The sequence below is a fragment of the Pseudomonas sp. FR229a genome, from assembly GCF_030209115.1.
GTDB classification, from domain to species: Bacteria; Pseudomonadota; Gammaproteobacteria; order Pseudomonadales; family Pseudomonadaceae; genus Aquipseudomonas; species Aquipseudomonas moraviensis_A.
On record NZ_JARVSP010000001.1, the window covers coordinates 115,344 to 230,686 of the forward strand.

At 60.1% G+C, this 115,343-nt stretch carries 90 protein-coding genes, 1 tRNA gene and 1 pseudogene (2 of these 92 cut by a window edge); 45 read left to right on the plus strand and 47 right to left on the minus strand.

The features are described 5' to 3' along the window. The 11 genes from arcA to QRN33_RS00565 all read left to right on the plus strand — a co-directional run. Window positions 1-1,041, plus strand: partial view of an arginine deiminase gene (gene arcA, locus QRN33_RS00515; RefSeq protein ID WP_285405990.1) — the 3' portion only. Its footprint begins 216 nt before the window's first position; only the last 1,041 of its 1,257 coding nucleotides appear in the window; its start codon lies beyond the left edge, outside the window; the stop codon is at window positions 1,039-1,041. 69 nt (window positions 1,042-1,110) lie between these two features. After that, a complete protein-coding gene (locus tag QRN33_RS00520) occupies window positions 1,111-2,121 on the plus strand; it encodes an ornithine carbamoyltransferase (RefSeq protein ID WP_041479782.1) in 1,011 nt (336 codons plus the stop codon). Window positions 2,122-2,272: 151 nt separating this feature from the next. After that, window positions 2,273-3,202 carry a carbamate kinase gene (arcC, locus tag QRN33_RS00525; RefSeq protein WP_016770621.1) on the plus strand — a complete coding sequence of 310 codons (930 nt, stop codon included), beginning with the start codon at window positions 2,273-2,275 and terminating at the stop codon, window positions 3,200-3,202. Window positions 3,203-3,264: 62 nt separating this feature from the next. After that, the gene (locus QRN33_RS00530; RefSeq protein ID WP_130927188.1) at window positions 3,265-3,627 is read left to right on the plus strand and encodes a DUF5064 family protein; all 363 of its coding nucleotides are present in this window, start codon (window positions 3,265-3,267) and stop codon (window positions 3,625-3,627) included. 245 nt (window positions 3,628-3,872) lie between these two features. Continuing rightward, the gene (gene gcsR, locus QRN33_RS00535) at window positions 3,873-5,381 is read left to right on the plus strand and encodes a transcriptional regulator GcsR (protein WP_285405999.1); all 1,509 of its coding nucleotides are present in this window, start codon (window positions 3,873-3,875) and stop codon (window positions 5,379-5,381) included. A gap of 436 nt (window positions 5,382-5,817) precedes the next feature. Further along, a complete protein-coding gene (gcvH, locus tag QRN33_RS00540; protein WP_285406002.1) occupies window positions 5,818-6,201 on the plus strand; it encodes a glycine cleavage system protein GcvH in 384 nt (127 codons plus the stop codon). Between the two features lie 11 nt (window positions 6,202-6,212). Further along, the gene (gene gcvP, locus QRN33_RS00545) at window positions 6,213-9,065 is read left to right on the plus strand and encodes an aminomethyl-transferring glycine dehydrogenase (RefSeq protein ID WP_285406005.1); all 2,853 of its coding nucleotides are present in this window, start codon (window positions 6,213-6,215) and stop codon (window positions 9,063-9,065) included. A 198-nt stretch (window positions 9,066-9,263) separates the two neighbouring features. Then, a complete protein-coding gene (locus tag QRN33_RS00550) occupies window positions 9,264-10,640 on the plus strand; it encodes an L-serine ammonia-lyase (protein WP_285406008.1) in 1,377 nt (458 codons plus the stop codon). Window positions 10,641-10,791: 151 nt separating this feature from the next. Further along, on the plus strand, window positions 10,792-11,916 hold the full coding sequence (gcvT, locus tag QRN33_RS00555; protein ID WP_285406010.1) for a glycine cleavage system aminomethyltransferase GcvT: 1,125 nt from the start codon (window positions 10,792-10,794) through the stop codon (window positions 11,914-11,916). Between the two features lie 403 nt (window positions 11,917-12,319). Beyond that, window positions 12,320-12,532 (plus strand): cold-shock protein, encoded by a 213-nt coding sequence (locus QRN33_RS00560; protein ID WP_003227496.1) that lies wholly within the window; start codon window positions 12,320-12,322, stop codon window positions 12,530-12,532. A 97-nt stretch (window positions 12,533-12,629) separates the two neighbouring features. Then, window positions 12,630-13,118 (plus strand): RDD family protein, encoded by a 489-nt coding sequence (locus QRN33_RS00565; RefSeq protein WP_285406013.1) that lies wholly within the window; start codon window positions 12,630-12,632, stop codon window positions 13,116-13,118. Between the two features lie 135 nt (window positions 13,119-13,253). On the opposite strand, the gene nadA is transcribed toward QRN33_RS00565, so the two are convergent. The 19 genes from nadA to QRN33_RS00660 form a co-directional block, all read right to left on the minus strand. Continuing rightward, on the minus strand, window positions 13,254-14,312 hold the full coding sequence (nadA, locus tag QRN33_RS00570) for a quinolinate synthase NadA (RefSeq protein WP_042607283.1): 1,059 nt from the start codon (window positions 14,310-14,312) through the stop codon (window positions 13,254-13,256). Between the two features lie 270 nt (window positions 14,313-14,582). Then, window positions 14,583-14,658, minus strand: a tRNA-Lys gene (locus QRN33_RS00575). 62 nt (window positions 14,659-14,720) lie between these two features. Further along, window positions 14,721-15,413: a 7-cyano-7-deazaguanine synthase QueC gene (queC, locus tag QRN33_RS00580; RefSeq protein ID WP_039758175.1), complete on the minus strand. Its 693-nt coding sequence runs from the start codon at window positions 15,411-15,413 to the stop codon at window positions 14,721-14,723. Window position 15,414: 1 nt separating this feature from the next. Continuing rightward, entirely contained in the window at window positions 15,415-16,062 is a 648-nt protein-coding gene (gene queE / locus QRN33_RS00585) for a 7-carboxy-7-deazaguanine synthase QueE (protein WP_042607284.1), read from the minus strand. 167 nt (window positions 16,063-16,229) lie between these two features. Then, window positions 16,230-17,069, minus strand: coding sequence for a tol-pal system protein YbgF (gene ybgF, locus QRN33_RS00590; RefSeq protein ID WP_041479790.1), 840 nt, complete (start codon window positions 17,067-17,069; stop codon window positions 16,230-16,232). A 6-nt stretch (window positions 17,070-17,075) separates the two neighbouring features. Further along, a complete protein-coding gene (gene pal, locus QRN33_RS00595) occupies window positions 17,076-17,573 on the minus strand; it encodes a peptidoglycan-associated lipoprotein Pal (RefSeq protein ID WP_003178634.1) in 498 nt (165 codons plus the stop codon). 52 nt (window positions 17,574-17,625) lie between these two features. Beyond that, window positions 17,626-18,906 carry a Tol-Pal system beta propeller repeat protein TolB gene (gene tolB / locus QRN33_RS00600; RefSeq protein WP_082367955.1) on the minus strand — a complete coding sequence of 427 codons (1,281 nt, stop codon included), beginning with the start codon at window positions 18,904-18,906 and terminating at the stop codon, window positions 17,626-17,628. A gap of 17 nt (window positions 18,907-18,923) precedes the next feature. Continuing rightward, the gene (gene tolA, locus QRN33_RS00605) at window positions 18,924-20,000 is read right to left on the minus strand and encodes a cell envelope integrity protein TolA (protein ID WP_042607286.1); all 1,077 of its coding nucleotides are present in this window, start codon (window positions 19,998-20,000) and stop codon (window positions 18,924-18,926) included. Further along, window positions 20,000-20,452, minus strand: coding sequence for a protein TolR (tolR, locus tag QRN33_RS00610; RefSeq protein ID WP_161806102.1), 453 nt, complete (start codon window positions 20,450-20,452; stop codon window positions 20,000-20,002). Before tolR ends, tolA begins: the two co-directional genes overlap by 1 nt. 23 nt (window positions 20,453-20,475) lie before the next feature. Then, entirely contained in the window at window positions 20,476-21,171 is a 696-nt protein-coding gene (gene tolQ / locus QRN33_RS00615; RefSeq protein WP_008080223.1) for a protein TolQ, read from the minus strand. After that, window positions 21,161-21,628 carry a tol-pal system-associated acyl-CoA thioesterase gene (gene ybgC, locus QRN33_RS00620; RefSeq protein WP_064365011.1) on the minus strand — a complete coding sequence of 156 codons (468 nt, stop codon included), beginning with the start codon at window positions 21,626-21,628 and terminating at the stop codon, window positions 21,161-21,163. Before ybgC ends, tolQ begins: the two co-directional genes overlap by 11 nt. Before the next feature lie 126 nt (window positions 21,629-21,754). After that, entirely contained in the window at window positions 21,755-22,816 is a 1,062-nt protein-coding gene (gene ruvB / locus QRN33_RS00625) for a Holliday junction branch migration DNA helicase RuvB (protein ID WP_024014087.1), read from the minus strand. Then, window positions 22,817-23,425, minus strand: a complete 609-nt coding sequence (gene ruvA / locus QRN33_RS00630) for a Holliday junction branch migration protein RuvA (protein WP_024014088.1) — start codon at window positions 23,423-23,425, stop codon at window positions 22,817-22,819. Between the two features lie 114 nt (window positions 23,426-23,539). Then, entirely contained in the window at window positions 23,540-24,067 is a 528-nt protein-coding gene (ruvC, locus tag QRN33_RS00635) for a crossover junction endodeoxyribonuclease RuvC (protein WP_016773501.1), read from the minus strand. 155 nt (window positions 24,068-24,222) lie between these two features. Then, complete coding sequence (locus tag QRN33_RS00640) at window positions 24,223-24,969, minus strand: YebC/PmpR family DNA-binding transcriptional regulator (protein ID WP_285406033.1); 747 nt, start codon at window positions 24,967-24,969, stop codon at window positions 24,223-24,225. Between the two features lie 119 nt (window positions 24,970-25,088). After that, entirely contained in the window at window positions 25,089-26,864 is a 1,776-nt protein-coding gene (gene aspS, locus QRN33_RS00645; protein WP_064365013.1) for an aspartate--tRNA ligase, read from the minus strand. 97 nt (window positions 26,865-26,961) lie between these two features. Continuing rightward, window positions 26,962-27,183 carry an FmdB family zinc ribbon protein gene (locus QRN33_RS00650; RefSeq protein ID WP_042607290.1) on the minus strand — a complete coding sequence of 74 codons (222 nt, stop codon included), beginning with the start codon at window positions 27,181-27,183 and terminating at the stop codon, window positions 26,962-26,964. Window positions 27,184-27,313: 130 nt separating this feature from the next. Beyond that, window positions 27,314-27,652 (minus strand): ribbon-helix-helix domain-containing protein, encoded by a 339-nt coding sequence (locus QRN33_RS00655; RefSeq protein WP_042607291.1) that lies wholly within the window; start codon window positions 27,650-27,652, stop codon window positions 27,314-27,316. Window positions 27,653-27,833: 181 nt separating this feature from the next. Then, window positions 27,834-28,304 carry a Dps family protein gene (locus QRN33_RS00660; RefSeq protein ID WP_016773497.1) on the minus strand — a complete coding sequence of 157 codons (471 nt, stop codon included), beginning with the start codon at window positions 28,302-28,304 and terminating at the stop codon, window positions 27,834-27,836. Between the two features lie 310 nt (window positions 28,305-28,614). Between QRN33_RS00660 and QRN33_RS00665 the strand changes: the two genes are divergently transcribed. Further along, window positions 28,615-29,217, plus strand: a complete 603-nt coding sequence (locus tag QRN33_RS00665; protein WP_042607292.1) for a cold-shock protein — start codon at window positions 28,615-28,617, stop codon at window positions 29,215-29,217. Between the two features lie 64 nt (window positions 29,218-29,281). On the opposite strand, the gene QRN33_RS00670 is transcribed toward QRN33_RS00665, so the two are convergent. Further along, entirely contained in the window at window positions 29,282-29,488 is a 207-nt protein-coding gene (locus tag QRN33_RS00670; RefSeq protein ID WP_016773495.1) for a SlyX family protein, read from the minus strand. 3 nt (window positions 29,489-29,491) lie between these two features. Next, window positions 29,492-29,917: an HIT family protein gene (locus tag QRN33_RS00675; RefSeq protein WP_159245658.1), complete on the minus strand. Its 426-nt coding sequence runs from the start codon at window positions 29,915-29,917 to the stop codon at window positions 29,492-29,494. An 889-nt stretch (window positions 29,918-30,806) separates the two neighbouring features. Here QRN33_RS00675 and QRN33_RS00680 point away from each other — a divergent pair. Continuing rightward, window positions 30,807-32,156, plus strand: coding sequence for an OprD family porin (locus QRN33_RS00680; RefSeq protein ID WP_042607294.1), 1,350 nt, complete (start codon window positions 30,807-30,809; stop codon window positions 32,154-32,156). Window positions 32,157-32,272: 116 nt separating this feature from the next. On the opposite strand, the gene QRN33_RS00685 is transcribed toward QRN33_RS00680, so the two are convergent. Both QRN33_RS00685 and QRN33_RS00690 read right to left on the minus strand, forming a co-directional pair. After that, window positions 32,273-33,115, minus strand: a complete 843-nt coding sequence (locus QRN33_RS00685) for a mechanosensitive ion channel family protein (RefSeq protein WP_285406045.1) — start codon at window positions 33,113-33,115, stop codon at window positions 32,273-32,275. Window positions 33,116-33,267: 152 nt separating this feature from the next. Beyond that, entirely contained in the window at window positions 33,268-33,753 is a 486-nt protein-coding gene (locus tag QRN33_RS00690) for a YajQ family cyclic di-GMP-binding protein (RefSeq protein ID WP_042607296.1), read from the minus strand. 140 nt (window positions 33,754-33,893) lie between these two features. On the opposite strand from QRN33_RS00690, the gene QRN33_RS00695 reads away from it, so the two are divergent. Genes QRN33_RS00695 through QRN33_RS00705 form a run of 3 tightly spaced genes read left to right on the plus strand, consistent with a single transcriptional unit; the run spans window position 33,894 to window position 37,481 of the window. Next, window positions 33,894-34,811 carry a putative 2-dehydropantoate 2-reductase gene (locus QRN33_RS00695; RefSeq protein WP_123418861.1) on the plus strand — a complete coding sequence of 306 codons (918 nt, stop codon included), beginning with the start codon at window positions 33,894-33,896 and terminating at the stop codon, window positions 34,809-34,811. A gap of 45 nt (window positions 34,812-34,856) precedes the next feature. Further along, the gene (locus QRN33_RS00700) at window positions 34,857-36,893 is read left to right on the plus strand and encodes a sensor histidine kinase (protein ID WP_042607298.1); all 2,037 of its coding nucleotides are present in this window, start codon (window positions 34,857-34,859) and stop codon (window positions 36,891-36,893) included. A gap of 3 nt (window positions 36,894-36,896) precedes the next feature. Next, window positions 36,897-37,481: a cob(I)yrinic acid a,c-diamide adenosyltransferase gene (locus QRN33_RS00705; protein ID WP_285406052.1), complete on the plus strand. Its 585-nt coding sequence runs from the start codon at window positions 36,897-36,899 to the stop codon at window positions 37,479-37,481. Between the two features lie 111 nt (window positions 37,482-37,592). On the opposite strand, the gene QRN33_RS00710 is transcribed toward QRN33_RS00705, so the two are convergent. From QRN33_RS00710 to secA, 4 genes are all read right to left on the minus strand, one after another. Continuing rightward, window positions 37,593-38,540, minus strand: a complete 948-nt coding sequence (locus QRN33_RS00710; RefSeq protein WP_285406055.1) for a Nudix family hydrolase — start codon at window positions 38,538-38,540, stop codon at window positions 37,593-37,595. After that, complete coding sequence (locus tag QRN33_RS00715) at window positions 38,537-39,169, minus strand: glutathione S-transferase family protein (protein WP_083353445.1); 633 nt, start codon at window positions 39,167-39,169, stop codon at window positions 38,537-38,539. The genes QRN33_RS00710 and QRN33_RS00715 overlap by 4 nt, the downstream gene beginning before the upstream one ends. A 159-nt stretch (window positions 39,170-39,328) precedes the next feature. Further along, window positions 39,329-40,546 carry a bifunctional glutamate N-acetyltransferase/amino-acid acetyltransferase ArgJ gene (argJ, locus tag QRN33_RS00720; RefSeq protein WP_285406061.1) on the minus strand — a complete coding sequence of 406 codons (1,218 nt, stop codon included), beginning with the start codon at window positions 40,544-40,546 and terminating at the stop codon, window positions 39,329-39,331. Window positions 40,547-40,668: 122 nt separating this feature from the next. Next, the gene (gene secA / locus QRN33_RS00725) at window positions 40,669-43,410 is read right to left on the minus strand and encodes a preprotein translocase subunit SecA (RefSeq protein WP_042607303.1); all 2,742 of its coding nucleotides are present in this window, start codon (window positions 43,408-43,410) and stop codon (window positions 40,669-40,671) included. A gap of 307 nt (window positions 43,411-43,717) precedes the next feature. Between secA and QRN33_RS00730 the strand changes: the two genes are divergently transcribed. Then, on the plus strand, window positions 43,718-44,173 hold the full coding sequence (locus QRN33_RS00730; protein WP_042607304.1) for a DUF721 domain-containing protein: 456 nt from the start codon (window positions 43,718-43,720) through the stop codon (window positions 44,171-44,173). Window positions 44,174-44,263: 90 nt separating this feature from the next. Here QRN33_RS00730 and QRN33_RS00735 read toward each other — a convergent pair whose 3' ends face one another. Next, window positions 44,264-45,748, minus strand: a complete 1,485-nt coding sequence (locus tag QRN33_RS00735; protein ID WP_285406064.1) for a helicase HerA-like domain-containing protein — start codon at window positions 45,746-45,748, stop codon at window positions 44,264-44,266. A gap of 186 nt (window positions 45,749-45,934) precedes the next feature. Here QRN33_RS00735 and QRN33_RS26660 point away from each other — a divergent pair. From QRN33_RS26660 to gpgF, 5 genes and pseudogenes are all read left to right on the plus strand, one after another. Beyond that, window positions 45,935-46,966, plus strand: a pseudogene (locus QRN33_RS26660) (HAMP domain-containing protein); the annotation flags it as partial. A gap of 93 nt (window positions 46,967-47,059) precedes the next feature. Further along, the gene (locus QRN33_RS26665; protein WP_425375757.1) at window positions 47,060-47,824 is read left to right on the plus strand and encodes a methyl-accepting chemotaxis protein; all 765 of its coding nucleotides are present in this window, start codon (window positions 47,060-47,062) and stop codon (window positions 47,822-47,824) included. Between the two features lie 364 nt (window positions 47,825-48,188). Then, entirely contained in the window at window positions 48,189-49,301 is a 1,113-nt protein-coding gene (gene gpgS, locus QRN33_RS00745) for an N-acetylglucosaminyl phosphatidylglycerol synthase (protein ID WP_065616981.1), read from the plus strand. Continuing rightward, on the plus strand, window positions 49,294-50,064 hold the full coding sequence (gene gpgD / locus QRN33_RS00750; protein WP_285406070.1) for an N-acetylglucosaminyl phosphatidylglycerol deacetylase: 771 nt from the start codon (window positions 49,294-49,296) through the stop codon (window positions 50,062-50,064). The genes gpgS and gpgD overlap by 8 nt, the downstream gene beginning before the upstream one ends. Beyond that, window positions 50,061-51,059, plus strand: coding sequence for a glucosaminyl phosphatidylglycerol flippase (gene gpgF / locus QRN33_RS00755; RefSeq protein WP_285406073.1), 999 nt, complete (start codon window positions 50,061-50,063; stop codon window positions 51,057-51,059). The genes gpgD and gpgF overlap by 4 nt, the downstream gene beginning before the upstream one ends. Here gpgF and QRN33_RS00760 read toward each other — a convergent pair. Both QRN33_RS00760 and purU read right to left on the minus strand, forming a co-directional pair. Then, entirely contained in the window at window positions 51,043-51,219 is a 177-nt protein-coding gene (locus QRN33_RS00760; RefSeq protein WP_173867350.1) for a hypothetical protein, read from the minus strand. The genes gpgF and QRN33_RS00760 overlap by 17 nt on opposite strands. An 81-nt stretch (window positions 51,220-51,300) precedes the next feature. Then, window positions 51,301-52,149: a formyltetrahydrofolate deformylase gene (gene purU, locus QRN33_RS00765; RefSeq protein WP_016773477.1), complete on the minus strand. Its 849-nt coding sequence runs from the start codon at window positions 52,147-52,149 to the stop codon at window positions 51,301-51,303. A gap of 336 nt (window positions 52,150-52,485) precedes the next feature. Here purU and mvaT point away from each other — a divergent pair, with 336 nt between their 5' ends. Next, the gene (mvaT, locus tag QRN33_RS00770) at window positions 52,486-52,863 is read left to right on the plus strand and encodes a histone-like nucleoid-structuring protein MvaT (protein WP_016773476.1); all 378 of its coding nucleotides are present in this window, start codon (window positions 52,486-52,488) and stop codon (window positions 52,861-52,863) included. A gap of 97 nt (window positions 52,864-52,960) precedes the next feature. Here mvaT and sbcB read toward each other — a convergent pair whose 3' ends face one another. Further along, window positions 52,961-54,391 (minus strand): exodeoxyribonuclease I, encoded by a 1,431-nt coding sequence (sbcB, locus tag QRN33_RS00775; RefSeq protein WP_285406084.1) that lies wholly within the window; start codon window positions 54,389-54,391, stop codon window positions 52,961-52,963. A gap of 267 nt (window positions 54,392-54,658) precedes the next feature. Here sbcB and QRN33_RS00780 point away from each other — a divergent pair, with 267 nt between their 5' ends. From QRN33_RS00780 to QRN33_RS00805, 6 genes are read left to right on the plus strand one after another with little or no spacing between them, the layout of a single operon-like run. Further along, window positions 54,659-55,375, plus strand: coding sequence for an RDD family protein (locus QRN33_RS00780; protein WP_285406087.1), 717 nt, complete (start codon window positions 54,659-54,661; stop codon window positions 55,373-55,375). Then, window positions 55,372-56,349, plus strand: a complete 978-nt coding sequence (locus QRN33_RS00785; protein ID WP_083354343.1) for a stage II sporulation protein M — start codon at window positions 55,372-55,374, stop codon at window positions 56,347-56,349. Before QRN33_RS00780 ends, QRN33_RS00785 begins: the two co-directional genes overlap by 4 nt. Further along, a complete protein-coding gene (locus tag QRN33_RS00790; RefSeq protein WP_285406092.1) occupies window positions 56,336-57,874 on the plus strand; it encodes a DUF4129 domain-containing protein in 1,539 nt (512 codons plus the stop codon). The genes QRN33_RS00785 and QRN33_RS00790 overlap by 14 nt, the downstream gene beginning before the upstream one ends. Further along, complete coding sequence (locus QRN33_RS00795) at window positions 57,871-59,034, plus strand: DUF4350 domain-containing protein (protein ID WP_285406095.1); 1,164 nt, start codon at window positions 57,871-57,873, stop codon at window positions 59,032-59,034. The genes QRN33_RS00790 and QRN33_RS00795 overlap by 4 nt, the downstream gene beginning before the upstream one ends. Continuing rightward, entirely contained in the window at window positions 59,031-60,032 is a 1,002-nt protein-coding gene (locus QRN33_RS00800; protein ID WP_042607313.1) for an AAA family ATPase, read from the plus strand. Before QRN33_RS00795 ends, QRN33_RS00800 begins: the two co-directional genes overlap by 4 nt. Beyond that, the gene (locus QRN33_RS00805; RefSeq protein ID WP_285406100.1) at window positions 60,029-61,360 is read left to right on the plus strand and encodes a DUF58 domain-containing protein; all 1,332 of its coding nucleotides are present in this window, start codon (window positions 60,029-60,031) and stop codon (window positions 61,358-61,360) included. The genes QRN33_RS00800 and QRN33_RS00805 overlap by 4 nt, the downstream gene beginning before the upstream one ends. On the opposite strand, the gene QRN33_RS00810 is transcribed toward QRN33_RS00805, so the two are convergent. The 4 genes from QRN33_RS00810 to QRN33_RS00825 form a co-directional block, all read right to left on the minus strand. Beyond that, window positions 61,361-65,401, minus strand: coding sequence for a hypothetical protein (locus QRN33_RS00810; protein WP_285406102.1), 4,041 nt, complete (start codon window positions 65,399-65,401; stop codon window positions 61,361-61,363). Beyond that, entirely contained in the window at window positions 65,394-69,482 is a 4,089-nt protein-coding gene (locus QRN33_RS00815; RefSeq protein WP_285406105.1) for a Tc toxin subunit A-related protein, read from the minus strand. The genes QRN33_RS00810 and QRN33_RS00815 overlap by 8 nt, the downstream gene beginning before the upstream one ends. A gap of 32 nt (window positions 69,483-69,514) precedes the next feature. Next, window positions 69,515-73,168 (minus strand): Tc toxin subunit A, encoded by a 3,654-nt coding sequence (locus QRN33_RS00820; protein ID WP_285406107.1) that lies wholly within the window; start codon window positions 73,166-73,168, stop codon window positions 69,515-69,517. A 139-nt stretch (window positions 73,169-73,307) separates the two neighbouring features. Beyond that, a complete protein-coding gene (locus QRN33_RS00825; protein ID WP_285406110.1) occupies window positions 73,308-76,139 on the minus strand; it encodes a hypothetical protein in 2,832 nt (943 codons plus the stop codon). A 479-nt stretch (window positions 76,140-76,618) separates the two neighbouring features. On the opposite strand from QRN33_RS00825, the gene QRN33_RS00830 reads away from it, so the two are divergent. Further along, a complete protein-coding gene (locus QRN33_RS00830; protein WP_042607316.1) occupies window positions 76,619-76,996 on the plus strand; it encodes a DUF6124 family protein in 378 nt (125 codons plus the stop codon). A 92-nt stretch (window positions 76,997-77,088) separates the two neighbouring features. On the opposite strand, the gene QRN33_RS00835 is transcribed toward QRN33_RS00830, so the two are convergent. Both QRN33_RS00835 and QRN33_RS00840 read right to left on the minus strand, forming a co-directional pair. After that, window positions 77,089-77,448, minus strand: a complete 360-nt coding sequence (locus QRN33_RS00835; RefSeq protein ID WP_083354345.1) for a PilZ domain-containing protein — start codon at window positions 77,446-77,448, stop codon at window positions 77,089-77,091. A gap of 231 nt (window positions 77,449-77,679) precedes the next feature. Next, on the minus strand, window positions 77,680-78,066 hold the full coding sequence (locus tag QRN33_RS00840; RefSeq protein ID WP_042607317.1) for a tetratricopeptide repeat protein: 387 nt from the start codon (window positions 78,064-78,066) through the stop codon (window positions 77,680-77,682). A gap of 172 nt (window positions 78,067-78,238) precedes the next feature. Here QRN33_RS00840 and pyk point away from each other — a divergent pair, with 172 nt between their 5' ends. Next, the gene (gene pyk / locus QRN33_RS00845) at window positions 78,239-79,690 is read left to right on the plus strand and encodes a pyruvate kinase (protein ID WP_024014116.1); all 1,452 of its coding nucleotides are present in this window, start codon (window positions 78,239-78,241) and stop codon (window positions 79,688-79,690) included. A 163-nt stretch (window positions 79,691-79,853) separates the two neighbouring features. Further along, window positions 79,854-83,756: a hypothetical protein gene (locus QRN33_RS00850; RefSeq protein ID WP_285406116.1), complete on the plus strand. Its 3,903-nt coding sequence runs from the start codon at window positions 79,854-79,856 to the stop codon at window positions 83,754-83,756. A gap of 126 nt (window positions 83,757-83,882) precedes the next feature. Here the strand turns inward: QRN33_RS00850 and QRN33_RS00855 are convergent, their stop codons facing one another. The 3 genes from QRN33_RS00855 to QRN33_RS00865 are packed head-to-tail and all read right to left on the minus strand — an operon-like array spanning window position 83,883 to window position 86,695. After that, window positions 83,883-84,632 carry an enoyl-CoA hydratase-related protein gene (locus tag QRN33_RS00855; protein WP_285406118.1) on the minus strand — a complete coding sequence of 250 codons (750 nt, stop codon included), beginning with the start codon at window positions 84,630-84,632 and terminating at the stop codon, window positions 83,883-83,885. A 28-nt stretch (window positions 84,633-84,660) separates the two neighbouring features. Further along, entirely contained in the window at window positions 84,661-85,596 is a 936-nt protein-coding gene (locus QRN33_RS00860; RefSeq protein WP_285406120.1) for an iron-sulfur-binding ferredoxin reductase, read from the minus strand. Further along, on the minus strand, window positions 85,589-86,695 hold the full coding sequence (locus QRN33_RS00865; RefSeq protein WP_285406123.1) for a GGDEF domain-containing protein: 1,107 nt from the start codon (window positions 86,693-86,695) through the stop codon (window positions 85,589-85,591). The genes QRN33_RS00860 and QRN33_RS00865 overlap by 8 nt, the downstream gene beginning before the upstream one ends. Window positions 86,696-87,125: 430 nt before the next feature. Between QRN33_RS00865 and QRN33_RS00870 the strand changes: the two genes are divergently transcribed. From QRN33_RS00870 to QRN33_RS00905, 8 genes are all read left to right on the plus strand, one after another. Next, the gene (locus QRN33_RS00870) at window positions 87,126-88,649 is read left to right on the plus strand and encodes a fumarate hydratase (RefSeq protein ID WP_016773454.1); all 1,524 of its coding nucleotides are present in this window, start codon (window positions 87,126-87,128) and stop codon (window positions 88,647-88,649) included. A gap of 201 nt (window positions 88,650-88,850) precedes the next feature. Continuing rightward, window positions 88,851-93,365, plus strand: a complete 4,515-nt coding sequence (locus tag QRN33_RS00875; RefSeq protein WP_285406129.1) for a SpvB/TcaC N-terminal domain-containing protein — start codon at window positions 88,851-88,853, stop codon at window positions 93,363-93,365. Continuing rightward, a complete protein-coding gene (locus QRN33_RS00880) occupies window positions 93,362-96,073 on the plus strand; it encodes an RHS repeat-associated core domain-containing protein (RefSeq protein ID WP_285406132.1) in 2,712 nt (903 codons plus the stop codon). The genes QRN33_RS00875 and QRN33_RS00880 overlap by 4 nt, the downstream gene beginning before the upstream one ends. Window positions 96,074-96,180: 107 nt before the next feature. Then, window positions 96,181-98,823, plus strand: coding sequence for an RHS repeat-associated core domain-containing protein (locus QRN33_RS00885; protein WP_350310273.1), 2,643 nt, complete (start codon window positions 96,181-96,183; stop codon window positions 98,821-98,823). A 76-nt stretch (window positions 98,824-98,899) separates the two neighbouring features. After that, window positions 98,900-100,660, plus strand: a complete 1,761-nt coding sequence (locus QRN33_RS00890) for a sensor histidine kinase (RefSeq protein ID WP_116658985.1) — start codon at window positions 98,900-98,902, stop codon at window positions 100,658-100,660. After that, complete coding sequence (gene mifR / locus QRN33_RS00895) at window positions 100,660-101,988, plus strand: two-component system response regulator MifR (protein ID WP_252875003.1); 1,329 nt, start codon at window positions 100,660-100,662, stop codon at window positions 101,986-101,988. The genes QRN33_RS00890 and mifR overlap by 1 nt, the downstream gene beginning before the upstream one ends. A 379-nt stretch (window positions 101,989-102,367) precedes the next feature. Next, window positions 102,368-103,687: an MFS transporter gene (locus QRN33_RS00900; RefSeq protein WP_024014128.1), complete on the plus strand. Its 1,320-nt coding sequence runs from the start codon at window positions 102,368-102,370 to the stop codon at window positions 103,685-103,687. A 211-nt stretch (window positions 103,688-103,898) separates the two neighbouring features. Next, entirely contained in the window at window positions 103,899-104,528 is a 630-nt protein-coding gene (locus tag QRN33_RS00905; RefSeq protein WP_281923008.1) for a flavin reductase family protein, read from the plus strand. Here QRN33_RS00905 and QRN33_RS00910 read toward each other — a convergent pair whose 3' ends face one another. Together QRN33_RS00910 and QRN33_RS00915 are read right to left on the minus strand one after the other, a co-directional pair. Next, window positions 104,529-104,771 carry a hypothetical protein gene (locus QRN33_RS00910; RefSeq protein WP_042607328.1) on the minus strand — a complete coding sequence of 81 codons (243 nt, stop codon included), beginning with the start codon at window positions 104,769-104,771 and terminating at the stop codon, window positions 104,529-104,531. It abuts the gene before it with no gap. Window positions 104,772-104,814: 43 nt separating this feature from the next. Further along, the gene (locus QRN33_RS00915; protein WP_281923006.1) at window positions 104,815-105,168 is read right to left on the minus strand and encodes a putative quinol monooxygenase; all 354 of its coding nucleotides are present in this window, start codon (window positions 105,166-105,168) and stop codon (window positions 104,815-104,817) included. A gap of 396 nt (window positions 105,169-105,564) precedes the next feature. Here QRN33_RS00915 and QRN33_RS00920 point away from each other — a divergent pair, with 396 nt between their 5' ends. Next, window positions 105,565-106,494 (plus strand): AraC family transcriptional regulator, encoded by a 930-nt coding sequence (locus QRN33_RS00920; protein WP_042607330.1) that lies wholly within the window; start codon window positions 105,565-105,567, stop codon window positions 106,492-106,494. A gap of 209 nt (window positions 106,495-106,703) precedes the next feature. Here QRN33_RS00920 and QRN33_RS00925 read toward each other — a convergent pair whose 3' ends face one another. Further along, window positions 106,704-108,155, minus strand: coding sequence for an aldehyde dehydrogenase family protein (locus QRN33_RS00925; protein WP_285406148.1), 1,452 nt, complete (start codon window positions 108,153-108,155; stop codon window positions 106,704-106,706). Beyond that, window positions 108,152-109,789 carry a 5-guanidino-2-oxopentanoate decarboxylase gene (locus tag QRN33_RS00930; RefSeq protein ID WP_285406151.1) on the minus strand — a complete coding sequence of 546 codons (1,638 nt, stop codon included), beginning with the start codon at window positions 109,787-109,789 and terminating at the stop codon, window positions 108,152-108,154. Before QRN33_RS00930 ends, QRN33_RS00925 begins: the two co-directional genes overlap by 4 nt. 227 nt (window positions 109,790-110,016) lie before the next feature. On the opposite strand from QRN33_RS00930, the gene QRN33_RS00935 reads away from it, so the two are divergent. Next, window positions 110,017-110,898 (plus strand): LysR substrate-binding domain-containing protein, encoded by an 882-nt coding sequence (locus tag QRN33_RS00935; RefSeq protein ID WP_285406152.1) that lies wholly within the window; start codon window positions 110,017-110,019, stop codon window positions 110,896-110,898. 196 nt (window positions 110,899-111,094) lie between these two features. On the opposite strand, the gene QRN33_RS00940 is transcribed toward QRN33_RS00935, so the two are convergent. Together QRN33_RS00940 and QRN33_RS00945 are read right to left on the minus strand one after the other, a co-directional pair. Further along, window positions 111,095-111,709 carry an NAD(P)-dependent oxidoreductase gene (locus QRN33_RS00940; protein ID WP_065616691.1) on the minus strand — a complete coding sequence of 205 codons (615 nt, stop codon included), beginning with the start codon at window positions 111,707-111,709 and terminating at the stop codon, window positions 111,095-111,097. 45 nt (window positions 111,710-111,754) lie between these two features. Beyond that, window positions 111,755-112,633, minus strand: coding sequence for an MBL fold metallo-hydrolase (locus tag QRN33_RS00945; RefSeq protein WP_285406158.1), 879 nt, complete (start codon window positions 112,631-112,633; stop codon window positions 111,755-111,757). 113 nt (window positions 112,634-112,746) lie between these two features. Here QRN33_RS00945 and QRN33_RS00950 point away from each other — a divergent pair, with 113 nt between their 5' ends. Together QRN33_RS00950 and QRN33_RS00955 are read left to right on the plus strand one after the other, a co-directional pair. Beyond that, a complete protein-coding gene (locus tag QRN33_RS00950; RefSeq protein ID WP_285406161.1) occupies window positions 112,747-113,652 on the plus strand; it encodes a LysR family transcriptional regulator in 906 nt (301 codons plus the stop codon). A 217-nt stretch (window positions 113,653-113,869) separates the two neighbouring features. After that, window positions 113,870-114,046, plus strand: a complete 177-nt coding sequence (locus QRN33_RS00955; protein WP_173867352.1) for a hypothetical protein — start codon at window positions 113,870-113,872, stop codon at window positions 114,044-114,046. 133 nt (window positions 114,047-114,179) lie between these two features. On the opposite strand, the gene QRN33_RS00960 is transcribed toward QRN33_RS00955, so the two are convergent. After that, complete coding sequence (locus QRN33_RS00960; RefSeq protein WP_042607337.1) at window positions 114,180-115,070, minus strand: helix-turn-helix domain-containing protein; 891 nt, start codon at window positions 115,068-115,070, stop codon at window positions 114,180-114,182. 176 nt (window positions 115,071-115,246) lie between these two features. Here QRN33_RS00960 and pobA point away from each other — a divergent pair, with 176 nt between their 5' ends. Continuing rightward, window positions 115,247-115,343, plus strand: the start of a protein-coding gene (gene pobA / locus QRN33_RS00965; protein ID WP_285406165.1) for a 4-hydroxybenzoate 3-monooxygenase. It continues 1,097 nt past the right edge of the window; the window shows 97 of its 1,194 coding nt (coding positions 1-97); its start codon is at window positions 115,247-115,249; the stop codon falls past the right edge of the window.

A 115,343-nucleotide genomic window follows, 5' to 3' on the forward strand; every position in this document is an offset into this window, starting at 1 on the left:
CACAACCTGCTGACCGACATCGTCGCCATTCCCGAAGCCCTGGACTGGATTCTTGAGCGCAAGGTCACCGCCGACTCGGTAGGCCTGGGCCTGATCAGTGAGGTGAAATCCTGGCTGAAAAGCCTTGAGCCACGGCACATCGCCGAATTCCTGATTGGCGGCGTCTCGGCCGATGATCTGCCGGACAGCTTCGGTGGCAAGACCATCCAGATGTTCCGCGACTTCCTCGGCCACTCCAGCTTCATCCTGCCGCCGCTGCCGAACACCCAGTTCACCCGCGACACCACCTGCTGGATCTACGGTGGCGTGACGCTGAACCCGATGTACTGGCCGGCACGCCGTCAGGAAACCCTGCTGACCACCGCCATCTACAAATTCCATCCGCAATTCACCAACGCCGACTTCGAGATCTGGTACGGCGACCCGGACAAGGATCACGGCAACTCCACCCTCGAGGGCGGCGACGTCATGCCGATCGGCAACGGCGTGGTGCTGATCGGCATGGGCGAGCGATCATCGCGTCAGGCCATCGGCCAATTGGCGCTGAACCTGTTCAACAACAAGGCGGTGGAAAAAGTCATCGTCGCCGGCCTGCCGAAATCCCGCGCGGCGATGCACCTGGACACGGTGTTCAGCTTCTGCGACCGCGACCTGGTGACGATCTTCCCGGAAGTGGTCAACCAGATCGTCGCCTTCACCCTGCGCCCTGACGAAAGCAAACAGGGCGGCATCGACATTCGCCGCGAAGAAGGCAGCTTCCTCGACACCGTCGCCGCTGCGCTCAACCTGCCGAAACTGCGCGTGGTGGAAACCGGCGGCAACAGCTTCGCCGCCGAACGCGAGCAATGGGACGACGGCAACAACGTGGTGGCGATGGAGCCCGGCGTGGTCATCGGCTACGACCGCAACACCTACACCAATACCCTGCTGCGCAAGGCTGGCGTGGAAGTCATCACCATCAGCGCCGGCGAACTCGGTCGCGGCCGTGGCGGCGGCCACTGCATGACCTGCCCGATCGTGCGTGACCCAATCGACTACTAAACCTCTGAGCCCTGGCCGGCACTTACCCAGTGCGGCCAGGGGGATAACCGACACCGAAGGAGATCCATCATGGCTTTTAACATCCACAACCGTAACCTGCTCAGCCTGGAACACCACACCCCTCGCGAGTTGCGTTACCTGCTCGACCTGTCCCGCGATCTCAAACGCGCGAAATACACCGGCACCGAGCAGCAACACCTGAAGGGCAACAACATCGCCCTGATCTTCGAAAAAACCTCGACCCGCACCCGTTGCGCCTTCGAAGTGGCGGCCTATGACCAGGGCGCCAACGTCACCTACATCGACCCGAACTCCTCGCAGATTGGCCACAAGGAAAGCATGAAGGACACCGCCCGCGTGCTCGGGCGCATGTACGACGCCATCGAGTACCGTGGCTTCAAACAGGAGATTGTCGAGGAACTGGCCAAGTTTGCCGGTGTGCCGGTGTTCAACGGCCTGACCGATGAATATCACCCGACCCAGATGATCGCCGACGTGCTGACCATGCGTGAGCACGCCGACAAGCCGATCCACGAAATCAGCTACGCCTACCTCGGCGATGCGCGCAACAACATGGGCAACTCGCTGCTGCTGATCGGCGCCAAACTCGGCATGGATGTGCGCATCTGCGCGCCAAAAGCCCTGTGGCCACTGGACGATCTGGTAGCGCGCTGCAAAAAATACGGTGAGGAAAGTGGCGCACGCATCACCCTCACCGAAGATCCGAAGGAAGCGGTCAAAGGCGTCGACTTCATTCACACCGATGTCTGGGTATCGATGGGCGAACCGGTGGAAGCCTGGGCCGAGCGCATCCAGCAGCTGCTGCCGTATCAGGTCAACGCCGAGCTGATGAAAGCCACCGGCAACCCGCGCACCAAGTTCATGCACTGCCTGCCAGCGTTCCACAACAGTGACACCAAGGTCGGCAAACAGATCGCCGAACAATATCCGCATCTGAAAAACGGCATCGAAGTGACCGACGACGTGTTCGAATCGCCGGCCTGCATCGCCTTCGAGCAAGCGGAAAACCGCATGCACACGATCAAGGCGATCCTGGTCTCGACCCTGGCTGATCTCTAAGAGCGGCACCGCTCCATGTAGGAGTGAGCCTGCTCGCGATAGCGGTCTGACATTCAACATTAATGTCGACTGATGCTCCGTCATCGCGAGCAGGCTCACTCCTACAATTGATCGAGTCGTTTGCCACTCCTCTGCTTAGAAGGATTGCACCATGCGTATCGTCGTAGCCCTGGGCGGTAACGCCCTGCTCCGCCGTGGTGAGCCGATGACCGCTGACAATCAGCGCGCCAACATCCGCATCGCCACCGAGCAAATCGCCAAGATCCATCCCGGCAACCAACTGGTCATCGCCCACGGCAATGGCCCGCAAGTCGGCCTGCTGTCGCTGCAAGCGGCGGCCTATACGTCTGTCACTCCGTACCCGCTGGACGTGCTCGGCGCCGAAACCGAGGGCATGATCGGCTACATCATCGAACAGGAACTGGGCAATCTGCTCGACTTCGAAGTGCCGTTCGCCACTCTGCTCACCCAGGTCGAAGTCGACGCCAACGACCCGGCCTTCAAGAACCCGACCAAGCCGATCGGCCCGGTGTACGAAAAAGCCGAAGCGGAAAAACTCGCCGCCGAAAAAGGCTGGGCAATTGCTGCCGACGGCGACAAGTTCCGCCGTGTCGTCGCCAGTCCACGGCCGAAACGCATCTTCGAAATCCGCCCGATCAAGTGGCTGCTGGACAAGGGCAGCATTGTGATCTGCGCCGGTGGCGGCGGCATTCCGACCATGTACGACGAACAGCGCAATCTCAAAGGCATCGAGGCGGTAATCGACAAGGACCTGTGCTCGTCGCTCCTCGCCGAGCAACTGGAAGCCGACCTGCTGGTGATCGCCACCGATGTCAACGCGGCGTTCATCGACTACGGCAAACCCACCCAGAAAGCCATCGCCGAAGCCCACCCGGACGAACTCGAACGCCTCGGTTTCGCCGCCGGTTCCATGGGCCCGAAGGTGCAGGCAGCTTGCGAGTTCGCACGCCATACTGGCAAGGTCGCGGTGATCGGTTCGCTGGCCGATATCGAAGCCATCGTCCAGGGCACCGCCGGTACGCGGGTCAGCACGGCGAAGCCGGGGATCAGCTACCGATAACAATAAACGCCGGAGCAGGCACAAGACCTGCTCCGCTCCCATGCCTTGAAAGGAGTAGCTCAATGGCCCAATTCGAACCCGGTCATCTGCATATCGAGCGGCACGCGTTGACCGACGATGACGTCAATTACAACGTGCATCTGGACTATGAAGTGTTCACCGATCCGCAGAAAGGCAAAGGGATTCAGTTCACCCTGCATGGCAGCATGCAGGGCAAGGACATGAAGGAAACGTTTTTCCTGCCCAAGGAAGAGGCCTACAACTTCGCCCGTGACGTGACCCGGATCGCCGAGAAGTACGGAATCCCCAAGGCCCACAGCCAGATCGGTTCGGTGCACAAGCATTACGACCTGATGTTCGAAGACATTCGGCAGAAGTTGAATATGCAGTCGGGGGATCCGGTGAACCTCGAGCATTTCGAATAAAAATCAAAAGCCCCTCACCCTAGCCCTCTCCCAGAGGGAGAGGGGACCGATTGGGGGATGCTGCAGCATTGCGTCGACCTGATCCTGCATCACTGAATCCATAATCGCCCGGTACTTTCAGGTCGATGCATAACCCCAGACACCTCGGTCGACCCCCTCTCCCTCCGGGAGAGGGCTGGGGTGAGGGTGCTTTTGATTTAAGGCATACTTGCCCCCTCCGCTCCGCAGATCACTGAACCGCCCCCATGCGTATCCACGTCAGCTTCATCGACCGCGTCGGCATCACCCAGGAAGTCCTGGCTATCCTCGGTGGGCGCAATCTCAATCTGGATGCGGTGGAGATGATCCCGCCGAACGTCTACATCGACGCGCCGACCCTGAGCCCGCAAGTGCTCGAAGAGCTGAAAGATGCGCTGTTTCGGGTGCTCGGCGTGGTAGCGGTAACCGTGGTCGATATCCTGCCCGGCCAGCGTCGGCATTTGCAGCTCGACGCCCTGCTCGCGGCGATGACCGATCCGGTGTTGGCCCTCGACAGCGCCGGCAAGGTGCTGCTGGCCAACCCGGCGTTGATCGCGTTGTACGGTCGCGAACCCGCTGGCGAAAGCGTGTCGGCGCTGTTCAATGATCCCGGCCTGCTCGGCACCCTGCTCGAAAACGGCTTCCGCCTGCCGCTGCGCGAGATCACCGTCAACGGCCAGACCCTGTTGCTGGATGCCACGCCGATCACCGACGCCGGCGCCCTGCTGACCCTCTATCAACCGAACCGCATCGGCGAACAGCTCTCGGCGCTGCACCACGACCACGCCGAAGGCTTCGACGCGCTGCTCGGCGAATCCCCGGCGATCCGCACCCTCAAGGCCCGCGCGCAAAGGGTCGCGGCGCTTGACGCACCTTTATTGATTCAAGGCGAAACCGGTACCGGCAAAGAACTGGTCGCCCGCGCGTGCCACGCGATCAGTGCGCGGCACAGCGCACCGTTTCTCGCCCTGAACTGCGCGGCACTGCCGGAAAACCTCGCCGAAAGCGAACTGTTTGGCTACGCCCCCGGTGCTTTCACCGGCGCCGCGCGTGGCGGTAAACCGGGGCTGATGGAACTGGCCAATCAGGGCACGGTGTTTCTCGATGAGATCGGCGAGATGTCACCGTACTTGCAGGCCAAGCTCCTGCGTTTCCTGAACGACGGCAGCTTCCGCCGCGTCGGTGGTGATCGTGAAGTGAAGGTCAACGTGCGCATCCTCAGCGCGACCCACCGCGATCTGGAAAAAATGGTCAGCGAAGGGCTGTTCCGCGAAGACCTGTTCTATCGCCTCAACGTGCTCAACGTCGAAGTGCCGCCGCTGCGTGAACGCGGCCAGGACATTCTGCTGTTGGCGCGGTATTTCATGCAGCAAGCCTGTGCGCAGATCCAGCGCCCGGTCTGCCGCCTGGCGCCGGGGACTTATCCGGCGCTGCTCGGCAATCGCTGGCCGGGCAACGTGCGGCAACTGCAGAACGTGATTTTCCGCGCGGCAGCGATTTGCGAGAGCAGCCTGGTCGATATCGGCGACCTCGACATTGCCGGCACCTCAGTGGCGCGCCAGGCCGACACCGACGTCGACAGTCTTGAACAAGCCGTCGAGTCCTTCGAAAGAGAGCTGCTGGAAAAGCTCTACGTCAGCTACCCCTCGACCCGGCAACTGGCGAGCCGCTTGCAAACTTCGCATACCGCCATCGCCCATCGATTGCGCAAATACGGCATTCCCAATAAACCCTGACTCATTGCCGCTCCCCCTTGTAGGAGTGAGCCTGCTCGCGATAGCGGTTTATCAGTCAATTAATTTGTCGTCTGCCACACCGCTATCGCGAGCAGGCTCACTCCTACAATGATTTGTGGCGGATTTGAAATCTGTTCAAAAACGACCCCCACCTGTACCGAAAGCGCTACAGCGGAACGATATCGCTACACCCGCCTATGACCTGCGCTGCGCAACGCTTTGATCCCGTTCAGATTTTCTCATCGCCCCAAGCTGTAGCGATTTCGCTACAACAGCGGCATCCCGAGAAATACGACAAACAGCCAAACTATTGATTTATATAGATAAATTAACCTTGGCCGCATTCTTGCTACCTGTCTCCTCATCTATGAGGGCTTCCCCGCCCCAAGCTTTCCACCGCGTCCACCAGACGCGTCTGGCCCCCTGAGGAGTTTCCATGAGCGAGTTGCATTTTACTGAAGATCACGAATGGCTGCGCACCGAAGCCGACGGCAGTGTCACTGTCGGCATCACCGCGTTTGCGCAGAACGCCCTGGGCGACGTGGTGTTCGTGCAACTGCCTGAGCTGCAGGCTTACGAAAAAGGCGCCGAAGCCGCCACCGTGGAATCGGTGAAAGCCGCCAGCGGCGTGTACATGCCGCTCGACGGCGAAGTACTGGCCGTCAACCCGGCTCTGGAAAACGCTCCTGAGCTGGTCAACGAAGATCCGCTGGGCGAAGGCTGGTTCTTCCGCTTCCAGCCAAGCGACGCCGCCGCTGTCGGCCAACTACTCGATCAAGACGCTTACGACCGTCTGATCAAAGCCCAAGCCGAAGCCTGAGGAATTACGCCATGAGCCAGATCAATCTCGGCACCGCCAACGAATTCATCGCCCGTCACATCGGCCCGCGCGCCGGTGACGAGCAAGCCATGCTCAACAGCCTCGGCTTCGACTCGCTTGAAGCGCTGAGCGCCAGCGTCATCCCGGAAAGCATCAAGGGCACCAGCGTGCTCGGCATGGACGACGGCCTCAGCGAAGCCGACGCCCTGGCGATGATCAAATCCATCGCCGGCAAGAATCAGCTGTTCAAAACCTACATCGGCCAGGGCTACTACAACTGCCACACGCCGTCGCCGATCCTGCGCAACCTGCTGGAAAACCCGGCCTGGTACACCGCTTACACGCCGTATCAGCCAGAAATTTCCCAGGGCCGTCTCGAAGCGCTGCTGAACTTCCAGACCCTGATCAGCGACCTCACCGGCCTGCCGATCGCCAACGCCTCCCTGCTCGACGAAGCCACCGCCGCTGCCGAAGCCATGACCTTCTGCAAACGCCTGAGCAAGAACAAGGGCAGCCACCAATTCTTCGCCTCGATCCACAGCCACCCGCAAACCCTCGACGTGCTGCGCACCCGTGCCGAGCCGCTGGGCATTGAAGTTGTAGTGGGCGATGAGCGTGAACTGACTGACGTGACGCCGTTCTTCGGCGCGCTGCTGCAATACCCGGCAAGCAACGGTGATCTGTTCGACTACCGCGAACTGACCGAACGCTTCCACGCCGCCAACGCTTTGGTCGCCGTGGCCGCTGATCTGCTGGCTCTGACCCTGCTCACCGCACCGGGCGAATTCGGCGCCGACGTGGCGATCGGTTCGGCGCAACGTTTTGGCGTGCCGCTGGGCTTCGGTGGCCCGCACGCCGCTTACTTCTCCACCAAAGATGCGTTCAAGCGTGACATGCCCGGCCGTCTGGTCGGTGTCTCGGTTGACCGCTTCGGCAAGCCGGCCCTGCGTCTGGCGATGCAGACCCGCGAGCAACACATCCGTCGCGAGAAGGCCACGTCGAACATCTGCACCGCGCAGGTGCTGCTGGCCAACATCGCCAGCATGTACGCCGTCTACCACGGCCCGAAAGGCCTGACCCAGATCGCGAACCGCGTGCACCACCTGACCGCGATTCTGGCCAAGGGCCTGAGCGCACTGGGCGCTAACGTCGAACAAGCCAGTTTCTTCGACACCCTGACTGTAGCCACCGGCGCACACACCGCCGCGCTGCACGACAAGGCGCACGCTGCGCAGATCAACCTGCGCGTGATCGATGCTGAACGTCTGGGCCTGTCGGTCGATGAGACCACCACCCAAGCTGATATCGAAACCCTGTGGGGCCTGTTCGCCGACGGCAAGACCCTGCCGGATTTCGCTGCGCTGGCCGCTTCGGTGCAGAGCACCATCCCTGCTGCGCTGGTACGTCAGTCGCCGATCCTCAGCCACCCGGTATTCAACCGCTATCACTCGGAAACCGAGCTGATGCGCTACCTGCGAAAACTGGCGGACAAAGACCTGGCGCTGGATCGCACCATGATCCCGCTGGGCTCGTGCACCATGAAACTCAACGCCGCCAGCGAAATGATTCCGGTGACCTGGGCCGAATTCGGTGCGCTGCACCCGTTCGCCCCGGCCGCGCAAAGCGCCGGTTACCAGCAACTGACCGATGAACTGGAAGCGATGCTCTGTGCCGCCACCGGTTACGACTCGATCTCGCTGCAACCGAACGCCGGTTCGCAAGGTGAATACGCAGGTCTCCTGGCAATCCGCGCCTATCACCAGAGCCGTGGCGATGAGCGCCGCGACATCTGCCTGATCCCGTCGTCGGCCCACGGCACCAACCCGGCTACCGCGCAAATGGCCGGCATGCGCGTGGTCGTCACCGCGTGCGATGCCCGTGGCAACGTCGACATCGAAGACCTGCGCGCCAAAGCCATCGAGCACCGTGAACACCTCGCTGCATTGATGATCACTTACCCGTCGACCCACGGCGTGTTCGAAGAAGGCATCCGCGAAATCTGCGCGATCATTCACGACAACGGCGGCCAGGTGTACATCGACGGCGCCAACATGAACGCCATGGTCGGCCTCTGCGCCCCGGGCAAGTTCGGCGGCGACGTCTCCCACCTGAACCTGCACAAAACCTTCTGTATCCCTCACGGCGGTGGCGGCCCGGGCGTCGGCCCGATTGGCGTCAAATCGCACTTGACCCCGTTCCTGCCAGGCCACGGCCAGATGGAACGCAAGGAAGGCGCGGTCTGCGCAGCACCGTTCGGCAGCGCAAGCATTCTGCCGATCACCTGGATGTATATCCGCATGATGGGTGGCGCCGGTCTGAAGCGCGCTTCGCAACTGGCGATCCTCAATGCCAACTACATTTCCCGTCGTCTGGAAGAGCACTACCCAGTGCTGTACACCGGCAGCAATGGTCTGGTGGCGCACGAATGCATCCTCGATCTGCGTCCGTTGAAAGACAGCAGCGGCATCAGCGTCGATGACGTCGCCAAGCGCCTGATCGACTTCGGTTTCCACGCACCGACCATGTCGTTCCCGGTCGCGGGCACGCTGATGATCGAGCCGACCGAAAGCGAATCCAAGGAAGAACTGGATCGCTTCTGCGACGCCATGATCCGCATCCGCGAAGAAATCCGCGCAGTGGAAAACGGCACCCTGGACAAGGAAGACAACCCACTGAAAAACGCCCCGCACACCGCAGCGGAACTGGTCGGCGAGTGGACTCACCCGTACAGCCGCGAGCAAGCGGTGTACCCGGTCGCCTCGCTGATCGAAGGCAAATACTGGCCGCCGGTCGGCCGGGTCGACAACGTCTTCGGTGATCGCAACCTGGTGTGCGCCTGCCCATCGATCGAAAGCTACGCTTAACCGTATGGGGGGATCAGTTGCACCGATCCCCCACACGCCGCAGCCCCCTGTAGGAGTGAGCCTGCTCGCGATAGCGGTGGATCAGCCGACAATTGTTATCTGACATACCGTTATCGCGAGCAGGCTCACTCCTACAGGGGAATGTGGTCAGCCGCACGAACCTGCCAATCCCCATAACAAGAAACCGGAGAACCACTCATGTCGTTAAGCGTGTTCGACCTGTTCAAGATTGGCATCGGTCCCTCCAGTTCCCACACCGTCGGCCCGATGCGTGCTGCTGCGCGTTTCGCCGAAGGACTGCGCCGTGAAAACCTGCTGGCTACCACCGCCAGCGTGCGCGTCGAGCTGTACGGTTCGCTGGGCGCTACCGGCAAAGGTCACGGCAGCGACAAAGCCGTGTTGCTCGGCCTCGAAGGCGAGCACCCGGACACGGTCGACACCGAAACCGTTGCCGCGCGCCTGCAGGAGATTCGCGGCAACGGCCGGCTGAATCTGCTCGGCGAGCACAGCATTGCGTTCAACGAGAAAGAACATCTGGCAATGATCCGCAAGCCGTTGGCCTACCACCCCAACGGCATGATCTTTCGCGCCTTCGATGCGGCCGCAATTCAGATTCGCAGCCGCGAGTACTATTCGGTCGGCGGTGGTTTTGTTGTCGATGAAGATGCCGCCGGTGCCGATCGCATCGTCGAAGACGCCACGCCGCTGACTTTCCCGTTCAAAAGCGCCAAGGACTTGCTGGGCCATTGCAGCACCTACGGGCTGTCGATCAGTCAGGTGATGCTGACCAACGAAAGCGCCTGGCGCCCGGAAGCCGAGACTCGCACCGGCCTGCTGAACATCTGGCAAGTGATGCAGGACTGCGTGGCTGCGGGCTGCAGAAACGAAGGCATTTTGCCCGGCGGTCTGAAGGTCAAGCGCCGGGCCGCCGCGCTGCATCGGCAATTGTGCAAGAACCCGGAATCGGCCCTGCGTGATCCGCTGTCGGTGCTCGACTGGGTCAATCTTTATGCACTGGCGGTCAACGAAGAAAACGCCAACGGCGGACGCGTGGTTACCGCGCCCACCAATGGCGCGGCGGGAATCATTCCGGCGGTGCTGCATTACTACATGCGTTTTATCCCCGGGGCGAATGACGACGGCGTCGTGCGTTTTCTGCTGACCGCTGCCGCTATCGGCATTCTCTACAAGGAAAACGCCTCGATCTCCGGCGCCGAAGTCGGCTGCCAGGGTGAAGTCGGTGTGGCCTGTTCGATGGCAGCCGGCGCCCTGTGCGAAGTGCTCGGCGGCAGCGTGCAGCAAGTCGAGAACGCCGCGGAAATCGGCATGGAACACAACCTCGGCCTGACCTGCGACCCGATCGGCGGCCTGGTGCAAGTGCCGTGCATCGAGCGCAACGCGATGGGCTCGGTGAAAGCCATCAACGCGGTGCGCATGGCCATGCGTGGCGACGGTCAGCATTTCGTCTCCCTCGACAAAGTCATCCGCACCATGCGCCAGACCGGCGCCGACATGAAAAGCAAATACAAGGAAACCGCCCGCGGCGGTTTGGCAGTCAACATTATCGAATGCTGATCACGAACCAAGCCAAACGAAATTGACCACCTCTCCCTTAGGGAGAGAAACGTAATTAGCCCCCTCTCCTTCTGGGAGAGGGCTGGGGTGAGGGGCTTTTGATCTTGATCTTGCTTCTCACCCCCAAACTCTAATTTCCAAGGAGCTACGCATGTCCACCGAAACCCTGTCGAAAACCCCGCTGCACGCGCTGCACCTCGAACTCGGCGCGCGCATGGTGCCGTTCGCCGGCTACGACATGCCCGTGCAATACCCGCTCGGCGTGATGAAAGAACACCAACACACCCGCGACCAGACCGGGTTGTTCGACGTCTCGCACATGGGCCAGATTCGCCTGACCGGTGCCAACGCTGCCAAAGCCCTGGAAACCCTGGTGCCGGTCGACATCATCGACTTGCCGGTGGGCATGCAGCGTTATGCGATGTTCACCAACGAAACCGGCGGCATCCTCGATGACCTGATGGTCGCCAACCTCGGCAATGACGAGCTGTTCCTGGTCGTCAACGCGGCCTGCAAGGATCAGGATCTCGCGCATCTGCACAAATACATCGGCGATCAGTGCACCATTACGGCGCTGTTCGAGGAGCGCGCCCTGCTCGCCTTGCAAGGTCCGGCAGCCGTAACAGTGCTGGCGCGTCTTGCGCCGGACGTGGCGAAGATGACCTTCATGCAGTTCAAGCGTGTGTCGTTGCTCGGCATTGACTGCTTTGTCAGCCGTTCGGGCTACACCGGTGAAGACGGTTTTGAAATCTCGGTACCGGCTGCCGAAGCGGAAAAACTCGCCCGCGCCCTGCTGGCCGAACCTGAAGTCCAGGCCATCGGCCTCGGCGCGCGCGATTCGCTGCGCCTCGAAGCCGGGCTGTGCCTGTACGGCCACGACATGAACACCGAAACCACACCAATCGAAGCCAGCCTGCTCTGGGCGATTTCCAAGCCACGCCGCGCCGATGGCGCACGGGCCGGCGGTTTCCCCGGCGCGCAGCAGATTTTCGCTCAGCAACAGAATGGCGTCGCACGCAAACGCGTGGGCCTGCTGCCACAGGAACGCACCCCGGTGCGTGAAGGTGCAGAAATCGTCAACGAGGCTGGCGAGATCATCGGCAGTGTCTGCAGCGGCGGTTTCGGTCCGACCTTGGGCGGGCCGTTGGCAATGGGTTACCTCGACAGCGCTTACTTAGCGCCCGACACGCCCGTGTGGGCCATTGTCCGTGGGAAAAAGGTGCAGATGCTTGTAAGCAAAATGCCATTTGTTCCACAACGCTACTATCGTGGCTGATCGACTGTTTCTATAAGTAACGCGATTGCGTTATGCGTGCACTAATGTGTAACGCAATCGCCATAAAACAGTGCGTTTTTTAACATCCGAGTGAAATATGATCGTTGCTTATAACGTTTATAAAAACCAGAACCAGACAATCGTCTAAGCCCGGACTAGTGAGCTGACTAACAGCCGTTCAGAGCAGTAAAACCGGGGCCTTCGCGGGGCTTGTTTTTTCTCCCGTAGTTGGCGTAGAGTTTGTCCACTGTGTTTGCATGGGTCAGCTTGGAATCGTGACCTGGGCAGTAGCCTACAAGTTAGCTACATCCCGCTCGACGTCTTCTTACTCCTTGCAACCAGCTCCAGTACTCTTTCATGTGAAAGGGGCTGTCATCAATTTATGCGTCAAAGGAAATAAGAAATGTCCACACGTCAGAGCGGTACCGTCAAGTGGTTTAACGACGAGAAAGGTTTTGGTTTTATCACTCCAGAAAGCGGTCCGGATCTGTTCGTACATTTCCGCGCCATTCAGGGCAACGGCTTCAAAAGCCTGAAAGAAGGCCAGAAAGTGACTTTCGTTGCTGTGCAGGGCCAGAAAGGCATGCAGGCTGACGAAGTACAAGCAGAAGCCTGATCTTCTGATACGAAAAAGCCCCTGATATTGATATCAGGGGCTTTTTTGTGCGCGCTAATCCGTAAAATGGCGCTTCCATTCGCGTCCCGAGGCTGCCATGTCGAAAAACCTGCTCACGCCCCAAGGGGACTTCCCTCCTGTCGCGCTTGGTCGTCGTCTGGCGGCGATGTTCTACGACTTCCTGCTGTGCACCGCCCTGCTGATCGTCACCGGCTTCATCTACAAAATGATCCAGGCCGCGATCATCGGCGAAGAACGCCTGCGGGCAATGACCGATGCTGGCCAGCTTGACGGTGATCCGCTCTACTCCACAGTGCTGCTGTTGGTGTTGTTCGGCTTCTTCGCCAAGTTCTGGACCCATGGCGGGCAGACCCTCGGCATGCAGGTCTGGGGCATTCGCGTGCAGAACGCCAACGGCACAGCGATCAGCCTGTGGCAGGCGCTGTTGCGCTTTATGATGTCGATTGCGTCGTGGCTATGTATCGGGCTGGGATTCTTCTGGTCGCTGTTCGACAAGCAGAAGCGCACGTGGCATGACATTTATTCGGATACCCGCCTCGTCCGGGTCCCGAAGAAGACCAAATAATTTCCAGACACCGAATACCAATATAGGAGTGAGCCTGCTCGCGATAGCGGTGTGTCAGTCAGCGTATCGCTGACTGACACACCGCTATCGCGAGCAGGCTCACTCCTACAGGTTTTGTGTTGTACCTGAAAGGTTTTATGCGTTACCGGCCAATTTCATCCGCGCTGCCTGGGTGAAGTCCAGCATGCGCTTCAACGGGCGGATCGCCTGCGGGATCAGCGCCGGATCAACGAAGATCTCGTTCGTGCCTTCCTTCAGGCTCTTGAGCGTGCGCTCAAGGGTGTTCATGGCCATCCAGGGGCAATGCGCGCAACTGCGGCACGCCGCGCCGTTGCCGGCGGTAGGCGCCTCGATGAAGACCTTGTCCGGGCACAGCTGCTGCATCTTGTAGAAGATGCCGCGGTCGGTCGCCACGATGAAGGTCTTGTTCGGCAGGCTCTGTGCGGCTGCGATCAACTGACTGGTGGAACCGACGGCGTCGGCCAGCTCGATCACCGATGTCGGCGACTCCGGGTGAACCAGAATCGCCGCGTCCGGGTACAACGCCTTCATGTCTTCGAGCTGCTTGGACTTGAACTCTTCGTGAACGATGCAGGCACCGTCCCAAAGCAGCATGTCGGCGCCGGTCTTGCGCTGGATGTAAGTGCCCAGGTGCTTGTCCGGGCCCCAGATGATCGTTTCGCCGTTGTCCATCAGGCTTTCGACGATTTCCAGTGCGCAGCTCGACGTCACCACCCAGTCAGCCCGAGCCTTCACGGCGGCGGAGGTGTTTGCGTAAACCACCACGGTGCGCTCCGGATGCTGATCGCAGAACGCCGAGAACTCGTCGACCGGGCAACCCAGGTCCAGCGAGCAGGTCGCCTCCAGGGTCGGCATCAGCACGCGTTTTTCCGGGTTGAGAATTTTTGCCGTCTCGCCCATGAACTTCACGCCGGCGACCACCACGGTCTTGGCCGGGTGGGCGTTGCCGAAGCGGGCCATTTCCAGGGAATCGGAAACACAGCCGCCGGTTTCTTCGGCCAGGGCCTGAATCACCGGATCGCAATAGAAGTGGGCCACGAGCACCGCGTCCTGAGCCTTGAGCTCGGCGGCGATGGCGGAACGGTAGTAGGCCTCTTCCTCTGCCGTCAGCGGTTTGGGCTGTTTGGCGTCGAGGTGGGCTTGAACCAGAAGGCGTTCGGAAATCTGCGTCATGTTCGCAAGACCTGCAGGCGCATTCGCGCGAAAGTCGAGTATACACCCGGCTCCGGACCGCTAGAGGTACCGCCGGGAGAGTGAGTATCATCAGGCACGGACAGCGTTGAAGCTGCGCAAGGCTACAGAATATCCCGTTGATACAAAAGATGATTCTGACCTGTGTCAGGCACGGCGGCGCTGAAACACAACGCAGCCGAATCGCAGGCAAAAAAAAACCCGGAAATCCTCACTTTCGTGGGCCTTCCGGATTTTCTAAACCGCCAAATATGGTGGGTCGTGTGGGATTCGAACCTACGACCAATTGGTTAAAAGCCAACTGCTCTACCAACTGAGCTAACGACCCGCTGTGTGGTGGCGCGTATAATACTGATTTTTAAGGACTATTCAACACCTTTTTGAAAATAATCAAAAATAAGGTGTCGGATCGTCCACACCAGCTGCCGCGAAGCCTTCTGCACGCAGGCGGCAGCTGTCGCATTTGCCGCACGCGCGCCCGTCATCGTCTGCCTGATAGCAGGAAACCGTCAGGCCATAATCCACGCCCAGCTTCACGCCGGCCTGGACGATCTGCGCCTTGCTCAGGTTCTGCAACGGTGCCTGAATCCGGAAGCCGTTGCCCTCCACGCCCGCCTTGGTCGCCAGATTGGCCATGCGCTCGAACGACTCGATGAACTCGGGACGGCAATCCGGGTAGCCGGAATAATCCACCGCGTTGACGCCGATGAAGATGTCGCGGGCGCCGAGCACTTCCGCCCAACCCAATGCCAACGACAGGAACACGGTATTGCGTGCCGGCACGTAAGTCACCGGAATGCCTTCGCCCAGCTCCTCCGGGATGTCGATACTGGTGTCGGTCAGGGCCGAACCGCCCATGCCATTGAGATTCAGGCCAATGACCTTGTGCTCGACCACGCCCAGATCACGAGCAACGCGGGCGGCGGCATGCAATTCGGCATGCGAGCGCTGACCGTAATCGAAACTCATGGTGTAGCAGGCGTAGCCTTCGGCGCGGGCCATCGCAACGACGGTGGCCGAGTCGAGGCCGCCGGACAGCAGGATGACCGCACGTTTTTCGGTAGTGTTCAGTTGTTCAGTCATCTCAGCGCCCCGGTTCGTCGTTCCAAAGATATTTATGCAGCTGCAATTGCAGGCGAACCGGCAGGTTGTCCGCCACCACCCAGTCCGCCAGCTCGCGAGCATTGAGGTCATGGTGGCTTGGAGAAAACAGCACTTCGCCGGCACGCTGGTCGAGGCCGTACTGGATCAGCTTGGAGACCGCCCAGTCATAGTCCTCCCGCGAGCAGATGACAAACTTCACCTGATCGTTGCGGGTCAGCAATTCGATGTTCTCGTAGCGGTTGCGATGCGCTTCTTTCGAGCCTGGGGTCTTCAGGTCAACCACGCGACTGACGCGTGAATCCACCGCCGAGACGTCGAGGGCGCCGCTGGTTTCCAGCGAAACCTCGTAGCCGGCATCACACAACCGTTCAAGCAAAGGAATAGCGTTTGGCTGAGCCAACGGCTCACCGCCGGTGACACAGACGTAGCGCGGGCGAAACCCGGCCACTTGCTCAAGGATGTCGTCGAGGGTGCGGACGGTGCCACCACTGAACGCATAAGCGCTGTCGCAGTACTGGCAACGCAACGGGCAACCGGTCAGGCGCACGAAAACCGTGGGCAGCCCGGCAGTCCGAGTTTCCCCCTGCAACGAGTAGAAAACTTCGGTGATTCTCAATGTGTCTTGCATAGTCGCCACGGGCGTAACAGCTAAACAGGCTGTCCGCCTCCGTCAGGCACTTCAGGCAATCCCGCCAACGCGTAGACCGCAAGAAGCGTGTTTCAGAAAAAGGGCGTGAATTCTAACGAAAAAACCCGCGACAAGCGCGGGTTTCTTCAAAACACGGATAAACAGGCTTACATGCGCTGCAGATCACGCTGGGCCAATTGCGCGGCGGACGTGCCCGGATATTGGGACACCACCTGCTGCAGAATGCCTTTGACCTTGTCGGTGTGACCGAGGCGGCGTTCTACGTCAGCCAGTTTGTACAGCGAGTCCGGCACTTTGTTGTGCTTGGGATACAGCTGCGAAACCTTGGCAAAGGCCTGACCTGCACCTTGCAGATCACCCTTGGCCAGGTTCACTTCGCCCAACCAGTACTGAGCGTTGCCCGCGTACTGGCTGTTCGGATATTTGCGCAGGAAAGCCGCGAAGGCCTGGCTGGCCTTGTCGAAATCCTTGGCTTTGATCAGGTCGAAAGCGGCATCGTAATACAGCTTTTCCTTGGCCGGATCAGCCGGTTCGCTACCCGCAGCAGGGGCTTGGGCGGCCGCAGCAGCACCCGCGCCTGCGGCAGCACCGGCAGCAGCACTTGCATCGCCGCCGGCAGAAGAATTCTCGGGAGTCGCGGCTGGTGCAACGCCGGATCCTATGCGCCGATCAAGATCCTGGTATCGCTCCAGGGATTCCTGCTTCATGCGCGCAACCTGATTCTGCAGTTCTTCGATCACGCCCTGTTGGCGCGAGATCTGATCCTGCATCTGTTGCAATTGGTTGAACAGCATGCCTTGTGCCGAGGCAGGGGCCGAAGCCGCTCCCCCGGCATAGGCGCCGTTCGTACCGTAACCCGCAGGCGGATAACTGCTCCCGCTATTGTTATAACCGGAGTTGTCATCGACCACAGGAACCGCAGCCCACGCCGCAAGCGGCGCGAGGCTGAGAGCCAGAACAGTTACAGCACGACGGCACGTTCGCATATCGAATTACTTACGCAGTTCGACGCGACGGTTCTGGGCCCAGGACTGCTCGTCGTTGCCGGTAGCAACTGGACGCTCTTCGCCGTAGGAAACCAGTTCCAGCTGAGCTGGGGAAACACCTTGCAGTACCAGGTAGCGCTGAACGGCTTTCGCACGACGCTCGCCCAGTGCCATGTTGTACTCACGAGTACCACGTTCGTCGGTGTTGCCTTCCAGAACAACGCGAGCGCCGTTTGCTTTCAGGTCTTTGGCGTGAACGTCCAGAGCGCGCATGGCTTCTGGCTTCAGGTCCGAGCTGTCGTATTCGAAGTAGAAGGTGGTGATTGCGCGCAGAGCAGCTTCTTCGCTCAGGGAGCCGTCAACGGCACCGGTGTTTGCGCCGTAACCAGCGTTTGGATCAACAGCGCCTTCGCCGGCGTTGTCGCCGCCTTTGGACGAGCAACCTACAGCTACAGCCATGGCCAGAGCCAGCGCAGCAAATTTACCAAACTTCAGCATTTCCATCGTGAAACTCCTAATGAACCCCAGTGTGTTAAGTAAAACGTGTAGCGCCCGCTCACTTCAGGTAAGGGGACCAGGACGGTTCTCTGACTTCGCCTTGAGCGGTAGGAAGCGGGAGCCTCACGCGCCCATTAATGGACACGAGCATCAAGACTCCCCGGCCCTGTTGGCGGGTGGCGTAGATTACCATGGTGCCGTTGGGCGCAACAGTAGGTGACTCGTCCAGAGTGCTATCAGTGAGGATCTTTACACTACCCCGCTGCAGATCCTGAGCTGCCACCTTGAAATTGGTGAAGCCATCCTGACGATGGATCATCACCAAAGTCTTTTCATCAGCCGAAAGTTTCGGGTTGGCGTTGTAGTTGCCCACGAACGTCACACGCTCGGCCCCACCGCCACCGACGCTGGTTTTATAGATTTGCGGCTTGCCGCCACGGTCGGAGGTGAAGTAGATGGTCGAGCCATCCTTGCCCCAGAACGGTTCGGTATTGATGCCCTGGCCATTGGTTACGCGGCTGATCTGGCGCGAACCGAGGTTCATCACGTAGATGTCCGGGTTACCGTCTTTCGACAGCACGAACGCCAGGCGATTGCCATCCGGCGACCAGGCTGGCGCGCCGTTGAGGCCTTCGAAGTTGGTGATCTGCTCACGGCGACCGGTGTCGATGTTCTGCATGAAGATGCGCGGACGCTTCTGCTCGAACGACACATAGGCGATACGTTTGCCATCCGGTGCGAAACGTGGCGACAGGATCGGCTCACGGGATTGCAGCAGCGTCACTGCACGAGCGCCGTCATAGTCGGAACGTTGCAGGGTGTAACGCGTGTTCTTCTCGGAGAAGCGCTCGGCGGTTACGTACAGCAGACGCGTCGAGAACGCGCCGTCGATGCCGGTCAGCTTCTGGAACGACTGATCGGAAATGAAGTGCGCCATGTCACGGATCTGGTCGGTAGTACCGGAAACACTGCCGTCAGCCACTTTCTGTTCGGTGGCAACGTTGAACAGTGCCCACTGCACCTGCAGACGACCGCCCGCTGGAGCAATGCTGCCGACCATCACGTATTGAGCACCCAATGCCTTCCAGTCACGGAAGATGATTTCGCTCGGCTGGCTTGGCTGGCTGATCATGTTCTGCTTGGGGATCGGCGCGTAATAGCCAGAGTTGCGCAAATCGTTACCGATAATTTCTGCCATGTCATCCGGCAGCACGGCACCGCCCTGCATGCCGAATGGAACGACGGCGATCGGCGTAGCCCGGTCAGTGCCACTGCTGATCAGGATGTTCTTTTCGTCTGCTACCGCTATCCCTGCAAGGCAGCAGATAACGACCAGCATTGATCGAAGAATAGTTCTCACAAGCCTAAATCCTCAGGATTGAATGTCATCTTGAATGAGCGATACGGAGCAAAATCAGCGGGGCTCAAGCCCTGCATTTCCGTCAATCGCCCGATATTCTTAACCGCGGCTACCGCAGAAGCGTCAAATGGAGCATCGCCGCTGGACTTTGTGACCGTAGCACCCGTTACGGTACCGTCCGGCAACATACTGATCCGAAGCTCCACTTTCATGCCTTTACGCGCCGAAGGTGGAAGATTCCAACCCTCCGAAACACGGAGCCTGATCAGGTCATCGAAATCACCCGCTACGCTGTCGCCAAGTTCGTCCGCCTTGGTCGCTGCCCGATCCGTCTTGTCCGAAAGCAACTCAGCCAACGCCTGAGCCTTTTTGTCTTCAGCCGACTTGCGCGCTGCATCCTGGGCCTTTTTCTTGGCAGCGTCAGCAGCAGCCTTTTTCTTCGCGTCTTCGGCGACTTTCTTCTTCGCCTCTTCAGCTTCAGCTTTCTTCTTGGCGTCTTCGGCGGCTTTCTTCTTCGCGTCTTCGACGATCTTCTTCTTGGCTTCTTCGGCAGCGGCTTTCTTGGCCTCTTCCTCAGCAGCCTTTTTAGCTTCGTCTTCGGCCTTCTTCTTGGCTATATCAGCCAATTGTTTCTCTTCGGCTTTTTTGGCTTCGGCTTTCTTCGCGTCGTCGGCTTTTTTGGCTTCATCAGCCTTTTTCGCTTCGTCCGCTTTTTTCGCCTCGTCGGCCTTCTTCGCTTCCTCGGCCTTTTGAGCCGCTTCCTCTTTCTTTTGTTCCGCCGCTTTCACCGCTTCCTGCTCGATCTTTTTCTGTTCGAGCTGTTCGACTTCAGTCTGGCGCGCGGCAGTTTTCTTCGCCTCACCCGCAATCTTCTGATTGGTCTGGGTAGTCGCCGGACTTTTCGATTTCAGCTGGTACAGAGTCGCCTGGACGATCGGCTTGGCCGGCGGCAGTTCGGGCGTGAAGGCAAAACTGACGAACAGCATGCCGAATACCAGCACGTGCAGGACAATTGCCAGAACACTAGGCCAGAAGTAGCTTTCCGAGGCGGACGGCTCTCGCTGTTGCTGCATCAGGGGGCCTCGGTAATCAGACCAACGTTACCGACCCCGGCTTTCTGCAACCCGCCCATGGCACCCATGACGGCGCCGTAGTCGACAGTCTTGTCGCCACGAATGAACACCTGGGTGCGTTTGCCGCCTTCGGTGCCGACACGAATGATCTTGGTCACTGCGTCAGTCATCTGCGGCAGGGTCATGGCCCTGTCCTGTTGCTTCTCGGTGTCGACTTCGCTGCCAAGGTTCCAGTAGTAGGTCTTGTCAGCCTTGATCGAAATGGTCAGGACCTGGGTGTTGTTGTCCTGCGGCAAGGCTTCGCTGGAAACCTTGGGCAGATCAACTTTCACGCCCTGATTGAGCATCGGCGCGGTCACCATGAAGATGACCAGCAGCACCAACATCACGTCGATGTAGGGCACCACGTTCATCTCGGCGACCGGCTTGCGCTTTTTGCGAGCTCGAGCGATTAAAGCCATCGGGAAATACCTGCTTATTCTTCGCTGGTGTGCACTTTGCGGTGCAGGATCGCCTGGAATTCATCGGCGAAGGTGTAGTAGCGGCCCAGCAAGGTTTCGCTGCGTGCAGCAAAACGGTTGTAAGCGATGACCGCCGGAATCGCAGCGAACAGGCCGATCGCCGTGGCGATCAGGGCTTCGGCGATACCCGGGGCAACGGTGGCAAGGGTCGCCTGCTGGGCGCTGGCCAGACCGCGGAAGGAGTTCATGATCCCCCAGACGGTACCGAACAGACCGATGTATGGGCTGACCGAACCGACGGTGGCGAGAAACGGCAGGCTCTGCTCCAGCTTCTCTTCTTCACGGGAGATGGCCACGCGCATGGCACGAGCGACACCTTCCATCACGGCTTCAGGATCGACACCTGGCTGCTGACGCAGACGGGAGAATTCCTTGAAACCGGCACGGAAGATCTGCTCGACGCCCGAATCCGGATCGGGATTGCTGCCGGCCTGACGGTACAGTTTGGACAGATCGATACCCGACCAGAAGCGCTCTTCGAAGCTCTCCAGGGCGCGTCGACCGGCACGCAGCAAGTTGCTGCGCTGAAAGATCATGATCCATGAGGTCACCGATGCGGCCACCAGGGTCAACATTACCAACTGCACCACGATGCTGGCATTGCTGACCAGGCTCCACATGGAGGAATGGTCGACGACGTTAGCTTCCACGCTTTATCTCCTGCTCTGAGTGTGTACCCGGGCCGACCGCGTCGGCAAAGGCCGCACGCAGGTCTTCGGGAAGGGCCCGGGGTTTCAAACTGTCGGTGCGCACGCAGGCCACCAAAAACTGCCCTTCGCAGAGCAGCACATTATCCGTGGCCCGCCTGACCTGCTGTCTGAAGCGCAGGCTGGCACGGTTCAATTCGGTTACATCAGCGCTTACCAGCAGTTCGTCATCCAGTCGCGCCGGCGCGTGGTAGCGCGCTTCGCTGGAATGCACGACGAACAACAGGTCCTCTCCGGCCAGCTGCGATTGGGCAAAGCCCAGTTCCCGTAGCCGTTCGGTTCGAGCCCGTTCCATAAACTTGAGGTAATTAACGTAATACACGATGCCGCCCGCATCGGTGTCCTCGTAATAAACGCGACAACGATGTGCGAACGGCCCAAGCCCGTTTTGCGCGCGCATACTCTAGTGCTTACTCCTCAGGTTGCCAATCCGGCAGGCAACTGTTTTTCGTGGTTTCAAAGCTATAACGCAAAAGTACCGTCCTATGACCGTACAAACCCTGAATAAATCACCAACAAATGTGTATCAATCGTCCACGGCGTCGAGAAACTCGTCTGCCACGGGCATCTCACCCATACGCGATGGAACGTTCAAACCGAAATGCAGGTAGGCATGGCGCGTCACCACCCTGCCCCGGGGTGTGCGCATGATATAGCCCTGCTGGATCAGATAGGGCTCGAGCACGTCTTCAATGGTGTGGCGTTCTTCACTGATTGCCGCCGCCAGACTGTCGATCCCGACCGGGCCGCCGTCGAATTTCTCGATCATGGTCAGCAGCAGTCGCCGGTCCTGGTGATCGAAACCGTGTTCGTCGACATCCAGCAGGTTCAGCGCCAGATCTGCGACCGCTTTGGTGATGTGGCCCTTGGCGCGGACCTCGGCGAAGTCGCGTACTCGGCGCAGCAGCCGGTTGGCAATTCGTGGCGTGCCACGAGCACGACGGGCGATCTCGAACGAACCTTCCGGATCCAGCGGCAGACCCAGAATCGCCGCCGAACGGCTGACGATCGTTGCCAGGTCGGCGGTGCTGTAGAACTCCAGGCGCTGGACGATACCGAAGCGGTCACGCAGCGGATTGGTCAGCATGCCCGCGCGGGTAGTCGCACCGACCAGAGTGAACGGCGGCAGATCCAGCTTGATCGAGCGCGCTGCCGGCCCTTCGCCGATCATGATGTCGAGCTGGAAATCTTCCATCGCCGGATACAGCACTTCTTCAACGATCGGCGACAGTCGATGGATTTCGTCGATGAACAGCACGTCGTGCGGCTCGAGATTGGTCAGCAATGCGGCCAGATCACCGGGACGCTCAAGCACCGGGCCCGAAGTGCTCTTGATCGACACGCCCATTTCCTGGGCAATGATGTTCGCCAGCGTGGTCTTGCCCAGACCCGGCGGGCCGAAGATCAAGGTGTGATCGAGGGATTCGCTACGGCCACGGGCGGCCTGGATGAACAGTTCCATCTGCTCGCGCACGGTCGGCTGGCCAATGTAATCGGCCAGGCTGACGGGACGAATCGCCCGGTCCTGGACTTCTTCGCGCTCGCGCGGGCTGTGCGCGGCGGCGATCAGACGGTCAGCTTCAATCACTTAAATCATTCCCTTCAGAGCGCGGCGGATCAGGTCTTCGCTGCTCAGGTTCTTGTCTTTGATCGCGGAAATCGCCTTGCTCGCTTCCTGCGGCTTGTAGCCCAGGGATATCAACGCACTGACGGCATCGGTCTCGGCGCTGTTGACCGGCGCCGGGCCGTCCGGCTGATTCGGCACCAGCGCAAACATCGCCGGCGAAGTTTCCCAGGCTTTGAAACGGTCTTTCAATTCGACCAGCAAACGCTCGGCAGTCTTCTTGCCAACCCCAGGCACCTTGGTCAGCGCCGAGGTGTCCTGAGACTGCACGCAACGCACCAGCTCATCGACTTCCAGGCTCGACATCAGCGCCAGCGCCAGTTTCGGCCCGACCCCGTTGAGACGGATCAGCTCGCGGAAGAAGTCTCGCTCACGCTTGCCGGCAAAACCATAGAGCAATTGCGCATCTTCGCGTACGACCAAGTGGGTGTGCAGGGTCAGCGGTTCACCGACCGACGGCAGGCGATAAAGGGTGGTCATCGGCACTTCCACCTCATAGCCGAGGCCGTTTACATCGAGAATCAGGTGCGGCGGCTGTTTCTCAGCCAGGGTGCCGCGCAAGCGTCCAATCACGTTTGAAATCCTTGAGCGCTGGCCAGCCGTGGGCTGGCGACGATTGAAGGGGGCTTGCGCGCCGGCAACACAGGCACCGAAAAGCCACTTTCAGGAAAATTGATGCTGATGCTATCAGAGACGCAGGCGCCCGCCACGACTGCGTGCGGTTCCCAGACCGTGGGGGAGCAGGCTCGAGCGTGTATGCGCATGGCAGATGGCGATCGCCAGGGCGTCGGAGGCGTCGATTTGCGGCTTGCTGGTCAATTTGAGCATGTGCATGACCATCATCTGCACCTGCTCTTTATTGGCCGCGCCCGTGCCGACCACGGCCTGTTTGACTTGCGTGGCGGTGTACTCGGCAATTTCCAGGCATTCTTCAGCGCCAGCAACAATCGCAGCGCCGCGCGCCTGACCGAGCTTCAGCGCCGAGTCGGCGTTTTTCGCCATGAACACCTTTTCGATGCCCATGGTCACCGGGCCATAGGTCTTGATGATCTCGCGCACGCCGCGATAGACGATCTGCAGACGCTCATGCAGCTCGCCGGAACCGGTGCGAATGCAGCCCGAAGCCACATAGATGCAGCCGCCCCGCCCGGTATCGCGAACGATCCCGTAACCGGTGATGCGCGAACCGGGGTCGATACCAAGAATTAGAGTCATAACGCCTGCAGATTCATAAAAACGATTTACCTGACACCTAATAGCAAATGTGGGAGCGAGCCTGCTCGCGAACGCGGTATATCAGCAACACAGGTGCTGAATGACACACCGCTTTCGCGAGCAGGCTCGCTCCCACAGGGAAGACTAGTCGCTAATCAACCCAGCTGAGCAGCGACGTCTTCCGGGATATCCGCGTTGGAATAAACGTTCTGCACGTCATCCAGGTCCTCGAGCATGTCGATCAGCTTGAGCACTTTTTCCGCGCCTTCCAGATCCAGCTCGGCGCTGGTGGTTGGCTGCATCACGATTTCCGCGTCGTCGCCCTTGAACCCGGCCGCTTCCAGCGCGTTGCGCACCGCATAGAAACCGGTGAACGAGGTGAACACGTCGATCGAACCGTCTTCGTGGGTGACCACGTCATCGGCGTCGGCTTCCAGCGCCGCTTCGGTCAGCGCGTCTTCATCGACGCCCGGGGCGAAGCTGATCTGGCCCTTGCGTTCGAACAGATACGCCACCGAACCGTCGGTGCCGAGGTTGCCTCCACACTTGCTGAACGCGTGACGCACAGCCGCAGCGGTGCGGTTGCGGTTGTCGGTCATGCACTCGACCATCACCGCCACACCGCCCGGGACGTAGCCTTCGTAGGTCAGTTCTTCAACGTTGTCCGCTTCGGTGGCACCGGCACCGCGCGCGACGGCGCGGTCGATGATGTCGCGGCTCATGTTGGCGCTCAACGCCTTGTCCAGCGCCAGACGCAAACGCGGGTTGGAACCCGGATCACCGCCACCCTGACGGGCGGCAACGGTCAGTTCACGGATCCACTTGGTGAAGATCTTGCCCCTCTTGGCATCCTGACGTTCTTTGCGGTGCTTGATGTTTGCCCACTTGGAATGACCTGCCATAACTTGCTCCGAATGCTCTTTGAAACCTTGCCCGCCCTGCCGAGGCAGCGGCCGGCAATTGAAAAATTCGACCTGAGAAAGAAAAAAGGCGCATCCGAAGATGCGCCTTCAGGCCCGTCTTACTCAGCCTTTGGCGTTTCGCGCAGGCGAATGTGCAGCTCGCGCAATGCCTTGGCGTCGACCACGCCCGGAGCCTGCGTCATCACGTCGGCAGCACTCTGGGTTTTCGGGAAGGCGATCACTTCACGGATCGACTGGGCGCCGGTCATCAGCATCACCAGACGGTCCAGACCGAAGGCCAGACCACCGTGCGGCGGTGCACCGTACTTCAGCGCGTCGAGCAGGAAGCCGAACTTCTCTTCCTGCTCCGCTTCGTTGATGCCCAGCAGACGGAAAACCGCTTGCTGCATTTCCTTGCGGTGGATACGGATCGAACCGCCGCCCAACTCGGTGCCGTTCAGCACCATGTCGTACGCACGGGACAGCGCGCCGGCCGGGTTGGCTTCGAGTTCCTGCGGGGTGCACTTCGGTGCGGTGAACGGGTGGTGCAGCGCGGAGAAGCTGCCGTCGTCGTTCTCTTCGAACATCGGGAAGTCGACGACCCACATTGGCGCCCACTCGCAGGTCAGCAGCTTGAGGTCGTGACCGAGCTTGATACGCAGCGCGCCCAGGGCTTCGCTGACGATCTTGGCCTTGTCGGCACCGAAGAACACGATGTCGCCGTCGACAGCGCCGACGCGATCGAGGATCACGTTGAGCTTGTCTTCAGGAATGTTCTTCACGATCGGCGATTGCAGACCTTCAACACCGGCCGCGCGCTCGTTGACCTTGATGTACGCCAGGCCCTTGGCACCGTAGATGCCGACAAACTTGGTGTAATCGTCGATCTGCTTGCGCGGCATGCTCGCCCCGCCTGGAACGCGCAGTGCGGCGATACGGCACTTCGGATCGTTGGCCGGGCCGCTGAATACCTTGAAGTCGACTTCTTTGAGCTGGTCGGCAACGTCGACCAGTTCCAGCGGAATACGCAGGTCCGGCTTGTCCGAACCATAGCGGCGCATGGCCTCTTCGAAGGTCATGTGCGGGAATTCGCCGAATTCCAGATCCAGCACTTCCTTGAACAGGTTGCGGATCATCTGCTCGGTCAGGCCCATGATCTCTTTTTCATCGAGGAAGCTGGTCTCGATGTCGATCTGGGTGAATTCCGGCTGACGGTCGGCACGCAGGTCTTCGTCACGGAAGCACTTGGCGATCTGGTAGTAACGGTCGAAGCCGGCCACCATCAGCAGCTGCTTGAACAGCTGCGGCGATTGCGGCAGGGCGAAGAACGAACCGGCGTGGGTGCGGCTCGGCACCAGATAGTCACGCGCACCTTCCGGGGTGGCACGGGTCAGGATCGGGGTTTCGACGTCGAGGAAGCCGTTCTCGTCGAGGAAGCGGCGGATGCTGGTGGTCATGCGCGAACGCAGACGCAGCTTCTCGGCCATTTCCGGACGACGCAGGTCGAGGAAGCGATAGCGCAGGCGGGTTTCTTCGCCAACGTCGGAGAACTCGTTGAGCGGGAACGGCGGGGTTTCCGACTCGTTCAGCACTTCCAGTTCATAACCCAGCACTTCGATCATGCCCGACGCCATGTTGGCGTTGGTCGCACCGGCCGGACGCAGACGCACCTTGCCGGTGATCTTCACGACGTATTCGCTGCGCACGCGATCGGCGGCGGCGAAGCTCTCGGCGCGATCCGGATCGAACACCACCTGGGCCAGACCGTCACGATCACGGATATCGAGGAAAATCACCCCGCCGTGGTCGCGGCGACGGTGGACCCATCCGCAAAGGGTAATTTCCTGGCCTTCCAGGCTTTCGTTCAGTTGGCCGCAATAGTGGCTGCGCATCATGGTGTCGTTCGCTTCTCGTAATTCGAAATTCGGTGGAGTAACCGTCGCTTCAAGCAATGCGGCCACTCACGCGTGTCGTTCGTTCAGGGTTTGAACCCTAGTCAGCTTTGTCGCCACCGGCCAGATTCTTCTTGGCTCCGGTCTTGAAATCGGTCTCGTACCAACCGTTGCCGCTGAGGCGAAAACCCGGCATGGACAGCTGCTTCTTCAGATCTGGCGCCTGGCAGGCAGGGCAGTCGACCAGCGGTGCGTCGCTGATCTTCTGAATGGCTTCCAACTGATGACCACAGGAAGCACATTGGTAATCGTACATTGGCATGGGGGTGTCTCGGCGATCGGATTGCTGCCGCGCGCAGGGCTTTGCGGCGAAAGCGCGGGATTATATCGATTAAATGCGCCCTGTGCAGCCGTAACACTGCACAGGCCGCAACCTCGTTGTACCTGCCGTTTCAGCGCGAAACGCCGGGTGCGAGATCCTTGATCCCGTTCATGACGCACACTACCCGAATCAGCGCACTGAAGTTCTTCACCCCGCCGTGCCGCAGATGCACCTCACGATCGACGTGGGATAACAATGTGCTGATCGTACAATGATTGTCCTCGGCCATGCCGCCGAGGATGTTCCAGTAGACCTGCTCGAGTCGCAGGCAGGTCGCGAAACCGTTGAGCCGTATTGATCGGGACAAGGGCCGGATCAGGTTCATGTCGAACTCGCTGACAAACGGATCGACCTTTATTACGTGCCGCGAAGCCGACATCCTGTCGCTTCGCCTGTCTCCTTCTACCATAGCGTTGACACTCCTTTGCCATGACTGCTGATTTATAAGGCAACATCCTGCGCCTTCATAAAAACCCAGTGACAAAGTTATCGCCATACGACTTGTTGACCAGCCTCGTAGGATAAGCCAACGACAATGGTAAGAGCCTGGACAGGGTGCGGACGGCTTGACGGCGCCCGCACCGGCCGACTTACTCCTCGAGCAGCGCGCGCAGCATCCAGGCGGTTTTCTCGTGCACCTGCATACGCTGGGTCAGCAGGTCGGCTGTCGGCTCGTCGCTGACCTTGTCCAGCAGCGGGAAAATACCCCGCGCGGTGCGGGTCACCGCTTCCTGGCCCTCGACCAATTGCTTGATCATGTCCTCGGCGCTCGGCACACCGACCTCTTCTTTAATAGAGGACAGCCGCGCGTAGGTCGCATAAGCACCCGGCGCCGGAAAGCCCAACGCACGAATACGCTCGGCGATCGAATCGACGGCCAGCGCCAGCTCGTTGTATTGCTCTTCGAACATCAGATGCAGCGTGCGGAACATCGGGCCAGTGACGTTCCAGTGGAAGTTATGGGTTTTCAGATACAGCACGTAGGTGTCCGACAGCAGTCGCGACAGCCCTTCGACGATGGATTTGCGGTCTTCTTCACTGATACCGATATCAATTGCCATGCTTACCCCCTAACAGTGATTGAATTCATCCAGCAGGTTCAGCCCCACTTTAGCAAGGCAAGCGCTGGCTCGCAGCTATGAATCGGTGATCAGACTGCGACAAATCGACCGTTTCCGTGCCGCTGGCCGGGCTGATTTGAGTAGCCGCAGGCTTTGCTGTTAAATAGGCAGTGTGTCGCCACCCCCCATTTTCCGGGGTGTTGCGCATAGGCTGATCAGTGTACGTGTCCACCGCCTCTTATTTTGTCCTGAAGCGAACCGTGCGCCTTCAGCTCTTCCTTGTGAGCCGTCATAACGTGAGCCAATCAAAATGTTGAAAATCGTCCACCTGCTAATGGGCGCAGCAGCCTTGCTGCTGTCGTTCATACCCAGCCTGAAAGCCGAAGCCGTTCCTTACCTGCAACAGCCCGATGCACTTTACTTGGCCTTTTTCGGCCTGCTGAACCTGGTCATCGCTCCAGTGATTCCCTACTGGAACAAAGGCCCGCGCCAGCATCTGCAAAATCTGGTCAGCGCGCTGCTGGTGCTGACCGTCGTCCTGCAAACCCTGACCCTGATCGCACCGATGCCGGTCATCGCTGGCCAGCCGGCCGTGCTGTTCAGCCTGGCGATTGCGCTGGTTGCCGTGCTGCTGCACCTGGCCGTCAGCTTCTACAAATCGTCACCGGCCGCCGCGCCGACTACCTATGACATGAGCAATCGCGATACCGGCACCGTGAAGTGGTTCAACACTTCCAAGGGTTTCGGTTTTATCTCCCGGGACTCCGGCGATGATATTTTCGTGCACTTTCGCGCCATTCGTGGCGAAGGCCATCGCGTCCTGGTCGAAGGCCAGCGCGTCGAGTTCTCGGTGATGAACCGCGACAAAGGCCTGCAAGCCGAGGACGTGATCGCCGCCCTGCCGCGTCGCTGATCCAAAGCAAAAAAAACCGCGAGCAGCCTGACTGTTCGCGGTTTTTTTGTGCCTGCCGAATGGCTCAATAATGCGGCGGCGGTGCATCTTCTTCAAAAGCACCAAACTGCCCGACCATTTCCTCGTGACGCTTGATCAGCGCTTCCATCTGCAATTGCAGGCGCTCGATAACCCTCTGCTGGGCCACCAGCACATCGTTCAATGCCTGAATGGTGTCATCCTGAAAGGCCAGACGGCTTTCCAGGTCGGTAACGCGTTCTTCAAGGCTCATGACTCAGCCCTCCACAAAAGTGAATTCTTCAGTCAGTACCAGGCGCAGGCGCTCGCGAATGGCTGCCACCTGGTCCCCGCTGTACGGCTTGGCCGGATGCTTGCCCCAGACCGGCGCAGGCCAGGCGGCATCGTCGCGTTTGCGCACGATGACATGCATGTGCAATTGACTGACAACGTTCCCCAGGGTCGCCACGTTCAGCTTGTCGGCATCGAACGAATCCTTGAGCAACTCGGCAAGGGTGGTGGTTTCCCGCCAGAGTTGCTGCTGATCGGCGACATCCAACTGAAACAACTCGCTTATATCCTCGCGGCGAGGCACCAGGATGAACCACGGGTAATTACTGTCGTTGGACAGCAACAGCCGGCACAACGGAAAGTCGCCGATGACCAGGGTGTCCTGTTGAAGTCGTGAATCCAAAGCAAACACTGTACGTACTCCCGGCTGATCGTATGACTCAGCTTAGCGGCCGGTTCCGAAAACCGGCGCGCCAAGCGACAGAGCGGCAGCATACCTGCGAATGCAGCGGGCTTCACGCTGCCTCCGGCGCTAAATCGCCAGGCGCTCCGCCATGAGACATTTATCCCATCCGCGCACCAACACCGCCCCTGACATGAGCCTGAACGTGAAGAGACGCATGAAAATCCTTGATCTGCCAGGTCTCGAGTAAGTCCTCGCTCGATCGCTCCAGGCTTGATCGTGTTTTTTTTGCACCAAAACTGCACAACGGGTCTACGCTCACTGGGTCAGGTATCCGCCAAATACTCACGGCGGGGTGAACCGGTAACGTTTTTGGTTGTCCTGCGCGTCTTTGGTGCGTTGCAACACGATTGGGAGAATCTCGTCAAGCCCGCGACAGAACAGGCCCGAGACCCCGTTTTCACAAGGTTTTCACATATGCGGGCGGCACACGAAAAAATAACCGCACCGATTTTGCGGTTTGTGCACGCTTGTTGCATTCGTAACCGTATGGACTAAAAGCGCACCACTGGAAGTGGTCGGCTGAAGCCAATAAAAACAGTGGCAGGGTTGCCCGATGGAGATTCAAGTGTTTTGCCAGGGACTCTTTTTATCGATGCAAAAAGGCCCGGATACAGCGATTGAAGTTGTCAGTCAGGCTGCATTGGTACTGTGAATTTGCGACATCCAGCGCTCCTTTCGCGACAACGCCGTAAAGAAGCTGAAAGGTTGGTTTCGCAAGTATCGCCAACATTGTCGGCGTGATATAAGTTTGCGCCGACACAAAAAGAAAGAGCCGCCCAGATAATAAAACAGGTGGGACGGCAGTACTCTTCTAAAACCAAAGGAGCAAATCACGATGCGCGTGATGAAGTGGAGCATGATCGCACTGGCCGTTGCAGCAGCAGCCAGTTCGCAGTTGGCTACGGCCGCCCCGTTTGTCAGTGACCAGGCTGAAGCCAAAGGTTTCGTTGAAGACGCGAAACTCACCGAGACGTTGAAGAACTACTACTTCAACCGCGACAACAAGAACGGTGGCCGCGACCAGAAAGACTGGACCCAGGGCTTCCTCGGCAACTTCACCTCCGGTTATACCCAAGGCACCGTGGGTGTAGGTATTGATGCATACGGTTATCTGGCCTTGAAACTGGATGGCGGTGACGGTACTTCCGGTACTGGCAACATGAGCCGTAGCGATACCGTGAAGGCCAACGGCTATGGCCGCGACGTCAATGACAGTCAGGGCAAGGCAGGCGCTTCCATCAAGTTCCGCGTCTCCAAGACCGAACTGAAATTCGGCGACATGCAGCCAAGCACTTCTCCGGTGTTCGCTGTCGGCGGTTCCCGCATCCTTCCGCAAACTGCCACTGGCTTCCAGTTGCAGAGCAGCGAAGTGAAAGACCTTGACCTCGAAGCCGGTCACTTCTACTCCGGCTCCAGCCAGGACAAGAACGCCCGCGATGGTGGCCTCTACGCTACCTACGCCGGTGTTGAAGCGAACAACATCGACTACTTCGGCGGCAAGTACTCGATCACTGACAACCTCAGTGCATCGCTGTACGGCGCAAAACTGGAAGATATCTGGAACCAGTACTACGCCAACGTGAACCTCACCACTCCGTTCGGTGGTGACACTTCGCTGAACACCGACTTCAACATCTACCGCACCACCGACACCGGTAGTGCCGAAGCGGGCGACATCAGCAACACCACGTTCTCCCTGGCAACCGCTTTGTCGTTCCTCAAAGCGCACACCTTTACTCTCGCCTTCCAGAAGGTCAACGGCGACACCCCGTTCGACTACATCGGCGTGGGCAAGAACAACCGTGGTGGCGACTCGATCTTCCTCGCCAACTCCATCCAGTACTCTGACTTCAACGGCGCAGGCGAGAAATCCGTCCAGGCCCGTTACGACCTGAAAATGGCCGAGTACGGCGTTCCTGGCCTGAGCTTCATGGTTCGTTACGTCAAAGGTTGGGATATCGACGGTACCAACACTCCAGCGGGCAGCGCTTATGCCGGTCTGTATGGTGATGATGGCAAACACCACGAAACCAACTTTGAAGCCAAGTACGTTGTTCAAAGCGGCCCGGCCAAAGATCTTTCCTTCCGCATTCGTCAAGCCTGGCACGTTGCCAACGCTGACGAAGGTGAAGGCGATGTCAAAGAGTTCCGCCTGATCACCGAGTACCCGCTGAACATCTTGTAATCGTCAGTGGTTAGTTTCAAAGCATAAAAAAAGGCCCATCTTCCGATGGGCCTTTTTATTTGCCTGGCACTGATTAAGAGTCTGGCTACGAGAGCAATTACTTAGCTAGCAACCTATCATTGTGTCGCCGATTCCTGAACAACGCGTATAACTCGCTGCGGAAATGGAATATCAATACCGGCAGCCTTCAAACGATCACGCGCCTGTTCATTAAACATGAACATCACATCCCAATAGTCTGCAGTTTTAACCCATACGCGCAGGGACACCGTGATCGAACTGTCGCCCAGTGTCGAAATTACCGCTTGCGGTTCCGGGTCCTGCATGACGCGCGCATCCTTGGTCAGATCCAGCAGCACCTGACGGGCCTTTTGCAGATCCGCTTCGTAATCCACGCCCACGTCGAACACCACTTTGCGGGTTGGCTGGCGGTTGGTGTTGGTGATGATGCCGTTCGACAGATTGCCGTTGGGCACGATGATGGTCTTGTTGTCGCCGGTGCGCAGCACGGTATGGAAGATCTGGATGCTGTCGACGGTACCCGCCACGCCTTGGGCTTCGATCCAGTCACCGATGCGGAACGGGCGGAACAGCAGAATCAGCACGCCGCCAGCGAAGTTCGCCAGGCTGCCTTGCAGGGCCAGGCCGATCGCCAGACCGGCAGCACCAATAGCCGCGACGAACGAGGTGGTTTCGACGCCGATCATCGACGCGACGCTGACAATCAGCAGCACCTTGAGAATGATGTTGGCCAAGCTGCTGATAAAGCCTTGCAGCGCCAGGTCGGCATTGCGCAGGGCCAGCAGACCGCCGAGTTTTTGCGTGACCTTGTTGATCAGCCACCAGCCGATGGCCAGGGTAATCACTGCCAGCAGCACGCGACTGCCGTATTCCATGATCATCGGGATCCACGCCTGGGACGCCTTGACCAGGTGGTCCACTTCAGCATTCAAATCCATGTTCTATCTCCTGATTTCCGGCTTCCCGGGGTGTATTAAAAACAACTGTGGGAGCGAGCCTGCTCGCGAATGCGGTGTGTCAGTCAACTCATCGCTGAATGAAACACCGCATTCGCGAGCAGGCTCGCTCCCACACAGCATTCAGACCAGGCTTAGTCGCGGAAGTTGTTGAACTGCAGCGGCATGCCGAATTCCTTCGCACGCAGGGCCGCGATGGCTTCCTGGAGGTCGTCGCGCTTCTTGCCCGTTACACGCACCTGCTCGCCCTGAATGGCAGCCTGGACCTTGAGCTTGGCCTCCTTGATGTGGCCGACGATCTTCTTCGCCAACTCTTTATCGATGCCTTCCTTGAGAATGGCGTCCTGCTTCATCAGTTTGCCGGAAGCGTAAGCCTCCTTGACCTCGAGGCACTGCACGTCGATCTTGCGCTTGGTCAGCGCCAGCTTGAGGATTTCGATCATCGCTTCGAGCTGGAAAGCGGCTTCGGCGGTGAGGCTGACGGTCAGGTCTTTTTCCTTGAACTCGAAGCTGCCTTTGCCTTTCAGGTCATAACGACGATCGAGTTCCTTCACGGCGTTCTCGACCGCGTTGGTAAGTTCGTGTTTGTCCAGTTCGGATACCACGTCGAACGACGGCATGTAATCTCTCCAATAAAAAGGCGCGCTCGATGTGGAGGGAGCGCGCTTGGCTTGCGGTTAAAATCGGGCTCATTATAACGGGTCTTTTCCTACCGATACGGCGAGCCGCACATGCCTGCAAGCAATCGAGCAAAAAACTGATGTCGACCATCTGGCATGTCTTGGGCGCCGGCAGTCTCGGCACACTCTGGGCGACACGGCTGGCCCGCGCCGGCTTGCCCGTGCGACTGATCCTGCGCGACCCGTCACGCTTGCGCAGCTATGCAGCTGGTGGCGGATTAACCCTGGTAGAAAACGGACAAGCTCATACCTATGCAGTTCCCGGCGAAACCCCGGACAGCCCCGAGCCGATTCGCCGTCTGCTGGTCGCGTGCAAGGCCTATGACGCCGAAGAGGCCGTCGCCCGCCTCGCTTCACGCCTCGCTCCGGATGCCGAATTGATCCTCCTGCAAAACGGTCTGGGCAGTCAGGACGCCGTTGCCGCGCGGGTGCCGCAAGCGCGCTGCATCAGCGCATCCAGCACCGAGGGCGCGTTTCGCGATGGCGATTGGCGGGTGGTGTTCGCCGGCCACGGTTTCAACTGGCTGGGCGATATCGGCAATCCGCTGGCACCGGTCTGGCTCGACGATCTGCAAGCGGCAAATATTCCCCATGAATGGAGCGCCGACATCCTCACTCGGCTGTGGCGCAAACTGGCGCTGAACTGCGCGATCAACCCGCTGACCGTGCTCCACGACTGCCGTAACGGCGGCCTGACAGCGCATCACTGCGAGGTCGCTACGCTCTGCGCCGAACTGACTGAACTGCTCGAACGCTGTGGTCAGCCGACAGCGGCAGACAATCTCCAAGCGGAGGTCGAACGGGTGATCCACGCCACCGCCGCCAATTACTCTTCGATGTATCAGGACGTCGCCAACCAGCGCCGCACCGAAATCAGCTATCTATTGGGCCACGCCTGCAAAGTCGCTGAGCGCCATCAGTTGAACCTGCCGCACCTGCACCAGTTGCAGCAACGTCTGGTCGCTCATCTGCGCAACCGTGGATTGCCCAGCGACTGAGCAGCCGCTAGGCTGACGGCTTGTTCCCCTGCTGCGATAAACCCGATGCCATTGCGCCAGCGCCTCGAAAACCTGCCGGTCGGCCAGAAACTGCTGGCCGCCCTGCTGGTGTTGTTGACCACGGTTCTGCTGGTCGCCAACCTGACCTTTATCAGCGCCGCCTACTACATTTCCCAAGAAAGCATGGCGCCACAGGCCCTGCAGACCATCGGCCGGCTGATCGCCAATCCGAGTCTGGTCAGCGACGCGCTGGAGTCGCCGCGCAGCGCCGAGCGCCTGCTCAAGGAACTCGACAGTTATTCACCGTTGCGCGCCGCTGCCCTGTACGACGGCAAGGGTGAACGTCTGGCGCAGGTGCAGCGCGGTGAAAAGCTCAGCCTGCCCGAGCGCTATCGCCATGTCGAAGCCTGGCAACTCACCGAATTTCGCAGCAATCAACTGATCACCCTGCCCCGCCCCGGTGCCGCGCCGGGGCATCTGTTGCTGGTCGCCAGCAGCGAATTGCCGATGGCGTTCTACACCGGCACCCTGACCGCCAGCCTCGGCATCCTGATCTTCAGCGTCTTGTTGTGGCTGGTGATTGCCCGGCAGATCAAACGTCTGATCACCCGCCCCATTCATCAGCTCGAGGAGCTGTCCCGCCAGGTCACCCGCGAAGAGAACTACGCGCTGCGCGCTGCACGGGGCAATCACGATGAAATCGGCAGTCTGGCCGAGGCGTTCAACACCATGCTCTCGCGCATCGAAGCCCGCGAGCAGCAGCTCAAACGCGCCCGTGATGACTCGCAAGCCGCCTACGATCAGGCGCAGGGGCTGGCCGAGGAAACCCGCCACACCAATCGCAAACTGGAGCTGGAAGTCCAGGTGCGCAGCAAGATCGAGAAGAAACTCACCGGCTTCCAGAATTACCTCAACAGCATTATCGACTCGATGCCTTCAGCGCTGATCGCCCTCGACGAGCAGCTTTACGTCACCCAGTGGAACCAGGAGGCCAGCGCGCTCTCCGGCACGCGCCTGGACGAGGCACTGAACCAGCCGATCTTCCTCGCCTTCGAACCGCTCAAGCCGTTTCTGCCGCAGCTCAAGGCTACCGTCGAGCAGCACACCGTGGCGAAAGTCGATCGGGTGACCTGGTTCAAGGACGATGAACCGAAACATTACGCGCTGACGTTTTATCCGCTGATGGGCGGTGCCGGGCGTGGCGTGGTGATCCGTATCGACGACATCACCCAGCGCCTGTCGCTGGAAGAAATGATGGTGCAGTCGGAGAAGATGCTCTCGGTCGGTGGCCTTGCTGCTGGCATGGCCCATGAAATCAACAACCCGCTCGGCGCGATCCTGCACAACGTGCAGAACATCCGTCGGCGGCTGTCGGCGGATCTGCCGAAGAACATCGAAACCGCCGAACAACTGGGCATCGAACTGGATGCCGTCAACCGGTACCTGCAGGGCCGCGAAGTCCCGCAATTGCTCGATGGCATTCAACAGGCGGGCGCCCGCGCGGCGAAGATCGTCACGCACATGCTCAGCTTCAGCCGTCGCAGCACCCGGCAGATGGCGCCGTGCGATCTGCCGGCGCTGATCGATCAGGCGGTGGAAATCGCCGGCAACGACTTCGATCTGGCGATTGGTTTCGACTTCAAGGGTCAAGCGATCATCCGCCAGTTCGATCCGGCACTGGGGCCGGTGCCGGGCACCGCCAACGAGCTGGAACAGGTGCTGCTCAATCTGCTGAAAAACGCCGCCCAGGCGATTCATCAGCGCGAAGACGACAGCGAACCGGGACGGATCATTTTGCGCACCAGACTCAATCCGCCGTGGGCCGAGATTCAGGTCGAGGACAACGGCATCGGCATGAGCGAGAACGTGCGCAAGCGTACCTTCGAGCCGTTCTTTACCACCAAGGAAATCGGCCAGGGCACCGGCCTTGGCTTGTCGGTGTCGTACTTCATCATCACCAACAACCACAAAGGCCAGATGGAAGTGCAGTCGGCGCCCGGCCAGGGCACTTGCTTCACCCTGCGTCTGCCGCTGGTACAACCGGCGCCGTTGACCGCCGAAACCAATTCACTACCGAGGTAACCCATGGGCTTTCGCTTGTCGAAGATCTACACCCGCACCGGCGACAAAGGCGAGACCGGCCTCGGTGACGGCCGTCGCGTCCCCAAGGATCACCCGCGCATCGAGGCGATTGGCGAGGTCGATACGCTGAACAGTCAGGTCGGCGTGTTGCTGGCGGGTCTGCTCGCCGAGCGTGAAGTGCATCCGGGGCTCAACGAGATCATTGAGGTGTTGGCGCCGTGTCAGCACCGCTTGTTCGATCTTGGCGGCGAACTGGCGATGCCGGCGTATCAGGCGCTGAACGAGACGGAAATCCAGCGGCTGGAAGCGGCGATCGATGTCTGGAATGAAGAGCTGGGGCCGCTGGAAAACTTCATCCTGCCCGGCGGCTCGATGTTGATTGCGCAAGCGCATGTCTGCCGCAGTCTGGCGCGCAGCGCCGAGCGCCGGTGTCAGCATTTGAACGCGATCGAACCGTTGGCCGGGGTTGGCCTGGCGTATATCAATCGGTTGTCGGATTTGCTGTTTGTCGCGGCGCGATTGATTGCGCGGCGGCAGGGGATTGCCGAGATTTTGTGGCAGCCGGCGGCAAAACCTGAAGATTTGTAGTGTTTGAAAATAAGCTATCGCGAGCAGGCTCACTCCTACAGTGACCGTATTTCTTCAGTTGAAACGCGGTCATTGTAGGAGTGAGCCTGCTCGCGATAGGGCCAGTAGCCGCTATACAGATTCAGGCCAGAACGCCCGAATCCCCGCCACACCCTGAGCCCCGACACCCCAAGCCTTCTCACGCTCCGCCGGGCCAACCCCGCCCAACAAAAACACCGGTTTGCTAAAACCGTCAATCAACGCCTCAGCCTGCTCCCAGCCCAACGGCTGTGCATCCGGGTGCGTAAGCGTCGGCTGCACCGGCGACAGGGTGACGAAGTCGACGCCCATCTGCTCCGCCAGCGCCAATTCCTCAGCGTTATGGCACGACGCCGCGAGCCAGCGCTCCGCCGGCAACGGACGCCCTGCCGCCGCGTATTTACGCAGCTGGGCGGCGGTGATGTGCCAGCCCGCCGACGGGAAATCGCCGAGCCACTCGAACGGCCCCTTGATCATCAACTGCGCCTTGCCCGCGCACAGCCCCACGGCATCCACCGCCAGATCACGGTATTTCGGGTCGTAGCCATTCGGTGCGCGCAGCTGGATCAATTTGATGCCGCCAGCAATCGCCTTCTGGATGCCGCGCAACAACGCCGGGCCTTCGAGATCTTCCGGGGTGATCAGGTATTCGGCAGGCAAACGCGCCGCCGCGACGATTGGCTGGTTAGCCGCCGGGAATTCATAGTTGACCAGCTCTCTGGCGCTGACCCAGGCCAGTGGCTGGCCTTCAGCACCGTGGGGTTCGCCGCTGAATGCCGAGACTTCCCAGACATCCAGCAACACCTGTTTGTCCGGGTAGTCGTGGCGAACCTTGATCAACGGCCGGGCAGCATCAACGACGATGCCCAGCTCTTCGTGCAGCTCGCGAGCCAGTGCCGATTCGACTGATTCGTCAGCCTCGACCTTGCCACCGGGAAATTCCCACAAGCCGCCCTGGTGTTGAGTGTCGGCACGGCGGGCGATAAGGATTTTGCCGGCGCCGTCACGAATGACGGCAGCGGCGACGTGGACGCGTTTCACGGATTCAATTCCTCCAGTCCAGCCTTTTGCCACGCTTTGAAGGCGGGCCATTGGTAGACGGTTTCAACATAAGCTTCGTCGATCGCAGGCAGCTTCACCTGATAGGTGCGCAGGCGCACGGCGATCGGCGCGAAAAAGGCATCGGCGAGGCTGACCCGCCCGAACAGGTATGGCCCCTCTTCCGTTGCCGCCGCACGGCATTCGGCCCAGAGCGCGAGCATGCGTTCGATATCGACCTTCACTTCTGGCGGCACCGGGTTCAGCGGCGCGTCCTGGCTGAGGTTGAACGGCATGTGGTTGCGCATGGCGAAGAAACCGCTGTGCATTTGTGCGCAGGCCGAGCGGGCCTGGGCGCGGGCGAAGGTATCGCTCGGCCAGAGCTGCTCGGACGGAAACTGCTCCGCGAGGTATTCAGCGATGGCCAGCGAATCGGCGATGGTGCCGCGGGTGGTCTGCAGCAGCGGCACCTTGCCGGTCGGCGAATGCTTGAGCAGGCGTTCGCGGGTGTCGGGCTTGCCGAGTTTGATCAGCTCTTCGCTGTAGGGTGCGCCGGTCAGCTCCAGCGCCAGTGCCGCACGCAGTGACCAGGAGGAAAGCAGTTTGTCGCCGATGATCAGGTGCAGGGACATGGTGTGGCGCCTTTTCGTCAGAGGGAAAACTCTAATTTTGTAGTGTCCGGACTGGCGCTATCGCGAGCAGGCTCACTCCTACAGTGGATGTGTGAAACGACACATATCTCTGTGGGAGCCAGCCTGCTGGCGATGCAGGCGACTCGGTCCCAGGCTGGATCAGGTGCGGTATTCAGCGTTGATCTTCACGTATTCATGCGACAGGTCGGTGGTCCAGATGGTTTCGCTGCAATCGCCGCGACCCAGTTCAATGCGGATGGTGATTTCTTCCTGCTGCATCACTGCCGAGCCCTGAGCTTCAGTGTAGGTGGCCGCACGGGCGCCACGGCTGGCGATGCACACGTCGCCGAGGAATACGTCGATCTTGCTCACGTCCAGGTCCGGCACACCGGCGCGGCCCACGGCGGCGAGGATGCGCCCCCAGTTCGGGTCGGAGGCGAACAGCGCGGTCTTGATCAGCGGCGAGTGCGCCACGGTATAGCCGACGTCCAGGCATTCCTGGTGGTTGCCGCCGCCATTCACTTCGACAGTGACAAACTTGGTCGCACCTTCGCCGTCACGCACGATGGCCTGCGCCACGTCCATGCACACTTCGAACACCGCTTGTTTGAGCTTGGTGAACAGCTCGCCTTCTGCGCGGGTGATTTCCGGCAGCGCGGCTTTGCCAGTGGCGATCAGCATGCAGCAGTCGTTGGTCGAGGTGTCGCCGTCGATGGTGATGCGGTTGAACGACTTGTTGGCACCGTCGAGCATCAGGTTGTGCAGCACGTCGCGGGAGACTTTGGCGTCGGTGGCGATGTAACCCAGCATGGTTGCCATGTTCGGACGAATCATGCCGGCGCCTTTGCTGATGCCGGTGACGGTGATGGTCACGCCGTCATGCTCGAACTGGCGGCTGGCGCCCTTCGGCAAAGTATCGGTGGTCATGATGCCGGTGGCAGCAGCTTCCCAGTTGCTTTCCGACAGGTCGTCCAGCGCGGCTTGCAGTGCGCCTTCGATTTTCTCGACCGGCAGCGGCTCGCCGATCACGCCCGTGGAGTACGGCAGGATCTGGCTGGCGTCGACGCCGGTCAGCTCAGCCAGCCTGGCAGTGGTGCGCTCGGCGGCGGCCAGGCCTGGTTCGCCGGTGCCGGCGTTGGCGTTGCCGGTGTTGGTCAGCAAGTAACGCACAGCGTTGTTCACGCGTTTTTTCGCCAGGATCACCGGCGCGGCGCAGAACGCGTTCAGGGTGAACACGCCAGCCACGGTCGAACCTTCAGCGCAGCGCATCACCACCACATCCTTGCGCCCCGGGCGCTTGATGCCGGCCGAGGCGATACCGAGTTCAAAACCGGCAACCGGGTGCAACGTTGGCAAAGGACCAAGACCAACAGCCATGAATGCGCTCCTTACTCAATGATGTCAGCACCGCCACGGGAAAGGACGGTGGGATAAATGGCAAAACGCCGCGACGGCAGGAGCCGGTCGCGGCGCGGGGTGTTCAGCGATTGAAACGGGTTTTACTGGATCTGCCCGTGGCAATGCTTGTATTTCTTGCCCGAACCGCAGAAGCACAGTTCGTTGCGGCCCAGCTTCTGCTCATTGCGAACCGGGGCAGCGGCGGTGGCCAGCGCCACATCGACCTCTTCACCCAACGCTTCCGGCTGATCCAGCCCAGGGGCTTCGGCGTGCTCGAACTGCATGCGCGCCGCCAGTGCTTCGGCTTCCTGACGCAGGCGCTGCTCTTCGGCTTCCGGATCTTCGCGGCGGACCTGAACGTGCGAGAGCACGCGGATCGAGTCGCGCTTGATCGAATCGAGCAGCTCGGAGAACAGGGTGAACGACTCGCGCTTGTATTCCTGCTTCGGGTTCTTCTGCGCATAACCACGCAAGTGAATGCCGTGACGCAGGTGATCCATGGTCGACAGGTGGTCTTTCCACAGGTCGTCGAGTACGCGCAGGACGATCTGCTTCTCGAACGAGCGCAGCGCCTCGGCACCGGCCTGGTCTTCTTTCTCGTTGTACGCCGCCATCAGCTCGGTCATGAGCTTCTCGCGCAGGGTTTCTTCGTACAGGTGATCGTCTTCGTCGAGCCATTGCTGGATCGGCAGCTTCACGCCGAAATCGCTTTCGATGGACGCTTCCAGACCGGCCACGTCCCACTGCTCTGGCAGCGATTGCGGCGGAATGTGCGCGCTGACGGTGGCGTTGAGCACGTCCTGACGGAAGTCAGCGATGGTTTCACCGATGTTGTCAGCGGCCAGCAACGTGTTACGCATGTGATAGATCACTTTACGCTGTTCGTTGTTGACGTCGTCGAACTCGAGCAATTGCTTGCGGATGTCGAAGTTGCGGCCTTCAACCTTGCGCTGCGCCTTCTCGATCGCGTTGGTCACCATGCGGTGCTCGATCGCTTCGCCCGGCTGCATGCCCAGGGCTTTCATGAAGTTCTTCACCCGGTCAGAGGCGAAGATGCGCATCAGGCTGTCTTCCAGCGACAGGTAGAAGCGGCTCGAACCGGCATCGCCCTGACGGCCGGCACGGCCACGCAGCTGGTTGTCGATACGGCGCGATTCGTGACGCTCGGAAGCGATTACCTGCAAGCCGCCGGATTCCAGCACTTGCTGGTGACGCTTCTGCCAGTCGGCCTTGATCTGGGCGATCTGCTCAGGGGTCGGGTTTTCCAGCGAAGCGACTTCCACTTCCCAGTTGCCGCCCAACAGGATGTCGGTACCACGACCGGCCATGTTGGTGGCGATGGTCAGCGCACCCGGACGACCGGCCTGAGCGATGATTTCGGCTTCTTTCTCGTGGAACTTGGCGTTGAGAACCTTGTGTTCGATGCCTTCTTTGACGAGCAATGCGGACATGTGCTCGGAAGTCTCGATGGTCGCGGTACCCACCAGCACCGGACGACCGGCGGCCATGCTTTCCTTGATGTCCGCCACGATTGCCGCGTATTTCTCTTCGGCGGTGAGGAACACCAGGTCGTTGTAGTCTTTACGCGCCAACGGTTTGTTCGGCGGGATGACCATGACTTCCAGACCATAGATCTGGTGGAATTCGAACGCTTCGGTGTCGGCGGTACCGGTCATGCCGGACAGCTTGGTGTACAGACGGAAGTAGTTCTGGAAAGTCGTCGAGGCCAGGGTCTGGCTCTCGGCCTGAATGTTCAGGCCTTCCTTCGCTTCGATCGCCTGGTGCAGGCCTTCGGACAGACGACGACCCGGCATGGTCCGGCCGGTGTGCTCGTCGACCAGTACGACCTGGCCGTCCTGCACGATGTATTCGATATTGCGGTTGAACAGTTTGTGCGCACGCAGACCGGCATAGACGTGGGTCAGCAGACCGAGATTGTGCGCCGAGTACAGGCTCTCGCCTTCGGCCAGCAGGCCGACGCGGGTGAGCATGTCTTCGATGAACTGGTGACCGGCTTCGTTGAGCTCGACCTGACGGGTCTTTTCGTCAACGGTGTAATGTCCGGCCTTGGTGACCTGGCCTTCGACTTCCTCGACGTGCAGTTCCAGCTGCGGGATCAGTTTGTTGATCTCCATGTACAGCTTGGAGCTGTCCTCGGCCTGACCGGAAATGATCAGCGGGGTACGCGCTTCGTCGATGAGGATGGAGTCGACTTCGTCGATCACGGCAAAGTTGAGTTCGCGCTGGAATTTTTCATCCATGCTGAACGCCATGTTGTCGCGCAGGTAGTCGAAACCGAATTCGTTGTTGGTGCCGTAGGTGATGTCGGCGGCGTAGGCGGCACGCTTCTCTTCCGGCGGCTGGAACGGCGTCACGACGCCGACGGTCAGGCCGAGGAATTCATACAGCGGGCGCATCCAGTTGGCGTCACGGCGGGCCAGGTAGTCGTTCACCGTCACAACGTGCACGCCCTTGCCGGACAATGCGTTGAGGTAAACACCCAAAGTGGCCACGAGGGTCTTGCCCTCACCGGTGCGCATTTCGGCGATCTTGCCTTCGTGCAAGGTCATGCCGCCGACGAGTTGCACGTCGAAGTGGCGCATGCCCATCACGCGTTTGCCGGCCTCGCGGGCTACGGCAAAGGCTTCCGGCAACAGCTTGTCGAGGGTTTCCCCTTTGGCGATACGGGCCTTGAACTCGGCGGTCTTGGCACGCAATTGATCGTCCGAAAGGGCCACCATTTGCTCTTCGAAGGCATTGACGAGCTGCACCGTCTTGAGCATGCGTTTGACTTCACGCTCGTTCTTGCTTCCAAAAAGTTTCTTTAACAAAGGCGCAAACATATCGGCAGGATCTTCCACACTAAAGGGATGGAGGGCGGCCCCGTGAGTCGCCCGTGCAGCCCTCATGGCCGCATGCGAACGAGCATTCTACCCGGAAACGGTGGTGAGGAAAGTGGCGATGTTCCACGATGCTGGCACTGCGCTTTGACGGGGCTCACTTAAAATAGGGGCGTTTTGCTCAACTTCAACCCGTCGGGGAAAGAAGTCAGGCGTTGATTTAATGAGCAAAGCAGGGACAAAAGCAATGGGCCAGTGGTTCCACAGCTTTCTGCTAACATGGCGCCTCTGTTACTTCAGGTGTTCGATCATGGCGTTTCGCCCTCTCACGGCCAGAGCACCCGCCGTCCTGTTACGCGAAGCCAGGCCGCTCAAAGCCATCCTCGGCCATGCCCAGCGCCTCGAGCATTTGCAGCGCCTGCTCGAAAGCCAGCTGCAACCGGCCGCCCGCGAGCATTGCCGGGTAGCCAAGTGGCGCGAAGGCGAACTGTCGCTGGTGGTCACTGACGGTCACTGGGCCACGCGCCTGCGCTACCAGCAAAAACGCCTGCAACGGCAGCTGCAATTGTTCGAAGAGTTCGCCAGCCTGACGCGGATCAAATTCAGTGTGCGCCCGCCGATCGTCCAGCATCGGGCGACTGGGCACACGATGGATTTGTCGAGCAGCGCGGCGGAGACGATTCAGTCGACGGCCGACGGGATCAGCGATCCGGGATTGCGCGCGGCGCTGGAGCGGTTGGCGGCGCATGCCAAGGGTAAAGCCTGAAGCAAAATCAAAAGATCGCAGCCTTCGGCAGCTCCTACAGAATGAATGCATTTCAACTGTGGGAGCTGCCGAAGGCTGCGATCTTTGCTTTTAGCGGCGCTTGCTGCCGCCGAGCAGCGACCCCATCAACCCGCGCACCAACTGCTTGCCGAGGTTATTGGCCGCCTGGCGCATCGCCGATTTCAGCGCCTGCCCTGCCGCCGTGCCGAGGAATTCCCCCGCGCGATCAGCGAGGCTTGGCTCTTCAGCCTGTTTACCTGCCGGCGTTTCGGCCTCAGGCGCCAGCCCTTTGCGGCCCATCAGGATTTCATAGGCCGACTCACGATCGATCGGCTTGTCATAGCGGCCCCTGAACGGCGAGCCGGCGATCAGCATTGTGCGTTCGGTTTCGGTCAACGGCCCGATCCGCGATTGCGGCGGCGCCACCAGCACGCGCTGGACCATTTCCGGCGTGCCCTTGTCGGTCAACGTCCCGACCAGCGCCTCGCCAATGCCCAGTTCGGTCAGCACCGACAGGCTGTCGAATGCCGGATTCGGCCGAAAACCGTCCGCCACGGCGCGCAGGGATTTCTGCTCTTTCGCGGTAAATGCGCGCAGACCATGCTGAATGCGCACGCCCAACTGCGCCAGCACATCGTCCGGCAGATCCGCCGGCGATTGGGTGACAAAGTAAACCCCCACACCTTTGGATCGGATCAAACGCACCACTTGCTCCAGACGTTCCTGCAAAGCCTTGGGCGTGTCGCCGAAGAGCAAATGCGCCTCGTCGAAAAACAGCGCCAGCAGCGGCTTTTCGGCGTCGCCGCGTTCGGGCAGTTGCTCGAACAACTCGGCCAGCAGCCACAGCAGGAACGTTGCGTAAACCTTCGGCGCCTCGTGCACCAGCCGGCTGGCGTCGAGCAGATGGATGCGGCCACGGCCATCCGCGCCCGGTTGCAGAATGTCCTCGAGTTGCAGCGCCGGCTCGCCGAACAGCGCTTCGGCGCCCTGCTGTTCCAGCGTCGCCAAGCGGCGTAACAGTGCCTGGCTGGAACCGGTGGTCATCAGCGCCGCGTCTTCGCCGAGCAACTGCGGGTTGTCCTTGAGGTGATTGAGCAGCGCTTTCAGATCCTTGAGATCCAGCAGCAACAGCCCTTCGCGATCCGCCACTTTGAAGGCCGCGTAAAGCGCCGACTGCTGACTGTCGGTCAGCTCGAGCAGGCTGCCGATCAGCAACGGGCCCATTTCGCTCAGGGTGGTGCGCAGCGGATGACCGGATTCACCGTGGATGTCCCACAGCGTGACGGGATAAGCCTGGGGCGTGTGACCGAGCCACGGCATGCCGGCAATGCGCTCGGCCACTTTGCCCTGCGGGTTGCCAGCGGCGCCGAGGCCGCACAGGTCGCCCTTGATGTCGGCGGCGAACACCGCCACGCCAGCATCGCTGAACGCTTCGGCCAGACGCTGCAACGTCACGGTTTTACCGGTGCCGGTGGCGCCGGCGATCAGTCCGTGGCGGTTGGCCAGGCGCATGGCCTGAGCAATGGGTTGCGCGGCCGGATCAGCGCCGATAACGAGTTGCAAGGAGTCAGGCATTTTCTCACCCAATGGTTAATCTTTGATGACACATGGCCGATACATAAATTGGACAGACCCGTCAGAAATTCGGGTCGGACATTTCCCTAAGGAGAGCCGGAAATTTCAGTTTTTCAACCTTGCCCATAGTGCGCGCCCCTATCAAAGCACGCCCAGGACATTAAGACCTTAGCGGAACCCCAAGCCATGAACAAAAACCTGCGCTTCAGCCATAAGATTTTGCTTGCCGCCGCCCTCATCGTCATTGCCGCTTTCGCCTCGTTCACGTTGTACAACGATTGGCTGCAGCGCAATGCGATCCGCGATGATCTCAATAACTACCTCAATGAAATGGGCGAGGTCACTGCAGGCAATATCCAGACCTGGCTCAGCGGGCGCATCTTGCTGATCGAGAACGCCTCGCAGAACATCGCCATCAACCCGGAACCTGCCACGGTCGCCAGCCTGCTGGAGCAGAAAAGCCTGACCTCGACGTTCATGGCCACCTACCTGGGTGATGCCACCGGGCATTTCACCATCCGCCCGGACGTGAAGATGCCGGACGGTTTCGATCCGCGCGTACGCCCTTGGTATAAAGGTGCCGAAAGCAGCAGCACGTCGACCCTGACCGAACCCTACATCGATGCCGCCACCGGCCAGTTGATCATCTCCATCGCCACCGCGTCGAAAAAGGCCGGGCAGAGCGTCGGCGTGGTCGGCGGCGATCTCAGCCTGCAATCGCTGGTCGATACCCTCGCCGCGCGGGACTTCGACGGGATGGGCTATGTGTTCCTGGTCAGCGCCGACGGCAAGATCCTCGTCCACCCGGACAAGGCTCTGGTGATGAAATCGCTCAAGGAAGCCTACCCGCAGGACACGCCGCGCATCAGCAGCGATTTCAGTGAAGTGACGGTGGATGGCAAAACCCGCATTGTCACTTTCGCTCCGATCAAAGGCCTGCCGTCGGTGAACTGGTACATCGGTCTTTCGATCGACAAGGATCAGGCCTACGCGATGCTCAGCGAATTCCGCACCTCGGCGGTGATCGCGACCATTATTGCCGTGGCGATCATCATTGCCCTGCTCGGCATGCTCATCCGTCTGCTGATCCAGCCGCTGCACGTGATGACCCGCGCCATGGAAGACATCGCCGACGGTGAAGGTGACCTGACCAAACGTCTGAACATCGTCAATAACGATGAATTCGGCATCCTCGGCACCGCGTTCAACCGTTTCGTCGAGCGTATTCACGGCTCGATCCGCGAAGTGTCCTCGGCCACCGGCCAGGTCAATGAGGTCGCCCTGCGCGTCGTTGCTGCGTCGAACTCGTCGATGTACAACTCCGACCAGCAAGCCTCGCGCACCAGCAGCGTCGCTGCCGCGATCAATCAGCTCGGCGCCGCCGCGCAGGAAATTGCCCGCAATGCCGCGCAAGCTTCGAATCAGGCCAGTGACGCACGGGGTCTGGCCGAGGATGGCCAGCAAGTGGTCGAGCGCAGCATCAAGGCGATGAATCAATTGTCGAGCATGCTCAGCGCGTCGAGCACCAACATCGAGTCGCTGAACAGCAAGACCGTCAACATCGGTCAGATTCTCGAAGTGATCACCAGCATTTCCCAGCAGACCAACCTGCTCGCGCTCAACGCTGCCATCGAGGCGGCACGTGCGGGTGAGGCAGGTCGCGGCTTTGCGGTGGTGGCCGACGAAGTGCGCAACCTTGCGCACCGCACTCAGGAATCGGCGCAACAGGTGCAGACCATGATCGAGGAGCTGCAGGTCGGCGCCCGGGAATCGGTGAGCACCATGAGCGACAGTCAGCGCCACAGCCAGGACAGCGTGGAGATCGCCAATCTCGCCGGCGAACGCCTGAACAGCGTGACCTTGCGCATTGGTGAGATCGACGGGATGAACCAGTCGGTGGCGACCGCGACTGAAGAGCAGACTGCGGTGGTAGAGTCGATCAACGTCGACATTACCGAGATCAATACATTGAACCAGGAAGGCGTGGAAAACCTGCAGGCGACCTTGCGCGCGTGCTCGGATCTGGAGCAGCAGGCTTCGCGTCTCAAGCAACTGGTGGGCAGCTTCCGCATTTAAGATCAAAAGCCTAACCCCCTCTCCCCAGCCCTCCCGAAACGTCGGACCGCCCCCAAGGGGCGAGGGGGAAAGGGAGCAGATCTTCAAGCTTTTCAATGCCTGTGTTCGACCGGATATCGCAGGACATCGCAACAATCCCAAACACCCCGATCAATTCCCTCTCCCTCTGGGAGAGGGCTAGGGTGAGGGGCTTCTGAATTCGTTACGACTCGCTCTCGCAGATCACCACAACAGGCCCAACCACCTCGGTCAATCCCCTCTCCCTCCGGGAGAGGTTAGGGTGAGGGGCGCGCGATCCCGACCGAACATCTATTCTGGATAACGGTCAACCAAGGGAGAACAACACAGCGGAGGGTTGCTCACCGTGCATATCGCCGACATCACCATGTTCTACGCGCCGGCCAGCGGAGGCGTGCGTACTTACCTCGATGCCAAACACCGTCGCCTCGGCGACCGCAACGCCATTCGCCACAGCCTGCTGATCCCCGGCGCACGACTGGGTGAACATGACGGCATTTATACGGTTCCAGCGCCCGCCCTGCCCTTCGGCAAAGGCTATCGCTTCCCGCTGCGCCTGGCGCCGTGGCGCAATGTCTTGCAGGATTTGCAGCCGGACCTGATCGAAGTCGGCGATCCCTACCTCACCGCGTGGGCGGCGCTGGATGCCCGGCGGCAGCTGGATGTGCCGGTGATCGGCTTTTATCACTCGGATCTGCCGCTGCTGGCGGGCAATCGCATGGGCCATTGGGTCACGCCGAATGTAGAGGCCTACGTCACCCGTCTCTATGGCAATTTCGACCGGGTGCTTGCGCCGAGCCAGGTCATGGCCGACAAGCTCACCGGGCTTGGCGTACGCAACGTCCATGTGCAACCGCTGGGCGTGGATCTGCATACCTTCCATCCCGACGCCCGCGACCCCGGCCTGCGTGCCGAACTGGGCATTGCCGAAGACACCCGCCTGCTGATCTTCGCCGGGCGCGGTTCCAAAGAGAAAAACCTGCCGGTGCTGCTCAAGTGCATGCAACGCCTCGGCCCGCGCTATCACCTGCTGCTGGTCGGCTCGTCGATGCCCGCTGCGGTGCCGGACAACGTCAGCGTCATCGACGAGTTCTGCCCGGCGCCAAAAGTCGCGCGGCTGATGGCCAGCGCCGATGCGCTACTGCATGCCGGTGATCAGGAAACCTTCGGGCTGGTCATCCTTGAAGCCATGGCTTGCGGCATTCCCGTGGTGGCCGTCGCCGCCGGAGCGTTTGAAGAAATCGTCAACGATTCCTGCGGCCTGCTCTGCGCGCCGAACAATCCGCAAGCCATGGCCAATGCTGTGCGCGAACTGTTCAGTCGTGGCTGTGATCGACTCGGCCGCCAGGCACGCCAACATGTCGAGCGGCACTACGCTTGGGATACCGTGGTCGACAGCCTGCTCAGCCACTACCACGCGGTGCTTGGCCATACGCTGCCACGGGTGGCCAATGGCTGAGCAAATGAAAACGGTGTGTCTGGTGTTGCATGATGTGGCGCCCTCGACCTGGGCGGATTACCAGCCGTTCGTCGAGGCCGTCGATGCGTTGGGCAATGTACCGATGACGTGGCTGGTGGTCCCGGATTTCCATCGCCACGATGCCCTCGATGCCAACCCGGCGTTTCGGCAAGTGCTCGATGCCAGGGTTGCCCGAGGCGATGAACTGGCGCTGCATGGTTACTACCACGACGATCAGGAACCCATGCCGAACACCCCGCGCGACTGGTTCATGCGTCGGGTCTACACCCATGAAGGCGAGTTCTATCGCCTGTCCCGCGAAACAGCCCTTGACCGCCTGCACGCAGGTCTGGAGATGTTTCAGCGCTACGACTGGCCGGTGCACGGTTTCGTCGCCCCGGCGTGGCTGATGAGCGACGGCACCCGTCAGGCCTTGCGCGAATTACCGCTCAGCTACACCAGCGATCCGCAACATCTTTATCGCTTGCCCGATTTCACCGCCATTGATGCACCCGGATTGGTCTGGAGCGCACGCAGCGCCTGGCGGCGCGGCGTGTCGAAAATCGTCAGCGACCAGCGTCAACAGCGCTGGCGCGACGCACCGGTGATTCGCCTGGGCCTGCATCCGGTCGACATGCGCCATCGTTTCTCTCGAGAGTATTGGTTACGCACACTGGAACGCCTGCTGGCAGACGGACGCGTGCCGCTGACCAAGATCGACTGGCTCGCCCAACAGCACGGTCAACTGGAACGCGCAGCATGAAGCGCAGCCTGTTGTTGCTGATCGGCCTGCTCGCCGCGGTGCTGATACCGGTGCTGCTTGGCGGCGGCGAAACCTGGGCACGCCTGCGCAGTTTTCCGCTGAACTGGCTGTTGATCATGTTCGGCATGATCCTGCTGTGCTGGGGCATCAACACCCTGCGCCTGCGGTTGTTGCTGGGCGATCAGCGCAAAAAGGTCGCGCCGTTGAAAAGTCTTGGCGTGGTGATGGCGGCCGAGTTCGCCTACTGCGCTACGCCCGGCGGCAGCGGCGGGCCGCTGACCATCATGGCCTTGCTGGCCCGGTGCGGCGTGCGTCCGGCGCGGGGCAGCGCGGTGTTTGCCATGGACCAGCTCAGCGATCTGTTGTTCTTTCTCTGCGCGCTGAGCGGAATTCTGATTTACGCGCTGTTCCAGCACCTGAGCGATCGCCTCGAGTGGCTGCTGACGGTCAGCGCCGTGTCGCTGTTCGGCGGCTTGTGCAGTTGCGTATTGATTGCGCGCTATCACCGGGCGTTGATTCGCCTGAGCGGCCGGCTGTTGGCGGGGATGAACGTCACGGCGCCCACTCGCCGCCGCTGGGCGCGCAAGTTGCTGCACTTTCTCGCGGCGTTTACCGATACCTTGAAACTTCCTTGGCAGACGCTGGTTCAAGTGTTTGCCCTGACCTGCGTGCACTGGCTGCTGCGCTACAGCGTCTTGTATCTGGCGCTACGCGGGCTCGGTGCCGACTTGCAGTGGGCCTGGAGTTTTCTGGTGCAGATGCTCTCGCTGGGCGCCGGCCAGTTCAGTCTGTTACCCGGCGGCGCAGGAGCGGCGGAATTGACCTCGGCCGCGCTGCTCGCGCCGATGGTGGGCAAATCCACCGCAGCGGCAGCGATCCTGATCTGGCGCGTAGTGACGTATTACTTCTATCTGCTGGTTGGCGGGCCGGTGTTCGTGTTGATGCTGGGCAAGCCGTTGCTGAAAAAGCTGATGAACGTCAGGCAGGCTTCTTAGGTTCGTCGTGCTCTTGCTGCAGCTGCTCCCACAACTCGGCGGCGCCGGGGAATTCGGTGCCGTCCTCGGGGCTCATGTCGTCGGGGTCGTAGCGACTGAGGCAACCTTCACCAAGGGTGGCAGGTGCTTTGGAGGTGGCTTTGTCCAGTGGATCGCTCATGGCTTTTCCTCGGGCTCAAATGACAAGGGCCTGAGCGATTCAACGCCCAGGCCCTTGGTTTTTCAAGCAGTTCGTGTGCTATCAGAACACGACCGTCTTGTTGCCGTGCACCAGCACACGGTCTTCGAGGTGATAACGCAGGCCGCGGGCCAGCACCATCTTCTCGACATCACGGCCGAAACGCACCATGTCTTCGATGCTGTCGCTGTGGCTGACACGCACCACGTCCTGCTCGATGATCGGGCCGGCGTCCAGCTCTTCGGTCACGTAGTGGCAGGTCGCGCCGATCAGCTTGACGCCGCGCAGGGACGCCTGGTGGTACGGCTTGGCGCCGACAAACGAAGGCAGGAAGCTGTGGTGAATGTTGATCACCTTGTGCGCATATTCGCGGCACATGTCCGGCGGCAGGATCTGCATGTAGCGCGCGAGCACCACCACTTCGGCGTCGTGCTGTTTGACCAGGCGCGACACTTCGTCGAACGCTGGCTGCTTGTCCTGCGGATTGACCGGTACGTGGTAGTAAGGAATGCCGTGCCACTCGACCATGCTGCGCAGGTCGTCGTGGTTGGAAATCACGCAGGAAATTTCGCAGTCCAGCTCATCGCTGTGCCAGCGGTGCAGCAGGTCGGCGAGGCAGTGGGATTCGCGGCTGGCCATCAGCACTACGCGTTTTTTCTGCTCGGTGTCGGTGATGCGCCAGTCCATCGAGAACTCTTCGGCGATCGGCGCGAACTTCTCGCGCAATTCTTCGATACCGAACGGCAGCGAATCGGCACGAATTTCGTGACGCATGAAGAACCAGCCCACTTGATTGTCAGAGTGGTGGCTCGCTTCGGTGATCCAGCCGTTATGAGAGGCCAGAAAATTACTGACTTTGGCAACGATGCCAACGCGGTCCGGGCAAGATATCACCAGCCGAAAAGTGCGCATGAGGGGGAAACTCCAGAACTTCACAAAGGCCGCCATTCTAGCGACTGTGCAGGAAAACTGCAGTACGCATGCGTGCCGGGCGAAACGAAGCCCGGCGAAACGGCTTTCTGACGCAGGTCTTCGTCAAGACCGTGACGCTTTAGCGAGGCGTTTGTCAGACAACTGTAAATATCTGTGCTGACTGCATCACATTATTTAACGGAACATTCAATTGACGGCTAATTCCTGTAACTCATTTAAATAAAAAGCCCATCTAAATGTTTACTTGATGAAACAGCCTGACTATTATTGCGGCACTGTCCCCTGTCATTCAGCATTCTACAAAAGGTAGTACTCATGTCCTTGATCAACGAATATCGCGCCACCGAAGAAGCCATCAAAGAGCTGCAAGCCCGTCTGAAAAACCTGTCCGAAGACGACAAACTGCAAGCCGAACTGGAATTCGAAGGCAAATTGCGCACGCTGATGGGTGAATACTCCAAATCGCTGCGTGACATCATCGCGCTGCTGGACCCGGAAGCCAAATCCAAGGCTCCACGTGGCGGCGCAGTGAAAACTACCGGCACCAAGCGTGCACGCAAAGTTAAACAATACAAAAACCCGCACAACGGTGAAGTCATCGAAACCAAAGGTGGCAACCACAAGACTCTGAAAGAGTGGAAAGCCAAGTGGGGCGGCGACGTGGTTGAAGGCTGGGCTACCCTGCTGGGCTAAGCCGCGACACCTTCGCCGAGCGATCCGCGAACAAAAAAACGCCAGCTTGCGCTGGCGTTTTTTTATGCCGGTAAATTATTACCGGGCATGTTCGATTTCACAGATTCAAACGTTTGCGTAATGCCTGGACATAGTTCTGCCAGTCATTGAGCACCTCTCGCTGCATTGGCGTCGCACTAAGCGACCATTGCTCGGCACTCTCGATAAATGACTGCACGGTATTCGGTGCGCCTGCCTCGGGTTGCGTCAGACGCTGCTGACAAAATAATCTCCAGCGTTCCTGCTCGGCAACATCCAGGGTCTGCGGAAAGTTGCGTGCTCGATATCGAAAAAGTAATTCGGGCAAACGTTCATCATCGAAAGGCCACGGCTCTTGCGCTAGTTGCGCAGGATCCGCCATTCGAACTTGCTCACATAGGCGGCGGTCACGATCGCCGATAAATCCGTCGTACAACTGCTGCTCGGGATCTTCGCTGGGGGTGAAATCTTCGCTGGCATAAATCGCCGCGATTTTATCTTTCCAGACTTGTTGTGCGTCAGTTAGTCGCAGTGCCCGCTCCTGATAAAGCGCCATATCCAGCCCAAGGCGTTGCTGATCTTCTGCACGCAATACCGCCAGCGGCGCTACAACCGGACAACGATTGATGTGAATCAGCTTGAGCGGCACCGGCAACTCACCTTCGGCCAACTCATCGCGGCGGGTATAAAGACGCTGGCGCAGGGCGTGCGCGTCCAGGTCCAGCAGCCCCTGCGGATCGAGATGCAAGTCACAGACGATCAAGGCGTTACGGTTCTTCGGGTGCCAGGCCAGCGGCAGGACCACGCCGACATAACTGCGCACCGCCGAGAAACGTCCGGACACATGCACCATTGGCTGCAACAGGCGGATCTGATCCATGACTTTCTGTTTGCTGCGCAACTGGAACAGCCAGTCGTAGAGTCTGGGTTGTTTCTCGCGAATCAGCCGCGCCAGTGCGATGGTGGCGCGCACGTCCGACAGCGCCTCGTGGGCATGGCCGTGATCGATATTATTGGCCGCCGTGAGGCGTTCGAGCTTGAGGGTCACGCGGCCCTCGTCATCCGTCGGCCAGACCAGACCGTCGGGACGCAATGCGTAAGCGGCGCGCACCACGTCGATCAGATCCCAGCGACTGTTGCCGCCCTGCCATTCCCGGGCATAGGGGTCGAAGAAATTGCGATACAGGCTGTAGCGAGTCATCTCGTCGTCGAAACGCAAGGTGTTGTAGCCGGCGCCACAGGTACCCGGTGCGGCCAGTTGCGCATGCACACGGGTCATGAAATCGGCTTCGCTCAAACCCTTCTCGGCAAGCTGAGCGGGCGTGATTCCGGTGATTGCGCACGCCGCCGGATGCGGCAGGATGTCTTCGCTGGGCTGGCAATACAGATTCACCGGCTCATCGATTTCGTTGAGCGCATGGTCGGTGCGAATCCCGGCCACCTGCAGCGGACGGTCGTTGCGCGGATTGATGCCAGTGGTTTCGTAGTCGTACCAGAAGATTGAAGTCACGGGCGAATCCTGAACAGAAGATCGGCGAAGTCTAGGCGCTCCAGGGTTACCACGGCCAGCCTCGGAGCCCTTGAACAGCAATTTCTCCAGATTCCTACAGCTGAATTGCATTTCCCTTGTGGGAGCGAGCCTGCTCGCGAAAGCTTTCTGTCAGTTGCACATGGGCTGACTGATCCACCGCATTCGCGAGCAGGCTCGCTCCCACACCCGAGAGGCTGCTAGCATCAGCCGCACTTGCATCCCGAACAGGCGAACATCAGGTAGCCCATGCTCGAGCCCACAGCACTGCCAAGGAAAGCACCGCTGGATACGCGCCATCAGGTCGAAACGCCGGAAGGCATCGACCTGCCGTTACGCCCCGCCGGGCTGATGGTGCGCGCCGTGGCGTTTGCCATCGATCTGGGCATTCGTGGCTTGATTCTGGGCGTGCTGTTTATCGCACTGGCATTTCTCGGCAAGCTCGGCATGGGCCTCGGTTCACTGCTGCTGTTTGCCATCAGCTGGTGGTACATGGTGCTGTTCGAGGTGCTGCGCCAAGGCCGCTCGCCGGGCAAGCAATGGGCGGGTTTGCGCGTCGTCCATGACGACGGCACGCCGATCGGCTGGTCGGCCTCACTGCTGCGCAACCTGCTGCGTGTTGTCGACCTGCTGCCCTTCGGCTATTGCCTCGGTGCGATCAGTTGCCTGCAACACCCGACCTTCAAACGCCTCGGCGACATTGCCGCCGGCACACTGGTGGTCTACAGCGAACGCCCGCTCAGTCGCCCGCAATTGCCTGAGGCCGAACCTCGCCGCTGCCCCGTCGCTCTCACGCTCAGCGAGCAACGCGCGGTGCTCGGTTTCGCCGAGCGTCAGGCCGAGCTGTCGCCGGCGCGAGTCAATGAGTTGGCAGCATTGCTGGCGCAGCCGCTGCATATTTCCGCGCCCAGGGCCGTGTCCGAACTCAATGGCATCGCACGCGGACTGCTGGGGCCGACCCCATGAAGCAGAGCCTGTTCGAAACCCGCCACAAAGCCGAATGGGAGCGCTTCGCCCTGGCGCTGGAACGCCTCGAACACGGCAAGGACACCGCACAGGTGAGCGCTTTTCCCAAAGCCTATCGACGTCTCTGCCAACATCTGGCTCTGGCCCAGGAGCGCGGCTACAGCAGTTTTCTGATCGATTCATTGCAGCAGCAGGTGTTGCGCGGCCATCAACAGCTGTATCGGCATCGCAGTCGCCTCGGCGCGCAAATCATCAGTTTCATCCTCGCCGACTTTCCGCGACTGGTGCGCGAAGAGTGGCGCTTCGTTGCGGTTGCCAGCCTGCTGTTCTTTGGCAGTCTGATCGGTTTCGCAGTGCTGGTTTATCTGTTTCCGCAGCTGATCTACAACCTGATCCCCGCCGAACAGGTGCGCGAGATGCAAGGCATGTACGACCCCGTCGCCGGCCACCTCGGACGCTCGGCGGAACGCGCAGCGAGTGAAGACTGGGTGATGTTCGGCTATTACGTGATGCACAACATCGGCATCGCCTTCCAGACCTTCGCCAGCGGTTTGCTGATGGGCGTGGGCAGCGGTTTTTTCCTGCTCTACAACGGCATGATCATCGGCGCGGTGGCCGGACATCTCAGCGAAATCGGCTTCGGCCAGACCTTCTGGTCCTTCGTGATCGGCCACGGCGCATTCGAACTGACCGCCATTGCCCTCGCCGGTGCCGCGGGCCTGAAGCTGGGCTGGGCGCTGATCGCACCGGGACGCCTGACCCGCGGCGAGGCACTGCGCCTGGCCGCGCAAAAAAGCGTGCTGCTGGTATGCGGGGTCATGCTGTTCTTGCTGATTGCAGCCTTCATCGAGGCTTACTGGTCGTCGAAGACCAGTGTCGCACCGCTGACCAAATACGCCGTTGGCGCCGCGCTGTGGCTGGCCGTTGCGGTTTATCTGCTGTTGGCCGGAAGGACCCGCCATGCGCCTGAGTGACGCCAGTGTGGTGATCCGCCCGCGCACGACCTGGGAAGCGATGGACCTGGGCGTGTTGCTGAGCCAGCAGCATCGGCGGTTGTTGATGACCAGTTGGGCGCTCGTCACCCTGCCGCTGTTCGCCCTGCTCAGCGTGCTGCTGTGGGATTCGCCATCGCTGGCGGTGTTTGTGTTCTGGTGGCTGAAACCGGCGTATGAACGCCTGCCGCTGTACATCCTCTCCAAAGCGCTGTTCGGCGAGACGCCGACGCTCAAACAGGCCTTGCGTGAATGGCCGCGCCTGCTCAAGCCGCAACTGCTGGCCACTCTGACCTGGCGCCGGCTGAGCCTGAGTCGCAGCTTTGTGCTGCCGGTGACGCAACTCGAAGGCCTCGATGGCGAGGCCAGACAACAACGCCTGCAGGTGCTGCTGCAACGCAACGGCGGCGCCGCGCAATGGTTGACGATCATCGGCGTGCATCTGGAAACCGCACTGTGGATCGGCCTGATGCTGCTGTTCTACATGTTGCTGCCGCAGCAGATCGAAACCGATTGGGACTGGCAGTCGCTGCTGCTCGCGGCCGATCAGAACTGGCGTTGGCTGGAACACCTGACCAACGCGTTTTATGCGCTGATCCTGGTGGGCTGGGAACCCGTCTATGTTGCCTGCGGTTTCAGCCTGTACCTGAACCGCCGCACGCAACTGGAGGCTTGGGATATCGAGCTGGTCTTCCGTCGCTTGCGCCAGCGCCTGAACAACAGCGTGCTCGGCGTGTTGCTGGCCGCGTGTCTGCTACTGCCGAACCTGCAACCGGTGTGGGCGGCTGATACGCCGGACGCGCCACGACTGCTCAATCAACCGCTGACCAGTCAGGCCTCGCGCGACAGCATCCAGTCATTGCTTGAACAGCCGCCGTTCAAGAACAAGGAAAGCGTCACCCGTTACCGCTTTGGCGAGGATCCGGCGAGCCCGGCGAAAGACGCGCAACCGGGTGAGGCGCCGCAGTGGCTGAAGACCCTGCTCGGCTGGCTCGACGGGCAACGCCTGAACGCCGTGGCCAATGTCATTGAAGTGCTGTTGTGGGGTGCGTTGATCGCCGCGCTGGGCTGGCTGGTCTGGCGGTATCGCGAATTCTTCCGGACCTTTGTCAGTCGTCGCCCGAACCTGCCATCGCGCAGCAAACCACCGGCGCCACCGCAAGTTTTCGGCCTCGATCTGAACCGTGAAACCTTGCCTGACGACATCGCCGCCAGCGCCGAACAATTGTGGCTCAGCGAACCTCGCGCCGCGCTGGGCCTGCTCTATCGCGGGCTGCTCAGCCATCTGCTGCACGATTTCGACCTGACGCTGAAAGCCGCCGACACCGAGAGCCAGATCCTCGAACGCATCGAGCAATTGCAACGCCCCGACCTGCTCGCCTACAGCCGCAACCTTACCGGCCACTGGCAGAACATGGCCTACGGGCACCGGGTTCCACCGGCACATTTGCAAGCGGAGCTGTGCAACGGCTGGCGTGCATTGTTTGCCAAAGGTGCTGCGCATTGAACCGGCGCATCGGCTGGTCGATCGGTGCGCTGGCGCTTTTGCTGCTCGGCGGCTTGAGCCTTTTTCTGTTTCTCAAAGCCCGGCCGTATCAGGAAGTTATCGATCATGGCCCCTCGCCCACCGCGCAAGCCAACCCGTATCTGGCCGCAGAAATGTTCCTGCGCGAACGTGGCCTCGCGGTCAGTCACGCCGAGACCCTGGCGGTGCTGCCGCAGATCGATCCGCACAACCACACCCTGCTTTTGTTCGGTGAACGCGCGCCGATGATGCCGCGTGAAGTCGATCAGGTGCTGAACTGGACGCGCGCCGGCGGGCGTCTGGTGTTTGTCGCCGAGTCGCTGTGGGATGCGCAAACCCGGCAAAGCGACGATCTGCTGCTCGACCGCGTGCAACTGCACCAATCGCTGAGCAAAGACTTGAAAGATCCTCCGGCAGAAGTGGAAAAGGATCGATTCCCGAAACTGACCAAGCTGTATCTGGAAGACGAAGACGCGCCGGCCTACGCCGGTTTCGACACCGACTTCCACCTCGATGACCCGAACAACGTTGCACAGGCCTGGGCCAACAGCGCCAAAGCCACGCACATGATGCAACGGGTATACGGCCTCGGCACGGTCACCGTGGTCACCGATGCCGAGCTGTGGAAAACCCCGGCCATCGGCCAATACGACAACGCCTGGCTACTCTGGTACCTGAGCGCCGACACCGACGTCACGCTGATTTACAACACCGCACACGATGGTCTGTGGACGTTGCTCTGGCGCTACTTCCCGCAGGCTATCGTCGCCCTGCTCGGCTTGATCGGTCTGTGGTTGTGGCAGGCGAGCGTGCGCCACGGGCCGGTGCAAATGCCGGCGCCAGCGGGTCGCCGTCAACTGCTGGAGCATCTGCGCGCCAGCGCCGATTTCCTGCTGCGCCACAACGGCCAGCAAGCGCTGTTGCAAGCGCTGCAGCAAGACGTCCTGCGTCGTGCCCGTCGCCGCCATCCCGGTTTCGATCAATTGAATGTGGCCGAACAATGGCTGGCGTTATCGCGCCTGACCCGGCAACCCACCCGCGCCATCAGCCAGGCCCTGAGCCCACGACCGAAGCAGCGTTTGTCCAGCGCCGAATTCAGCCGTCAGGTCGCTCATCTGCAAACCTTGAGGAACGCGTTATGACTGAACAGATCGAGCCCGGCAGCGCGACTCACGCCGCCCAGCAACGCCAGCGTGCCAGCCAGTTGGCGCAAGCGGTGCGCAACGAATTGAACAAGGCGCTGATCGGCCAGGAGGCAGTGGTCGACGACGTGCTGACCGCGCTGATTGCCGGCGGGCACGTGTTGCTCGAAGGCGTCCCCGGTCTGGGCAAGACCTTGCTGGTGCGGGCGCTGGCGCGTTGCTTCGGCGGCGAGTTTGCGCGCATTCAATTCACCCCCGACCTGATGCCCAGCGACGTCACCGGCCATGCCGTGTATGACTTGCAGACCGAGCAGTTCAAGCTGCGCAAAGGCCCGTTGTTCACCAACCTGCTGCTGGCCGATGAGATCAATCGCGCTCCGGCGAAAACCCAGGCGGCCTTGCTCGAAGCCATGCAGGAACGCCAGGTGACACTTGAAGGTCGCGCCCTGCCCATCGCGCAACCGTTCATGGTCCTGGCCACGCAGAACCCGATCGAACAGGAAGGCACCTATCCGCTGCCGGAGGCCGAACTCGACCGGTTCATGCTCAAGGTGCGCATGGATTACCCCGATGCCGATCAGGAACTGAACATGGTCCGTCAGGTGTGTCGTTCGACCCGCGCCGACATGCTCGACGTGCAACCACTGCGCACCGTGTTGCAGGCCAAGGATGTGCAAGCCCTGCAACGGATTGCCAGTGATTTGCCGCTGGACGATCAGGTTCTCGATTACGCCGTGCGCCTGGCGCGCAGTACGCGAACCTGGCCGGGGTTGACCCTTGGTGCCGGGCCGCGCGCCTCGATCGCCCTGGTGCGTTGCGCTCGCGCCCGGGCGCTGTTGCGCGGCGGCGAATTCGTAATTCCCGATGACATCAAAGGCTGCGCGCTGGCCGTGCTGCGCCATCGCGTGCGCATCGCGCCGGAACTGGATATCGAAGGTCTGCAGGTCGATCAGGTGCTCGCGCAATTGCTCGATCAAGTGCCGGCGCCGCGCCTGTGAAACCCTCGCGGCTGCTGCTGAGCTGGCTCGCCCTGCTGCTGGTCGTCAGTCTTGTGCTCGGCGTCTTTCAGGCACTCGGCAGGGAGCTCCCGTCGAGCCTGATTGCGATCAACTGGGGTTTGCTCCTGGCTCTGTTGGCGTTGGCAGTTATTGACGCACTGCGCCTCAAACACCTGCCCTCGCCACGCATCAAGCGGCAGATGCCCGGCAGCCTGGCACTGGGGCGCTGGGCAGAGGTGCAACTGGACATTGCGCATGACTTCGCCGAGGCGCTGAACGTCAATCTTTTCGACCACGTTCCCGACGGCCTCGCGTTTGAACATCTGCCATGGACCGTCGAGCTTCAACCCGGCCATTCGAGCCAGATCCGCTACCGTCTGCGCCCGGCCAGACGCGGGCATTTCCGCTTTGAACAGTGCGAAGTCAACCTGCCGAGCCCGTTCGGATTATGGTCGGGAAAACGCCTGATCGAGGTCGCCGATCAGACCCGCGTCTATCCCGATTTCGCCCGGCTCTACGGCGCAGAGTTACGCGCCGTCGACAACTGGCTCAGCCAGCTTGGCGTACGCCAGCGGCAACGTCGCGGTCAGGGTCAGGAGTTCCATCAGTTGCGCGATTTTCGTGAGGGCGACAGCCTGCGCCAGATCGACTGGAAAGCCACCGCGCGCCAGCGCACGCCGATTGCCCGCGAGTATCAGGACGAGCGCGACCAGCAAATCATCTTTCTCCTCGATTGCGGCCGACGCATGCGTAGCCAGGACGATGAACTGTCGCACTTCGACCACGCGCTCAATGCCTGCCTCTTGCTCAGTTATGTGGCGTTGCGTCAGGGCGATGCGGTGGGATTGAGTACGTTTGCCGATGATCGACCGCGCCATGTCGTGCCAGTCAAAGGCAGCGGGCAACTGAACGTGCTGCTCAACGCGGTTTACGACCTCGACAGCACGCAGCGTCCGGCTGATTATCAGGCCGCCGTCAACCAACTGCTGACGCGCCAGAAGCGCCGGGCACTGGTGGTCATGGTGACCAACCTGCGCGATGAAGACGATGAGGAGCTGCTGAGCGCGATCAGGCGTCTGAGCGCACATCATCGGGTAATGGTCGCCAGTCTGCGCGAAGAAGCGCTGGATACATTACGCCAGTCACCGGTGCAAACGCTGCCAGAGGCGTTGGCATATTGCGGCACGGTGAACTACCTGAATGAGCGTGCAGAACGCCATGAGCGATTGAGTGCTCATGGCGTTGCCGTGATGGATGTTCGGCCCGCAGCGTTCGGCGCCGAGCTGGTGACGCAGTATCTGAGCTGGAAAAGTAGTGGGGCGCTTTGATCACTCCAGAATCGGCACATACACCGATCCACTTTCGGAGGTGCCGTCAGCATTTTCCACTTCAACCTCAAGGGAAACGATTTCCGACGCGGACATCACTTTCCAGCCAGTCTTGAATTCACCCTTGCTGTCTGTAATGGAATCAATGAAAGGCTTGCCGTTGACGCGGACCCGAATTTTTCTTTGAGGCAGCGGTTCTGCCGACGTTTTGTCCACGATCAATGCAGTCATCGATACATAGGCGCCCACATAGGCAGGATTCGGCGTCGCAACAACAGACGCCACAACAGCTGGACGCTCAGTGACAATCAGTGGCAGCGATTTCATATCCCATCCCGCCACGCCCCCCTTCACCGCCGCCCACACATGCCCCTCCCCCGGAACCCCCAGCGACAAGCGAAGCTTTGCGTGCCCTTGAGCGTTGGTACGGGTTGACGGCAAGAATTCATCCGCGTAATTCCACATGACCTCAACGTCACTCTGCGGCTGACCATCGAGTGCCGACACGACGCTGGCCTGAAGCTCTACCGGTTCACCCGGATAGCCAGCGGACTGGATAAGGACGAGTTCGTTGATTTCAAGCGGCGCATTGAGCGTGAATCGATAATGGATGGAGCGTGCGCTCGCGCCTGCTCCCACGGTCGCAGTCAACTCGTTCAATCCAGGGCAGGCAGGGATAAAGCCTATTTTCGCCCTTCCGTAAAAGTCCGAGACACTCATCAATTCATTGATCCCGGCCCCGAGCCATTTTACCGTTATGCCTGGCATCGCTTTGCCGCTGATCGATGACTGCAATCTGACTTGCCACTCAAGTGTCTCTCCCCAATCAAGCACTCTGTCCGCAACGGTATGTTCGGCAAACTCTACGACCCGCGAACCTGAACCCTGCGACATCGCATTGGCCGGCGAAAGCCGTGCCAGCCGTTCGGCGCAGAGCCGCAAGGCAAAACTGCCGTCCGTGAAATCTCCCGCGCGCAACCCGAACCTCGCCATTCCATTCGTGACGACCTGCGCCATGCCCAGCTCTGGCTCATAGCTATTGCCCAGTACCGCGGGCGCCGTGCCGGTGTGCCCCATACGTACGGTCTGCCCGTTAAATTCTTCCGGGAAAAACGCCACGATACTGTGCCGACCGTTGCGACGCGGGAATCCGGTGGTGACACCCCAGACCTGACTGGTCTGACCATCGAAACTGACCTTGACTCGCGGCCAGAGATCTTCTGCCAATGTTTTGAAGGTGGCGTTTCTCTGCTCCGAGGTATTGTCGAAGAGACTGAGCAAAGTCGCCTGCACCGTATGCATGTCGGTGCTCACGGGAAGCACGGCGAAGCCGGAGTTACCACTGCTGTCCGTGTTGACCACTACGGGGTCTGCGCCTGCGTACCATGTGACCGGCACATCGGCAACTGCCTCCCCGGTAAATCGTGATACCACATTAGCCCACGTCCAGGCCCGATCAAGATCCACTACCGGATCCACCGGTGATTCCAGTATGGAATTGAAACTCAAGGCGTTATGTCCCAGATCCATGGGTGTGACGGGGGCGAGGAATGCCAATTGAGGCAGGTTCACAGCGAGCGCAAAGTCACCCGCTTTTGTGCTGCTGCTGAAGTCGAGTTGCCAGAAAGCACCCTCGGCACCCAGCGGTTGAGATTGCGCCAGGGGCGGACGCACGCCCGCGTTCAATTCTTCGGCAGGCGTTCCCGACCACTCCAGCGCTGTTGACAGACCCACCAGCGGGCTCAGCTCATTGAGCCAGACGGTGAACTGATGATCCGCACCGAGGCAGGGATATAGCGTCTGCCCATCGAGTGCTGCCGTTACGCGGTCCAGCCTGACGCCAAGCTCCCGGGTCAGGTCTGCATTGACGAATCGCCCGCACAACTCGCGATCATCTGCAACAGCATCAGCGCGCAGACGCAACTCAAAGGGTCTGCTCAGGCTTTCGGCGGCGCTGGAGGACAGGTTCCATGTCAATCCATCAGCCCCCAGCGGGAAAAAAATGCCCGGGTCAGCCGGGTTCAGACCGATCAGCGGATCGCCCTCTCGCCAATCCAGACTGATGCGTTTGTTGTCGACCCATGGACTGCCTTCAACAGGGGTGACCTTCAGCACATGTGTCTGTCCATGCCGGCACACCAGGCCGATGGTTTGCAGATCCACTGCTTCGTCATCCAGAGTGACCTGCACATGCGCCTTCCAGACATTGGTCGCGATCGCCTTCACGACGAATTCCATCTCGCTCGGCTCGGCATCTTCATGAGCCTTGATGGTGGCAGTCACACGATGGTCTCCCGCAGCGCCAGGCTGATGGCTATGACTGGCCCAGCCACCGGTGCCTGTCAGGGTCTTCGTCACGCTCCCACCCGGCTCCGTCCAGAACACCAGTGCTCCCTCGACCGGGCCACCGGTTGCCGATGCCGTCTTGTGCAGCACCTGCACCCACATTCGTGCGCTGTCGTTTTCATCCACCACACAAATCCTGTCAGGCCCTCGCACCTCACCAGGTTCAACGACATTGCGCGCCAGCAACATGGGTTTGGCAGGCGAACTTTCCAACAGATGCGCAGAGGTCAACCGCAGAGAAAACTGGCCATCGTCTCTGTCCTCGTTATCAAGTCGATACTCAAGCAGTCCACCCGAACCTATACGAGCGGCTGTTTCAAGCGGTGGCGTGACAGTAACTCCCAGCTTCTCGGCAGGGTCGCCACTCCAGCGCAATGTCACGTCTGTGTCCCACAGTTCCTCGGGGAAGCGGATTTGCAAACGATAGGTCGTTCCGCGATTGGGATAGCCTTTCTGATCCCACGGCCGCTCGTCTCCCTCTCCAATGATCGTGCGGATATCTTGCAACGGGTCGGTCGCCAGCACCTTGACTTCAAAGGCCTGACTCACTGCGCCGCTGGCGTAGTAGAGACTTTCGACCGACGCTTGGATCTGCACATCGCCGGCCGCGCTCGGTTGTTGTTCAAACCAGGCCCAGCCCTCACGATCGGTCGGCGTCGTGGTTTTTACGTCCGTGCCGTCTACCGTCCAGGTGACTGTTATGCCCTCCAGCGCCTTGTCGGTGTAATACGAACCGACGCAGACGCCAACCCTGATGGATTGGCCATACTCCATTACCACGTAATGCGCCGCCTCTTTCAGTTGAATGAACTTGAGGCGGTGGTCACCCAGTGAGACCGGAATATCCAGCACGGGGGAGTTGAACTCGTTCGCTAACTGCAGAGTGAAAAGATAGGGAGGGTCGCCGTCAAGTTCCGGGCAAACGAGACTCCAGTTATCATCCAGCGGTTTATCCCTGCCCCAGTCCGGATCGGCGACAATTGCGCCCTGTGGGTTGTTCCTGATGTTCAAGGACGCCCGAGTACCCTGCCAGGCATCATCCTGCGCATGGATGCATTTGAAGCGGTGCGCAGTCGAACCCAGCGCGCCCAGACAAAGAGGCAAGACGCGCGCCAGTGGCAATTGTTCTGCGTCCAGTTGCAACGTCAACACATGCGCGGCCGGCAAATGCAACTGCAGGTTGATCCGGGTGATACGCAACGAGGAGAAGTAGTCGCCCTCTTTGTTGAGCGGACTGATGGCGTGGACTTTCAGAAGCTGTGTATCCAACAGCGGCAGTGTCACATCCACTTCGTACGTGTGTGGCCGGAACAGCCGAGGCAGACCATCGCGCTGGCGCTGGAGGTCGGCATTGCGGTCACGAAGTGCGCCCACGCGCAGGGGAATTTTCTGCGTATCGGGCAGCCCGGCCACACTGAGCTCCAGCAGCCCCTCCTCATCGTGGTCCATTTCACAAAGAAAGCTGATGACATACCTGACGTCGTTGCTGGCACTTTTGAATAAGGTAATTTCCTGATACGCGGAAGACCCGTCGAGAGCGGACAGGATATTCAGGCGCTCACCACTTTCCAATTGCTCGGCCTTGGTCACGACATAAGCCGGGTTGACCGGCCCTCTTTTCCACTCTCGCAGGCTCTGAGAGAAGTCGCCGTTGAGGATCAGATTGCGCTCGGCTTGAATCCCTGGGTTACGCATGATGACGGCTCCGTTCGGCATTGCGCTGCAAAGCATCCGCTTTGGCTTCTGTCACCAGGTTTTCCACTGCCAGTACGAAGGTCGGCTCACCGGGCCTGGCCGAATAGCGGATAGTGATAATGAGGTCGGTAATGGATGCAAGCACGGCAGATTGAGCCGGCTCGCCCCACCACGGAAAATGGATTTCCCAACAGGAAACGGCCCCCGAGCACTCAAAGGCGCGAAGCAGCCCCGTATCCTGGTCTTCCATGACGCGCCCATCATCGGCAACGCCTTGGGAAATGCCGATTTGCTGCCCCGAGCGCGTGTTGAACACCACATCGGCAGGTGCTGCCTTGCTCTCGGGGTTATGCAGATATTCCACCGCCTGTGGCACTGGCCGGACGACGGTACGACTGCCAGTCTGGGTCAGCGTGGCCCTGAGGTTTTCGTAGGGTCCGAGCAATGCCGGGCAGTCAAATTCAACCGAGCGGATCAACCGGCAGTATTCACCGGGATGGTCGCGATTGAAGTTCAACTCACTCACGCAAAAAGCGAGGCGTCCGTGAGTCTGCAGGTTTCCAAGCGCCGTCGCCCAGTCGGGGGCGTCAGGCTGCGGCTCGACGTTATCAGCGAAAAGCTGGCGCAAGGAAACGGTCTTGACCCGCTCGATACGTCGCTCGAAGCTTTGCAGGTGATCGCGCTGCTCGCGCATCAGAAAGCCCGCCAACTGCTGGCCAGCCAACAAACCGTGATGTTTATCGGACCATGCCTGGGCCAGAATCGACGGTGAATCGTAATCACCGGTTTGTGCAATGCGCGATGCCTGAGCACTGACGCATAGACTGTAAGTTGCGTCATAAGCCTGGTAGTACAACGCCTTGAGTTGTGCCAGCAGCCAATCGTAAAGCTGACTGTGGGTGGTGCGTTTTTGCAGAAAGTCGTACACGGCCATGGACTGAAGATTGGTTTGCAAGACCAATTGCAGACTGGCCCGGGCCGCATCCACAGCAATCACCTGCGCATTGATCTGCTCATCCAGCGCCTGCAATTCGGCGAGTGCCAGGTTGCGTTGCAAACCCCACTCGCGGCGACGCAGACGATAGCCTTCAGTCACCGCTCTTTTTTCCGCGTCGGCCTGCTTGCCCAGTGAGGCAATCTGCAAGCCCTGTGCGATGGCATGCAAAACACCTTCTGGAAAGGCATTGCCGTTGGCCATACCAAAAACTTTGGGAATGACCGAAATACCCCCCGCCGCAGACTGAACGGCGACCGAGCCCTGATTGAGTTCCTTGGCAGCGTGAAGGTCATCCATGACCTTGTATTCCTCTGCCGTGACGTTTTCGTCAAACCACGCGGCGTACTCATCGGCGCGTTGCTTGACGGCGGCGTGACTTTGGCGCAAGGCCGTCAGCGTCACGTCCATCTGAGCGAGGGATTTTTCCTGAATGGTTTTCGTCCATTCGGCTTGTTCCAGCAAATGCCTTTGTTGCAACTCAATCTGTTGCGCTGTGTCGCGCTGTTCCATGAAGCGCAGCAGTTCACTGCCGAGGTTTTGCAGCTCCTGTGCAGACCGCAGGGCAAATTCGCTGGTGACTCGCCAGCCGTAGCCGTTCAGGACTGGCCGCCCCCCCATTCGCCGTGGCCCGGCGTTGTTTCCTGCCGCCAGATCACGTAACAGTTGCGCAGGATCACCCGGCGGTTCATACAGCGGCAATTCGAGCGGTTTGCCATCAATGGTCAACCAATGGCGCAAGTTGTAGAGGCGCTGCCGAGGCAGTTGGATCAGCGCCAGCAAGCGATCATTGGTCGGCAGTTTGAACGGTGGTGTCGCCAGCAGCCCCATCGCGGGTGCGAAATCAGCCGCGGGCGGTACGTCGGCAAGGGAGTACACATGCGTTCTCTCGAACGCTTCCAGCGTAGGACGCGCGCCGCTCTGGTCAATCAGCGCTCCGAGCGTCTGCGTCTGCCAATCGGTCACCGAGCGCGCCGTAGGCGGGTCGCCCATCAAGTCCTGCGCCTGCTGATAACACTCCTTGGCCAGCACCAGACTGTCCCGCGTCTGCTGGCGGTAATACCAGTCCCCCTCCTCGACCAGATTCTTGACGAACTCCATGAAGGTCAGGATCTGAAAATGCTGTGGCGCCGCATAACTGATGGCGTACGGATCATCTTCTACCAGACACTCAGGGCCGGCATTGCCGGGACTCACCAAGGGCCGGCAACGCCAGTAGTCCGGCTTGTCGCTTGGCTGCGGGGGATTGGAAACCTGCGCGGTCGCTTGCGGATCGAACACCCTGCGCCACCAGGCTTCAGCCTCGCGATAACGATTTTCGTCGCGAAAGCGGATACCCACCAGATGAATCACATGGTAGTAGAACTCCCAGAAGTACAGGCCATTGGCACTATTGAAGGCACCGTTGGGCTCATTGACCGGCCCGGCTTCCGAGGTCGGCTCATCGAAAAACTGCGCCTCCCAGGCGTACACCGCATCTACAGAAAAATTGGCGAGGCCGACCAACCGCGGACCGAACAGCGAATTGAGGCGTACCCGTGCCAGGGTTCCAGGCTTGTTGAAGGCCAGAAACTGCGCCGCGTCATGCCGATTCTTTTCCAGTACCGCGGGATCGAAACCCACGATGCCGGTCATTGTCAGCACGAACTGTTTCCGGCCATAGGTTGCAGAGGCAGTAGTCGCGCCGAAAGTGAAGGTGATCGGGCTGATGAAGCCGCCTGAACCACGCGTGTAGGTAAGCCAGTCGGTGGCCCATCCACCGTCTGTCGAATACGTTCCACTGGTTTCCTTCGGATCCCCGCCCGAGGGTTCGCTGGCCAGCGTCAAATCGAAACCAACATTTGCCACAACCCCGGTGCCATTTGGCCTGCAAATGCCCCTGACGGCCAGGATGTCTCCCGTGGAGTGAGTCAGCACAAAAGCATCCAGTTCGTAGAAGTCAGTCAGCGTCCCGGACGTCGGGATCGTCGTAACCATTTTTGGCCGCATCTGTTCAGTCAGCGAATGCTGGACAGTGAGCACACTGTCGAAACGTTGCGCGAGTTTTTCCAGCCAGCCGCCCTCATACGCAGGGAGTGGCCGAAACAACACATCGCGCATTACCGGCGTCTGCGCTTCATGACCTTTGAAAAACAAGACGCCGAGAAAGCCATTGGGATGACTTTCGGTAACACGGATCGTGGCAATCAAGCGGCTATCGGCTGGCGGAGGCGTGTCGAGATCTCCAATGCTTTGCAGATTTGTTGCCGGCGACCACTCTCCGTTCTGCGATCTGAAGGCTATGTTGATGCTCACCTTGTAGGGAACATAGCCGTCCTTGTCTTTCTCCCCGAGTTTGTCTGAAAGCTCGGCCCAGACCAGACACGGCCTGCCGTTCCAGAACACCGGGCGCACATCCAGCACGGTTCCGGTCACCCCGACATCGATCATGTCCCACTCGTACCACGCCGCCGGATTGACGCTGGTACAGGTCGGCGTCAGTTCAATCTGCGCTTCGCGCCAAAAGTATCGGTAAGGCGCCACCCGTTCTCGGCCGACAATGAAATAGCGCCCATCCACAGCCGTGGTGCCATGCAGAAAAGCACTGACGACTTCCAGGTTGCAGATTTCTTCAAAAGACTTCAGATAGGCACGCAAAGCGATCAGTACCGAATCGGTGCTTAACCGTGTCTGGTTCAGATCGGTCATCAACGTCAGGAACAAGCGAGTCATGCGAGACCGCGCGAACGGCGTCATGTAGTTTTCCGGGTAAATGAGGAGCAACATCAACGCCGACCAGTCCGAATAGTTTCTGTACAACTCCCAGCGTTTCAGATCCTCTTCAGGGAACTCTGTCTTCGAATACCCCGGCTCAAGCTTGCGGTAGGCAGCATTGATGAATTTCTGCGCGCAACTGATCGCCTCGGCACCCAGTGCACTGGGCACTTTTTGCGTGTCGAGCGAGTCCAGACGCAACAATTCATTCAGATGGTCAGCGTTCTTTATGATGCTGAACCGGCCATCGCTCTCGCCGAAGTGGCCCAGGCAATACTCCGTCAGTGCAGTGCGACGTTGTTCCAGCAAATCGTTGATGATGCTTTGGCTCATGATCTTCACCTTCTGGCGGGGCTGCGCGAACGTCATGCTTCATTCGGAAGGGGGGGAGGCGCGAATTCAATCGGTGCAAAGTCCACTGCGTTTTTGCTGTTCTCCGAGAACACGGTGCAAATGAATGTGCCTCCCGTCGGACTTGAGATAACCGCTCGGGCAACGCCTTGCTGAGTGGTCTGGCCCTGTTGAGGCCGAATCACCGCCTCAACCGCCAGTAAAGACGCGTCATCAACAGCTGTGGCGGACCAACGCACCCCGCGGTTTTTGCCCAGATTGTCGAAGCGATCCATGAGCACGGCCGATAACTCGACCGCTTGCCCCGCTGGCACAACGTTGGTGGGCACTCTGGACATGAAAGGCGCGGGGAAATCCAGTTGCAGCTCGTCGTCGGTCACCTGGATGAGCGGCCCCTCCTGCGGCGCGATCAAGGGCACCCAGAACAGCGGACGCTCAGCGCCCATGACCTTCCCTGGCGTGTAGGTTGCCGTGGCGATACCCGTTTGTGGCTGGGTGTTGCCGATAACCAGCGTGCCAAGACTGGCCTGTCCGCGAATGGACACACCGCTGAGCGCCGTGCCGTCCTGATCTGTCAGCCTGATGGTGAAAATGATCTTGCCCTCACTTCCGGCAATCACCTCGAAGTTATCCGGCACAATCTGCATGTTGATGAGCGGAGCCCGCAGCTCGGCGGATGGGCGAACCGCTGCGGCCGTTTCCCACAGACTCAACGAGGCATGCTCGGCAGCGTCTTTGTAAACCGGCTTGTCGACGGTTTCAGGCAGCGTCCCCAGCAGAAAAATGGTCAGCGCATCCATCTGGGTATGGGTGGCCAGTTCGCGTACCCGAACCAACAGATCCAGTTGCTGGAGATTTTTCAAGAGCCTGTATTGCGGGTCGATTCGCCCGATGCATTCGTGCACTTCCTGCTCGCTCCAGTCGAAAAACCGTGCCAGCCAGACCTCCGATGCCTGCTGTGCAAGGCGCAGCGCGTCGGTGGACAAATCCTTCGGATCTCCCCATTCATGGATCTGCCTCAAGTACTCAAGCAACTCGGTATGAGGCTGCTTGCTGATCTCGAAGGCATGAGTCAGAACCGTCAGGTAGTACAGGGTTGCGACGCTGAAGACTTCAGGGTCGTTCTGCTGCCACCAATCGTTGAGTCCGTAATCGAGCAGGGCATCAAGGGTTTCGAGGCTTATGTCGAGTTCAGCCACGACGGCGCTGAGCCGACGAATGTCAGCCAGCAGAAAAAACAGCGGATCAAGAGGTTCCTCGCGCAGGGTGTGTGACAGCTCCCAGTCCTCACCCATTTGCTCGACGATTCTGACCAATAGCTCATAAACGCTCGAATTCGCCCAGGTCAAAACCTTCAGCGTCCTCTCTGCATCCAGCCCGGTATAAACGGCCAGACATTCACGCGCGACTGACAGCTGAGCAGCACGCGCCTGCAGCAGAACCGCGAGCATGATTTCGACGATGGGCGCACGCACACTGATGTCATCTTCAATCAGCCCCTCCCTGACCGCCTTGTCGAGCTCCTCTCTGGCGAAAACAACATATTGGTCTTCCGTACCCTCGCGGGATTTCACCAGCCCCAGCGGGTCAGTCAGCGAAGAAAGCAGATCTTTCCAGTTATGGCCCACCACCAGCGGCGGCACACCGGCGGTCACAAAACCGGTATGCGTCAATAATGCCTCGCCCAGCAAATTGCGGACCTGCTCGAACAAGCGCAGTTCCGGCTCGGCCGCCACATTGGACACCTGAGGAACCGCCACCTGTTGCAGCATCCACAGCACCGGCAAATCGCGCGTTCGACACCAGTAGCGGCATGCAACCAGTGCCGAAATGAGGTTCAACACATCGGGAACAGTGTCGCCGGCCGTGGGTTCTCCCGTGATCACCGGAATGCCCGCCAGTCCGTCAGCCCATGCCTCCCCGCCAAGCACCATGAGCATCAACAGCCCCTCGACCGGCGTCATGCCCAACAAGCGGGGCAGTTTCACCAGTCGGTAAAACGCCGACAGAATCTCCGGGCTGCGCTTGAGCATCCCGGTTCGGCCATGGGCACGGGCAATCGCCAGCGCCAGATACTGGTAGGTCTGCAAGTCGATTTCCAGTGCGCTGCAGATTCGGCTGATGGTGAGTTCGGGCACACCCTGCGCCGGTAGCAAGGGAAACTCACCGTTATCCAGGAGCAATGGATCGCGGTAGTGTCTCTGGACATTATTGAATATCTGATCAAATTGAGACGCTAGCTGCCCGCGGCCATAGATCGCGAATTTGTCGATAAACACCGCGAACTCCGCAGCCGTGCACTCGAAGCCTTCACGCAAGGTCTGGAACACCCCCAGCGCATGCACGGTATGGTCGGTAACCCAGATGGCGGGTTTTACAGGTTTTTCAGGGGAGTCCGGGATGCCAGCCCACTCGGCGTTGAAAGCGGCCACCAGCAGCGAATCGACCTCTTCGGGAGGCAGCCTCAGCCATAAATCCAGGCGTCGCTTGCGGTTCATCCGGTCGTATCGCCTCGGGTTGAGGGGGGATTCGCTCAACCGGTGCTGAAATCTTTCGTAATTGACACTCACGGCGGGTGATTCGCCGCCGTTGATAAAAACCGAACCGGAACGCTCGCTTTCCTCGCTGTCGGCAGGCGCATAGATACTCACGTTATCCGATCGTGTTGGTGCGTAACGGCGAATGGACAGAAACGCTTCCACGCCATCGGCATCCAGTTTGGTGCGCTTGGCGAAAAACTCCACTTGATTGAGGTTCTGCCAGTCCACCCCGGTGGCGCCGTAATTCTTCAGATAGAATGCGTTTCTGGAGTCGGCGTCGTCGGGAACGGGCCTCTCGGTCAACAAGTCTCGCTGAAACGGCCCCAGCCGCGACGCATGCGCCAGCGCACGACCGGCGTCGTCATCCCAGGCATCCGGGAGAAGAAAGTTGGGATATTCGATATCTGTCCAGCGGGCGAAATGCCCTACCGAAAGACCGCGATCAGCGACCAGCGCATTGATGGTTGCCCAATGCTTGTAGTACGGCAAACCATTCGGATAGCGCCGCAGGATCATGGCGTCTTCCAGCTCCGCTTCAGTTTTGCCGATAAACCTTTCCAGTACCTTGAGCGTGATCTCCACTGCTGAAACGGTCTGGTGCATCGCGTTGTGGTCGATGAGCAGCTCGCTGATATCGGCCCGACGCGTGTGGATCGGAATCATGCCGGTTACCGCATCGGAATCACCATAGTCCTCGATATTGTCCCTGACCCACTTCCACACCTCTACCAGATAAGCGACAACCCCTGTGGCATCTTCGAGCGCGCCAACCGGTGCGAACTGGTCAAATGCCGGGCGGAACAGGAGTTCGAAACTGGGCCCGGTATTGAACCCACCCGCCTCGTACGGTGCCGGTGTCGTCTCGCCGGCCAATGACTGCTCGATGAACTGCCGTCGCAGGTAAACCGCCAGCCCATTCAACCGACGCAGTAACTTTCTGGCGTCCTCGACATTGATGTCGAAGTCTTTCGCCAGGCCCTCGGCGCCCTTCTCCACCAAGGGAAAAATCGACTCACCACGCTCCAGCCAGGATCTCAGACCGGCGAACTTCTCCAGGCTCTGCTGCTCGCCAAAGACCTGCTCGAACAACTCCAGGGTGGGTTTTTTCGCCGTACTTTTACTGGCCATGGTGTCAGTCCTTGAACAGTTGATGTGCGCTGGCGGGAAACCTGGCCGGCATCAGTTGATACAGAGCATTCAGCGCTTCGGAACAGACATAGTCCACTGTCATAAATGACAGTTTTTATGACCATTCATCGGAAAACCTTCAAGCGTTCTCTGGCGACTCGACACGCACATCAAAACGCCCACTTTCTGCATCGTCTGACATTGGCGCCCCTGTGTCGGAGATTTGCCGGAAACGGCACCACTGGGCGCCACTGTGGAGCGGCTCCGTCGGCGAGGCCGTCCAGCCAGCGTCAGTGACGGTAACGGGGCCGGCAAGCGGGACATCGGCGCTGTACCAGCTCAAGAGAGTCCCGATGCCCGGTTTGCCCAAACCAGTGACGGCCAGCAGGGGAGAAACCCAGAGGCCTGGCCCTGGGTATATGAATTGAGGGAGAAAGAGCCTTACCTGACACTCCCATTCGCTGGGGATCGAATGATATTCACCCTTGGAGGCCATAACGCTCAATGTGACAGCCCCATCGGGTAGCTCCAACGTTGCGGGGATTGACCAGCTTGCGTCGTCAAGCACCGGGGCCGTGCCCAATACGCATTCCCCGCGCTTGAGCGTGATCAGGTCACCAGGAACGCCGAACCCGGACACCGTCACTGTAGCGCCGAGGAATTCTTCGGGAGTGGGTGATTCGGGCGTCACCGCGACGGGTACGACCCGACACGGCACGTCAAGGCTGGGTTTTGACGTTCTGCCCTCGAACGTCTGAGTTGCCCAAAGGATTTCGTCTCCGACCTCCAGCACAACGCTGGCTTCCCACGTACCGTCCACACCGATCTGGACATCGCGCAACAACGGCTCATCGAGCCCGCGGCGCCAGACGGTAACCAACCCGTCTCGCCGACCTGTACCCGACAGAACTGCCGTGCGCGTCAGATCGCCTCCAGGAAGCGGTCGCACGAACTCGGGCGGCATGACCACGACGTCGAATTGGCGCACCTCACTGTCGGGTGAGGCCCGGTCGTTGAGGGTTTGCTGCGCGGTGATGAACCATGTCTTGATGGCGAGTCCGGTAAGGCGCACCGACCAGGGACCGTCCTGCCCGAGAACCACGGGATCGCCCAAGGGCTTTCCGTCCTGTAAATCCCACAGCCGCATCGAAGCGCCTGCCATGCCGAAGTCACCGGTCACCGTCAGATCACTGTCCGTTTCCTGTTCGGGCAGCGGCGTTCTGATCGCAGGCTTGAGCCGCTCCCTGTAGACCTTGAACGTCAGTGAGCCAGGCTCCGATGTGAGTCCGACGACTGTCTGCGTCGCTTCGATGGTGCAGGGCAGCCCATCCGTGAACGGAGTCGGGCGGCAAAAGGTCCAGGTTTCCCCGACGACCGTCGCTGTAAATGAGTGGTTGCTGTCGCTGAAGCTGATGTTCACCACCGCGCCGGGCCAGCAAGTGCCGCTGAAAACCGGATTGAGCCCGTCCTCGGGAGGGACATCGATACCGGGTTCGCGAGGCAGGATGCTGATTTCATACTCCATCCAGCCTTCAGAACCGTCCAGCTCCTGTCGGATCGATATTTTCCGTTTGTTCGTCGGCCCCCAGGACTCCAGCGCCTGCGTAGACCACTGCCTGTTTCTGACGACAACGGGCGTCGCTATTTCGGCTCCGGCAAACAGGCTGACGGTAGCGCGGTCGACGCCCTCGCCGCTGAAGGTGGGCTGGTAGTCGTCGGTGTGCCTTACATTGCTGACCGGGGGCAGCTTCTTTTCGACCTCGAATTCGAAAGGCAAAGAGTCGATCCAGCCTCCGGCATTGTCGGCAATCTGTTGAATCGCCTCAAGTGTACGGCTGCCCAATTCCCAGCCCGTTGCACTGGTAGCCCACGTACCGTCGTTTTGCACCGTGGCAATGGCCGGCGCATTCCCCTGGCCTGTTTTCACGGTGAGTTGGATTCGCGTGGGGAAATGGGGGTCGTAGTGGCCTTTGCCAGAGAATCTCACGATGGCATCGTCTGAAAAGTCGATTACCGGTTGTTCGGGTTTGGCAGGGCGGATTTTGAATGCTCGGGGGTGGCCGCGGCCGGAGGGGGGGTCGCTGATTTGTATAGCGACCAGTGACACCGGGCCGGGTCTAACGCTGACTGGAACCGTCCAGGCATCGCCCGTGACGAAAGCCTCGCCGACCTTCGACTCGGACAGGTCGAGAAACACCTGCACCGTGCTACCCGCCACTCCCCCTAAACCGCTTAAGTTGAACGTCTGATTCTGAAGCGAGTTGGCTGGCGGGTTGGTAATGAAAGGGGGGGCCTCATGCACAACGAAAGCTACAGGTAATGTATATATGCTGGTCGTGCCGACATAAGAAACCAAAGCACTGACCGACAATGGACCATTGAGCAAACCTGCAGTAAGAGGTGCTTGCCAATTCCCATGCTCATCAATGCTGGTTTCAGCGCTCAGAACTTCATCGTGATTGGGGGGGGACTTGACGACGCGCACCTTCGAATTCGGAGCGCCGATGCCGCGAAAAATCAGGCCATTAGCGGATTCAGTAGTGTTGGGTTGCGGATAAGTCACAACTGCTCGGTAGATCTCCATTGGTGCTGAACGTTCAGAATACAGTCCGTCAAGTCTCTGAAGTGCATCAATGCTGGTTTTGTTTCTGTTTACTGGGTAAGTGATCGCCCCACTCCATTTTCCGGATTCAACGCGCCCCGACCCAACTGTCCCTTCCGCCACACCCGTGAGATAAATAAAGACAGTCGCTCCGGAAATACCGGTGCCTGCGCCGGTGTACGGTGAACCGGAAATGTTTTTGATCAGATCGATGGTCGGGGGAGGAATTATGGAATCAAAAGAGATGTGAGCACTCTCGAGAGGCAAGTTCACCAGATCAGATCCATTCCCGACTTCGCCATCCGCTTGTATGTCTTCATGAGGCCCGCCAAGCGGGTTCTCGTCCGTACCATCAGTTGTCATGGGCATGAGTGTCTCCGAACCTGTTCAAGGGTGGCGATGCAAGGTGCAAAAATCCTTGCCCTGATTAAGTAGGGAATAACTCCTCTTCCGCACCTGACAGATCTGACAGTCCCGACAAACGGTAATTATTCCCACGCTGCAAGATGCAGACGTCCTTCAGCCATTAACACGCGGCTACACCGGCTTGCGCCGTTGCCTACACATCACTCAGAATCCGCCGGCTTGTGCGCTTTGAAGCTGCCCCGTAACGTGATCCGTGCCGCTGCCAATCAGTGGTCGGGTTTAGTCGCCCGGGGGTTTGTCATCAAGGTGTATAAGCGTCATCAAGTCGGGTAATCCCTATTCCCGCACTCGATGGTGGCTGTACGCAGGGCGCTTCGGCGCGCCGGTTTTTGGTGATACCCCCGGTCGACTAACCTGCGTCCAGCCGCCACCCCATTCGTTTAGTCGCGAGGGGTGAAGGCCCCCAACCAAGGGTTATCACCATGATCAAACCAACACCCAATCCCCCCGAAACCGAAGACTCGACCTCCCCCTACGCTTCCCCCGATTCCACCAGACTTCACGAGGCCGCTGAAAAAGCCCTCGACCACTACCTGAAAAAACCCGCAACTGCGCCGTCGTGCAATTCCGTCGATCGCGGCATGCAGATGTTCATGGTCGCGCCTGATATCAACCCTGAAGCGATGGCCATTCAAACCTACGAGACCTTTTCTTCGGTCAGCATTCTGTTGCTCGATCTGGCGGACAGCCTCGAGGACAAGCCGCGACATCTGGCGATGGCGATCTATCAGTTGAGCGAGATGGGGTTATTGCTGGCGGAGAAGGCGCTGGATCAGGAGCGAGCGATCACGACGGCGTGACGTCAAGATCAAAAGATCGCAGCCTTCGGCAGCGCCTGCATTTGGAACGCGTTCCCTTGCAGGAGCTGCCGAAGGCTGCGATCTTTTGCTGTTCAGGCAGAGGCTGGCAACGGCTGAAAGCTGAAGTACTGCTGCAGCGCCAGCACCAATTGACCGAACTCCACTGGCGCGCGGCGCAGGATGAAACCGGCGTCGTAGTGCAGCGGCGTGGCGTCTTCATGGCACCACACGCAACAGGCGCTGAAATCGATGACTTGCTGGCCGCCATCGCGGGTGGGGACTTTGAGGCGTAACTGGAAATCCATCCCGACCATCATCGGCAATTGACTGATCAGCATCAGCCCGTCTGCCGACACGTTGCCGAGAAAGCCAACGGGTTTGTCGGTCACGCTGTTGAACACTCTGAGGTAGTACGGCAACTGGTGCCGTTCGATCCGGCGGTCGGTAAACATGATCAGCAGTTCGCCCTGCATGGCTCCGTCAGGAGCCGCACCTGTGCTTCGGAACGAACCTGTTCGGCAGGCCCGCTCTCCCCGCTTCCGGTGTGACGGTCGCGATCATCGCCGTCACCTTTACCACTGCCAGTCGCAGGTGTTGCGCCGCCATGAAGACAAGGCTTCAGGCGGTTTCCTTGACTATAGCGGAGCTTGTACAGACGGCCAGATTTTGTACGGCAAGCACCGTCAGAAGCGTGTCGGCCGCACCACCGCAGCGGCACTGCGCGTCGGGTAATGGCCCAGACTCTGCAGGGTTTCCAGACGCGCACGGGCGCGGTAGGCGTATTCGCTGTCGGGGTACGAAGCGATGATGAACTGGTAGGTCTGCACCGCGTCGATGTACAGCTTCTGCCGTTCTAGGCACTGACCGCGCATCATCGACACTTCCGGCCACACGTAAGGGCGGGCACGGCTGGCGCGTTCGACCTTGGAGAGTTCGAGCATGACCTGCTCGCAATTGCCCCGCTCGTAGGCGCTGTAGGCGTTGTTCAAGTGATGGTTCATCGACCAACGGGTGCAGCCCGTCACGGCGAGGACGCTGAGGGCAAGGGCGGCAATGGGCAACAATCGCATGGGGGTTCTCCTGTCTTGTGCTCTGTATCGACCCCTGGTCGGAAATCTTCAGGCGCGCTGATCGCAAAGTTGCCGCGTTCAATAAAGAAAACGATAAGTAGTGCATTCGAACAATGACTACACCCTTCGAGCATAGTAGCCTCTGCCTGCGCTTGAACTCAGGAGTCTTTGCATGTCCGTCCGTCGTACCAAAATCGTCGCTACCCTTGGCCCGGCCAGTAACTCGCCGGAAGTTCTCGAACAGCTGATTCTGGCTGGTCTGGACGTTGCCCGTCTGAACTTCTCCCACGGCACCCCCGACGAGCACAAGGCTCGCGCGAAGCTGGTGCGTGACCTCGCTGCCAAGCACGGCCGCTTCGTCGCCCTGCTCGGCGACCTGCAAGGCCCGAAAATCCGTATCGCCAAATTCGCCAACAAGAAGATCGAGCTGAAGATCGGTGACAAGTTCACCTTCTCCACCAGCCATCCGTTGACCGAAGGCAACCAGCAAGTGGTCGGCATCGACTACCCGGATCTGGTCAAGGACTGCGGCGTGGGCGACGAGCTGCTGCTCGACGACGGCCGCGTGGTGATGCGCGTTGAAACCGCCACCGCCACTGAATTGCATTGCGTCGTGACCATCGGCGGCCCGCTGTCCGATCACAAAGGCATCAACCGTCGCGGTGGCGGTCTGACCGCGCCGGCCCTGACCGAAAAAGACAAGGCCGACATAAAGCTCGCCGCGGAAATGGAAGTCGACTACCTCGCGGTGTCCTTCCCGCGTGATGCCGCGGACATGGAATACGCCCGTCAACTGCGCGACGAGGCCGGCGGCACTGCCTGGCTGGTGGCGAAGATCGAACGCGCCGAAGCCGTGGCCGACGACGAAACCCTCGACGGTCTGATCAAGGCGTCCGACGCAGTGATGGTTGCCCGTGGTGACCTGGGTGTGGAAATCGGCGACGCCGAGCTGGTGGGCATCCAGAAGAAAATCATTCTGCACGCACGTCGCCACAATAAAGCGGTGATCGTCGCGACGCAGATGATGGAGTCGATGATCCAGAACCCGATGCCGACCCGCGCCGAAGTGTCCGACGTGGCCAACGCCGTGCTCGACTACACCGACGCCGTAATGCTTTCGGCCGAATCCGCCGCTGGCCTGTACCCGCTGGAAGCCGTGCAGGCAATGGCGCGCATCTGCGTCGGCGCCGAGAAGCACCCGACCGGCAAGACCTCCAGCCACCGCATCGGCAAGGAATTCAGCCGCTGCGACGAAAGCATCGCGCTGGCGACCATGTACACCGCCAACCACTTCCCGGGCGTCAAAGCGATCATCGCCCTGACCGAAAGTGGCTTCACTCCGCTGATCATGTCGCGTATCCGCTCCTCGGTGCCGATCTACGCCTTCACTCCGCACCGCGAAGCCCAGGCTCGCGCAGCCATGTTCCGTGGCGTCTACACCATCCCGTTCGACCCGGCCTCGCTGGAACCGCACGAAGTCAGCCAGAAAGCCATCGACGAACTGACCAAGCGCGGCGTTGTGGAAAAAGGCGACTGGGTCATCCTGACCAAGGGCGACAGCTACCACACCACCGGCGGCACCAACGGCATGAAGATCCTGCACGTGGGCGACCCGCAGGTCTGAGTGACCGACAGCTGAAACGCAAAAGCCCCGCCATGTGAATGGCGGGGCTTTTTGTTGGCGGCGCACAAAGTCAACACGGCTGTCTACTGTCAGACCTGACAGTAGACCGGGTCGATTGTTGGGTAGCTAATCGGGTCGTAACCATCCACTCAAGGAGAGCGGCATGAACGATTCGATACGGTTGACCCAGGACGACGATGGGCGTGACAAAAACTTTGCAGACAACGGTGTTTTTTTACTGGATCGCGTCTCTCTCGGACGCGAATCCATACTGTATGGCGTCCAGACGCAATACACCCCTACCGTCGAGCGGATTTATTTCACGGGGCAGGCACGCACGGGCGTCACCGAAAGACCCTACGTGTTGGGCTGCCTGAAAGCCGATGGCACGCTCGATCCCGACTTTGGCGATAACGGCATCGCCAGTGGCAATTTCATTCAACGAACGGAGTCAGCGGGCAGCTCCATCACGCTGCTCGATGACGGGAAAATCCTGCTGACCGGATGGATCTACGACACGGCAACTCCGGCGTTGGCCAGATTCTTCGCTGACGGCAGACGCGACACCTCTTTCGGTGTCGACGGCTACGTGATCCTCAGGCGGCCGGTTTCCAGCGTTGATCAGGATCTGGCTGGCATAGCAGAGAAGAATGCCAGTCAGGAATTTTCGACCAGCGTCACACCGCTGGCAGATGGAAAAATCCTCGTGGGCAATACCTATGTCGTCACTCACGTGACAGACACCCGTGCGTACCTGTTCCTGCTCAACAGCGATGGTTCGTACGACACGGATTTCAACGGCACAGGTCATGTCCAGGTGATTTATCCCGGAGCAGATCCCGCTCAAGTGAAACTGCGCAGTGCATGTGTGGATCACGATGGCACGATTGTGGTGGCGGGAGGCCTGGTTTCTGATCCGAATCTGAGAGTGCCGTTGATGGCGCGCTACACGCGCGCCGGCAAACTTGTACCCGGCTTCGGCACGGCGGGTTTCTTCGCCCCACCACAAACCTTGTTCGAATTCGCCGAATTCGAAACGGTCATTGCCCAGCCGAACAAGCGGCTGCTGGGGATCGGCTCAACCAGCGATGGGCGAGGCCTTTTGATCAGTCTCGAAGCGGATGGCAAATACAATATTCAGTTCAATGGCGCAACACCGTTGCTCACCCGGCTCGACGACAGCATTACCAAATGGGAAGCAGGCGCCATGCAACCCGATGGCAAAATTGTTCTATGCGGAGCCATCAAGCCTGCGGACGAGTCGTCGCCCGGCGTGGTGGTGCGCTTGCTGGACAACGGCGCGCTGGACACGACATTTCACCAGCGCGGCTGGACAAGCACTCGGGTCGACGGTCACACCCGTTTCTATGGGCTGGCATTGCAGAAGGACGGGAAGGTCGTCGTGGCCGGTTTTCGGCACGGCGACGGAGGCTTCCAAGGCCTGATCCTGCGTTACCACGCCAACGGCACAGGTAAGCAGCCATCGACTTCGAACAATGAAGGGCAACTCGATCCCGCTTTCGGCACTCACGGTCTAGTGCTTCTGAACGCTTCGGGAACTGAAGGGGCTTCGATTCAGCCCAGGGGGCTGGGCGTCGATTCCACTGGCCGGATCTACGTCGTCGGCGCTGAGTACAGTGACAGGGTTTCCTACTGGTGCATGAGGATGAGTGCCAGTGGAGTCGTCGACAGCACATTCGGCAAGGGTGGGCATGTTACCGGCGAGTTCGATCCAGATGAAGGCGGACGTGCCCACTCGGACATCCTTGAAGTCGTAGCGCTGCCTGACGGCAAAATATTGCTGATAGGCGACTACCGCGACGGCAGCTTTGACGCGTGGGTCGGGCTCGTGCGCCTGTTACCCGATGGCCGTCCGGATCCGGACTTCGGCGACAAGGGGGAAGTGCTGATCCCCCTTGGCAGCCTGAGCGCCGACCGGAAACTGCGCGATGAGAACGCCCGCGCAACGCCGCTGGCTCAATCGGTCAGCCACGGCCCTGTGCTGCCTGATGGCAAGATTCTGGTACTGACGCGGATTTATGACGGTAATGAACAAACGCAGTCGGTCGTGCTTCGTTTCATGCCCAATGGTGCACTCGACACCAGCTTCAACCAGACCGGAATGGTCCGCGTCGCACACCCTGACTATCCTCATACCGTATTGACCGATATGGTCGTCGACCATGAAGGAAAGTACGCTCTGAGCGGGTATTGCCTCGGAAAAAACCATCGGCCGGGCGACGCGCTTTTCAGCAAACTGGAGATCACTGGGGCCCTGGACACTTCCTTCGCCACAGCGGGCTATTTGGTGGTCAAGCCCAATAGCGACGAACTGCGCTTCTTCACTGACAAACTCGTTGCCCAGGCCAATAGACGTCTGTTGAGCATTGGCTATGAACAACACTTGGACAAGAATCGGGGATTGTTGATCAGTCGGGAATCCGATGGCAGCGCGAACATCCAGTTCAATCGGGGCGAACCGTTGCTGACCAGACTGGAGGGGCGCTCGGCCAGTTGGTCATCGGCAGCCACCCAGCCGGACGGGAGTATTCTGGTGTTTGGATACCTGTATGATCCAGGTCGCACCGTGATCGCCAAGTTCACTGACCGGGGCGAACTGGATAAAACGTTCGGGGCCGGAACAGGGTGGCTGCAGTTCGATGTCATGAGGGGTTTCATGCCTGCATCGTTGCTCACTGGCCACAGCGCGCTGTTCATTGCAACCGTAATGGACAATGGTCGACGAGTGTCCTGCGTGGCGCGCGGTCTGCTGACAACGAAGAGTCAAACCCTCGATAGCGCAGGCAAGCCTGACCTGGAGTTTGGTACCGACGGGAGGGTAATGATCAATGTCCCCGACATGCCATTGGCTCGGGTTTCCGGCGTTCGTATCGGCCCGGACAACAAGATTTACTGCGCGGGCAACGGTGAAGATGTCGCCGATCCGAACCCCCGGTATTTCCTTGGTCGGTTCAACAATGACGGCAGTGTCGATCGCAGTTTTGCAACCTCCGGTTTTGCCCAGGACATTTATCCTGACTGCACCCTGTCGCAAATCAAATCCTTCACGTTTCAACCCGATGGAAACATCGTCATCTTCAGTGAAGTCTACGCTGGAGGCCAGTTGGTGCCCGCCTTCTCCCGCTACGACGCTCACGGGCAACTGGATCCCTCGTTTGGTACCAACGGACACACCGTACTGGATATCAAGCTGTCGCCACCCGGCAGATCGGCATCCAGCGACAGATCTCGAAAAATAGACGCCAGCGCCACCCATCCACACGGCGTCGAAATACTGCCGGACGGCAAAATCCTCGCATCCCATGACTATTTTTTCGATTTACAGCAGTCCCATGGCCTGATTATCCGCCTGGAAAAAAATGGCGCACTGGATCTGAGCTTCAACCAGATCGGTTACATCCCGGTGATTCATCCCGATTACCCCCTCAATGCCACGGTGTTGAGGAATGTGACCGTGCAACCGGATGGCAAGTACCTGGGTTGCGGCAATGTGTACGATGACTCCGGCAACCCCAGCCCGGCCATGTTCGTACGCTACAACGCCTCTGGTGAGCTGGACGAGCATTTTGGCGACAATGGATTTGTCACTGTTGCCAGCCCACTGCACGCGCATCTGATCCAGGCTACTGTGCTGCAACCCAATCAACGCATCCTCGGGTTCGGCGATAGCCTTGGCAACGAAGGCGTGATGATCAGCCTTGAACCTGACGGCAGTCCCAACATTCAGTTCAACCGGGGTCAACCTCTCTATACGGAGCTGGAATCCGGTTCGATTACGTCCTGGACAGGCGCAGCCATTCAGAAAAACGGCAGGATTGTGGTGGCCGGGGCGATCGGAGTACGGGGACAGGCTGACATTGTCATCGCACGGTTCATCGACGCAGACTTCGATCCGGAGTTCAACGATGGCCAAGGTTGGCTACGCACACGCCTGGAGGACGGCGTGCAACTGGCTACCGGTTTGACACTGCAGGAGGATGGCCGGATTTTGATCTGCGCCACCCTGCCCGGCAGAAAAATCGCGTTGCTGCGCTACCACGGCTGAGTTTCGCCCACCGCCTCAAATGCAACGCCCTGCCAGGTAAATGGCACGGCGTTCCATATTGGACCTGACAAATGTGCTGGCTGACCTGGGCCCTTAGCTCACAAGGCCAGTGCAGTCGCCGCCATTTCAGTGCCGTTTGATAAATCCGTTCAACGCCGCCAACGCTTCCGGGGAACGCAGCCGCTGGGTGAACAACGCGCCCTCCTCCTCGATGACTTTGCGCAGCAACTCGCGATCCGGCGCTCGCATCAATTGCTTGCTGATGCGTACCGCTTCGGCCGGCAGTTCATCAAACCGCAGCGCCATCTCCCGGGCCTTGCTCAGCACCGCATCACCGCTGTCCAGCGCTTGGGTGGCGATCCCCCACTGTGCAGCCTGCTCGCCGCTGAAGCTTTCGCCGAGCAACAACAATTCTGCCGCTCTGGCCTGCCCAAGCAGACGCGGCAGGATCAGGCTGGAACCGAACTCAGGGCACAAACCGAGGTTGACGAATGGCATGCGCAGGCGTGCATCGCGGCTGACGTAAACCAGATCGCAATGCAGCAACAGGGTTGTGCCGATGCCAACCGCCGCGCCGGCCACAGCGGCAATCACCGGTTTGCGGCACTCGAGCAAATTGAGCATGAAATGAAACACCGAGCTGTCGAGGTCGCTCGGCGGTTGCTGGATGAAGTCGGCGATGTCGTTGCCGGCGGTGAAACACTCGGCGCTGCCGGTGATCAGCACGGCGTTGATCTGCGGGTCGCCATCGGCCTGCTTCAATGCGTCGGCGAGGCGGCCGTACATGGCACGGGTCAGGGCGTTTTTCTTGTCCGGGCGATTGAGGCGCAGGGTCAACAGACCGCGCTCGCGCTCCAGCAGAATGGCTTCGGTCATGGCGTGTCTCGCGTCTGGAAATCAGCGCTCAACCACGGGACAGAAACACATCGGCCAGCAGTTGATTGCGCGGCAATCCGGCCAGATACAAGCGCCTGGCTAAGGCGTCGACACTGGCCGTCGAGCCGCAGACTAAGGCCAGGGTCTGTCGGGAAACAAGGCGCAGTTGCGCCAAAGCGGCGGCCGACTCGGCCGCCGTCCACAGCTCGACGCTGAGGTTTTCCCGCTGCGCGGCCAGTGCCGCAAGGGGTTTGGCCAGATAGTGCTCGCGTGCGTCATGGGCCAGGTGAATGACACGGATGGCGCCTTGGTGATCCTGACGCAGTGCTTCACGCAGGACACCGAACAACGGGCCTAGACCGGTGCCGGCGGCGAGCAGCCACAGCGGCCGGGCGTGCCAGTCCGGGTCGTAGTGCAAAGCGCCGCCGCGCAGTTCACCGAGGCGGATCGAGTCGCCGATCTGCAGATGACGTGCGGCATCAACGAATTCGCCGGGCTGGCGGCAATCGAGGTGAAACTCGAGAAAGCGGTCTTCTTGCGGCAGGCTCGCCAGCGAGTAAGGCCGAGCGATGTGGCCAATCCACAACACCAGATGCTGACCGGCGCTGTAGCGCAGCGGCCGCTGCGGGGCCAGGCGCAGGCGCAGAACGCAGTCGCTGAGCCAGTCCAGCGCCTCGACCACGGCCGGGCGACCGTCGGCGAGCGGATCGAAGGTGTGCACCTGCAGATCTTCGGTCACCTGGCATTGGCAGGCCAGGCGCCAACCGTCCTGACGTTGCTCGGCACTCAAGGCGTCCGGACGGTTGTCGGCAGGCAGGCCTTGGGTGCATTGCACCAGACAGGCATGGCAACTGCCGGCGCGACAGCTGTAGGGCACGACGACACCGTTCTGGTTGAGGACATCGAGCAGATTGCTGCCCGCCTCAACCGTCCATTGCCGATCACCGACGCGCAGTTCAGGCATCGACGTTTTCCCATGCCGCGGCACAACGATTGCGCCCGTCACGCTTGGCCCGATACAGCGCCTGATCGGCGCGCTGCAACGCCTCATCCAGATCATCGCCGACGCACAGCAGGGTCATGCCCGCCGACAGGCTCAGGTTGCGCACTTGCAGGCCCATCAATTCCACCTCACTGAAGGCGATGCGCAAACGCTCGCAACACGCGGTCAGGCGTTCGGCATCGCAGTCGGGCAACAGCACCACGAATTCCTCGCCACCATAGCGCGCCAGCACGTCGCCGTCGCGCAGGCACGCTTGCGCGACAGCGGCAAACGCCTGCAGCACCTGATCGCCGGCGGCGTGGCCGTGCAGGTCGTTGATGCGTTTGAAGTGATCCAGATCGATCAGCGCCAGACCGTGCATCACGTCGCTGTCCAGCGCGTTGAGCTCGCGCGAGGCGATGCGCAGGAAGTGACGGCGATTGAACAGGCCGGTCAGTTCATCGGTGGCGACCAGGTCTTCGAGCTGGCGCATCATTCCGCGCAAGGTGTCCTGATGCGCCTGCAAGGCAAACCGGCGCTGCCGCTGGCGTTGCCGGGAAACCTGGACGAAGCGCGCGTAAAGTACCAGCCACGCCAGCACCATCGCCAGAATGCACACCTGCAATGCCGCGAGCGCAGGCTCGGCGAAGCGGAAGTGGTAGGCGTCCCACAGGGTAATCGCGGAGAAACTGAAAAACACCAGCAGCGCGCAACGGATGAACACCCGGCGGGTGAGATGGAACAGGCCGAACAGCAGAATCAGCACGTAAAACACCAGAAACGCCCCGCGCGCCTCGTCGACATGGGCGATCAGCCAGGTCTGCCAGCCCAGGCCCATCAACACTTGCGCTTCGGTCAGGCTGGGGTCGGCGAAGCGCTGGTTGCGACCGCTCCAGAACAGCCCGAACAGGGTCGCCTGACTGATGACTACCATAGCGCTGCCGATCGCCACGCCACTGAGCGATTGCTGATAATGCCCGGTAAAAAACGCCAGCCACAGCAGCAGCAAAGCCAATCCGTAGGTGGCCGCAGCGAGGGCGAAGCGTTTGAGCAACAGGCGTTGAATGGCGTTATGGGTCAATCGTTGACTCACCGTGCGATAGGAGGCTGACCGAGTGTCCTACTCTACAGACCGGATGCCACTTTAGAGGCCCGGTCGCTAAATGACCACCGATTTTCGGGCCGGGAAAATGGCGTCAAAAGTGTGGCCCGCCCGGCCCGGAAGGGCAGCTACAAGCCGCAAGCTTCAAGCGGCAAGCTCAAGCTGTCCGAGTCCTGCTTTGACTTGCCGCTCGAAGCTTGCAGCTTGCAGCTGCTGCAATGAATGACTACTGGCGCGTGTATGCCCAACAGAGCCGCGGTATACTGCCGCGCCTTTTTAGCGTCGCGCCACAAAGGGACAGCCGCAAGCCTCAAGCGGCAAGCTCAAGCTGTCCGCGTAATGCTTTAACTTGCCGCTTGAAGCTAGAAGCTTGTAGCTGCCCCACCGTGTTTTTCGAGGAGCGCGACTCATGACCGTGATCAAGCAAGATGACCTGATTCAGAGCGTTGCCGACGCTTTGCAGTTCATTTCCTATTACCACCCCGTGGATTTCATCCAGGCGATGCACGAGGCCTACCTGCGCGAAGAATCGCCGGCGGCCCGTGATTCGATGGCGCAGATCCTGATCAACTCGCGCATGTGCGCCACCGGCCATCGGCCGATTTGCCAGGACACCGGTATCGTCACCGTGTTCGTCCGTGTCGGCATGGACGTGCGTTGGGATGGCGCCACCATGGGCCTGGACGACATGATCAACGAAGGCGTGCGTCGCGCCTACAACCTGCCGGAAAACGTCCTGCGTGCCTCGATCCTCGCCGACCCGGCAGGCGCTCGCAAGAACACCAAGGACAACACCCCGGCCGTGATCCACTACTCCATCGTCCCGGGCAACACCGTGGAAGTGGACGTGGCGGCCAAGGGCGGCGGTTCCGAGAACAAGTCGAAAATGGCCATGCTCAACCCGTCCGACTCGATCGTTGACTGGGTGCTCAAGACTGTTCCGACCATGGGCGCTGGCTGGTGCCCGCCAGGCATGCTCGGCATCGGCATCGGCGGCACCGCGGAGAAAGCCGCGGTGATGGCCAAGGAAGTGTTGATGGAATCCATCGACATTCACGAACTGAAGGCCCGTGGCCCGCAGAACCGCATCGAAGAAATGCGTCTGGAGTTGTTCGAGAAGGTCAACCAGTTGGGCATCGGCGCCCAGGGCCTCGGTGGCCTGACCACCGTGCTCGACGTGAAGATCATGGACTACCCGACCCACGCCGCCTCGCTGCCGGTGTGCATGATCCCCAACTGCGCAGCCACCCGTCACGCGCACTTTGTGCTCGACGGTTCCGGCCCGGCCTCGCTGGAAGCGCCACCGCTGGACGCTTACCCGGAAATCGTCTGGGAAGCCGGCCCGTCGGCCCGCCGTGTCAACCTCGACACTCTGACCCCGGAAGACGTGCAGAGCTGGAAGCCGGGCGAAACCGTGCTGCTCAACGGCAAGATGCTCACCGGCCGCGACGCCGCGCACAAGCGCATGGTCGAGATGCTCAACAAGGGTGAAACCCTGCCGGTGGACCTCAAAGGTCGCTTCATCTACTACGTCGGCCCGGTTGATCCGGTCGGTGACGAAGTGGTTGGCCCGGCGGGCCCGACCACCGCGACGCGGATGGACAAGTTCACCCGGCAGATCCTCGAGCAGACCGGCCTGTTGGGCATGATCGGCAAATCCGAGCGCGGCCCGACTGCGATCGACGCGATCAAGGACAACAAGGCTGTGTACCTGATGGCCGTCGGCGGCGCGGCTTACCTGGTTGCGCAAGCGATCAAGAAGTCCAAGGTGCTGGCGTTTGCCGAACTGGGCATGGAAGCGATCTACGAGTTCGAGGTCAAGGACATGCCGGTCACCGTGGCGGTGGACAGCAAAGGTGAGTCCGTACACATCACTGGCCCGGCGATCTGGCAGCAGAAGATCAGCGAGAGCCTGGCGGTAGAAGTGCAGTAAGCCCTTCGCTTCCATGAAACGGCCGATTCATCCGCAGGGATGAATCGGCCGTTTTCATATGTGCAAACCGATCGCGATAAAAAAGCTGCCGGAGCATACAAAATGATCTTGCGCACCTGTCAGATCTGACAGGTTCATTTACCCGCCATTCTTGTTAGCGTCAGTCCAGTCACGCCCACCCCGCGCGCAATGGATTCGACCATGCCTGAACAACAAGAGCTGAGCATCACCACCCCCTCCATCGCCAAAAGCGCATCGATCGCCACCATTGGCAAAAGCTGGGGCGCGGTGGGGCCGACCGGAGCGGCTTCGTTCGAACTGCCGATTCCGACGACGGCCGGGCGCGGCTGGGATGCGCAGTTCTCGTTGAACTACAGCAGCCAAAGCGGCAACGGTCCGTTCGGGCTTTCCTGGCACTTGGCCGGCGCGGGTCAGATCAGCCGTAGAACCAACAAAGGCGTGCCGCGCTACACCGATCACGACGAGATCATCGGTGTCGACGGCGAAGTATGGATGCCGGAGCTGGATGTAAACGGTGAAATCAGATTCCGGGAAGAAAACACCTATAACGATGTCGACATCGGCCCGCACAGGGTCGTGCGCTACTGGCCGCAAGTGGAAAGTGATTTCGCCCTGCGTGAGCGCTGGCAAGCGCAAACCCGAGAGGCCGATCCACCGTCATTCTGGCTGATGCACGGCGCCGACGGTTCGCTGCACCTGTACGGCAAGACCGAAGCCAGCCGAATTGCCGACCCCGACGCGCCTGGACATATCGCTGCCTGGTTAATAGGCGAAAGCATGAACGCGCGCGGCGAACATATCTGTTTCGACTACAAGGCCGACGATCAGGATCCCGACCCGCTGCATGAATACGGCGCCCAGCGTTATCTGGCCCGCGTGTGCTACGGCAATTTCACGGCCAGCAACAATCTGTACAGCTGGACCACAGAACACCCCGCCGAACTGGACTGGCATTTTCATCTGCTGTTCGATTACGGCGAACGCAGCACGTCACTGAGCGATATCCCAGCGTACGACGGTGACACCCTGAAACCCTGGACGCTGCGAACGGACAGCTTTTTGACCCATGGTCAGGGGTTTGAGCTGGGCACGCGCAGACTCTGTCAGCAAGCGTTGCTGTTCCATCACTTCCCCGCACAGTCGACTGACCAACCGAAACTGGCGAGCCGCCTGCTACTGGAATACCGGCAACCGCAGGACGGCGCAAAGTGGACCTATAGCCAGATCAGCGCGGCGCACTATCAGGCATTCGATGCCACAGGCTTCGTCGAAAATACGCCACCGGTCGAGTTCGACTACGCCCCTTTTGACCTCAATAAAACCCCGCTTCGCTTTCTTGAGTTCGATACGCAGCCGGGTATCGAGGACGGCGGTTTTTATCAGTGCGTTGATCTTTTTGGCGAAGGTGTGCCGGGTTTTCTCTGCCGCCATGACCAGAGCTGGTACTACCGCGAACCGCGGCGCGCGACCCAAGGCACCGATGCAATCGACTATGGGCCCTGGGTCGCGCTGGACAAAATTCCGGTGGCTGATCGCAACCGGCCGGTCCAGCAACTGCTGACCGACCTGACGGGTGACGGTCGGCTCGACTGGGTTACTGCCCGACCGGGCATCAGTGGGTTTCGCACCCTGACAGAGCAACGCACGTTTGCCGACTTCATTCCGTTCGGCAAATTCCCACCGGAATTTTTCAACACGCTCTCGACACTCGGCGATTTGACTGGAGATGGTTTGAGTAGCCTGGCATTGATCGGGCCGAACTCGGTGCGACTGTATGCCAACGAACGTGAACAGGGCTTTGCTGCTCCCGAGGAGGTCGCTCACAAACCCGACGACGACCGCTTGCCGTTGTTCAGCAACTCCCGCACAGAACTGGTGGCGCTGAGCAGTTTTCTGGGCAGCGATATGCCTGAGCTTTGCCGGATTCGCCACGATGAACTCCGTTGCTGGCCGAACCTGGGCCATGGTCGGTTTGGCCGTGGTCGCAAGATCAGCGCATTGCCCTTCAGCTATGAGCAATTCGATTCGTCCCGGGTACGCCTTGCCGACCTCGACGGCTCCGGTGCCCCGTCGCTGATTTATCTGAACTCCGACGCCTTCGATATCTACTTGAATCGCGGCGGCAATGGCCTGGAGCAAACACCGATCAGCGTGCCGTGGCCCGACGGCGTGCGCTACGACCGGTTCTGTCAGGTGAATTTCGCCGACCTGCAAGGCCTGGGCTGCGCCAGCCTGATCCTGACGGTAACGCACATGCAGCCGCAGCATTGGCGTTACGACTTCGTTTCGGCCAAGCCGTATCTGCTGACCAGCAGTAACAACAACATGGGCTGCAGCGCCAGCGTGGTCTACCGCAGCTCGGCGCAGGAATGGCTGGATGAGAAACGCCATTTGCCCACCCTCAGACGTTTTCCGGCGTGCCACCTGCCATTCCCGGTGACGGTGGTCAAAAAACAGCAGCAACTGGATGAAATCACCGGCAACTGTCTGACGCAGGTTTTCACCTGGCGGGAAGGTTTCTACGACAGCCGTGAGCGCGAGTTCCGCGGTTTCGGCCTGTTGCAGCAAACCGACAGCGAGAGCGCCGGCGACGATCAGGGCGACGGCTTCAGCGAGCCGATGCGGGTCTTCACCTGGTTTCATACCGGGCAATCGATGAACCGCTCGCGTGACGACTATTTCACTCACGACGCACATGCAGTGCCACTGGGCGATACGCTGTTCAGCCGCTACCACGAGGCGGACGATTGCGAGGAACAGCTGGATTCTCCTGACGCAGACACTTGCTACCAGATTTCCCGGGCACTGGTTGGCGCGGTCACGCGCATCGAGACCTATGCCGATACAGGCGAGGATGTTCCGCGGGTCACCACGCCTTTTACCGTCGAAGAAACCCGTTATCGGGTGCGCGAGGTGCATAAACAAGGCGCGACCGCCGCCGCCGTCCTGCTGCCGCTGGTGGTGGAAAAAATCAATTACCAGTACGACGGCTTCGTCGACGATCCCATGTGCCGCATGGATCTGGTCCTGCGCTACAACGCTTACGGCCAGGCGACGCACTCAATCACCGTGAGCTACGCCCGGCGGCTCACCGACAACGATACGCCGCCGTTCGAAGATCCTGATGAACGGCAGTGGTGGTCCGACGCCCATGACCAGGCGCAACAATCGTTCTACCTGAATGAAAGCCGCTCTGCGTTCATCGATCTGGACAAGGACCCGCAGCATTGGCGGCTCGGTTTGCCCTATCAACAGCGCGGCAATGCGCTGGTCTTGCCCAAAGGCACACTGCCCACCGGGCTTATGCCTGGGCAGGTCTCTTATGACTGCCTGATGGAACATGAGGATTCGCCGCAATGGAACGCCCAGCGAGTGCTGACCACACAGTCCGTGCAACGTTACGTGAGTACTGACGGCAAACTGCTGGACGACGGCACTGCCAGCTTCGAAGCCTTGTTCGGCCCGTTGGAAGTGGCACAACTGGACAAGACGGCGCTGCACGCTTACAGCGTTCTATCGAATTTCGACGTGCGGACCGAATTGGCAAGAATCGGTTACACACCGATGCCGTTCCTGTTCTGGGTCCACCCCATGGGCAGCACGGAGCAGGATCTCTGGTCGGCGAATTTCGGCTACGCCGAATATGCCGGCCCCGAGCGTTTCTACAAGGTACGGCGTTACCGTGAAACGCTCAGCCATGGCTATACCAGTGCCGAATACGACCCTTACTCGCTGGCCATCATCTCCGTGGAGTTACCGGACGGCTGTCTGACGCGTATCGAGTACGACTATCACGCGCTGCAACCGCTGCAAATCATCGATGCCAACCTGAACATTCATCAGGGTTTTTATGACCCCGCCAGGCAGCCTCTGGCCACCAGTTTTCATGGCACCGAGAACAACAGGGAGGCGGGGTTCAAGCCACTGAGCGAATACAGAATTCCGGATGACCGCAGCCCCGCCGCCGCCATTGCCCACCCATCCGATGCCGTACAAAAAGCCGCGAGTACCCTGCGCAAGGACCTGTTCAGCTGGATGGGTCGGATCGCCAGTGATACCCGCGCCGCCTTGGCCTGGATCGCCCAGGGTTATCTGCTACCCAGCGGCCACATCAGGGCCAGCGCGCGCCGCCGACTTGCCCGGCCTGGTAACGTCCTGACGCCCGATGAGCGAGCCCTGCAAGATGCCATCGCCGCCGTGCATCGCGAACCGGTCCACAGCGTGATCCTCAGTGCCGACCGCTACCCGGACGATCCGCTGGCGCAGATCCAGATCATCAAAGCCTGTGTCGACGGCTTTGGCCGCGCTCTGCAAACCCAGCAGCTGGTCGATCCGGGCGAGGCGTATGCCGTGGACGCTGACGGTTCTCTGATTATCGAAAATGGTCAGATCAAAGTGGTCGATGCCAATCCGCGCTGGCGCATCAGCGAGCGTGTCGAATTCAACAACAAGGGTTTGCCGGTTCGTCAGTACCGCGCGTTTTTCGCCGATACCTATACCTACGTCAACGATCAGTCCCTGCGCACCCTCGGCCATCACGACAAGGTTTTCTATGACGTCATGAGCCGGCAGGTGCGATTGATCAATGCCAAGGGGCACCTGTCCCGAGTGGCCTACCATCCCTGGTTTCAAACCAGCGAAGATTTCAACGACACTGCCGAGGCATCATCTCCAACCCAGGCGCCAGGGTCGTGACCGCCAGCGTGCATCGCCGCACACCCGCGCTGGTCGTGAGCGATGCGCGTGGCTTGGCAGTGCGTCAGGTCGGGTACTTGCGCAGTGTGACGGCCGACACTCCCAAAGCCCTGGTAACCCGGCAGCAGCACGACTGCGCCGGGCGGCTGGTCGAACAATGGGATCCGCGCCTGTCGGCACCGTGCCTGACCACGGTTTACCGCCTGGACGGATCGGCCTTGAAAACCGACAGCGTCGACGCCGGCTGGCGCCTGACCCTGCCCGGGCTGGCCGGTGAGCCTTTGCGCCGCTGGGACCAGCGCGGCAGCCATTGGCAGACGCTCTTCGATGCGCAACTGCGGGTGGTCGCCGTCGAGGAAAATGGCCGGCCCAACGTGGATGTTTTCATCTACGCCGACGCCTCGGCCGAGGCGGGGCTCAATCAGCGCGGCCAGTTGCTGGAACAAGAGGATCGTGCCGGCTCACTGCTTACCGACAGTTTTTCCCTGACCGGCCCGTCTCTGAGGGAAACCCGCACGTTCCACGACGGTGAGCCATTTACCAGCCACCAAGTGTTCAGCCCCCTCGGCGCACTGCTGGAGCAGACCGACGCCGGCGGCCACCGGCGACGCTTATGTTACGGCCTGGCCGGGCAACTCAAGGACGCGCAACTGCTGATCAGCGGCACGTCTGACTGGCAACCGGTGTTGATCGACGCGCAGTACAACGCCAACGACCAGATCATCGAACAACTGGCCGGGAATCGGGTGCACAGCACGTGGACGTATGACCCGGCGGACGATCGTTTGCACACCCAGTCCAGCCACCACGAAGACCGTGGCGTCCTGCAAGACCTCGAGTACTTCTACGACCGCGTCGGCAACATCACCCGCATCGAAGACCACGCTTTCGCACCGCGATATTTCGCCAACCAACGGGTCGACGGCCACCGCGATTTCATCTATGACTCGCTTTATCGGCTGATCAGCGCCACTGGCCACGATGCGGGCCCGCCGCCGGACATCCCCGGTCTGCCGCAACCGGGTGACCCTAACGATCGCCGCAACTACACCCAGACCTATCAATACGATCACGGTGGCAACCTGATCGAACTGTGCCATGTACGGGCGGGCAACCATTACACCCGGCAAATGCGCATCGATCCGAACAGTAATCGCGGCGTACGCTGGGAAACAGAAGAGCCGGAACCGGAGTTCGACGTTCTGTTTGATCGCCACGGCAACCTGAATGCGATGCACCCCTGCAAACCGCTGACCTGGAATGCCCGCGACGAGCTGCAAAGCGTGACTCTGATCCAGCGCCCGGACGGCCCCGATGATGCCGAACATTACCGCTACAGCCAGGGCATGCGCGTGTTCAAGCGCCACGAAACCTTGGCGGCCAACACCGCGCACTTTCATCAGGTGCGCTACTTGCCGGGGCTGGAAATCCGCACGCGCGACAACGGCGAAGAGCTGCACGTCATCACCCTCGGCAACGCCCGTTGCCTGCATTGGGCAGCGAAACAACCCGAGGGCATCGCCACCGATCAACTGCGCTACAGCCTGGAAGATCACCTTGGCTCCTGCGTCATGGAACTCGGTCAGCAGGCGCAACTGATCAGCGCCGAAGGTTACTACCCGTTCGGCGCCACGGCATGGATGACCGCGCCCTCCGAGATCGAGGCCCCCTACAAATTCATCCGCTATTCGGGCAAGGAGATGGATGTCAGCGGTTTGTATTACTACGGCGCCCGTTATTACGCGCCATGGTTGCAGCGTTGGCTCAGTGCGGATCCGGCGGGGGATGTGGATGGCCTGAACCTGTATGGATTCGTTGGCAATAATCCGCTGCGGTACTTCGATGCTCAGGGGCAACAGCGAACACCTTCTGAATTACTGACAGTGGCGACAGACTACGAAAACCTGCTTGCTGTTGTTACAGGCAAACTGGACAAATCGATCTATCAACTCAGCCATTTGAACTCCACCAGGGATATCTACCGTTCCAGCGGGAAGCGTGCAGCCCTGACCCTGCTCAACGTTCTGGCCTCTGCCCTCACTGCGGGTACGGCGCTTACTGCAGGGACATTCGTCGGAACATTTGCCACGTTCAACCCGATCACCGGGTTGGGTATCGGCATAGCCACAGCAGCCATCGCCGCAGACGTGACAGGTGCAGGGATAGACAAGCTAGGCGCAGACAATCCTTACGGCTACAAACTGTTGCCCGACAGCGCAGATTACGATGTCGGTCGTCTGGCTGAAGAAGCCAAACCCACGGACGGGAAAAATAAAATCAAATCCTTTCTCTCAAAATATGACCCCCGCACCACCGACGGTAACAAGGAAAGTCTGATAGCAGGAACCATTGGAGTCGCTGATGACATCACAGGAGGCACTCATCTGGAAAAATGGCTGGCCTTTTTCCGTCTCAGTGTCGAAGTGACGGAGGCACTCAATAATTCGCTCGGGCAGCGCGATCTGGACCTGGTAGGACAAAGTATCGAATTGACCGCCGATTACCTCGCTGCCCGGAAGGAGCTGTATGACCAGGCATTGGCAGAGCTTGAAGGTCTCGGTCGAGAGCACATTGCAACGGCCCAAGGCACCCGCTATCGCCTGGGACAGGTCGAGACCGCTGTGCTGGGCAAGTTGAACCGTGTCACCGAGTTGCTGCCGAGAGTGTCGGCACACCAGCAGAAAAAAAGTGCAGCGAATCACTTATGAACGCTCGCGCCTTGACTCGCACACCAGACATAGTCGCTTGGGATGGCAGAGGCCTGGCTGTCAGACAGATTGCCTGTTTGCGCAAACCCGGTGACCCTGCTGTGCAAATGCTTGTCGCTCGCCAGTATTACAACGCGACAGGCGCGGTGGTTGAAAAATGGGATGCGCGTCTTTTTGTTTCAAGCCCCCGTCCCAACCTTGCCCTCGTCTATTCACTGAACGGCGAGCCCTTGAAAACCGACAGCGTCGACGCCGGCTGGCGCCTGACCCTGCCCGGGCTGGCCGGTGAGCCTTTGCGCCGCTGGGATCAGCGCGGCAGCCATTGGCAGACGCTCTTCGATGCGCAACTGCGGGTGGTCGCCGTCGGGGAAAATGGCCGGCCCAACGTGGATGTTTTCATCTACGCCGACGCCTCGGCCGAGGCGGGGCTCAACCAGCGCGGCCAGTTGCTGGAACAAAAGGATCGTGCCGGCTCACTGCTTACCGACAGTTTTTCCCTGACCGGCCCGTCTCTGAGGGAAACCCGCACGTTCCACGACGGTGAGCCATTTACCAGCCACCAAGCGTTCAGCCCCCTCGGCGCACTGCTGGAGCAGACCGACGCCGGCGGCCACCGGCGACGCTTACGTTACGGCCTGGCCGGGCAACTCAAGGACGCGCAACTGCTGATCAGCGGCACGTCTGACTGGCAACCGGTGTTGATCGACGCGCAGTACAACGCCAACGACCAGATCATCGAACAACTGGCCGGGAATCGGGTGCACAGCACGTGGACGTATGACCCGGCGGATAATCGTTTGCACACCCAGTCCAGCCACCACGAAGAGCGTGGGGTCCTGCAAGACCTCGAGTACTTCTACGACCGCGTCGGCAACATCACCCGCATCGAAGACCACGCTTTTGCCCCGCGATATTTCGCCAACCAACGGGTCGACGGCCACCGTGATTTCATCTATGACTCGCTTTATCGGCTGATCAGCGCCACCGGCCACGATGCGGGCCCGCCGCCGGACATCCCCGGTCTGCCGCAACCGGGTGACCCTAACGATCGCCGCAACTACACCCAGACCTATCAATACGATCACGGTGGCAACCTGATCGAACTGTGCCATGTACGGGCGGGCAACCATTACACCCGGCAAATGCGCATCGATCCGAACAGTAATCGCGGCGTACGCTGGGAAACAGAAGAGCCGGAACCGGAGTTCGACGTTCTGTTTGATCGCCACGGCAACCTGAACGCGATGAACCCCTGCAAACCGCTGACCTGGAATGCCCGCGACGAGCTGCAAAGCGTGACCCTGATCCAGCGCCCGGACGGCCCCGATGATGCCGAACATTACCGCTACAGCCAGGGCATGCGCGTGTTCAAGCGCCAGGAAACCTTGGCGGCCAACACCGCACACTTTCATCAGGTGCGCTACTTGCCGGGGCTGGAAATCCGCACGCGCGACAATGGCGAAGAACTGCACGTCATCACCCTCGGCAACGCGCGTTGCCTGCATTGGGTAGCGAAAAAACCCGAAGGCATCGCCACCGATCAACTGCGCTACAGCCTGGAAGATCACCTTGGCTCCTGCGTCATGGAACTCGGTCAGCAGGCACAACTGATCAGCGCCGAAGGTTACTACCCGTTCGGCGCCACGGCATGGATGACCGCGCCTTCAGAGATCGAGGCCCCCTACAAATTCATCCGCTATTCGGGCAAGGAGATGGATGTCAGCGGTTTGTATTACTACGGCGCCCGTTATTACGCGCCATGGTTGCAGCGCTGGGTCAGTGCGGATCCGGCGGGGGATGTGGATGGGCTGAACCTGTATGGGTTCGTGCGCAACAATCCGATGACTTACTTCGACACGACAGGCAACAAAACAGAAGAAGCCCAGCCGTCAAGCACAGGCGCTCTGGCGTTTATTACCGGAAACACTCCCACAGAGCGTATGCAGAAGAAACTGGCCTTCCATAACGAGCTGCTTTCAGCGGTCGATCTGGCTGTCAGGGATGTCACCACACAGATACTCAATCATCGTTCCGAGACCAACAGCAGGGTATCAACCGCGAAACGAACAGGTTTTTTTCTTGCGGAAAAGGGCGCGTCCAACGCGGTTGGCATAGGCATGGGCGCAGCCGGGGTAGCAATGGGAATCCCTGGCGGCCCTCTGGGAATGCTGATTGGCGGAGCTCTTGGTTTCGTCGTCGGAAAAACCGTGAGTAGAACGACGAAAGCGATCGGCAAAAAAACCGGTTTGAACACCTCCATCAGCTTGCAAACGGATCGATTGAAAGGACCCAGGCTGTTAAAGCAAACACAGGGCGAACAAGGGCCCGTGATCAACTTTAAAGCTATCGCCAGTTACAACCCGCTCACACTCGAAGGACGGCAAGAGATCCAACAAGGCGGCATCGCGGCTGGCAAGGAACTGGCCTTGGCAGCCGCTGGCAAGATCCCCTACGTCGGGCCGGCCATCAAGGTGATTCCGGACACCCTCGATCTCTTGAATGAAATAGTAACCAGCGCAAATGATCTTACCGAGGATGAGGTGACTGCACTGGATGCCGACATTACCGACACGATCAATATGCTGCAGTATCGCTCGAAACATTTAATCGAAACGGTCAAGACCCTAAGTCGTACGGACCCCTCCAAGCGCATTGAACGCATTGAACGCGATACAGGACAGCGAATAAGAAGGCTGCGAAACCTGAGGACCGTGCTTCATTCCAATTCGTCGACTTTTACTGCCGTATGAAAAGGTGACGACGCCGCTCCTGGCCTGAACAGTGCTCATGGTAAGGTGCCTGCCCGTCCTTATTCCTGCGCCCAGCATGCTGCCGACTTCCCGTACCCTGCGTCTGTCGTTGTATTCCCTGCTGATCATCGCCGGCACTGTCGTCGCCGCGACGCTCGCCATGCGCCACGCCGAGCGTCAGGCACAGGAAGAAGACGCCACCCGCGCCAACCAGCAACTGGGGCTCTACGCCAACTCATTGCACACCCTGATCGACCGCTACCGCGCGCTGCCCGCCGTGCTGGCGCTGGATCCGCAATTGCGTTCGGCACTGGCCGGCCCTGTCGATGCGGCGCAGCAGACCGCACTGAATCTGAAGCTGGAAAAGATCAACGGCGCGGCGCAGTCCTCGACCCTTGAACTGCTCGACCGCACCGGCCTGGCCGTGGCCGCCAGTAACTGGCGCTTGCCGAGCAGTTACGTCGGTCACAATTACGGCTTCCGCCCCTACTTCAGCCAGACCCGCACCCAAGGCACCGGGCGTTTCTACGCGGTGGGTGTGACCAGCGGCATTCCCGGTTATTTCCTCTCCAGCGCAGTGCTCGGGGACAACGGCGAGTTCCTCGGCGCGATGGTGGTCAAGCTGGAATTTCCCGAGCTGGAGCGCGAATGGAGCCAGGGCAGCGACACGCTGCTGGTCAGTGATGCGCGCGGGATCATCTTCATCGCCAACCAGCCGGGCTGGCGTTATCGCGCCTTGCGGCCGTTGAGCGCCAGCGATCTGGCCGAGATCAAAACCACCCGCCAGTACGACAAGCAATCGCTGGTCCCTTTGACCCATTTGCCGCTACGGCGCTTCGATGACAACAGCGATCTGCGCCGGGTCGAAGGCCCGCAGGGCACGGCGGATTATCTGTGGGAATCGCTGCCGCTGACGACCGAAGGCTGGACCCTGCACCTGCTGCGCCGCCCGCAAGTGGCCTTCGAGGATTTGCGCAACGCCGCGCTGGCCGCCGCTGGGGTGTGGCTGGCGCTGGTGTTTCTGTTGCTGTTTCTCAACCAGCGCTGGCGGCTGGCCAAGGTCCGCCAGCGCAATCGCGAAGAACTCGAGCGTCTGGTCGAGGAGCGCACCCGCGACTTGCGCACTGCTCAGGAAGGTCTGGTGCAGTCGGCCAAGCTCGCCGCGCTGGGGCAGATGTCCGCCGCGCTGGCCCATGAAATCAATCAACCGCTGACCGCTCAGCGCATGCAACTGGCGACCCTGCGCCTGCTGCTCGAACATGGCCGCGTGGATGACGCGTACAAGGCGCTGAAACCGGTGGACGACATGCTTACGCGCATGGCTGCCCTCACCGGCCACCTCAAGACTTTCGCCCGCAAAAGTCCGAGCGGTTTGCGTGAACGTCTGGATCTGGCGACCGTGGTCGATCAATCGCTGCAATTGCTCGATGCGCGGCTGCGCGACGAGCAGGTCAGCCTGGTGCTGCATCTGACACGCCCGGCATGGGTGCGCGGTGATGCGATTCGTCTCGAACAGGTGCTGATCAACCTGTTGCGCAATGCGCTGGACGCCATGCAAGGCAAAGCCTGCAAGCGTCTGCAAATCCGTCTGGAGGCCGACGAGCAATTGTGGCGGCTGAGCGTCAGCGACAATGGTGGCGGCATTGCCGAGGAGCATCTGGGCCAGGTGTTCGATCCGTTCTTCACCACCAAACCGGTGGGTGACGGCCTGGGCCTGGGGCTGGCAGTATCCTTCGCCATCGTGCATGAATCCGGCGGCCGTCTGAGCGCCGAGAATGCCGACAACGGCGCGGTGTTCAGTCTTACCTTGCCAATCGATCTGGAGGCGCACATCTGATGCTCAATTCGGTGATGGTGGTCGACGACGAAAGCAGCATTCGCGACGCCGTCGAACAATGGCTGAGCCTGTCGGGCTTCGAAGTGCAGCTGTTCAGCCGCGCCGAAGAATGCCTCGCCGCGCTGCCGGAGCATTTTCCCGGGGTGATCCTCAGCGATGTGCGCATGCCCGGCATGGACGGTTTGCAATTGCTCGCCGAGGTGCAGAAGCGCGACGCGGATCTGCCGGTGATTCTGCTCACCGGCCACGGCGACGTGCCGATGGCAGTTGAAGCCATGCGCGACGGTGCCTACGACTTCCTGGAAAAACCGTTCAGCCCGGAAACCCTGCTCGGCAGTCTGCGCCGGGCGCTGGACAAACGCCGCCTGGTCCTGGAAAACCGCGCCCTGCACGAGCTGGCCGACAACCGCGCGAAGCTGGATGCGACGTTGCTGGGCGTGTCCCGGGGTTTGCAGACGTTGCGTCGGCAGGTGCTGGATCTGGCGGCGCTGCCGGTCAACGTACTGATCCGTGGCGAAACCGGCAGCGGCAAGGAACTGGTCGCGCGCTGCCTGCATGATTTCGGCCCGCGCGCCGACAAACCGTTCGTGGCGCTGAACTGCGCGGCGATCCCGGAACAACTGTTCGAGGCCGAACTGTTCGGCCATGAGAGCGGCGCGTTCACCGGTGCCTCGGGCAAGCGCATCGGCAAACTGGAGTACGCCGATGGCGGCACGCTGTTTCTCGACGAGATCGAAAGCATGCCGCTGGCCCAACAGGTGAAATTGCTGCGGGTCTTGCAGGAGCAAAAGCTTGAACGGCTGGGCTCAAATCAGAGCATTCGCGTCGATTTGCGCATCGTTGCGGCGACCAAACCGGACCTGCTTGATGAGGCCCGCGCCGGACGTTTTCGTGAAGACCTGGCTTACCGGTTGAACGTCGCCGAACTGCGCTTGCCGCCGCTGCGCGATCGCCGCGAAGACATTCCGTTGCTGTTCGAAACCTTTGCCCAGAACGCCGCCCAGCGTCTGGGCAGGACCTTCCCACCATTGACCGGCGCCCAGCTGAGTCACCTGCTCAGCCACGACTGGCCGGGCAACGTCCGCGAACTGGCCAACGTCGCCGAGCGTCAGGTGTTGGGGCTGGATGAACCGGTCGCCGGAATCGATCCGGGGCAATCGCTGGCGGCGCAGCAGGAAGCCTTCGAAGCGCAATGCCTGCGCGCGGCGCTGACCCGGCACAAAGGCGATGTGAAAGCCGTGCTCGAAGAACTGCAACTGCCGCGCCGCACGTTCAATGAAAAGATGCAGCGCCATGGGTTGAGTCGGGAGATGTTTTTGGCCGAGTGAGGCAGAGATTTGTGGTGTAGCTGAAATCCATCCCCCTCACCCCAGCCCTCTCCCCCAGAGGGGCGAGGGGGAAAGGGAGCCGATCTTCATGCTTTTCAAACCTGCATTCACCTCGATAACTCAGTTCGATGCACCTCGAATAAACACCTCGGTCAGTCCCCTCTCCCTCCGGGAGAGGGTTAGGGTGAGGGGCTTTTGATCTGCGCCGCAATAAGCGGAAATCCGCTCACACAAACCAATCAGTCGGCACAAATCCGCTCACCCATTCCCTCTACCCCCTCTAAACCGGCCCTCCGCCCCTTGGCACAGCTCCTGCTATAGCCCCCGCAGGCTGCGTTCCGACGCGCTCCACAAAAACAATTAAACGAAGGATCCTTCAATGGATAACTCCAACGCCCTGCCCCTCGGGTCGGCTGCCGTGCCGGCCAAACCGAGAACCACCGCCAGCCGGATCAAATCGATCTTCAGCGGCTCTGTCGGCAACATGGTCGAATGGTACGACTGGTACGTGTATGCCGCCTTCTCCCTGTACTTCGCCAAGACCTTCTTCCCCGCCGGTTCCACCACCGCGCAACTGATGAACACCGCAGCGATCTTCGCCGTCGGCTTCCTGATGCGCCCGATCGGTGGCTGGTTGATGGGCATGTACGCCGACAAGGTCGGACGCAAGAAAGCGCTGATGGCCTCGGTGTACCTGATGTGCTTCGGCTCGCTGCTGATTGCCCTGAGCCCGAACTATGAAACCATCGGCATCGGCGCGCCGATCCTGCTGGTGTTCGCCCGTCTGCTGCAAGGCCTGTCGGTCGGTGGCGAGTACGGCACGTCGGCGACGTATCTGTCCGAGATGGCGACCAAGGAACGTCGCGGCTTCTTCTCCAGCTTCCAGTACGTAACGCTGATCTCCGGCCAGCTCATCGCCCTCGGCGTGCTGATCGTGCTGCAAAACATGCTGACTACCGAACAGCTGTACGCATGGGGCTGGCGCATCCCGTTCGCCATCGGCGCGCTGTGTGCGGTCGTGGCGCTGTACCTGCGTCGCGGCATGGAAGAAACCGAGTCGTTCACCAAAAAAGAGAAGTCCAAGGAAAGCGCCATGCGCACCTTGATGCGCCACCCGAAAGAGCTGTTGACCGTGGTCGGCCTGACCATGGGCGGCACCCTGGCGTTCTACACCTACACCACCTACATGCAGAAATACCTGGTGAACACGGTCGGCATGAGCATCTCCGACTCGACCACCATTTCCGCCGCCACGCTGTTCCTGTTCATGTGCCTGCAACCGATCATCGGTGGCCTGTCGGACAAGATCGGCCGGCGCCCGATCCTGATCGCCTTCGGCGTGCTCGGTACGATCTTCACCGTGCCGATCCTGATGACCCTGCACACCATCCAGACCTGGTGGGGCGCGTTCTTCCTGATCATGGCGGCGCTGATCATCGTCAGCGGCTACACCTCGATCAACGCGGTGGTCAAAGCCGAATTGTTCCCCACTGAAATCCGCGCCCTGGGCGTCGGCCTGCCGTATGCACTGACCGTATCGATCTTCGGCGGCACCGCTGAATACATCGCGCTGTGGTTCAAGAGCATCGGCATGGAAACCGGTTACTACTGGTACGTCACCGCATGCATTGCCGTGTCGCTGCTGGTGTACATCACCATGAAAGACACCCAGAAGCATTCGCGGATCGTGACTGACTGACCGGACCGCATCGGGGGCAGGACACAAAATCCGTGTCCTGCCCCGAACCCGTAGGAGCTGCCGAAGGCTGCGATCTTTTGATTTTGTTTTTCGAGATCAACAGATCGCAGCCTTCGGCAGCTCCTACAGGGGGATTTGCATCCGGGTGGAAATATGCCGTGGCTCCTTGCACTATGGCTGCATCCGAATGCAGCTCAGGAATCCGCTCCCCATGCCCGATGACATCCACTTCTACGAACCTGCCAATGGCCACGGCCTGCCTCACGATCCGTTCAACGCCATCGTCGGCCCGCGCCCCATCGGCTGGATCTCTTCGCAGGATGCCGAAGGCCGGCTCAATCTGGCGCCGTACAGTTTCTTCAACGCCTTCAACTACATTCCGCCGATCATTGGTTTTTCCAGCATCGGGCGCAAAGACAGCCTGAACAACATCGAGCAGACCGGTGAGTTCGTCTGGAACCTCGCCACCCGCCCGTTGGCCGAGCAGATGAACCAGAGCTGCGCGATGGTCGCGCCGGAGGTCAACGAGTTTGAACTGGCGGGGCTGACGACCGTGGCGTCGAAGGTGATTTCCGTCCCACGGGTCGCTGAAAGCCCGGTGTCCTTTGAGTGCAAGGTCACGCAGATCATCCAGTTGCAACGCGCCGATGGTGAAACCGTGCCGAGCTGGCTGATCCTCGGTGAAGTTGTCGCCGTGCACATCGCCAAATGGCTGCTGAAAGATGGCATGTACGACACCGCCGCCGCACAACCGATTCTGCGCGGCGGCGGGCCGGCGGATTATTTCCAGCTGGGGCCTGAAGCATTGTTCAAGATGTGGCGCCCGGGGGCGCAGAAATAACTACCAGATCAGGTCGGCGTCATCAGTGACGCCCTGGAGTTTATCCAGCTCGTTGATCGCCGCTTCATCGGCTGCGATGGCGCCGGGAAACACCTGCTCGTTCAGCAATTTGTGAAAGCGCGGTGCGCCGCCATCGATCAGGGCCTTGACCGCGATGGCCGCGTAATAACCCTTGTTGCCGCCCAGCTCGACGGGGACGACTGCGGAGACTGCTTCGAAGCGTTCAAACTCTTTACGTGCCATGTCGCGGATCCTGGCTCAATCAATTAAGCCGGACATTAAACCCTCAACCGGCGAGTTTGTGTATCGGCGCCGAACATTGACCGAGGGCCTGCGCGGCGGAAACGTCCCTGAAGGTGTGGAAGTCGAGGCTGTTGACCACCAGGTCCTGGACCAGCTCGGCGAAGACTTCCATCGACGGACTGTTGAAGTAAGCAGTCATCATCTGCTGGCTGCTCCAGCAGCCGCTGACCAGCCACAGGTCGGCGTCGCACTGCGATTGTTGCAACGAGAAACTCAGGCAACCGGGCGCAGCGCGCGAGACCTCGATCAAAGCGCTCAGGCGCACACCGAGTTCCGCCGAGCGCCCGGCCTGGGCACGAACGAAGGCCATATGACTGACAGGCATCTGCTTGGACATGATCAACCCTCCATGAAATCGCGTGGCAGCCGGGGGACGGGCTGCGACTGAAGCAAAGATTAAGGGCCGGGCCGGCAGCGCCGTTAGTCGATTCCTGCCTTCGCGTTGCACAATCCTGCGAGACTGTGCAGACGACCTGTAACAACCTGTAAACCTGCGCAACACGTGGGTCATACGCGTTTTGTGTAGGAGCTGCCGAAGGCTGCGATCTTTTGATTTTGCCTTGAAGATCAACGGATCGCAGCCTTCGGCAGCTCCTACAGGGTTGTATGGCGGGAGACATGTGCGCACCTCAGGGCAGAATCAGGCAAGCATTTGGCAGAATGTGTCTACCGCCGCTGCTTGCACAAACATATGCTCTGTTGCATTCCCCCTCACTTGCCGAGGATGCCGTGCATGACGTCATTCGATCGTTTTCAAGCCGAACCCAGCGCCGACATGGAAAAGCAGCGAGCGGAGCTGGCGGCGATCATCCGCCGCAACACCAGCGATGATGGCAGCTACCAGACCGCCATCGGCTCGCTGGTCATGTCGCGCCACACCAAGTCCCATGACTTCGCCCCGGTGCTCGCGCAGCCGGCGCTGTGCATCATGGCGCAGGGGCGTAAAGAGGTCCGACTGGCTGACGAATTCTTCAATTACGACCCGCTGAATTATCTGGTGGTGTCGGTTTCGATGCCGCTCAGCGGGCGGGTGGTCAACGTCTCCCCCGAAGAACCGATCCTCGCCGTGCGCCTCGACATCGACCCGACGGAAATCACCGCGCTGATCGCCGACGCCGGCCCGATGGGCGTGCCGACGCGCCCGACCGGCCGTGGTCTGTACGTGGAAAAAATCGACAGCGCCATGCTCGACGCGGTGTTGCGTCTGGCGCGATTGCTCGACGCGCCGAAAGACATCGCCATGCTCGCGCCACTGATTCGCCGGGAGATTCTCTATCGCCTGCTGCGCAGCCCGCAGGGTCATCGCTTGTATGAGATTGCGATTGCCAACAGCCAGAGCCATCGCATCAGCCAGGCGATCAAATGGCTCAACGGCAATTTCGAGCAGCCGCTGCGCATCGATGATCTGGCGCGGGAAGTGAACCTCAGCGTGTCGACGCTGCATCACCGCTTCAAGGCGATGACGGCGATGAGTCCGTTGCAGTATCAGAAGCAGCTGCGCCTGCAAGAGGCGCGGCGACTGATGTTGACCGAAGGACTGGAAGCGTCAGCGGCGGGGTACCGCGTGGGCTATGAAAGCCCGTCGCAGTTCAGCCGCGAGTACAGCCGGCTGTTTGGCGCACCGCCGCTGCGGGATCTCGCGCGGCTGCGGCTGTCGGTCTGACCGTTAAAAGCCCCTCACCCTAGCCCTCTCCCAGAGGGAGAGGGGACAGATTGCGGAATATTGAAGAGGTTCACCGACTTGAACGATTACCTTTGAATCCATAATCGACTCGATTTTTCAGGTCGGCGAACATCGCAAGACACCTCGGTCGGCTCCCTCTCCCTCCGGGCGGTCCGACGTTTCGGGAGGGCTGGGGTGAGGGTCGGCTTTTACACCGCTCGAATCACATGCTTGATCTCCTGAAACGCCGCCAAACCCCAAGGTCCCAGTTCGCGGCCAATACTGCTCTGCTTGTATCCGCCCCACGCCGTCTGCGGGAAGATCACCTGCGGTGCATTGATCCACACCAGCCCCGCCTGCAACCCATTGGCCACGCGATCTGCTGCGGCGGCATCGCGCGTCACCACACTCGCCACCAAGCCGAACCGGGTGTCGTTGGCCAAGGCAATCGCTTCGGTTTCGCTGCCGAAACTGCGCACACACACCACCGGCCCGAAAATCTCCTCTCGCCATAACGCGCTGTCCAGCGGCACGTCGGTGAACACCGTCGGTTGCAGAAAATAGCCCCGCGGCAAATCTGCCGGGCGATTGCCGCCACAGAGCAAACGCCCCCCCGCACTCAAGCCACGATCAATATGTCCGAGCACCCTTTGGTATTGCGCCTGATTGACCAGCGCGCCCATCTCCACGTCCGGGTCGAACGGATCGGCGACTCGAATCGCCTGCGCGCGTTTTTGCAGACGCTGAAGGAATTCATCCATCAATTGCTCGGCGACCAGCACCCGACTGGTGGCCGAACACATCTGCCCGGCGTTGAAGAACGCACCGCCACACGCCAGTTCCACCGCCAGCTCAAGATCGGCATCCGCCAGCACCAGCAACGACGATTTGCCACCGAGCTCCAGGCTGACTCCCTTCACGGTTTCGGCAGCGCGTTGCATCACCTGCACGCCAACTGCGTTGCTGCCGGTGAAGGAGATTTTGGCAATACGTGGATCCGCCGACAACGGCGCACCCACCGCCAGACCAGTACCGCAGACCAGATTGAACACGCCGTCGGGCAAACCGGATCCAGCGATGATCGCCGCCAGTTCCAGCTCCGGCAGCGGCGTCACTTCGGACGGCTTCAGCACCACGCAGCAACCGGCGGCCAGCGCTGGTGCGAGTTTCCATGCGGTGGTGACCATGGGGAAATTCCACGGCACGATCAGCCCGACCACGCCGCACGGCTCACGACGCAGGCGCGCGCTGAAATCCGCGCTGGGCAGCGGCACATGGCTGTCCTGTTTTGCGTCGAGGCCTTCGGCGAGTTCGGCGTAATACTCGAACGTGGCGATCACGTCATCGACATCGATCGCCGCTTCGAACTGCGGTTTGCCGTTGTTGCTCGATTGCAGGTTCATCAAATGCTCGCGACCCTTGCGCACGCCATTGGCAATGTTGCGCAGGATCGCCGCGCGCTCGGTGCCGGTGGTCTGCGACCATTGTTTGAACGCTTGGCACGCGGCGCTGATCGCTTGATCGACGGTCTGTTCGTCACCGCCATTGACCGTGGTGAGCAGCGCCTCCGTAGCGGGGTTGATCACCCGCAGGTGTTCACGGCCCGACGACCATTGGCCGTTGATGTAGAGGCCATCGAGTGTGGTTGGAAAATTGCTCATGGGGCCACCGCCTGCATCCATTGGTTCTGGTCGATTTCAATCAGCGTCGGGCCTTGCCGGTCCGTCGCCTTGCGCAGCGCTGCGCGCAGTTCGTCGACGCTGCTGATGGCTTGCGCGGTGCAACCGAGGCCCTTGGCCACGGCGACGAAGTCCGGGGTGTAGATGTCCACGCCGACCGGTTCGATGGCGCGGTTGACCATGTACTTTTTGATCTCCTCGTAACCCTGGTTATTCCACAGCAGCACGATCACCGGCACCCGCGCTTCGACGGCGCTGGCCAGTTCCGGCAGGGTGAATTGCAAGCCGCCGTCGCCGATCAGGCACACCACGGGCGGACGGGCGCCGTTATCGAGTTGTCCACCGAGCCACGCACCGATCGCCGCAGGCAACGCATAGCCGAGGGTGCCGTAACCGGTGGAGGCGTTGAACCAGCGGCGGGGACGCTCGGGGTTGAAAGTGAGGTTGCCGGTGTACACGGGTTGCGTGGAATCGCCGACGAACACCGCGTCGGGCAATTCATGCAACACCGTTTCAAGGAAGCGGGTTTGCGCCAGCGTCGGCGCATCCCAGCTCGCGGCCAGCTCATCGCGCAAGCGCGCAGCCCGAGCGTGGCCCCAATCATCGCGGCGCTCGGCCAGCGGTTTTTGCGTCAGCGTGCTGAGCAATGCCTGCGCGGCGTTGCGCGAATCAGCGACCAGTGCGACGTGCGGCGGGAAGTTGCGCACGGTCTGATCGGCATCGATGTCGATGCGCAGCAGCTTGCCGGGAATCTCGAAGCCGCCGGCGAACGTGACGTCGTAATCGGTCTCGGCCAGCTCGGTGCCGATCGCCAGCACCACATCGGCCTCGGCAACCAGTGCGCGGGTGGCGACCAGGCTTTGCGTCGAACCGATCAACAGCTGATGGCCTGTTGGCAGCATGCCCTTGGCGTTGATGGTCAGCGCTACCGGCGCATCGAGCAACTCGGCGATTCTTCTCAGCTGCGGGGCGGCGTCGATGGCACCGCCGCCGGCGAGAATCAGTGGCCGTTGCGCGCTGGCGAGCAGTTCGCTCATGTGACTCACGGCAGCCGGTGCGGCGCCGGCACGGTCGATGTTCACCGGCATGCTGGCGAGCAATTCATCGGCCTCCTCCACCAACACGTCCAAGGGAATTTCGATGTGCACCGGACGCGGTCGCCCGGCCTGGAACAAGGCAAACGCACGGGCCAGCACCACCGGCAACTCGGCGGCAGACATCAGCGTGTGCGAGAACGCTGCAACGCCGCCGACCAGTGCGCTCTGGTTCGGCAGCTCATGCAACTTGCCGCGGCCACCGCCCAACTGATGGCGCGACTGGACGCTGGAGATCACCAGCATCGGAATCGAATCGGCGTAAGCCTGGCCCATGGCGGTGGTGATATTGGTCATGCCCGGGCCGGTGATGATGAAACACACACCGGGTTTGCCGCTGGTGCGCGCATAGCCGTCGGCCATGAACCCGGCGCCCTGCTCATGGCGAGGCGTGACGTGGTTGATGCTCGAACGGGCGAGGCCTCGGTATAGCTCAACGGTGTGCACACCGGGAATGCCGAACACCTGCTCGACCCCGTAATTCTCCAACAGCCTGACCAGTACTTCGCCGCACGTTGCCATGTTGATTGCCCTTTCTCGTTCGCTGAAACACAGCTTGTGCAGGAGTGAGCCTGCTCGCGATAGCGTCATGAAATTCAACATTGCGGTGACTGACTCACCGCTATCGCGAGCAGGCTCACTCCTACAGAAAAGCCGTGGAATGCGTTCATTGGAACGGTGCACAACTGGCAGCAACAATCGATTAAAAGTCATACTAGCCATGTCCTCCCGTCATACCTCGGATCGCCATGAAACGCCTGCCACCCCTGCCCGCTCTGCACACGTTCTGGATCACCGCGCAATGTTGCAACTTCACCCGCGCCGCCGAGCAGTTGCACATCACTCAGGGCGCGGTGAGCCGGCAGATCGCCGGGCTGGAGGAACAGCTCGGTTATCCGTTGTTCATTCGTCTGGCCCGCGGTCTGGCGTTAACGGCCGAAGGCCGCGAATGGCTGCCGCAGGTGGAAAAGGTCTTCGGACTGATCGGCGAAGCGACCGAGCAGATCGGGCTCGAACATCAGACTTTGCAACTCAAGGCCCCGAGCTGCGTGATGCGCTGGCTGCTGCCGCGTCTGCTGCAATGGCAGAAGGAGCGCCCGGACGTGCCGGTAAAACTGACGGCCTCGCTGCAACACGGTGTGGATTTTCAGCGCGAGCAATTCGACGCCGCCGTGATCTACGGCCCGCCACCGGATAATTCGCCAGGCGCGCTGCATCTGTTCGACGAGCAACTGACACCGGTCTGCTCGCCGCAATTGCTCAAGGGCTCGCCTGTGCTGAATTCACCGGATGATCTGCAGGCGCATCTGTTGTTGCACCCGACCCACGACCTTCAGGACTGGTCGGTGTGGCTCGATGCGGCGGGTTTGCAACTGAGTAATCTGGGTCGCGGGCAGCATTTCGAAACGCTGGATCAGGCGATGTCGATGGCCTCCCATGGCACAGGTGTGGCGATCGGGGACTGGTCGCTGATTGGTGATGATCTGAACGCCGGGCGGCTGGTGATGCCGTTTGCGTTGAAGGTGAAGACGGGGTTGGCGTATTACGTGGGGGTGCCTGCTGCAGCCAAGCCCTCGCCGCAGTTGGAAGAGTTGATGCTTTGGCTGGTTGAGCAGGCACATTTGCGCTGAAGCTTCTCCCCTCACCCTAGCCCTCTCCCCAGGGAGAGGGAACTGATTGGGGGATGCTCAAGACATTCATCGCCCTGACACAGCCGCGCCGAATCCATAATCGACACGGTCGTTCAGGTCAATGCGTGATCCAAGACAACTCAGTCGGGTCCCTCTCCCCCCGGGAGAGGGCTGGGGTGAGGGGAAAAGTCTTGACTCAATATCCGACCGTATAACGTTGGCGCGAATGCTTCGGCGTTTCCACTTCGTCAATCAGCGCAATCGCGTAATCGGCAAACGTGATCCAGCTACGCCCTTGCGCACTGACCAACAGATGATCCTTGCCGACACGGAAGGTGCCACTGCGCTCACCTTCGACAAACTCCGCCGACGGCGACAGGAAAGTCCAGTCCAGTTCCTGTTCCTGACGCAACGCTTCAAGAAACGCCGCCCCCGCACTCGCCTCGGTTTTGTACTCGGCCGGGAACCCGGCACTGTCGATCACCCGCGTGTCATCCGGCAGCAACAGCGAACCGGCGCCGCCCACCACCAGCAAGCGTTTCACGCCCGCCTGCTTGACCGGCCCGACAATCGCCGAGGCCGGCACGGTGGCGAAATGCGCTGCGCTGATCACCACGTCGTGACCGGCTACCGCCGCCTGCAGCGCCGCCGCATCCAGCACGTCGAGATTTTTGCTGACGACACCGGCGCGATTACCGATCTTCGAAGTATCGCGGGCGATGGCCGTGACGCTGTGACCGCGACGCAGGGCTTCTTCCAGCAGTTGGCTACCGGCACGTCCGGTGGCGCCGATGATTGCAATCTTGCTCATGAGATTCTCCAGTTGGCTTGAAAAGGCTGCGTGTTCAGGTTCGGCTTACCACTGCATCTCACCCTTGGCGACTTTCGCGCTGAGTTCCAGCGAGCTTTCCTCGCCAAGTTGCGGGTAGCGCTTTTTCATCGCCGCGATCAACGCAGCAGAATCCTTGGCCTTGGAGGTTTCGGCATCGAAGGCCTTGATGTAATCAGCGGTGAATTTCACGCTGTCCAGCGAGCGGCTGCTGTCACCCAGGTAATGGCCAGGCACCACGGTTTGCGGTTTCAGGCTTTCGATGGTGTGCAAGGTGTGCAGCCAGTCGGCGTGGGATTGCGCAGTCTGGGTGTCGGCCATCCACACATGAATGTTCTCGGCGACCACCACGCCGCCGACCACCGCCTTCAGCGACGGAATCCACACGAAGCTGCGATCCGGCTGTTTGCCGTCGAGGCCGATCACCTGCAACTTCTGCCCTTCGAGGGTCAGGCTGTCGCCCTTGAGCACGTCCGGGACGATGGTTTTCGCTGGCACATCGGCGCCCATTTTCGGGCCCCAGTAGGCCAGTTTGCCATCGACGGTGTGCTTGATGTGATCAACGGTCGGCTGCGAGGCCAGCACTTTCGCCTGTGGAAATGCTTGGGTCAGGGTGTCGAGACCGAAGTAGTAATCCGGATCGCCGTGGCTGATGTAGATGGTGGTCAATTGCTTGCCGCTGGCGCGGATCTTTTCCACCACCTGCTCGGCTTGGGATTTGCCGAATTGCGCGTCGACCAGAATTGCCTCTTTCTCGCCACTGACCAGCACCGAGCTGACCGGGAAAATCGCCTGGGTGCCCGGGTTGTAGATATCGAGGCTCAGCTCGGCAGCGGACGCATGGGCGGCAAAAGCGAAAAATGCTGAGGCGAGCAGCACGCGTTTGAACTGGGTGAAACCGATCATCTGTTGCTCCGAGTTTCGAATGCCAGGTTGGCGATGCAACAGAGCTTAGTTGCCAGACTCAGTACAAAAAATGCGATGCTTGAACATAGTTTGTTTCTAAAAGCGGGCAAATCATGGATCGGCTTCAAGCAATGCGCGTATTCGTCACGGTGGTGGATCTGGGCAGCCAGTCAGCGGCGGCCGACCACCTCGACCTGTCGCGACCGGTGGTCTCGCGCTATCTGGCGGAGCTGGAAGACTGGGTCGGCGCGCGGCTGATGCACCGCACCACGCGCAAACTGAGCCTGACCGCCGCCGGCAGTGAAATCCTCCCGCGTTGTCGGCAGATGATCGACCTGTCGCACGACATGCAGGCCGCCGTCAGCGAACCCGATGACGCCCCGCGCGGACTGCTGCGGATCAGCGTCAGCACCTCGTTCGGCCAGGCGCAACTGGCCGATGCCATGGCGGCATACGTCAAGCTTTACCCAGGCGTGAGCATCGATCTGCAAATGCTCGACCGCACGGTGAATCTGGTCGATGAACGCATCGATCTGGCGATTCGCACCAGCAACGATCTCGATCCGAATCTGATCGCCCGACGCCTGACCGTTTGTCGTTCGGTGGTCTGCGCAGCGCCGGCTTACCTGCGAGAACATCCGGCGCCGCGGACAGTTGAAGATCTGAGCCGACACAATTGCCTGACCCATTCCTACTTCGGCAAGAGCCTGTGGCATTTCGAAGAGAATGGCCAACCGGTTTCTGTGCCTGTGCAGGGCAATATCAGCGCCAACGAGGCCAGCACCCTCCTGCGCGCCACCCTGGCCGGCGCGGGTGTGGCGATGCTGCCGACCTACCAGGCCGGGGTGCATATTCACAACGGCGAACTGCTGCGTTTGCTGCCACATGCCGAGCCGCGACAGATGAACATCTACGCGGTGTACGCCTCACGCAAACACATGCCCGCAGCGCTGCGCAGCCTGCTCGATTTTCTTGTGCAGCGCTTTCCCGAGAACCCCGCGTGGGATGCCGGCCTGTAAAGCAATCCCTTGTAGGAGTGAGCCTGCTCGCGATAGCGGTATTTCTGTCGGCACAGTGGTGACTGACACACCGCTATCGCGAGCAGGCTCACTCCTACAGTGGCTCATCAGTGTGCTGAATGGCCAGGTAAATCCTCAAGCGCACTCGCTGGCAAGTGTGCACCGCTGACCTATGCTCAAAGTAATACCGCAAGGTAGACGTTCAGAGGTCTACGCCATGAACATCAAAACAAAAAGGTACGCCGCGATTTTCATCACCTGCGCCGCCACCCTGGCGTTGTATGGCGCCGCTGCCTGGCGGGTCGAGCAGTTACGCCAGCTGCCGCGCGAGTATGCGAGCTGCAACTATGAGCGGTGTATTCCGCACAATGCCACGCTGAATGCATTGCGCTGATTGACCTGGGCTGGAATGCAATCCCTGTGGGAGCGAGCCTGCTCGCGAATGCGCTGTGTCAGCCAGCATCGTTGCTGAATGAGAGGCCGTATTCGCGAGCAGGCTCGCTCCCACAGGGGGTCTTGCGGTGTTCTCAGGATTGCTGCTCGGCCTTCAAGCGGTCGCGGAATGCCTTTGGCGAAATCCCCACCCGGCGGCGGAACAGGCGCGTGAAGTTGGTCGGGTCGGAAAAGCCCAACAACTCCGACATCTCGTAAATGGTCATGCTGGTGTAGGTCAGCAGGCGCTTGGCTTCCAGCAACTGGCGCTCGTGCATGATCTGCAACGCCGGTTGCCCGGCCAGTTCACGGCAGGTGCCGTTGAGGTGCGATACGGAAATGCCCAGGCGATGGGCGAGGTCTTCCACTTTGACGTGCTGGCGGTAAGTCTCTTCCACCAACTGAATGAAACCGTTGAGGTACTCGCGCTGACGTTGTGGGCGCTGACTGGCCTTGTGGCGGACGATCGCCTGTCGGCTGACCCAGACCATGATCACGCTGACCAGCGAATGCATGAGCATTTCCCGCGCTGGTTGATGGCCGTTGTACTCGGCCTGCAACGCTGCAAACAGACTGTTGAGGTAATCGCCGTCCTCGCCGGCCGGGTAGTTTTCCGCCCGGGCCAGGGCGTGTACCGAGTCGCCCAGTTGCGCCTGCAAATGGTTGATCAGCGGCGTCGCCAGGGTGACGATGAAGCCCTCGACGTCCTCGGAAAAGCGAAAACCGTGCACCGACAACGGTGGCAGCACCTGTATCGCAGGCGTCTCGAGTTGCGTGCGCTGGCCTTCGATTTCAAGCTCTGCCTGACCTTTGAAAACGAATAGCAGCTGGCACAGATCCGCGTGGCGGTGAGGTTTGATTTCCCATTGATGTTCGCGACTGCGTGAGGAAATGGTTTCACAGTGCAGCAAGTCCGGGGTCGGCCAGTCCAGGCTTTCCCCATAGAGCTTGAACACCGGAATCGAAGGCAGGGCAGGCTTGTTCATCACTTCAATCCAGGCCTCGGGTTTATGGGCGATAATCGCACCGATTGGCAGAATGTACAGGTATCGGCTCAGTTTTCACCTTCAATTGACAGACCCGCAAGGGAAAAATGCAAGCACTCGATCCATAAAATCATTCACCGGCTATTGCTGCGTGAAGCTTGCGAGTCATAAAAACAATGAAAACCCTGAAAACCCAAGTCGCGATTATCGGCGCCGGTCCTTCCGGACTGCTCCTCGGCCAGTTGCTGCACAACGCTGGCATCGACACCCTGA

What these genes read in the sequence shown, in the direction of transcription:
- QRN33_RS00870 (WP_016773454.1), top strand. Translation starts at nt 87,126, where the DNA reads ATGACCGTGATCAAGCAAGATGACCTGATTCAGAGCGTTGCCGACGCT.
- QRN33_RS00700 (WP_042607298.1), top strand. Translation starts at nt 34,857, where the DNA reads ATGCCATTGCGCCAGCGCCTCGAAAACCTGCCGGTCGGCCAGAAACTG.
- QRN33_RS00650 (WP_042607290.1), bottom strand. Translation starts at nt 27,183, where the DNA reads ATGCCAATGTACGATTACCAATGTGCTTCCTGTGGTCATCAGTTGGAA.
- gcvP (WP_285406005.1), top strand. Translation starts at nt 6,213, where the DNA reads ATGAGCCAGATCAATCTCGGCACCGCCAACGAATTCATCGCCCGTCAC.
- tolA (WP_042607286.1), bottom strand. Translation starts at nt 20,000, where the DNA reads ATGCAGCAACAGCGAGAGCCGTCCGCCTCGGAAAGCTACTTCTGGCCT.
- QRN33_RS00735 (WP_285406064.1), bottom strand. Translation starts at nt 45,748, where the DNA reads ATGCCTGACTCCTTGCAACTCGTTATCGGCGCTGATCCGGCCGCGCAA.
- QRN33_RS00560 (WP_003227496.1), top strand. Translation starts at nt 12,320, where the DNA reads ATGTCCACACGTCAGAGCGGTACCGTCAAGTGGTTTAACGACGAGAAA.
- gpgD (WP_285406070.1), top strand. Translation starts at nt 49,294, where the DNA reads ATGGCTGAGCAAATGAAAACGGTGTGTCTGGTGTTGCATGATGTGGCG.
- QRN33_RS00730 (WP_042607304.1), top strand. Translation starts at nt 43,718, where the DNA reads ATGGCGTTTCGCCCTCTCACGGCCAGAGCACCCGCCGTCCTGTTACGC.
- QRN33_RS00670 (WP_016773495.1), bottom strand. Translation starts at nt 29,488, where the DNA reads ATGAGCCTTGAAGAACGCGTTACCGACCTGGAAAGCCGTCTGGCCTTT.
- mvaT (WP_016773476.1), top strand. Translation starts at nt 52,486, where the DNA reads ATGTCCTTGATCAACGAATATCGCGCCACCGAAGAAGCCATCAAAGAG.
- purU (WP_016773477.1), bottom strand. Translation starts at nt 52,149, where the DNA reads ATGCGCACTTTTCGGCTGGTGATATCTTGCCCGGACCGCGTTGGCATC.
- aspS (WP_064365013.1), bottom strand. Translation starts at nt 26,864, where the DNA reads ATGATGCGCAGCCACTATTGCGGCCAACTGAACGAAAGCCTGGAAGGC.
- QRN33_RS00920 (WP_042607330.1), top strand. Translation starts at nt 105,565, where the DNA reads ATGACGTCATTCGATCGTTTTCAAGCCGAACCCAGCGCCGACATGGAA.
- QRN33_RS00940 (WP_065616691.1), bottom strand. Translation starts at nt 111,709, where the DNA reads ATGAGCAAGATTGCAATCATCGGCGCCACCGGACGTGCCGGTAGCCAA.
- arcC (WP_016770621.1), top strand. Translation starts at nt 2,273, where the DNA reads ATGCGTATCGTCGTAGCCCTGGGCGGTAACGCCCTGCTCCGCCGTGGT.
- QRN33_RS00800 (WP_042607313.1), top strand. Translation starts at nt 59,031, where the DNA reads ATGACTGAACAGATCGAGCCCGGCAGCGCGACTCACGCCGCCCAGCAA.
- argJ (WP_285406061.1), bottom strand. Translation starts at nt 40,546, where the DNA reads ATGGCTGTTGGTCTTGGTCCTTTGCCAACGTTGCACCCGGTTGCCGGT.
- QRN33_RS00565 (WP_285406013.1), top strand. Translation starts at nt 12,630, where the DNA reads ATGTCGAAAAACCTGCTCACGCCCCAAGGGGACTTCCCTCCTGTCGCG.
- ybgF (WP_041479790.1), bottom strand. Translation starts at nt 17,069, where the DNA reads ATGCGAACGTGCCGTCGTGCTGTAACTGTTCTGGCTCTCAGCCTCGCG.
- QRN33_RS00810 (WP_285406102.1), bottom strand. Translation starts at nt 65,401, where the DNA reads ATGCGTAACCCAGGGATTCAAGCCGAGCGCAATCTGATCCTCAACGGC.
- queE (WP_042607284.1), bottom strand. Translation starts at nt 16,062, where the DNA reads ATGCAAGACACATTGAGAATCACCGAAGTTTTCTACTCGTTGCAGGGG.
- gcvH (WP_285406002.1), top strand. Translation starts at nt 5,818, where the DNA reads ATGAGCGAGTTGCATTTTACTGAAGATCACGAATGGCTGCGCACCGAA.
- QRN33_RS00815 (WP_285406105.1), bottom strand. Translation starts at nt 69,482, where the DNA reads ATGAGCCAAAGCATCATCAACGATTTGCTGGAACAACGTCGCACTGCA.
- tolB (WP_082367955.1), bottom strand. Translation starts at nt 18,906, where the DNA reads ATGCTGGTCGTTATCTGCTGCCTTGCAGGGATAGCGGTAGCAGACGAA.
- gpgF (WP_285406073.1), top strand. Translation starts at nt 50,061, where the DNA reads ATGAAGCGCAGCCTGTTGTTGCTGATCGGCCTGCTCGCCGCGGTGCTG.
- QRN33_RS00715 (WP_083353445.1), bottom strand. Translation starts at nt 39,169, where the DNA reads ATGTCCCTGCACCTGATCATCGGCGACAAACTGCTTTCCTCCTGGTCA.
- QRN33_RS00850 (WP_285406116.1), top strand. Translation starts at nt 79,854, where the DNA reads ATGAACGATTCGATACGGTTGACCCAGGACGACGATGGGCGTGACAAA.
- queC (WP_039758175.1), bottom strand. Translation starts at nt 15,413, where the DNA reads ATGACTGAACAACTGAACACTACCGAAAAACGTGCGGTCATCCTGCTG.
- QRN33_RS00520 (WP_041479782.1), top strand. Translation starts at nt 1,111, where the DNA reads ATGGCTTTTAACATCCACAACCGTAACCTGCTCAGCCTGGAACACCAC.
- QRN33_RS00905 (WP_281923008.1), top strand. Translation starts at nt 103,899, where the DNA reads ATGCCCGATGACATCCACTTCTACGAACCTGCCAATGGCCACGGCCTG.
- QRN33_RS00910 (WP_042607328.1), bottom strand. Translation starts at nt 104,771, where the DNA reads ATGGCACGTAAAGAGTTTGAACGCTTCGAAGCAGTCTCCGCAGTCGTC.
- gcsR (WP_285405999.1), top strand. Translation starts at nt 3,873, where the DNA reads ATGCGTATCCACGTCAGCTTCATCGACCGCGTCGGCATCACCCAGGAA.
- QRN33_RS00785 (WP_083354343.1), top strand. Translation starts at nt 55,372, where the DNA reads ATGAAGCAGAGCCTGTTCGAAACCCGCCACAAAGCCGAATGGGAGCGC.
- QRN33_RS00695 (WP_123418861.1), top strand. Translation starts at nt 33,894, where the DNA reads ATGTCGACCATCTGGCATGTCTTGGGCGCCGGCAGTCTCGGCACACTC.
- QRN33_RS00760 (WP_173867350.1), bottom strand. Translation starts at nt 51,219, where the DNA reads ATGAGCGATCCACTGGACAAAGCCACCTCCAAAGCACCTGCCACCCTT.
- QRN33_RS00860 (WP_285406120.1), bottom strand. Translation starts at nt 85,596, where the DNA reads ATGCCTGAACTGCGCGTCGGTGATCGGCAATGGACGGTTGAGGCGGGC.
- QRN33_RS00530 (WP_130927188.1), top strand. Translation starts at nt 3,265, where the DNA reads ATGGCCCAATTCGAACCCGGTCATCTGCATATCGAGCGGCACGCGTTG.
- QRN33_RS00640 (WP_285406033.1), bottom strand. Translation starts at nt 24,969, where the DNA reads ATGGCAGGTCATTCCAAGTGGGCAAACATCAAGCACCGCAAAGAACGT.
- secA (WP_042607303.1), bottom strand. Translation starts at nt 43,410, where the DNA reads ATGTTTGCGCCTTTGTTAAAGAAACTTTTTGGAAGCAAGAACGAGCGT.
- QRN33_RS00660 (WP_016773497.1), bottom strand. Translation starts at nt 28,304, where the DNA reads ATGGCAATTGATATCGGTATCAGTGAAGAAGACCGCAAATCCATCGTC.
- QRN33_RS00665 (WP_042607292.1), top strand. Translation starts at nt 28,615, where the DNA reads ATGTTGAAAATCGTCCACCTGCTAATGGGCGCAGCAGCCTTGCTGCTG.
- mifR (WP_252875003.1), top strand. Translation starts at nt 100,660, where the DNA reads ATGCTCAATTCGGTGATGGTGGTCGACGACGAAAGCAGCATTCGCGAC.
- QRN33_RS26665 (WP_425375757.1), top strand. Translation starts at nt 47,060, where the DNA reads ATGTACAACTCCGACCAGCAAGCCTCGCGCACCAGCAGCGTCGCTGCC.
- QRN33_RS00835 (WP_083354345.1), bottom strand. Translation starts at nt 77,448, where the DNA reads ATGTTTACCGACCGCCGGATCGAACGGCACCAGTTGCCGTACTACCTC.
- QRN33_RS00890 (WP_116658985.1), top strand. Translation starts at nt 98,900, where the DNA reads ATGCTGCCGACTTCCCGTACCCTGCGTCTGTCGTTGTATTCCCTGCTG.
- ybgC (WP_064365011.1), bottom strand. Translation starts at nt 21,628, where the DNA reads ATGCGCGCGCAAAACGGGCTTGGGCCGTTCGCACATCGTTGTCGCGTT.
- ruvC (WP_016773501.1), bottom strand. Translation starts at nt 24,067, where the DNA reads ATGACTCTAATTCTTGGTATCGACCCCGGTTCGCGCATCACCGGTTAC.
- QRN33_RS00925 (WP_285406148.1), bottom strand. Translation starts at nt 108,155, where the DNA reads ATGAGCAATTTTCCAACCACACTCGATGGCCTCTACATCAACGGCCAA.
- QRN33_RS00855 (WP_285406118.1), bottom strand. Translation starts at nt 84,632, where the DNA reads ATGACCGAAGCCATTCTGCTGGAGCGCGAGCGCGGTCTGTTGACCCTG.
- QRN33_RS00955 (WP_173867352.1), top strand. Translation starts at nt 113,870, where the DNA reads ATGAACATCAAAACAAAAAGGTACGCCGCGATTTTCATCACCTGCGCC.
- QRN33_RS00820 (WP_285406107.1), bottom strand. Translation starts at nt 73,168, where the DNA reads ATGGCCAGTAAAAGTACGGCGAAAAAACCCACCCTGGAGTTGTTCGAG.
- QRN33_RS00875 (WP_285406129.1), top strand. Translation starts at nt 88,851, where the DNA reads ATGCCTGAACAACAAGAGCTGAGCATCACCACCCCCTCCATCGCCAAA.
- QRN33_RS00550 (WP_285406008.1), top strand. Translation starts at nt 9,264, where the DNA reads ATGTCGTTAAGCGTGTTCGACCTGTTCAAGATTGGCATCGGTCCCTCC.
- QRN33_RS00950 (WP_285406161.1), top strand. Translation starts at nt 112,747, where the DNA reads ATGGATCGGCTTCAAGCAATGCGCGTATTCGTCACGGTGGTGGATCTG.
- QRN33_RS00935 (WP_285406152.1), top strand. Translation starts at nt 110,017, where the DNA reads ATGAAACGCCTGCCACCCCTGCCCGCTCTGCACACGTTCTGGATCACC.
- QRN33_RS00685 (WP_285406045.1), bottom strand. Translation starts at nt 33,115, where the DNA reads ATGGATTTGAATGCTGAAGTGGACCACCTGGTCAAGGCGTCCCAGGCG.
- QRN33_RS00900 (WP_024014128.1), top strand. Translation starts at nt 102,368, where the DNA reads ATGGATAACTCCAACGCCCTGCCCCTCGGGTCGGCTGCCGTGCCGGCC.
- QRN33_RS00680 (WP_042607294.1), top strand. Translation starts at nt 30,807, where the DNA reads ATGCGCGTGATGAAGTGGAGCATGATCGCACTGGCCGTTGCAGCAGCA.
- gcvT (WP_285406010.1), top strand. Translation starts at nt 10,792, where the DNA reads ATGTCCACCGAAACCCTGTCGAAAACCCCGCTGCACGCGCTGCACCTC.
- QRN33_RS00780 (WP_285406087.1), top strand. Translation starts at nt 54,659, where the DNA reads ATGCTCGAGCCCACAGCACTGCCAAGGAAAGCACCGCTGGATACGCGC.
- nadA (WP_042607283.1), bottom strand. Translation starts at nt 14,312, where the DNA reads ATGACGCAGATTTCCGAACGCCTTCTGGTTCAAGCCCACCTCGACGCC.
- QRN33_RS00885 (WP_350310273.1), top strand. Translation starts at nt 96,181, where the DNA reads ATGCTTGTCGCTCGCCAGTATTACAACGCGACAGGCGCGGTGGTTGAA.
- QRN33_RS00825 (WP_285406110.1), bottom strand. Translation starts at nt 76,139, where the DNA reads ATGCCCATGACAACTGATGGTACGGACGAGAACCCGCTTGGCGGGCCT.
- QRN33_RS00915 (WP_281923006.1), bottom strand. Translation starts at nt 105,168, where the DNA reads ATGTCCAAGCAGATGCCTGTCAGTCATATGGCCTTCGTTCGTGCCCAG.
- QRN33_RS00830 (WP_042607316.1), top strand. Translation starts at nt 76,619, where the DNA reads ATGATCAAACCAACACCCAATCCCCCCGAAACCGAAGACTCGACCTCC.
- QRN33_RS00705 (WP_285406052.1), top strand. Translation starts at nt 36,897, where the DNA reads ATGGGCTTTCGCTTGTCGAAGATCTACACCCGCACCGGCGACAAAGGC.
- pal (WP_003178634.1), bottom strand. Translation starts at nt 17,573, where the DNA reads ATGGAAATGCTGAAGTTTGGTAAATTTGCTGCGCTGGCTCTGGCCATG.
- QRN33_RS00960 (WP_042607337.1), bottom strand. Translation starts at nt 115,070, where the DNA reads ATGAACAAGCCTGCCCTGCCTTCGATTCCGGTGTTCAAGCTCTATGGG.
- QRN33_RS00655 (WP_042607291.1), bottom strand. Translation starts at nt 27,652, where the DNA reads ATGGTAGAAGGAGACAGGCGAAGCGACAGGATGTCGGCTTCGCGGCAC.
- QRN33_RS00690 (WP_042607296.1), bottom strand. Translation starts at nt 33,753, where the DNA reads ATGCCGTCGTTCGACGTGGTATCCGAACTGGACAAACACGAACTTACC.
- QRN33_RS00945 (WP_285406158.1), bottom strand. Translation starts at nt 112,633, where the DNA reads ATGATCGGTTTCACCCAGTTCAAACGCGTGCTGCTCGCCTCAGCATTT.
- pyk (WP_024014116.1), top strand. Translation starts at nt 78,239, where the DNA reads ATGTCCGTCCGTCGTACCAAAATCGTCGCTACCCTTGGCCCGGCCAGT.
- QRN33_RS00790 (WP_285406092.1), top strand. Translation starts at nt 56,336, where the DNA reads ATGCGCCTGAGTGACGCCAGTGTGGTGATCCGCCCGCGCACGACCTGG.
- QRN33_RS00930 (WP_285406151.1), bottom strand. Translation starts at nt 109,789, where the DNA reads ATGGCAACGTGCGGCGAAGTACTGGTCAGGCTGTTGGAGAATTACGGG.
- QRN33_RS00840 (WP_042607317.1), bottom strand. Translation starts at nt 78,066, where the DNA reads ATGCGATTGTTGCCCATTGCCGCCCTTGCCCTCAGCGTCCTCGCCGTG.